The organism is Amycolatopsis sp. NPDC004625, from assembly GCF_040609695.1.
In the GTDB taxonomy this organism is placed as follows: Bacteria; Actinomycetota; Actinomycetes; order Mycobacteriales; family Pseudonocardiaceae; genus Amycolatopsis.
In genome coordinates this window covers 57,672-165,648 of record NZ_JBEXKX010000018.1, presented here as the reverse complement: position 1 = coordinate 165,648, position 107,977 = coordinate 57,672, and the positions used below count along the sequence as shown (strand labels likewise).

Below are 107,977 nucleotides of genomic sequence, written 5' to 3'. Positions count from 1 at the left end.
GCGGGGGGGGCGTGCGCGGCGCCGGGGGGGGGGGGGGCGGGGGGGTTCCCGCCCGCCCCCCCGCCCGGTTTTCGCCGGTGACCGAAGATCCGCTGTCGGGCTGGAGGGGGCTTTCGCGCGCGGCGGCCCCCTCCAGCGTCAGGCCGTCGCCGGAACCGCGTAGTCCTTGACCGGCATCGAGTCGTGCAGGCGAACCCCGGCCGTGTTCAGCTTCGCCAGCGCCCGCGTCAGCCCGGCCGGCAACGCCGACACCAGCTGGCCGCCCCGGGCCAGGACCCGGACACCGGTGCGGGAGGACGGGATCAGGCTGCGGGCCGCGCCCACCGCGAACGCGCGGCTGCGGGCGACCAGCTCGCCCATCTCCTTTTCGTACGCGGCGAAGGCGCGCGTGTGGTCGCCGCCCGCCGTGGCCAGTTCCCCGGCCAGGGCGTACGCGCCCAGTACCGCCAGGCTGGTGCTGCCGCCGACCGCCGGGCCGGGGCAGTAGCCCGCGTCGCCGACCAGGGTGACCCGGCCGCGGGACCAGGTCCGCAGCTGCAGCTGGGTGATCGAGTCGAAGTAGAACGGGCCGCCGTCGTCCAGCTGCGCGAGCCAGCGGTCGACCTGCGGGTGCATGCCGGTGAACGCCGCCCGCAGCAGGTCCTTCTGGCGCGGGATGTCCCGGTGGTGGTAGGTGAGTTCCTCGTCGCGGCGGAACAGGAAGACCGCGCGGGCGTCGCTCATGTGCCGGGCGCTGTAGAGGGACGCGGTGCGGCCGGCGCCGAGGTGGGTGATCGCTTCGCCGTCGAGGCCGAGGGTGTCGGGCAGGGACAGCACGGCCAGGTAGGCGCCGATGAACCGCGTCAGCCCGGCTTCTTCGCCGAAGACCAGGCGCCGGACGTGGGAGTGCAGCCCGTCGGCGCCGACGACGACGTCGAACCGGCGGGGCGGGGCGTGCTCGAAGGTCACGTCGCCGTCGGGGGAGAGGGCGGTGATCGTGTCGCCGAAGAGGTACTCGACGTCTTCGCGGCCGGCGTCGTAGTAGATCTCGCTGAGGTCGTCGCGCATGACCTCGACGTGCCGGTCGGAGGCGGCCTGGAAGACCTTGGCCAGGTCCACCCGGATGGGGCGGCGGGCGCCTTCGCGGTGCACGGTCATCCGGGTGGTGCCGGTGGCCAGCGCTTCCACGCGCGGCAGCACGCCCATCCGTTCGGTGATGTCCACGGCGGGCCGGAACAGGTCGACGGCGTGGCCGCCGGTCTTGCGCAGCTGCGGGGCGCGCTCGACGACGGTGACGGCGAAGCCGCACCTGCTGGGCCAAGCAGCGCATCCTCGACGTCGCCCGCGACCTGTTCACCACCCAGGGCGTCCAGCGGACCAGCCTGCAGGACATCGCCGACCGCCTCCGCATCACCAAACCCGCGCTCTACTACCACTTCCCGTCCCGCGACGACGCCCCCGTGCGCGAGCTGATCGAAGGCTTCTTCGACTTCAACCACCGCCACCGCGGCGACGTGATCATGCTGCTGGCCGAGATGCCGACCCTGGCCGACCTCGGGCTCGTCGACCGGGTCCTGGGCTGGCGCACCCGGCTCACCCACCTGATCTGCGGCCCGTCACCCACGCTCGAACAGCAGGCCCGCGCCATCCTCGCCCTCGGCGGCCTGCAGGACGTCTGCATGCAGTTCCCCGACGCACCCGTCGGCGAACTCAAGGCCGCGGCGGTCGCCGGCGCCCTCGACGCGCTCGGCCGCTGAAAAAACTCCGGCCGCGCGTGTCGAGAACGCGCCGGCGGCTCCGTCCCCGGGACAGCAGCCCACCCCGACCGGAGGAGACGACCATGGAGCAGCACGAGATCGCCGAGATCCTGAACCGCCCGATCAGCCGCGAACTGCTCGCCCGCGACCTGACCCGCCTGGCCTACGTCGCGAAGGACGGCACCCCGCGCACGATCCCGATCGCCTTCACCTGGAACGGCTCGCAGATCGTCCTGTGCACGTCGAAGAACGCCCCGAAGCTGCCTTCGCTGCGCGCCAACCCGGCGGTCGCCCTCACCATCGACACCGAGGTGCACCCGCCCAAGATCCTGCTCATCCGCGGCCGCGCCGAACTCGACGTCGTCGACGGCATCCCGGACGAGTACCTGCAGATGAACGGCACCTACCAGATGTCGCCCGAGCAGCGGGTCGAATGGGAACGCGAGGTGCGCTCCCTCTACGACGGCATGGTCCGCATCGTCGTCACCCCGACCTGGGCCAAGCTGATCGACTTCGAGACCACCCTGCCCAGCGCGGTCGAGGAACTGGCCCGGCAACGCGCCGAGCGCGTCGGCTAACGAGCCGCGGCGCGCTCGATGATCGCTCCCGTGTCGACGCCGGCCGGGAGCGTGCCGAACGCGATGCCCCAGTCGCCGCCGAACCGGGACGCGCAGAACGCGTCGGCGACCGCCGGGTGGCCTTCGCGCACCAGCAGCGAACCCTGCAACACCAGCGCCATCGCCTCGACCAGCCGCCGCGCCCGGTACTCGAGGCCGTCCAGGTCGGTGAGCTCCTTGCGGAGGCGGTCGACGGCGTCGTCCAGCCGGGCGTCACCGCCGGCCGCCCGCCCGACCTCGGCGAAGAACGCCGCCACCGACTCCGGCTGCCGGCCCATCGCGCGCAACGCGTCCAGCGCGGCGACGTTGCCCGAGCCCTCCCAGATCGACGACAGCGGCGCCTCCCGGTAGAGCCGCGGCATGCCCGACTCCTCGACGTACCCGTTGCCGCCGAAGCATTCGAGCGCCTCCGCGGCGTGCACCGGCGCCCGCTTGCACACCCAGTACTTGGACACCGCCAGCCCCAGCCGCCGGAACGCCTGCTCCTGCGCGTCACCCGGCCGGTCGCCCGCCGCGGCCAGCCGCATCGCCACCGTCGTCGCCGCCTCGGCCTCCAGCACCAGGTCGGCCAGCACGTTCGCCATCAGCGGCTGGTCGGCCAGCGCCTTGCCGAACGCCCGCCGGTGGGTCGCGTGGTGCACCGCGCGCACCGCACCCAGCCGCATGCCCGACGCGCTGCCCAGCGTGCAGTCCAGCCGGGTGTTGTTGACCATCTCGATGATCGTGCGGACCCCACGGCCCTCCTCGCCGACCAGCCAGCCGACGGCGTTGTCGTACTCGATCTCCGAAGAGGCGTTCGACCGGTTGCCGAGCTTGTCCTTCAGCCGCTGCAGCCGGATCGCGTTGCGGGTGCCGTCGGGCAGGACGCGGGGGAGCAGGAAGCACGACAGCCCGCCGGGGGCCTGGGCCAGGGTGAGGAACAGGTCCGACATCGGCGCCGAGGTGAACCACTTGTGCCCGACCAGGGTGAAGCTGCCGTCCGCACTCGGCGTCGCGGTGGTCGTGTTCGCGCGGACGTCGGAGCCGCCCTGCTTCTCGGTCATCGACATGCCCGCGATCAGGCCGCGCTTGCCGCCGGGCTCGCGCAACCCGAAGTCGTACTCGGTCGCCGCCAGCAACGGCTCGTACCGCGCCGCCAGCTCCGGGTTCGCCCGCAGCGCCGGGACCGCCGCGTACGTCATCGAGATCGGGCAGCTGTGCCCGGCCTCGGCCTGGCTCCAGACGTAGAACTTCGCCGCCCGCGCCGCGTGCGCGCCCGGCCTGGAGTCCCGCCACGGCGTGCCGTGCATCCCGTGCGACACCGCGACCGTCATCAGCTCGTGCCAGTACGGGTGGAACTCGACCTCGTCGATCCGGTGCCCGTACCGGTCGTGCGTGCGCAGCACCGGCTCGTTCTCGTTGACCAGCCGGCCCCACTCCTGGACCTGCTCGCTGCCGGCCAGCCGGCCCAGCTCGTGCACCTCCTCGGCGGCCCAGCCGGCCCCGGCCCGCTCGAGCCCGGCCAGCAGCGCCGGGTCGTCGGCGACGTCGTGCCCCGCCAGCGGCGGAACCTGGTTGGTGACCTCATGCGTGACGGGCATCGGAACCTCCTAGAGCGCGCAGGATGAACGTGCGGAGCTCGGCGACGTCACCGGCGTTCCCGCTGGTCAACGGGCCGATCAGGACTTCGGCGGCGGCACCCACCAGCGCGGCGGCCGTCAACCGCCCGTCCTGGGGCGGCAGCACGCCTTGCCGCACCCCGGCGGCGACGTGCTCGGCGATGACTTCGGTGTAGGCGCGGCGGAACTCCAGCCGCTCGGCGTCGATGAGCGCATCGACCGGCTCGGCGAGCAGCGCGTACGCCTGCTTCGGCGCCTTCAGCGCGCGCTGGGCGAACGTCTCGACCGCCGCCAGCACCCGCTCGGCGGGCTCGCCCGCGGCCGCGGACGCCACCCGGACCGCCTCGACCTCCCGCGTCACCACCTGCCGGAAGACGTGCACCACCAGATCGGCCTTGGTGGGGAAGTGCCGGTAGACGCTGCCCACGGCAACCCCGGCACGTTCGGCGACCGCGGCCACGGAACACCCGCTGTAGCCGTGCTCGGCCAGCTGACGCGTAGCGGCGGCGACGATCGTTTCGCGCTGGGCGTCCAGGCGTTCCTGCACCTTCGGGGTGCGGCGGTAGGGCACGTCAAGAAGTGAAGCAGTGATTCACTGCTTCAGTCAACCTCGCCGGAACTCAGCCGACCCGCTTCACCAGGGCCACCAGGTACCGGCAGGGGAGCGACCCCGGGTTCGCGAACACACAGTCCGCCGCCGGCCCCAGCTGCAGGCAGTCCCCGGCCGCGAGTTCGTGGACCTCCGCGCCCTCGTGGAACCGCAGGTGTCCGGCCAGCACCCAGATCTGCTGGTGCAGGAACGCATACGTCCCCGACACCAGCGGCACCTCGACCCCCGGCGGCAGCTCCACCTCCACCAGCTCCAGCGGCCGCCCGGCCGCGGGGGAGACCGACCGCCGCCGGTACCCGGTATCCGGGTCCACCCACACCGGCTGCTCCGCCGCCCGCGCCAGCCGCCGCTCGTCCCCCTCTGCCCGCGCGATCAGCTCCGACAGCGTCAAGCCCAACGCAGCCGACAGCTTCGCCAGCAACGCCGCCGTCGGCTGGACGTCACCCCGCTCGATCTTGCCGATCATCGCCCGCGACACCCCCGACACCTCGGCCAGCGCCGCCACCGAAAGGCCGCGGGACGTCCGTGCCGCGTGCACCGTGGCGGCGAGGCGGGCAGTCAGGGGATCGGTCATAACTGTGGATACTATACGAGCCACCATGGCTACCATGTGAGCCATGATCCGACCTGCCGCCGAACACGACGCCGCCGCCTGCGCCCGCCTCTACGCGCCCTACGTCACCGACACCGCCGTCTCCTTCGAAACCGACCCGCCGGGCGCCGGCGAGCTGGCCCGCCGCATCGTCGGCGCCCACGCCTGGTTCGTCCTCGAAGACCACGGCCACATCGCCGGCTACGCCTACGCCACCCCCTTCGCCGCCCGCGCCGCCTACCGCTGGTCCTGCGAAACCAGCATCTACCTCGAACGCGGCCGCCGCCGCACCGGCGCCGGCCGCGCTCTCTACGAAGCCCTGTTCCACCGGTTGCGCGAACGCGGGTTCTGCCGCGCCTTCGCCGGCATGACCCTGCCGAACGAAGCCAGCGCCGGACTGCACCGCGCGCTCGGGTTCGAACCCGCCGGGGTCTACCGCCGCGTCGGCTGGAAGCACGGGGCCTGGCACGACGTCGCCTGGGTCCAGAAAGACCTACGCGCAACTGATGGTTGCGCATTGGCGCCCGTCGAGCTAACGTGACACGCAACCGAACGTTGCACAAGGAGACTCCGTGAACCACGGCACCCTCGAACGCGAAATCCACATCGACGCCCACCCCGACGTCGTCTTCGACGTCATCAGCAGCCCCGAACACCTCCGCGAATGGTGGCCCGACGAAGCCGAATACCCCGTCGAACCCGGGGGAGCAGGCCGCATCGCCTTCGGCGGGACCTGGGTCGGCTTCACCGTCGTCGACGCCATCCCCCCGAAACTCTTCTCCTTCCGCTGGACCCACGCACCGGGGGAGACCGCCGCACCCGGCAACTCCTTCCTCGTCGTCTTCGAACTCGAACCCACCGCCACCGGCACCCGCCTGAAGATGACCGAAACCGGCTTCCGCGAACGCGGCTGGGACGAAGCCAAGATCGCCGCCGAATACACCGACCACGAAAGCGGCTGGGACCACTTCCTGCCCCGCCTGCCGCAGCGCGCGGGAGCCATCCGGTGACCACCACCGTCGACGACGACCTCTGGTCCGCCATCGGCGACCCCACCCGCCGCCGCCTGCTCGACCTGCTGCTGACCGAGGGGAGCGGCACGGCGACCAGCCTCAGCGAACACCTCCCGGTCACCCGCCAGGCCGTCGCCAAGCACCTCACCGTCCTCGACCGCGCCGGCCTCGTGCACGCCCACAGCGCCGGCCGCGAAAAGCAGTTCCGCGTCGACGAAGACCAGCTCGCCCGCGCCGTCGCCCAGCTCACCGACGTCGGCACCGCCTGGGACGCCCGCCTCCGCCGCATCAAGCACATCGCCGAAACCATCGAAAGGAACCGCTAGAAATGGACATCCTGCACCGCATCGGCATCCGCACCAGCAGTCCCGAGCAGGTCTACGACGCGCTCACCACCATCGACGGCCTGGCCGGCTGGTGGACCGAGAAAACCGAGGGGGAGACCGAACTCGGCGGCGTCATCGCCTTCCGCTTCATCCCGGGCGGCTTCGACATGAAGGTCACCGAACTCGACCCGGGCCGGCTCGTCCGCTGGGAGGTCGTCGACGGGCCGCCCGAGTGGATCGGCACGACGATCCGCTGGGACATCGAGCAGCGCGACGACCACACGATCGTCCTGTTCAAGCACGAAGGCTGGCGCGAGGCCGTCGAGTTCATGCACCACTGCAGCACGAAGTGGGCCATCTACCTGATGAGCCTGAAGCAGCTCCTGGAGACCGGGGAAGGCGCCCCGGCACCGCGGGACGTGATGATCAGCGACTGGCACTGACGTTACTTGACATAATGTACATTATCGGCACTTGGTGACGTGCTGGACCGAGGGCCGAGAGGGGCAAGAGAACCGGGGCCGGCGCCGCGCGTGCAGGAGTGCGTTCACTTCGCCAGAACGGCTCCTGAGGCGGTTGTGTCGACCACGCATGGGAGCAGGACCCCGAAACAGCGCCTTGAGGGGCCGCCTGGGATCCCCTGAGAGGCGCGAGTCCGATGTCCGGTCACCCGACCGTAAAACGTCACGGTGACGAAACTGCGGAAGGTTCCAGGTCTCGGAGTCAGCGCGTTGGGCGCCGAATCGCCCTTGATGTTCAGCCCGCCGGCCCGCTTGACGGCCAGCGCCCCGACCTGGCGTTTCGTCGAACATATGTGCGCATCTCGCGCTGTGACGCGTCAGGGAGGGCTGAAACGGCCCTCGGAGAACCTCGGATCCCCCAGGGAGTAGCTCCCGGGTCCACCCGGTGTTTCATGCATAATTGCGGTTATGCATCAAACACCGGGTGACGGACCGGGCACGGAAACTGTCGGTGGTGTGCGGTACAAGATCCACATGAAGGTTTCCGAGGCGCAGCAAGCCTTCTTCGCCGCTCGCCGTCCCCGCAAGGACTCCCCGCACACCACCGACGCCTACCGCCGGGACCTCGCCGGGATCACCACTCTCCTGGTTTCGGAGCTCGGCCGCCCGGCCGAGGAGCTGGAGGTCGCCGACCTGACCGGGCCGGCGCTGCGGGCGGCGTTCGGCGTGTTCGCCGACGGGCACGCGAAGAGCTCGGTGCTGCGGGCGTGGTCGACGTGGAACCAGTTCCTGACCTTCTGCGTGGCCGACGGGCTCCTGGCGGGCAATCCGATGGGTGCGGTGGCGCGGCCGCGGACGCCGGCGTTGACGCCGAAGCCGTTGCGGGGCGAGGAAACGCCGGAGCAGCTGCTGTCGGCGGCGGCCGCGGGGTCGCGGCGCGCGCGGGATCCGTGGCCGGAGCGGGACGTGCTGGTGATCGCGCTGGGGCTGGTGGCGGGGTTGCGGGCGGCGGAGATGCGGGCGTTGACGTCGCGGTCGCTGGTGGGGCGTGCGGGTGAGCTGCGGTTGCACGTGAAGGGGAAGGGCAGCCGGGACCGGTCGATCCCGGTGCAGCCGGTGCTGGCGGAGCTGATCGAGCGGTACCGGGAGTCGTGCCGGGTGCGGTTTCCGAGTGTGCGGTTCTCCCCCGGTTCGCCGTTGCTGCTGGACCGGGTGGGTGAGCCGATCGGGCGGGGTGCGCTGGAGTACCTGGTGAAGTCGTGTTACCGGGGTGCGGGGTTGCACGACCGGGTGCCGGTGGGGGCGAATCTGCACGCGTTGCGGCACACGTTCGCGACGCGGCTGGCGGAGGACGGGGCGACGGCGTCGGAGATCATGGCGTTGCTGGGGCACGCGAGTTTGGCGACGAGCCAGAACTACATCGAGGCGACGGGCCGGGAGCAGCGTGCGGCGGCGGCGAGCAACCGGACGTACCGGGCGTTGGACGGGCTGGGCTGAGGGGCCTGGTCGTGAGTGGAAAGGAGCGTTCTAACTCGCTTTTCCACTCACGAGGGGTCAGCGGAGTTGTTCGAGGTCCTTGGCGGCGCGGGCGATTTCGGCGGCGAGGCTGCGGAGTTCGCGGGTGTCGGCGCCGTCGTCGGCGGCGGTGACGATGTCTTCGGCGGCGCAGCGGAGCTGGAAGAGGCGGTCCTGCAGGGCGGCGATTTCGGTGTCGGAGAGGACGACGGCGTCTTCGGGGAGGCCGCTGCGCTGGAGGGCGGTGCGGCGTTCGTAGGCGCGCTGGCGGCAGGACTGGCCGCAGTAGCGGCGGCGGCGGCCGACGTTGCCGCCTTCGGGGAGGCGCCGTCCGCACCAGCCGCAGTGCTTGGGCGCGCCTCGGCGGCCCGGGGCGAGTTCGATCGTGGTCGGCTGGGTCAGTTCGGCGGCTTCCCTCACCCGGGAGACCCTAGCTGGCCACCGGTTGCTCATGCCGGGGTCATGGCGGAAGGGCACACTTGGGGGATGCAGGCGTCGTTTCCGTACCTGGCCGATCCGCTCCCCCGTGCGTTCGCTCACCGGGGGTGGCACCTCGGTGAGCTGGCGGGGCTGGAGAATTCGCTGCCGGCGTTCCGGCGGGCGTGTGCGGAGGGGTACCGGTACCTCGAGACGGATGTGCACGCGACGGCGGACGGGGTGGTGGTGGTGCACCACGACGCGAGCCTGGACCGGACGACGGACGGGGCGGGGCTGATCGCGGCGCAGACGTGGGAGCAGCTGAAGCGCGTCAAGGTGGGTGGGAAGGTGCCGCTGTCGCGGCTGGAGGACGTGCTGGAGGAGCTGCCGGACGCGCGGTTCAACGTGGACGTGAAGGCGGATCGGGCGGTGGAGCCGTTCGTGCGGGTGCTGGAGCGGGCGAAGGCGTTCGACCGGGTGGCGGGGGCGGCGTTTTCGGATGCGCGGCTGGTGCGGTTGCGGAAGCTGGCGGGGCCGCGGCTGGTGACGGCGATGGGGCCGCGGTCGGCGTTCGCGTTGTGGGTGCGGGGGAAGCTGCCGCTGCTCCCCCTGGGCCGGCTGGTGCTGGGGGCGATGGCGCAGGTGCCGGTGCGGCAGGGGGCGTTGCGGGTGGTGGACAAGGCGTTCGTGTCGATCGCGGGGCGGTCCGGGATCGAGGTGCACACGTGGACGATCGACGATCCGGCGGAGATGCGGATGCTGCTGGATCTGGGGGTGCACGGGATCGTGACGGATCGGCCGGATCTGCTGCGTGAGGTGTTGATCGAGCGGGGTGCGTGGCAGCGTTCGCAGGAGTCGTGAGTGAGTAACAGTGTTAGAACACTGTTACTCACTCACGAGGGGGTCAGCGGGGTGGTTTGCCGGTCCAGGCGGCGTCCCAGGTTTTGGGGCCGAGGAGGCCGCTGTCCTTGATGCCGTTGGCGCGCTGGAGGTCGACGACGGCGGTGCGGGTCTTTTCGTAGTAGCAGCCGGTGCCGCTGAAGCCGTAGCCGAAGGCGTTCATGCGGAGCTGGAAGGTTTTGAGCGGGGCGGCGCAGTCGCCGTAGTTGTAGACGACGCCGGGCCAGGCGGGGCGGGGGCCGCCGGGGCCCGGGGGTGGTGCGGGGAGGCCGCCGCCGCCGATGTAGGCGGCTTCGGCGTAGGCGGGGACGCGTTTGCTGCGGGCGTCGGCGTCGCCGGCGAGTTTGAGGGTGCCGGCGCACTGCCAGGGTTGCCAGCCGCGCATGCGGTAGAGGTAGAGGGCGCGGTAGTCCTGTTCGGCGGGGGCGGCCTGGTCGGGGCGGCCGGGTCCGCCGACGCTGCGCCAGGTGGGCAGGTCGAACTGGTAGGCGCCGTAGTAGCCGTTGCCGGTGTTGGTGGCGTAGCGGTTGCTGGACTCGCACATGCGGAGCTTGGCCCAGGTGGTGGAGGCGGGGTCGGCGGCGGCGACGCCGGGGGTGGTGAGGGGCAGAGCCGTGACGGCGAGCGCGAGGAGCAGGGTTCTCAGCACGGTGCGCCGGCGGTTCTGGATCATGCGAGCACAGTAGGAGCGTGTCCCGTTGTCCACAACAGACACAGTGCGCCCATCAGTCTCACATGGAACACCGTTCACATTTGTCAGCGACACGCGGTGGCGGGTGGAGGCGGGTGGGCCGGATGATCACCGGGAGACGAACCGGACACGGTTTGGGTGGTGCGGTGACCGGGGTGCGGGGTGGCCCGTAGTCTCCGCGCTGACCTGGTGGTTTTCGAGGTGAAGGAGCCGTGGATGACGCTGGCCGGGACGCGCTCGACCCAGCGCGAGCGCTGGGGCTGGTATTTCTACGACTGGGCCAATTCGCCGTTCTATTCGTCGTCGACGACGGTGTTCGGTGCGCTGTCGATGAGCTCGATCGCGGCGGAGGACGCGAAGACGAACTTCACCCTTAACGGGGATCGTCCGTGCGTGGACGCGTCGGGCGCGGCGGACACCCTGCAGCACTGCGACGTGACGTTGTTCGGGCTGCACTTCCCGGCGGGCTCGGTGTGGGGGTACCTGCTGTCGGTGGCGACGGTGGTGCAGGTGCTGGTGCTGCCGATCGCCGGTGCGGTGGCCGACCGCAGCCACAACAAGCGGCGGATCCTGGGCGGGTTCGCGTTCCTGGGGGCGGCCGCGGCAGCAGCGATGTTCTTCCTGGCCGGGTCGGACTGGCAGCTGGGTGTGGTGCTGTTCGTCGTGGCGAACATCGGGTACGGGGGTTCGCTGGTCGTCTACTACTCGTTCCTGGTCGACATCGGCGGGCCGGACGAGCGGGACGACATCTCGGCGAAGGGGTGGGCGTTCGGGTACCTGGGTGGCGGGCTGGCGCTGGCGTTGCAGCTGGGGTTCTACCTCGGGCACGACGCGTTCGGCGTGAGCAAGGGCATGGCGGTGCAGATCTGCTTCCTGACGTCGGGGCTGTGGTGGGCGGCGTTCACGGTGCCGGCGGTGCGGGCGCTCCCCCGGCGGCACACGCCGGTCGACGTCGTGCCGGGGCGTTCGGTGCTGCGGGCGGGGTTCGCTGAGCTGCGGCAGACGCTGGTGGCGGCGAAGGCGTACCCGTTGACGCTGGCGTTCCTGGGCAGCTACCTGGTCTTCACCGACGGGATCAACACGGTGGTGACGGTGTCGGCGCAGTACGGCAAGGACGAGCTGGGGTTCGGCAACGAGGTGCTGATCGTCACGATCCTGGTGATCCAGTTCGTGGCGTACCTGGGTGGGACGCTGCACGGGCTGGTGGCGCGGCGGCTCGGGGCGAAGCGGACGATCCTGGGCAGTCTGGTGCTGTGGGTGGTGGTGCTGGCCGGGGCGTACTTCGTGCAGCCGGAGCAGCTGGTGCAGTTCCTGGCGGTGGCGGTGGGGATCGGGCTGGTGCTGGGCGGGACGAACGCGTTGTCGCGGTCGTTGTTCAGCCAGATGATCCCGGCGGGAAAGGACGCGCAGTACTACTCGCTCTACGTCGTGGGTGAGCGCGGGACGTCGTGGCTGGGTCCGCTGGTGTTCGCCGGGGTCGGGCAGGCGACGGGGTCGTTCCGGCTGGCGATCGTGGCGCTGGTGGTGTTCTTCGCGGCGGGGCTGGTGCTGGTGGCGCTGGTGCCGGTGCGGCGGGCGATCGTGGCGGCGGGCAACCGGCCGCCGGAGGTGCTGTGACGGCCGGGGGCCGGTTGTACCGGGCTGTCCGGGCCGGGTCGTGGCGCACCGATAGGGTCGGGCGTCGTGACCTTGCTCAACGACCCACCCGCCGGCCCCGATCCCACGGACGCCCTGTCGTCGGTTCCCGCGGCCGGTTCGCGCCGCGGGACGCCGCCGGTGGGCAGGCTGAAGTTCTGCTACGGGCCGATGGACTGCGGGAAGTCGACCCTGGCGCTGCAGATCGACCACAACCACGCGCGGCAGGGCCGGCGGGGGCTGGTGCTGGTGCGCCACGACCGGTCGGGTGCGCCGCAGATCTCCAGCCGGATCGGGCTGACCCGGCAGGCGGTGGAGGTCGGCGAGGACACCGACGTCCGTGACCTGGTGCGGCGGGAGTGGGCGCGGGGGCAGCACGTGGACTACGTCGTGGTGGACGAGGCGCAGTTCCTCTCCCCCGGGCAGGTCGACCAGCTGGCGGAGCTGGCCGACGAGGTCGAGATCGACGTGTACTGCTTCGGGATCGCCACGGACTTCCGGAGCCGGTTGTTCCCGGGGGCCGCTCGTCTGTTCGAACTGGCGGACGAGTTGCAGCCGGTTCAGGTCGAGGTGCTGTGCTGGTGCGGGCTGTCCGGGCGGTTCAACGCGCGGGTGGTGGACGGCGAGGTCGTGCGCGAGGGCGATACCGTCGTGGTGGCAGATACCGAACAATCCGTAGTTGAAACTTCAGCTTCAGCACGTTTCGAGGCCGAATTCGCTACTGTGCGTTATCAGGTATTGTGTCGGCGCCACTTTCGATCGGGTGACTTGGGCGCGGTTACCGCTCATCACGGTCAGTTACGGTTGACCTGAGCGAGACGCGAGTAGCCCATCCGGGGGATATCAGCACTAAGAAGGCCGTATTGACGTCACGCCGGAGCGCGAAACGCCTCCTACTAGAGGAAGCTGATCCCGGCGGGTGACGCAGCTCATCGTGAGCAACGACATGGTGTCCTGGGAATCCTCCCGGGGCCTCGGTCGTTGCATAGGGTGAGCATCACCCTGGCTCCACCCCGGAGCTGACTGAAAGGACCCCATCATGGCCGACCGTGTTCTTCGTGGAAGCCGGCTGGGAGCGGTCAGCTACGAGACCGACCGCAACCACGACCTCGCTCCACGCCGCACCGTGCGCTACGCCTGCCCCAAGAACCACGAGTTCGAGGTGCCGTTCTCCGACGACGCCGAGATCCCGACGGTCTGGGAATGCCGGCTGCACGGCAGCGAATCGGAGATCGTCGATGGCGGGCAGCCCGAGCAGAAGAAGGTCAAGCCGCCGCGCACCCACTGGGACATGCTGCTCGAGCGGCGCACGATCCCCGAGCTCGAGGACCTGCTCAACGAACGTCTCGCCGAGCTGAAGGGCCGCCGGACCTCCCGGTCGGCGTGACCCAGCGGAACTCGGCCCAGTAGCCCAGCTCTCACCACAACGGAAAGGCCCCCGCGACCTCCCCCCGCGGGGGCCTTTCGCCTGCCCGGACCAACCCAGGGGGTCGGCTCGCGTACCCCGACAGTCGGCTGGCGTACCTGGAGCGTCGGCTGGCGTACCTGGACGGTCGGCTCGCCGGCCGGCCCTCTGGGTACGCGAACCGACTCCCCCGGTACGTCAACCGACCCTCTGGGTACGCCAGCCGGCCGGGCGGGTGCGGGTCAGGGGGTGCGGAAGGGGCCGTGCAGGGCGGCCCACTGCAGGAGCATGATCGTCTTGGCGTCCGCGATCTCGCCCGTGGTGATCATCTCCAGGGCTTTCGGGAACGGGAGCTCCAGGACCTCGATGTCCTCGCCCTCCTCCGCCAGGCCACCGCCGGGGCCGCGGCCGGCCGGGTCGTAGGGCGCCGCGTAGCAGTGCAGGCGCTCGGTGACCGAGCCCGGGCTCGTGTAGACGTCGAACACGTGCTCCAGCGAGCCGATGCGGACGCCGGTCTCCTCCTCCGCTTCGCGGCGGATCGCCGTTTCCGGGTCTTCGGCGTCCAGCAGGCCGGCGGCCGTCTCGACGAACATGCCGTCCGGGTGGTCGTTGACGTAGACCGGGTAGCGGAACTGGCGGGTCAGCAGGACCGTGCCGCCGGCGGGGTCGTAGAGCAGCACCGTCGCGCCGTTGCCGCGGTCGTAGGTCTCGCGCCGCTCGGTCGTCCAGCGGCCGTCGGCGTGCTGGTAGTCGAACGTCGTGCGGCGGAGTACGTACCAGGCCGAGGACAGCAGCTCCACATCGGTGACCCGGACCCGCGGGTTGCGGGACAGGCTTGTCGAAGAGGTCATGCCGCGACCATAATGTGCACGACTCGGAAGAAACAAGGAGGATCGTGCATGCTGGTCGCGGAACGCCGTGAACTGCTGCTCACCCGGCTCGCCGCCGACGGCAAGGTGCTGGCCAAGGACGTCGCCGCCGAACTGGGCGTCTCCGAGGACAGCATCCGGCGTGACCTGCGCGACCTGGCCGCCGCCGGGCTCTGCCAGCGCGTCTACGGCGGCGCCCTGCCCGTCTCCCCCGCCCTCGCCGACTACGCCGGCCGCACGGCCATCGCCGTCGACGGCAAGCAGCGGGTCGCCGCGGTCGCCGCCGGGCTGGTCCGCCCCGGCTCCACGGTCATCCTCGACGGCGGCACGACCACCCTGGCCGTCGCGAACGCCCTGCCCGCGGACCTGGAGGCCACCGTCGTCACCCACAGCCCGACCGTCGCGGTCGCGTTGCTCGACCACCACGGCATCGAGGTCTTCCTGCTCGGCGGGCGGCTGTTCCGGCACTCCGCCGTCACCTGCGGCGCCGCCGCGGCCGAGGCCGCCCAGGCGATCAGCGCCGACGTCTTCCTGCTCGGCGTCACCGGCGTCCACCCCGAGGCCGGTCTCACCACCGGCGACGCCGACGAAGCCGCGATGAAACGCGCACTCGCCCGGCGCGCGGCCGACACCTACGTGCTGGCCAGCGCCGAGAAGCTCGGCACGGCCTCGCGGTTCACCGTGCTGCCTTTCGCCGACGTCGCCGGTGTCATCACCGACGCCGACGACCAGAACGTGCAGAAACTTGCAGACCAGGGTGTGGTGATCCTGCCGGCGTGACCTCGGTGTACCACTCGCGGCCCGCCACCAGCCCGAACAGCGGCGCCGGCAGCCACACCAGCAGCCGCAGCACCGCCGACAGCCGCCCGGTGCCGCGCACGTCGGACACGTGCGCGGCCAGCGCCGCCTGCTTGCGCCCGGCGAACCGCCGCACGTCGAACCGGTGGGTGACCGCGGCAGCCGGGCTGTAGGCGTGTTCGAGCGCTTCGACGTCGTAGTCGAACGGGATCCGCAGCGTCCGGACCACCCGCACGAACCGCAGCGCGAAGTCCCGCGGCAGGGTGGCCTCCAGCAACCGCGTCCCGGTCAGCCGCGCCGCCCGCCGGGCGACGTCGTGCACCTTCACGTGGTCGCGGTGCCCGTAACCGCCGTTGCCGTCGTAACCGAGCAGCAGGTCGGCGCGCTCTTCGTGCAGCAGGGCCGCAAGCCGGTGCGCGGCCTCTTCGGTGTCCGCGCGGGCGAAGCGCTGCCGTCCGGGCGGGTCCGCGTACAGCGCGGGACCGTGGCCGCTGTCGGCGTAGCCCAGGTGCACGACCCGGCGGACGCCGAGGATGGCCGCGGCGGCCTCCAGTTCGGCCCAGCGCGGGGTCGGGTGCTCGGCGGCCATGCCGTCGGTGGCCACCACGACCACCACCCGGTGCCCGTCGGCCGCGGCACGGGCCAGCGTGCCGCCGGAGAGCAGGACCGGGTCGTCGGCGTGGGCGTGGAAGGCCACGATGGTCGTCATCGGCCCCATGATGGCCGACAACGCGGGCGAACGGGGCTCAGGCGCGCTTGAGGAGCCGGCGCAGCTGGTGCCAGCGGCGCTCGAGGCCCCACTTCGCCACCCGCAGGAACGCCTCCTGGATGATCGAACCGTTCATCTTCGACTCGCCGATCTCGCGCTCGGTGAAGGTGATCGGGACCTCGACGATCTCGAAACCGGCCTCGTCGGTGCGGATGGTCAGGTCGATCTGGAAGCAGTAGCCGTGCGAGTTGACCTCGTCCAGGGCCAGCTTCTCCAGCACCGGACGGCGGTAGGCGCGGAAGCCGGCGGTGATGTCGCGCGTACGCATGCCGAGCGCGAGCTGCGAGTAGATGTTCGCACCGCGGGACAGGATCTGGCGCTTGACCGGCCAGTTCACCACCGCGCCGCCCGGCACGTACCGCGAGCCGATCGCGAGGTCGGCGTCGCCGACCGCGTCCAGCAGCCGCGGCAGGTCCTCCGGCGCGTGCGAGCCGTCGGCGTCCATCTCGACGATCGTGTTGTACTCCCGCGCCAGGCCCCAGCGGAAGCCGGCGATGTAGGCCGCGCCCAGGCCGGCCTTCTCGGTGCGGTGCAGCACGTGGACGTGCTCGTTCGCCGCCGCGCGCTCGTCGGCGAGCTCGCCGGTGCCGTCCGGGCTGCCGTCGTCCACCACGAGCACGTGCACGTCCGGGAGTGCCTTGTGCAGGCGGTCCAGGATCGGGCCGAGGTTCTCCCGCTCGTTGTAGGTCGGGATCACCACCAGCACCGGCTCGATTCCCCGGGCCCCCCGCGGCGCCTGCGACATCCGTGCTCCTCCGATATCCGCGGCGGTCAGTCCGCCGCTTCCCCTGTCGTGCCGGCGCTGCCGCGCCGGGTGCGAAAACGGAGTACGAGCCCGCCGGCCACCCCGGCGATCGCCAGAGCCAGCAGCCCGTACTCCGTCCACGCACCTAGTTGATCCGACAGCGTAGTCTGCGTCCGGAGCGGGACGCGCCCGACCAGGGAATCCGCCGTGAAAAGGCTCGTTGAGCTGGTCACCGTCCCGTCGGGCGCGACGATCGCGCTCACCCCGGAGACCGCCGACACCACGACCGCGCGGCCGTGTTCGACCGCCCGCAGCCGGGACATCGCCAGCTGCTGGTAGCTCATCTCGCTGCGGCCGTACCAGGCGTTGTTGGTCGGCACGACGAGCAGTTCGGCGCCGTCGCGCACGGCGTCGCGGGCCGGGTAGTCGAACGCCGCTTCGTAGCAGATGAACACGCCGGCCTTGGTGCCCGCGGCGGTCATGGTCTGGTTCGCGCCGTCGCCGGGGACCATGTCCACGGTTTCGGAGTCGAGGAACGGGGTGACGAGTTCGGCGACCTTGCGGGCCGGGACGTACTCGCCGAAGGGCACCAGCTGCTGTTTGGCGTATCGCGGCCCGGGCCCGGTGCGCGGGTCCCAGGCGATGACGGAGTTCTGCAGGTGCCCGTCCGGCAGCCGGTAGATGGCCCCGACCAGGGCCGGCACGCCGAAGTTCGCGATGAGCTGGTCGACCTGCGGGTCCGGGCCGGTGACGGTGGTGGCGCTCTCGGGCCACACCACCAGGTCGGGCTTGGGCACCTTGCCGGCCCGGATGCCGGCGAGCAGCCGTTCGCTCTCGGCGAGGGTGTTGCGGCGCAGCAGGGTCCGCTCCCCCTGCAGGGCGAGCCCGATGTCGGGGGCGTTGCCCTGGACGGTGGCGACGGTGCGCTCGCCGTCCTGCGCGCCGGTGCCGACGGCCGGCCACAGCGCGAGCCCGGCGACGACGGGCAGCAGCGTGCCGAGCGCGGCGAAGACGGCCGGCCGGGTGAGCTTGCGCACCTTTTCCAGCCGGACGGCGAGCGCGGCCAGGGCGAAGCCGGTGAGGACGACGGCCAGGCCGACCAGCGGGGCGCCGCCGATCGAGGCGAGCGGCAGGAACGCGCCTTCGGGCTGGCTGAACGCGACCCGGCCCCAGGGGAAGCCGCCGAACGGGAACCAGGCGCGGGGGGTCTCCAGGGCGATGAACACCAGCGCCGCCCACAGCGGCGCGGCGGGCAGGCGGGACACCAGGGTGATCAGGCCGCCCGCGAGGCCGTGGTAGAGCGCCAGCGCGAAGGACAGGCCCAGCCAGGGCCAGGGGCCGAAGTCGGGGCCGAGGAAGTCCAGCAGCCAGGTCAGCAGGGGCAGGAAGAACGCGAAGCCGAACGCGAAGCCGTAGCCGAAGCCGCTCCGGAACCGGCGTCCGCGCAGGACGAGCGCGAATCCGGCGAAGGCCAGCGGGGCGAGCCACCACAGCGGGCGTGGCGCGAAGCTGAGGTAGAAGGCGAAGCCGGACGCCAGCGCCGCGAGGGTGCGCAGCAGCCAGGCACGGGGGAACCGCCGCGTGCGGGCGGACTGCTGCGGGGCGCCCGGCTCGGGGTCGGCCACGGTGACTGCCACAACCGAGAACTCTAGGTGATGGTGTCCGGCCTGCGCCGACAGCGGTCCGGCGGTCAGCCCCAGGTGTCGTGGAGGACTTCCCCCGCGCGGACCGTGCGCAGGCAGCGCGGGAGGGCGGCGTCCGGTTCCAGTCTCGGCAGCGGTGGGACGCCGGCCCGCGGGTCGGTGGACCAGCGCTGGACGCGGCTGTCCGGGGTGGCCACGACCAGGTCGGTGGCGTCCCAGATCGCGTAGTGCGCCGGCGCGCCCGGGACGAGGCTGCCGGTGACGCCGTCGTTGACGCCCGCGGCGCGGTGTCCGGCGCGGGTGTGGGCGGTGAACGCCGCGCGCGGCGACAGGCCCGCGCCCGGCGTCCGGTGGTAGGCCGCGGCGCGGACGCTCGCCCACGGGTCCAGCGGGGTCACGGGCGCGTCGGAGCCGAAGGCGAGCAGGACGCCTTCGGCGGCCAGGGCCGAGAAGGGGTTGAGGCCGGCTGCGCGGTCCGCGCCGAGGCGGTCGGCGTACATGCCTTCGGGGCCGCCCCAGAGCGCGTCGAACAGGGGCTGGACCGAGGCGACCGCGCCCCAGCCGGCCAGCTGCCGGGCCTGCTCGGGGGTGACCATCTCCAGGTGTTCCAGCCGGTGGTGGCGGGCGGCCAGGGCGCGCTGCCCGACCTCCTTCTCGGCGAGGCGGAAGCCTTCGACCACCTCGGCGACCGCGGCGTCGCCGATGACGTGGAAGCCGGCCTGCAGCCCGGCTTCGGTGCAGGTGACGAGGTGCTCGGCGATGCGGGGAGCGTCGAGGTAGAGGGTCCCTTCACCCGGGTGGTCGGCGTAGGGCCGGGTCAGGGCGGCGGTGCGGGAGCCGAGGGCGCCGTCGACGAACAGGTCGCCGGCCAGGCCGCGGGCGCCCAGCGTCTTGGCGGTGTCGACGGCGCCGAGCTCGCCCCAGTAGCCGACGACCTCGGGTGTCCGCGGCCCGGCCAGGGCCAGAAGGGCGGCGAGGTCGTCGCGGCCGGAGATGTCGGGGCCGGCGCATTCGTGGACGCTGACGATGCCCTGCGCCGCGGCCTCGGCGAGGAACGCGCGCTGGGCGCGTTCGCGCTGCTCGGGGGTGATGGCGGCGCGCACGGCCGCGCGGACGGCGTGGTGGGCGGCGCGGGTGAGCGGGCCGTCGGGTGACCAGCCGTCGGCGCCGCGGGCGGCCGGGGCCAGCTCGACCAGGGCGGTGGAGACCAGCGCGGAGTGGACGTCGACGCGGCTGAGGTAGACGGGTGCGCCGCCGGCGGCGTCGTCGAGTTCGGTGCGGCCGGGCAGGCGCGGGTCGGTCCAGGTGGTCTCGTCCCAGCCGTGGGCGAGCAGGACCTGGCCGGGGGTGGCGGCGTCGCGGACGCGCGCGAGCAGCGTGGCGCGGTCGCGGACGCCGGTGAGGTCGAGGCCGGTCAGGTGCAGGCCGGTGGCGGTGGCGTGGACGTGGGCGTCGACGAACGCAGGGGCGACGAAGGCGCCTTCGAGGTCGATTTCTTCGGCGCCGGGGTGCAGGGCGCGGGCCGGGGCGTCCTGGCCGACCCAGACCACGGTGCCGCCGGTGACCGCCATCGCCGTGGCGTCGGGGCCGGCCGGGGTGTAGATGCGCCCGCCGAGCAGGAGCGTGGTGCTTTCGTCCGTCACGCCGTTGAGTCTGCCCCCTTCGTCCACGTGGGGGACAGCGACCCAGCAGGCAGGAAGATTTACTCCGTGAGAACGTTATGACAGGATATTTTAACGCGTTCCCGACGACTAGGAGTACAAGTGACTGCGATCCAGGAACCTGTGACGCCTGCCGCCGCCTTCGACCAGCCCTACGAGTACGCCCGCGCCGAGCTGGTGGAACCCGACTGGCGCCGTTTCCCCGGCTGGCACGCCGTGACCGAAGCCGAGTGGCGCGACGCGCAGTGGCAGCGGGTGCACTGCATCCGCAACGTCAAGCAGCTGCGCGCCCTGATGGGTGACCTGCTGGAGGAACGCTTCTACGACGACCTGCTCGCCGACCAGCGCGAGCTGGCGACGATGTCGATGCTGCTGCCCCCGCAGATGCTCAACACGATGGCCCCGACGGCCGGCACCGACCCGGCCAAGGTCACCGAGGCGTTCTACGCCGACCCGATCCGCCGCTACATGCTCCCGGTGAAGAGCGACCGGGACGCGACGTGGCCGAGCCACCCCCACTCCGAGCGCGACTCCCTGCACGAGGCCGAGATGTGGGTGGTGGAGGGCCTGACCCACCGCTACCCGACGAAGGTGCTGGCCGAGATGATCTCGACCTGCCCCCAGTACTGCGGCCACTGCACCCGCATGGACCTGGTCGGCAACTCGACGGAGACGGTCGAGAAGCACAAGCTGACCCTCAAACCGGTCGACCGCCAGGACGCGATGATCGCGTACCTGAAGAAGACCCCGGGCGTGCGCGACGTGGTGGTTTCCGGCGGCGACGTGGCCAACGTGCCGTGGCCGCAGCTGGAGTCGTTCCTGATGCGGTTGATGGACATCGACACCGTCCGCGACATCCGCCTGGCGACGAAGGCTCTGGCGGCGCTGCCGCAGCACTGGATCCAGCCGAAGGTGGTCGAGGGCCTCGAGCGCGTCGCGGTGACGGCCCAGCGCCGCGGGGTGAACCTGGCGATCCACACCCACGTCAACCACGCCCAGTCGGTGACGCCCCTGGTGGCCGAGGCCGCCCAGACGGCGTTGAACGTCGGGGTGCGGGACGTGCGCAACCAGGGCGTGCTGATGCGCGGGGTGAACGCGACGCCCGCGGCGTTGCTGGACCTTTGCTTTGCGCTGCAGGGGGAAGCGAACATCCTGCCGTACTACTTCTACATGTGCGACATGATCCCGAACGCCGAGCACTGGCGGGTTTCGGTGCACGAGGCCCAGGAGCTGCAGCACTCGATCATGGGGTACCTGCCGGGCTACGCGACGCCGCGGATCGTGTGCGACGTGCCCTACGTCGGGAAGCGGTGGGTGCACCAGCTGGCCGAGTACGACCGGGAGCTGGGGATCTCGTACTGGACCAAGAACTACCGGACGGGGATCGAGCTGGAGGACCCGGAGGCGCTGCAGCGGCGGTACCCGTACTACGACCCGATCTCGACGCTGCCGGAGGCCGGGCAGCAGTGGTGGGCCAAGCAGTCCGACTGACCGCACGGCGAAAGCACGGGTGCCGCGGGAAATCCGCGGCACCCGTGCTTTCGCGCTGCCTCGTTGCGGCCCCGACCGGATTCAGAACCCGGACGCGAGATACCGGTCGAACGCGACCGGCGGTGCGACGTCGACCGCCTTGTCCGCGCAGCCGTTCGCGCGGCTGAGCTGCCACTGCGTCAGGTAGAACACCACCTGCCCGGTGTCCTTGATCGCCCGGGCGATGCCGTCCGCGGCGGCCGGGTCGTCGTAGTACGCCTCGCCGATGATCCAGCCCTGGTGGTAGCCCTTGCCCGCCAGCTCGTCGTGGGCGTCGACGAACTGCTTGTACTCGTCGCCGTTCCAGTCGTCGCCGTAGAGGTGGACGTCGAACACGTTGGGGACGTCAGCGCCGTAGACGTCGGGGATCTGGCGGGCCCGGTCGGCGATCCAGACCGTCATCGAGAACCCGACCGTGTCGGACTTGCCGTGCGCCGCGGTGTAGTCGTGCCAGAGCCGCTTCGCGTAGTCGCGCAGCGTTGCCTGGCCGCTCATCGGCATGCCTTCGTTGAGCAGGTCCAGCTGGTAGGGCAGGCCGGCCGCGCGCACCACCGTGCGGACGTCCTCGACGATCGAGCGGTTCTCCTGGTACTGGGTCTCGTCCCACTGGGCCCAGCCGTGCGGGTCCGCCGCGCCGATCGGGAAGAAGCCGAGCTCGATCTCCTGGTAGCCGGTCGCCTTCACCGCCGCCAGCAGGTCGGCCAGGTTCTTGCGGTTCTGCGCCGAGAGGTGCCCGCCCGTCGAGTTCATCACCGTGCCCGAATCGGGGCCGTGCTGGTGGAACAGCGGGATCCGCAGGCGGCGCTGCCCCGCGGTGTACATCTGGCGCAGCTGGGCGCCGATCGTCGCCGGGGCCTTGTCGTAGCTGTTGACGACGCCGTAGGGCTCGCGGTCGCAGCCGCCGGGATCGTGGTCGATCTGGTAGAAGGCGTAGTTCGAGCCGCCGTGCCCGTCGAGGGCCTGCGCGGGGGCCGCCGTCAGCACCGAGCCCAGCAAAAGCACAGCGGACAGCACGAGTCCGGAACGCGTCATGGCGCCACCCTGGCGGCCGCCGCGGGTGGCCGCCAGGGTTTCGAACCTGCTCGAAAGGGTCAGCACAGCGGCCGGAACGGCAGGTCGGGCACGTAGTGACCCCACTGCTCGGCCGTCAGCGGCGGCCAGGACAGGGCGCAGATCCGGGCGGCGACGTCGTCGGCGCCGGTGGTCCACAGCCGCAGCGTGTGGTCCTCGCCGGTGGTGGCGAGCTCCCGGCTGTCCGGGCTGAACGCCACCGAGATCACCAGGCCGGCGTGCCCGGTCAGCACGGCCAGCGCCTGCGGCCGGGTCCGGTCGGAGACGTCCCACACGCGGGCCGTCGCGTCGAACGAGGAGGCCGCGAGCAGCCGGCCGTCCGGGCTGAAGGCCATCTGCGAGATCGCGCCGGCCGGGCCGGTCAGCTCGGCCACCTGCACCGGGTGCTCCGGGTCCCGGACGTCCAGCAGGTGCACCGTGTGGTCCTCCGACGCCGTGGCGAGCGTGGTGCCGTCCGGGCTGAACCCCACCGACGCCACGGCGTTGCTGTGATCGGTCAGCCGGATCAGGAAGCGCGGGCGGCGCGGATCCGACACGTCCCAGATCCGGCCCGAGTAGTCGTCGCTGCCGGTCGCCAGCAGCCGGCCGTCCGGGCTGAACGCCAGGCCGTCGACGGCGTTCGTGTGCCCGGTCAGGTCCGGCAGCCGGACCGGGTGCGCCGGATCGGCGATGTCCCAGAGGACGACGTCGTGGGCCAGCCCGCTCAGGGCGAGCAGCTTGCCGTCGGGCCGGAACCGGGCCGAGTAGACGGTCGCGGCCTCGCCGAGCGACGCGACCGCCCGCGGCCGGGCCGGATCCGAGACGTCCCAGAGGCGGGCGACCCGGTCCGCTCCGGCGACCACCAGCAGCGGCGCCTGCGGCGCATAGGCCAGCGCCCAGACCTTCCCCGGGCCGTCCGCGATCGTCCCGAGCTCGCGGTGGTCGGCCAGCGCACGCAGGTGCACCACGCCGTCGTCGGCACCGAAGGCCAGCTGCGGGCGGTGCGGGTCGAACACGGCCATCGCCGTGCCTCCGCGGTTGGCGAGGGTCGGCGGCGGCAGGTGCCACAGCCAGAGGCCGCCGAGGTCGTCGCCGGTGACGAGGGTGGCACCGTCCGGGGCGAACGCGGCGAACCGGGCCGGCGCCGGCTGGGACAGCGAGGTCAGCGTCGTGGCGTCCGCGGTGTTCCACAGCCGGACCGTCTGGTCGTCGCTCGCGGTCGCGACGGTCTGGCCGTCCGGGCTGAACGCGAGCCCCTGCACGGCGTTGGTGTGCCCGGTCAGCTGCCGCAGCAGCGCCGGGTGGTGCGGATCGGTGACGGCGAACAGGTCGACCGTGCGGTCGTCGCTGCCCACCGCGGCCGTGCTGCCGTCCGGGCTGAACGCCACGCTGCGGATGGTCGCCGTGTGCGTGTCGAACGCCGGTCCGGGCGCCCCGGTGACGTCCCACAGCCGGGCGGTGAAGTCGTCGCCGCCGATCAGCAGCTCGGCCGAGGCCGGTGAGAACGCCAGCGCCCGGACGGCCTTCCCGGTGGCCGGCCGGGATCCGGCGCGCACCGGCCGCGCGGGCTCGCGGATGTCCCACACGTCGACCCCGCCGTCCTCCCGCCCGGCCGCGAGCAGGGTGCCCGCGCGGTTCAGGGCCAGCGTCGTCGGCTGTGCCGGGCCCGGGACGGTGCCCAGGAGCGCGGGCCGGTCCGCGTCGGCGGTCGAGAAGAGCCGGGTGGCCTTGTCCTCGTCGGCGGTCGCGAGCAGGCCACGGCCGGCCGCCACGGCGAGCGCCGTCACCGACTCCGCCCCGCCGCGCAGCACCGCGTGCGGGACCGGCTCACCCGAACCGGACAGCGCGAAGAACCGCGTCGTGCCGTCCAGCCCGCAGGTGACGAAACCGGGGCCGCCGGTGAACGCGATGCCGGTGATGCTGCCCGGGTGCGGCTTGAAGCGGGTGACCGAGGTCGACCCGGACGCGCTCAGCAGGCTCCCGCGGGCCTGCGGGGTGTCGGCGACGCGGTAGGCGGCGAGGCTCAGCTGGGTGGCCAGTTCCGGGTCGGTCAGCCGCAGCTGGTTGGCCTCCGACGCCAGTTCGCGCGACACGGCGATGTCACGCTGGGTGTCGGCGGCCCGGCTCTGGATCACCGCGACCGTCGCGGCGACCGCCACCAGCACGCTGAGCAGCGCCAGGCCGGTGACCAGGGACCGCAGCCGGCGGGTCTGGCGCCGTTCGCGCCGCGCCTCGGCGTCGGCCGCCTCCCGGCTCGCGGTCAGGAAGCCGCGCTCGGCCGGGCTGAGCCGGTCGTCGTGGTCGGCGGCCCAGTCCGCCGCCAGGGCCAGCCGGGGACCGCGGTAGAGCAGGCTGGCGTGCTGCTGCTCGGCTTCCCAGGTTTCGGTGGCTTCGCTGAGCCGGTGCTGCACCCGCAGCCCCTCGCGGTCGGCGGCGATCCACTCGCGCAGCCGCGGCCAGGCGTGCAGCAGGGCCTCGTGGGTGATGCGGACGACGTCCGCGTCGACGGTCAGCAGCCGCGCGGCGGTCAGTTCCTGCAACGCCGTTCTCGCCTGGCCGGGCAGCTGGCGCAGCAGCTGCTCCCGGCGCACCGGACGGCGGGTGTCCTGCTCGTGCACCCCCACCCGCACCAGGCGCAGCAGCAGCCGCCGGGCCGCGTCCCGCTCCGCCGGATCCAGCGAGCCGAACGCCTCCTCGGCCGTCGAGGTGACCGCACCGGCGATGCCGCCGGCCCGCCGGTACCCGGCCACGGTCAGCGTCGGCCCTTCGCGCTCCTGCCAGGTCGCGAGCAACGCGTGCGACAGCAACGGCAGGGCGCCCGCCGCGCTGTCGCCGACGTCGGCGAGCAGCACGTCGACGAGCCCGGGCTCGAGGGTCAGGCCGGCCGCGTCCGCCGGGCCGGCGATCGCCGCCGCCAGCTGCGCCGGGGTCATCGGGCCGACGGTCACCTGGTGGTGCCGCAGGGCCGCGACCAGCTCGGGGTAGGCCAGGCAGCGGTCGTAGAAGTCGGCGCGGAGGCTGAGCACGACCAGGCCCTCGCCGCTCGCCGCCAGGCCGGCGAGGGCCTCGACGAACCGCCGTCGCGCGAGTTCGTCCTCGCACAGGGTGAACAGCTCTTCGAACTGGTCGACGATCAGCACGCGGGGGCCGTCCGCCGGCGCCGACCGGCGCCACTCGGCCATCGGGTCCGCCGTCGGCGTGATCGTCACGGCCGGCCACCCGGCCATCCCGGGCAGGCCGCCCGCGGCCAGCGCCGGCTGGAGCCCGGCGCGGACCAGTGACGATTTCCCCACCCCCGACGGCCCGACCACCACGACCGGCCGCCGGTCCGTCCGGGCCGCGCGCGCGGCGTCGAGCAGGTCGGCCGTCGTCTCTTCGCGGCCGAAGAACCACTGCGCGTCGGCCGCGCCGTAGGGCTCGAGCCCCCGGTACGGGCAGACCGGCCGGTGCTCGGCGGCGACCAGCTCGACCAGCCGGCCGTCGGCCGCGAGCGCCTCGTCGAGCCGCGCCGCCAGCTCCACCGACGCGCGCTTGGCGCCGGTCTCGAGCTTGCTGAGGTAGCCCTTGCTGTAGTGCGTCCGCTCGGACAGGCCCGCGAGCGAGGTACCCCGCTCGGTCCTGAGCCGCCGGAGCTCCGCTCCGAACGACGGAGCTGCGTCCATGCCTTTTCCCTGGTCGGACGAGGTTTCCCGACGGCGCCGGCGAAGAGGCAACAGCCGGGCTCTTCTCCGCCGGTCCCGTGGCCGTCCATGATCGAACGCGCCGCCGCCCAGGCTATCGGACCACTCCTCCCGCCCACCGTCCCCCGGAAAGGGGCCCCTTGCCATGCCGTTGCGCATCCGCTTCTCCGCGGCGGACCTGACCCGGCTCACCTTCGCCACCCGGCCCGACCCGCTGTGGGAGCTCCTGCTCAGCCTGCACGCCCTGCAGACCCGCGCCACCGACCCCCGCCTGGACCGCTGGCGGGCCGGCGTCACCCTCGACAGCGCGACGCGGTCCCTGCTGCGCCTGGCCCCGCCGCGCGGCTACTCCCCCGACTTCCTCACCCCCGGCGAAGCGTCGACCGGCCTCGCGGACGGGCTCGACGCGGTGCTGCGCACCCCGGCGCGGCGGATCGCGGCGGAGCTGGCGCTGCTCACCCACCGCCCGGCGCCGCCGCCGTGGGGCGCCCGGCTGGCCTCCGGCGACCGGCACGAACTGGCCGGCCTCGGGCGCGGCCTGGCCGAGTACCACCGGCGCACGCTGCACCCGCACTGGGCCCGGATCGAGAAGGTCGTCGACGACGAGCTGACCGCCCGCACCCGCGTCCTGGCCGCCCGGGGCGCCGACGCGATGCTGAACTCGCTGCACCCCGCGCTCACCTGGCGTGAGCAGGTCCTCGAGGTCGGCGGCGACCACGTCACCGGGGAACTGGAGCTCGGCGGCCGGGGCCTGCGGCTCGTGCCGGCCTACTTCTGCCGGCAGGCCCCGACGCTGCTGGCCGATCCCGGCCTGCCGCCCGTCCTCGTATACCCGGCCGAAGCCCGGCCCGGGACCACCGCGGCCGCCCCGGCGCCGGGCGGCTCCGCCGCGCTGGCGAACCTGCTGGGCGCCACCCGCGCCACGGCCCTGGGCGTGCTCGCCGACGGCTGCACGACGACCGAACTCGGGCACCGGGTCGGCATCACCACCTCGGCGGCGAGCTACCACGCGGCCATCCTCCGGTCGTCCGGGCTGGTCACCACCGAGCGGACCGGCACGGCGGTCGTCCACCGGCTGACGGTGCTCGGCGCCGACCTCCTCGGCGGCCGCGACGCCCGCGTGTGACCACCCCGGCCGGACCGAGCGTGGGGCCCCTCCCCCCAGTACCGGGGCCCCACGCTCCCGGCGCCCGGCCGAACCCGGCCGGCGCGCGCGGTGTCCGTCCCGGACCCTCCCCGGTCGCTCCCCGATCCTGCGGGAGGCGGCCACCCCGTCACAAGCCTTTCGAACCTGATCAAAACGACCTCCGCTGGCGGTGGGGCCGGCCCCCTGACACGGCCCCCCGCAGACACGGCCCTACGCCCCCGCGAGAGCGGCGCGCAGCGGGGTGGACCACTTCTGCGCCGGGCTGCCGTTGGGGGTCCAGACCTGGACCGTGCACCAGGGGTTTCTCGTGCTGCGGCGCGGCCGGGCGCACCTGCACGGGCAGCACCGCCGTCGCGTCCGGGACCGCGCCCGGCGGGCGGGGCTGGTCACGCCGGTCCAGCGGACCACTACGGCCCGCGGGACAGACGGGAGAACAGGTACTCGCCGCGCGGCGGCGTCAACAAGCCTTTCCAGCCAGCTCGAACAGCCCGCGTACGACAGCGAGGGGGTGCCCGCGAAGCCGCGGGCACCCCCTCCACCAGTACTGACGCCGAGCCGGAGCCGGTCAGCCGCTGGTGCCGGGTGGGCGGGCGCACGCGGCCAGCACCGTCCCGCCCATCTTCATCCGGATCTGGGTCGCCGTGGCCTCGCCGAACAGCTGCCCGGTCGGGACCAGCGGCGGCGGGCCGGCGCACAGGAGCGCGCCGTTGTCACCGCGGTAGATGCCGAGCCCCGCCACCGTCGTGCCGGTCGGCGCGAAGACGAAGAACGCGTCGCCGGTTCCCACGCTGAACTGGACGCCCGGTGAGCTCACCGCCGCCGACGTGGCCAGGACCGACAGGATCGGCCGCTCGGTGGGGGGCGTGGTGGTGAAGTCCACCAGCGACACCGAACGGGTGCCGCCGCCGGTCGGGGTTTCCAGGATCAGCACGTGGTTGCGGGTGCCGATGAACATGTACCTCGACACGCCCAGGGTCTGGTGGAACACCGTCCCCGTCGGGCCGGCGGCGACCACTCCGGCGGCGGTCCTGGTCACCGTCCGGTCGCCCATCGTCGTGCTCGGCGCGGACGACCAGGCGAGCGCCGCGCTGTTGTTGAACAGGCCGTTGGAGATGGTGATCGGGTCCGCGGCCAGCGCCGGCGCCCCGGCCGTCCCCAGCGCCGTCAGGACGGCGCACACCACCATCGCCGCGCGGCGGGCCCGGCTCACTGGTGCGCCCAGGTGACCGCGAAGTTCTGGCCGTTCGTGCTGGTGTCGCCGGTCGTGGCGTAGGTGGTGGTCGTGTCCTGCTCCTGGATCTTGGTCCGCTGCCAGGTCGAGCTCGCCGTCATCGACCCGCTGTGGCCGGCGTTGTCGCTGCCGACCGAGTTGTTCATCAGCGCCCGGCCGTAGTTCGCGAGCGGGAAGAAGTCCCCGGACCCGAACCGGCCCACGTCCTCGACGACCCAGTCGGCGCTGCTGCGCGAACAGGTCAGGTTGGCCGCGCACGTCTGGTTGGTGGTGAAGCTCGTGTGCTGGGTGGCGTCGGCGACGGTGATCGTGTACTGCGCGGTGGCCGCGTTGTAGGTGACGTCCGCGCTCACGGAGTCGCCGGCGTTGATGGTCAGCACCGGCTGGATCGCGTTGGTCGGGAACATCTCCCACCACAGCTGGTAGACCGGGGTCCCGTTGACGCAGCGGGCCGAGCTGCCGCCCTGCTCGACCGTGCCGTTGGTCCACCCGTCGAAGCCGACCCAGAACACCGCCCAGGCGTCCGAAGCCGGACAGGTGACCGGCCGCTGCGTCCACGAACCGTGCACGTGGGTGAACGTGGCGGCGGGCGTGGACAACGACGTGATGGCGTAGCCGGCCCAGTTCCGCGAGGTCGCGTTCACCAGCGGACCGGCGACCGCGGGCGAGAACCCGGTGTGCCGGGCCGCGCCGGCGTACCCCAGGGGTGCGCTCGCGGCGCCCGCGGGCGCCGTCACCCCCGCGCCGAACACGGCCGCCACCGCCGCCAGGGCGGCCAGCGGCAGGATCCGTCGAAGTTTCATGGAGCCCCCTTGCCTTCGAAGATCGGCACCGGCATCGGCAGCCGGGCCCGCGCCGACTCTGCCAACCGGTGCTGAAACGGCACTGACGCGGCGCTGAAAACCGGTGGTCAGCAGGCCAGCAGGCGGACGGCGTGCGCGGGCTCGTCGAGCGCCGGGTCCTGCCGCAGGATCGCCATTTCCAGGTCGCGCAGCCGCTGGTTGGGGTCGATGCCCAGGTGGTCGGCCAGGGTCGCGCGCAGCCGGCGGTACACCGACAGCGCGTCCGCCTGCCGGCCGACGCGGTACAGCGCGAACATCAGCTGCGCGTGCACCTGCTCGTCGAACGGGCGGGCGAGCGCGAGCCGCTCCAGGTCCGGTTCGAGCTGGGCGTGCTCACCGAGGGCCAGCCTGGCCCGGATCAGCGCGAGCTGTGCCCGCGTGCGCAACCGCTCCAGACCGGCGGCCTGCTCGTCCAGCCACGCCACCCCGCCGACGTCGACCAGCGACCGGTCCCGCCACAGGGCCAGGGCGGCGCGCAGCGCCGTGGCACTGCGCGCCGGGTCGCCGGCCGTTTCGCCGCGCTCGAGCAGGCGCCGCGCCTCGGTCACGTCCGTCGTGCCGTGACCAAGCAGGTAGCCGGGTGGCCGGGCGATGATCGCGGTCCGGTCGCCGAGCATGCGCCGGAGGGCGGACATGTGGCTCTGCAGGGTGTTCAGCGACACCCCGGCCGCCTTGTCGCCCCACGCCGCTTCGATGAGCCGGCCGGTGCCGACTATCCCTTCGCCGTGCAGGGCGAGCACCGCGAGGACGGCCTTTCGCCGCAGTCCCGAGATCGGTACTGGATCACCGCCGACGACGGCGTCGACCGGGCCGAGCAGTCTGACACGCACAGGGCCTCCCGTCCGTCACGGGGACTGGACGGCCCCCGTGTCGGACATTCCCATGATGCGTCGACAATCCGTCGACAGTCAGCGGTTGTCGAGGGTCAACGCCGTGCAGCGGACTCCCCCGCCGCCCTTGCGCAGCTGGGTCGTGTCCAGCTCGACCACCGTCAGGCCCCGCTCGCGCAGCCGCCCGGCCAGCTCCGGCGCGCCCGCGGTCATCGTCACCGTCGTCCCGTCGCTGACCAGGTTGAGCGCGAAGGCGGTCGCCTCCCGCTCGCCCACCTCGATCAGCTCGAGGCCCAGCCCGCGCAGGCGCGCCCGGCTCGGCGCGTCCAAGGCGTCCGGGTAGTACGCCAGCAGCGCCGGGCCGAGCACCGCGACCACCAGGTCGAGGTCGTACCAGCGGGGGCCGGTCGTGCGCAGCGGCACGATCCCGTAGCCCAGGAACTCCGCCACGACGTCGTGCGCGCGGGGGTCCGTTCGCTGGCCGTAGCCCGCCAGCAGCAGGTCACCGCAGGCCAAGGCGTCGCCCTGGCCGCTGAAGGGGTACGGGCTCTCGATCACCTCGAAGCCGTTGTCGGCGAACCACTCGTGGTGGTACGGCGTCTCCGCGCGACGCTCCGGCGGCAGGTTCGCCAGCACCGCGCGGCGGCCGCGGACCACCGCCGCGTTGGCCGTGTACACCATGTCCGGGCACTCCGGGGCCGAGGCGAGCAGCTCCACCTTGCGGCCCGCGGCCAGGTGGGCCGCCACCAGGGCGTCGTGCTCGGCCGCCGCGGCCGCGGGGTCCGGCTGGACCGCGGTGTCCATGTACGGGTTGATCACGTAGTCGACGCGGAAGTACCTGGCGTCGGACATCAGCAGAACCGTGTTCACGCCTGTCCTCCTGTGCGAGGTGGTCAGAAGCTGACCGGCACCCGCAGGTCGTGGCCCGCGGGGTCGAGGGTGAAGTGCTCGGAAACCGTGGCGCGGTAGAGCCGGTACACCGCGTCGCCTTCGACGTCTTCGCGGTCCAGCGGCGGCACCCCGCGCGAAGCCGACGGGCCGTTGTACACCTCGATGCCCGTCGTCAGGTCCGCGCCCGACAGCTCCTCGCCGACGGCCTTCAGGAACACCGCGCGGCCCTGGTACACCGGCACCCGGGAATCGAAGATCACGATGCTCATCCCCGACCGCGTCGCCAGGTTGCGCGAGTGCGCGGTGTCGGTCTTCGACGCCCAGTAGAACTCGCCGTAGGTACCCGACGCGACGTAGTACACCGGCGACACCCACGGCGTGCCCGACTCGTCGGCCGTGCCCAGCGTCATGTACAGGTTGGTGTCGACGACTTCCTTCGCGACAGCGGTCAGTTCGGCAGTGCGGTCCACGAGGTCCCTTCCGTTCGCCGTCACGCGGCGGCTTTCACGTCGGCCGGCGGCCCGGCCGGCTCCGCCCCGCGCTGCCCGCGCACCGACCAGCGGCCGGTGAACAGCAGGCCGGCGCCGGCGACGACGAACAGCGCGCCGAGCAGGAGCCACCCGGCCACGCCCCAGCCGCTGAGCAACGCGGTCAGCAGGCCGGGCGCGAGCATCATGGCAGTCCCCTCGCCCAGCCCGTACATGCCCTGGTACTCGCCGTGGGCGTCTTCCTTCGTCATCCCGACCGACAGGCCGTACCCGCTGCCGAGCACGAACAGCTCGCCGACCGTGTGCACCGCGGCGCCCGCGAACAGCAGCGCGATCACCACGAACCCGGTCCCGCCGTCCGTCGTCGCGTACACCACGCACGACAACGCGAGCACCACGCCGGAGACCACCGCGAGGCGGCTCGCGCTCGGCACCGTCGCCGCCGCCTGGGTGAACCGGTTGAGCAGCAGCACGATCACGATGCCGTTGAACACCATCAGCGCGCCCATCGTCCACGGCGGCGCGTGCGTGTGCGTGGTCAGCCACACCGGCAACCCCGAGTCGTAGACGCCCCAGTTCAGCGCCAGCACCCCGCTCAACGCCGTCAGGACGAGGAAGGGCCGGTCGCGCAGCACCAGGACCTTGCGCGTGACCCGCCGTTCGCGCAGCGACTCCACGTGCGGGACCCGCAGCAACAGCAGCGCGAACGCCAGGTTCGTCCCGCCGCACAGCAGCACCATCGCGATGTAGGCGGGCTGGGTGTCGAAGAACAGGATGACCCCGCCGATCAGGGACCCGACGACCGCGCCCGACTCCTTCATCACGTGGGTGTTCGACAGCGCCTTCATCCGCTCCGGCCCGGACGTCAGGCCCGAGATGACGGCGATCCGGATGCCCGGCGCCGCGCGCTCGACCATCACCACCACGCACGTCACCAGCATGACCGCCCAGAAGCCGTCGACGAGGGCCAGCGAGATGATCGCCAGGCCCCGCACCAGCGTCAGGCCGAACAGCACCTCGCGCGGGCCGACCCGGTCGGCGAGGTAGCCGAAGGGCATCCCGGCCACCATGCCCACGACGCCGGCCGCGGTGATGCCGAACCCGAACTGGGCCGGCGAGAGCCCGATCGAGCGCAGGTAGAACATCGCCCAGCACGCGTACCAGGCGCCCTTGCCGACCGAAAGCACCAGGGTCGCGACGTAGATCGGCCCGATCGGCGCCCGCCAGAAGTCCGGCCGGGCCCAGCCGGGCCGTCGCCGCCACCGGACCTTCTGCTCCTCGAGCGCGTCCACGTCCACCCCTTCTCGCGCGTGCGGTCCTGCCAGCCTCGTGCCGCCACGGGTCCTTGGTCATCTCCGGTCGTGCTGGGTCCGGCATCCGGGACGGACTCCCGGTCCGCACTCCGGAAGAGGACCTCCACGACGGCCGGTCGAGAGGATCACCCCGGCGGGTGAAGAAGCGACGGGGGAAGGAAACGGCCTGTGGACGAACGGCAAGGCGCGGACCGCGCCGGCGGTGCGGAACCGGTCCACGAGCTCGTCGCGCGCCGGGCCCGGCTCGACCCCGGCGCCCCCGCCCTCACCTGCGCCGACGGCACCCTCACCTACGGCGAACTCGACGAACGCGCCAACCGGTTCGCCCACCACCTGCGGTCCCTCGGCGTCGGCCGGGACGTCGTCGTCGCGATCCACCTCGCCCGCGGCCTCGACCACTACGTGACCCTGCTCGGCGTCCTCAAGGCCGGCGGGGCCGCGCTGCCGCTGGACACCGGCTACCCCGCCGCCCGGCTGCGGTACATGCTCGGCGACAGCGGCGCACGCGTCCTGGTGACCCGCGGGCCGGCCCCGGCCGAAGGTGCCTGGGAAATCGTCAACCCCGACACCGACGCGGCCCGCATCGCCGCCTGCCCCGCCACACCGCCGGCAGGCCGGGCCGCGGCCGGCGACCTGGCCTACCTCATGTACACCTCCGCCTCGACCGGCGCGCCGAAGGGCGTCCAGCTCGAACACGGCGGCATCACCAACCTCTGCCACCGGCACGCGGCCGCGCTGGAGCTGACCGCGGACGACCGCGGGTCGCTTGCCGCGCCCCTGAGCTTCGACGCCTCGATCCTCGACCTGTGGCCGCTGCTCAGCGTCGGCGGCCACGGCGTCGCGGTGTCCGACGAGGACCGCGCCGATCCCGAGCGGCTGGTCAACGCGTTGCGGGACAACGAAATCACGCTCTGCTTCCTCACCACGGCCTTGGCCGAGATCTTCCTCGCCCAGCCGGACCTGGAGACGCTGTCGCTGCGGTATCTGGTGACCGGCGGCGAAGCGCTGCGGCGGCGGCCCCGGCCCGGGCTGCCCTTCCGGCTGCTCAACATCTACGGCCCCACCGAAACCACGGTGTACGTCACGTCGGCGGTCGTCGCCGACTCGGCCACCGAAGACGGCCCGATCCCGATCGGGCGCGCCCTCGGCGGCGTCGACGTGCGGCTGCTGGACACCCACGGCGAGCCCGTGCCCGACGGCGAGGCCGGCGAAGTGGTCGTCGCGAGCGCCGGTGTCGCGCGCGGCTACCGCGGGCAGCCCGAGCTGACCGCCCGGCGCTTCGGCGTGGCCGGTGCCCGGCGGACCTACCGCACCGGCGACCTCGCGCGGCGGAACCCGCAGGGCGACTTCGAGTTCGTCGGCCGCGTCGACCGGCAGGTGAAGATCCGCGGGCACCGCATCGAACCCGACGAGATCGAGCGCGTCCTGCTGCGCCACCCGCAGGTCCGCCAGGCCGCGGTGGTCGCGGTGCGCCCGTCGCCGGAGACCGCGCAGCTGGTCGCCTACGTCGAGCCCGGCCGCACGCCGGCCACCGGCTGGACCGCACCGCCCGGGCCGGCCGGTGACGAAACCGCCACCGTGGCCGCGATTCGCGCCCTGGCACCGGAATCGCTGCTCGAGATCGGCCCGGGCGTGGCCGGGCTCGCCGCAGCGGCCGGCACCCACGTCCGGCGCGAATCGGTCGCCGAGGCGGCGACCGCTCGCGGCCCCTTCGACGTCGTCCTCCTCGACGCCCACGCCCCGGAACTCGGCTCGGCCGCCGACGTGCTCGCCGCCGTTGCCGACCTGGCCGGCAGCGCCGGCGTCGTGATCGTCAGCGGCGTGCGATCCCTGCCGCTGCTGCCGGCCGCCCACTGCGCCACCGAGCTGGCCGCGGCTCCGGACGAGACGTCCGCGCACGAACTGCGCTGGCGGGTGCGCGGCCGGCTCGCCGCGGACCCGGCGCCGGCGATCCACCCCGCCGCCTTCGCCGCGCTGGACGCCGACATCGTGCCCCGCTTCGACCGCTCCGGTCCGGGCCGGTTCGACGCGATCATCCGCACCGGCGACCGCCCGGCGGCACCGGGGTTCACCTGGCTCGACTGGACCGCCGACGGCCTGGACCTGGCGGCGGTCCGGGCGGTACTGCGCGCCGGCGGGCAGCCGGTGGTCGGCGTCCGCGCCGTGCCGCACGCGGAACTCGCCGCGTGGGCCGCGGTGCAGGCGGACGCACCGGCCGGGCAGCTCCGGACGCGGCCCGGCACGCCGTCCCCGATCGACCTGCGGGCCCTGTGCCTCGGGCTGCCCTACCGCCTCCGGCTCAGCTGGGCCGCCGGTCGTCCCGACGGCGCCGTGGACGCGGTGTGGGTGCACGAGTCGGTGCCGGAGACCGCCCGCATCCCGTGGCCCGCCGCGACCGGCGTCCCGGACGTGCTGGAGAACCGCGCGCCCGACGAGCCGGCGGCCGAGGCCCTGCGGCAGGACCTGCGGGACGCGCTGGCCGAGCGGTTCGTCCCGCACGAGATGCCGGACCTGTTCGTCGTGCTCGACCGGCTCCCGCTGACCCCGGTCGGCAAGGTCGACCGCGACGCCCTGCCGCCACCGCACTGGCTGGGCGGCGGCCGGTCGCCCTCGGCCGCGCCGCGAACCCCCGCCGAAGAGGCGGTCACCCGGCTCGCCGAAGAGGTGCTCGGCCGCGCCGGTGTCGGCCGCGACGACGACCTCCGCTCGTTCGGCGCGCACTCGCTCACCCTGGCGCAGCTGTCCGCGCGGCTCCTGCGCCACTTCGGTGTCCGGGTCCCGGTGCGGGACCTGCTCGCCGCGCCCACCGTCGGGGCGATCGCGGCCCGCGTCGGCACCACCGACCGGCGGGAGGCGGCCTGATGCACGCACCCTTGTCCTTCGCCCAGCAACGCCTGTGGTTCCTCGACCAGCTGCACCCCGGCGCCACCGGCTACAACATCCCCTCCGCCCACCGCGTCCGCGGGCCCCTGGACGCCGGCCTGCTCGCCGCCGCGCTGACCGAGGTCGTCCGGCGCCACGAGGTCGTCCGATCCGTCGTGGCTGAAGGCCCCGACGGGCCGGAACTGCGGCCCCTGCCGCCCGAGCCGGTCAAGCTGCCGGTCACCCTCGTCGACGGCGGCACGCCGGAACAGCGGCTGGCGAAGGCGGCCGAACTGGCCCGGGCCCACGTGCTCCGGCCGTTCGACCTGCGCCACGGCCCGCTGCTGCGCGCGGAGCTGTTCCGGATCGGCGACGACGACCACGTGCTGCTGGTCTGCCTGCACCACCTGGTCGCCGACCAGTGGACGCTGTCGCTGCTGCTGCGGGAGCTGTCCGAGCTGTACCCGGCGTTCCTGCTCGGCTTCGGCTCGCCGCTGCCCGAACCCGCCGTCCAGTACGCCGACTTCACGCGCTGGCAGCGGGAAACGCTCACCGACACCGCCCTGGAACCCCAGCTGCGGCACTGGCGCAAGCAGCTGGCCGGCTTCGAACCCCTGGAACTGCTCACCGACCGGCCCCGCCCGCCTGTGCAGGGCTGGGACGGCGCCCGCGTCCGGCGCCGGATCCCCGCCCCCGTGCTCGCCGCGGTCCGGGAAGTGGCCGCACGGCACGACGTGACGCTGTTCGCGGCCGTGGCCGCCGGGCTGTCGGCGGTGCTGGCCCGCCACACCGGCCAGGGCGAGGTCGTGTTCGGCGCCGCCATCGCCCACCGCGACCGCCCCGAGTTCGAAGACCTCCTCGGGTTCTTCGTCAACACCGTGGTGCTGCGCACCGACCTCGGCGGCGACCCGGGCTTCGGCGAGCTGCTCGCCCGCGTCCAGGAAACCGCGCTGCGCGCCCAGGAAAACCAGGACCTGCCGATCGAACGGCTGGCGGATCTCACCGGACCCGACCGCGACCTGAGCCGGCCACCGCTGGTCAACGTCGTGCTGTCGTTCCTCAACACCCCCGCCGACCCGCTGCGGATCCCCGGCTCGGCGGTCACCGAATTCGCGTTCGACCCCGGTGTCGTCAAGTTCGAGCTGGACTTCATGGTGTCCGAAGCCGACGGTGAGCTCGTCGTCGACGTCGACTACCGCCGGGACCTGTTCGACCGCGGCACCGTCGAAGGGCTGCTGCGGCACCTCGAACGGATCCTCGACGGCGCGGCCGCCGACCCGGCCACACCGGTGGCGTCCCTGGCGGTGCTGTCGCCGGCCGAGGAAGACCAGCTCCTGGCCTGGGGCAACGCCGCCGAGCCGATGGTCGGCCCCGGCAAGACCGTGCCGGAGCTGTTCGCCGAGCAGGTCGCGCTGCGGCCGGACGCACCCGCCGTGCGGTCCGGCACCGAGGTGCTGACCTACGCCGGACTCGACGCGCGGGCCGGGCAGGTCGCCGCCGCCGTGCTGGCCCGCACGGCCGGGCGGCCGGCGTGCGTGGGGGTCTGCCTGGACCGCTCGATCGACCAGGTCGCCGCCCTGCTCGGCATCCTCCGGGCCGGCGGGCACTACCTGCCGCTCGACCCCGGCTACCCGGCCGACCGGCTCGAATACCTGCTCGGCGACGCCGGTGCCACCGTCGTCGTCACCAGCGCCGCGTTCGCCGACCGGACGGCGGGCTGGGCCGGGCCGAAGGTGCTCGTCGAGGAGACATCGGGGCAGGCCGGCCCGGGTATCGCCGCGGCGCCCGAAGACCTGGCGTACGTCATGTACACCTCCGGGTCGACCGGGCGGCCGAAGGGCGTGCGCGTGCCGCACCGCGCGGTCGTGCGCCTGGTGCACGAGACCGACTACGTCCGCATCGGGCCGGGTGACCGCGTCGCGCACAGCAGCAGCATCTCCTTCGACGCCGCCACCTTCGAGATCTGGGGCGCCCTGCTCACCGGCGCCGAACTGGTCATCCTGCCCCGGGAAACGGTCGTCGAACCCGCCGCGCTGGCGCACGAGCTGCGCGCGCAGGGTGTCACCGTGCTGTGGATGACGTCGTCGCTGTTCAACCACACCGTCGGCGAGGTCCCGGACGCCGTCGCCGGGCTCGGCACCGTGCTCGTCGGCGGCGAGGCGCTCGACGCGGGCGTCATCCGCGGGGTGCTGGCCGCGGGCCACGCGCCCCGGCGGCTGCTCAACGGGTACGGGCCCACCGAGAACACCACGTTCAGCACCACCCACCTGATCACGGAGGTGCCCGGCGACGCCGTGTCCGTGCCGATCGGGCGGCCGATCCGCGGCACCCGCTGCTACGTGGCCGACGCCGGGCTCGGCCTGGTGCCCGCCGGCGTGCCCGGCGAGCTCTGCGTCGCCGGGCTGGGGCTGGCCCACGGGTACGTCGGCGCGCCGGAGCTGACCGCGGGCCGGTTCGTGCCCGACCCCCGCGGCGCGCCCGGCGAGCTGCTCTACCGCACCGGCGACCTGGTCCGCTGGCGGCCCGACGGGACGCTGGAGTTCCTCGGCCGGCGTGACGACCAGGTCAAGGTGCGCGGCTACCGCGTCGAACTCGGGGAAATCGAGGCGCGGCTGACCGCCTGCCCCGGCGTGCGCGCCGCGCTCGTGCTGGTGCGGGCCGGCGACGACGGCGGACGGCTGGTCGCCTACGTCGTCGCCGACGGCGACCCGGCCGAACTGTCCACAGAGGACATCAAGACGCAGCTGGCCGGGACGCTGCCGGGCTTCATGGTGCCCGGCGACGTCGTGGCGCTCGACCAGTTCCCGTTGAACGCCAACGGGAAGGTGGACCGGGCCCGGCTGCCGGAACCCGGCCCGGCCGGGCGCGGCGCCGGGTACGTGGCCCCGCGCACCGACACGGAGACGGCCGTCTGCCGGGTCTGGGCCGAGCTGCTCGGCGCCGAGGTCGGCGTCACCGGTCACTTCTTCCACCTGGGCGGCACCTCGCTGCTCGCCACCCGTGCGGTCAGCCGCCTGCGCCGGGAGCTCGGCGTGCGGATCAGCGTGCGGACGTTGTTCGACCATCCCACGGCCGGCGAGTTCGCCGCCGCGGTGCACCGACTCGGGGAGACGCGGAAATGAGCGCGACGAACACGGCGGACGGCCGGCACGTGCCGGCGGCGAGCGTCCAGGAGCGGATGTGGTTCGCCGAACGGCTGGAACCCGGCGACGGGCTCTACAACATGCCGTTCGCCTGGCGGGTGCACGGCACCCTCTCGGCCGAGGCCCTGGAACGGGCCATCGCCGTGGTCGTCGAACGGCACGAAATCCTGCGCACCGCCTTCGCCGAACAGGACGGCCGGCTCTACCAGCACGTCCAAGAGCCGTGGACACCGTCCATCGAACGCGTCGACCTGCGTGGCGAACCCGACGCCGAAGACCGGCTGGCCGATTGGCTGCGGGAGGCCGCGCGCCGCACGTTCGACCTCGCGCAGGCGAGACTGCTGCGCGTCGGGCTCGCGGACCTGGACGACGACCAGCAGGTGCTGTTCCTGTGCGTCCACCACATCGTCTGGGACGCCACCTCGACCCGGCTGTTCCTGCGCGAACTGAAGGACTGCTACGACGCCTTCGCCGTGGAAGCCGGGCCGCCCGCGGAAACCGTCTGGGTCGAGCAGGCCCGGCCCCTGCCCGCGCAGTTCCTCGGCCAGGCCGCCCGCACGCCCGGCGAGACGGCGCTGGTCTTCGGCGACACGTCCCTCAGCTACGCCGAACTCGGCCGGCGCGCCCGCGCGGTCGCCGGTTACCTCACCGGGCGCGGCCTCGGCCGGGGCGACCTGGTCGGGGTGTACCTCGACCGCTCCGCCGACCTGGTGCCGGCCCTGCTCGGCGTGCTGCTGTCCGGCGCGGCCTACGTGCCGCTGGACCCGATCTACCCGCCGCAGCGCATCGCCGGGATGCTCGAAGACGCCCAGGCCGGCCTGCTCATCGCCGACGGGACGCTGCCCGCCGAGATCGCCGCGACCGGCGTCGAAGCGGCCGGTCTCGACACCGTGCTCGCCACCGACCCGATCGCCGACGGCGCCGCGGTCACCGGCGACGACATCGCCTACGTCATCTACACCTCGGGCTCGACCGGGCGCCCCAAGGGCGTGCGCGTCACCCACCGCGGCCTGGCGAACCTGCTGCGGTCCATGGCGGCCAAGCCCGGCTTCGGCGAGCAGGACACGATGCTGGCCCTCACCACCGTCTGCTTCGACATCGCCGCGCTCGAGCTGTTCCTGCCGCTGATCACCGGCGGCACGGTCGAGGTCGCGCCGGCGGAGATCACCCGCGACGGCGCGCTGCTCGGCCGGCACCTGGCCCGGACGCGGCCCACCCACCTGCAGGCCACCCCGGCCACCTGGCGCATGCTGCTGGCCGCGGGCTGGCCCGGCGACCCGGAGCTGACCGTCCTCTGCGGCGGCGAAGCGCTGCCCCGCGCGCTGGCCGACGAGCTGCTCCCGCGCGCCCGCGTGGTGTGGAACCTCTACGGCCCCACGGAAACGACCATCTGGTCGACCGCGGGCCGGGTCACCGCCGGCCCGATCACCCTCGGCGAGCCCGTCACCAACACCACCCTCAACATCCTCGACGAGGCCATGCGGCCGGTGCCGCCGGGCGAGCCGGGCGAACTGTGGATCGGCGGCGACGGCGTCGCGGCCGGGTACCTGCGGCGCCCGGAGCTGACCGCCGAGCGGTTCCGCCCCGACCCGGCCGACCCGGCGCGGGGCGTGCTCTACCGCACCGGCGACCTGGTGCGGCTGCTGCCCGGCGGGCAGCTCGAGTACGTCAACCGCGTCGACAACCAGATCAAGCTGCACGGGTTCCGGATCGAACCCGGCGAAATCGAGTCGCTGCTGCGCGGGCGCCCCGAGATCGCCGACGCGGTCGTCCTGCTCGACGGCGACAAGCTGGCCGCCTACCTCGACTGCGCGGGCCCGCCGCCGTCGGTGGCCAGCCTGCGTGCCTTCCTCGGCAGCCACCTGCCCGAGTACATGATCCCGGCCGCGTTCCTGGTCGTGGAGGAATTCCCGTTGACGGGAAACGGGAAGGTCGACCGGCGGGCGCTGGCCGAACTGGGCGGGCAGCTGCCCGCCGGGCCGCGCGCCGAACCCGCGACACCGACCGAGCGCCTGCTCACCGGGATCTTCGCCGACGTGCTCGGCGGCCCCGAACCCGGCGTCGACGACTCCTTCCTGGAACTCGGCGGGCACTCGCTGATGCTGGCCCAGCTCACCGGCGAAATCGCCGCCCGCACCGGGATCACGCTCTCGGTCGCCGACGTCTACCAGCTGGCCCGGCCGCGTGAGCTGGCCGCCCACCTCGACTCCCTCGCCGGCACGGCCACGGACCGCCCGGCCGAACCGGCCGCGGCCGGCACCCCAGCGTCCAGCATGCAGGAACAGATGTGGCTGGCCGAGCAGATGGTCGCCACCGGCCCGTCCTACAACGTCCCGCTCACCTGGCGGATCACCGGCGACCTCGACCCCGCCGCGCTGCAGACCGCCCTCGGCGCCCTGACCGGACGCCACGAGATCCTGCGCTCGGCGTTCCGCCAGCGGCAAGGCCGGCTGCTGCAGGTCGTCACCGACCCCTGGGTGCCCGAACTGGCGCGGACCGACCTCGGCGAGCAGCCGGGGACGGACGCCGGTGCGGTGATCGACGCGCTCGTCGACCAGGAGGCGGCGACGCCGTTCGACCTCGGGGCCGGCCGCCCGCTGCGGGCGCACCTGGTCACTCTCGCCCCCGGCGAGCACGTGCTGCTGCTGTGCCTGCACCACATCGTGTTCGACGCGCAGTCGCTGCCGGTGCTGCAGCGCGACCTCGACCACGCCTACCGCCGCGCCCTCGGGCTCGCGGCCGCGGACCTGCCCGAGCCGGTGCAGTTCGCCGAAGTGACCCGGCGGCACCGCGAAGAGCTCGAAACGGCCGACGGCGAAGACGTCCTCGGCTACTGGACCGAACGCCTCACCGGTGCGCCCGAGACGCTCGACCTCGGCACGCCGCCGCGGCAGACCGGCCCGCACGGCGCCGTGCCCGTCCCGTTCTCCCCGGACTTCGCCGAGCGCGCCGCCGCCCTCTGCGACGAGCACCGCGCGAGCTGGTACATGGTCGCGGTCGCGGCGGTGTCGGCCTGGCTGCACCGCAGCGCGAACAGCGAGGACATCACCTTCGGGCTGCCGGTGGCCAACCGGGAGGACGAGGACTCCGAGGACGTGCTCGGCCCGTGCCTCAACACCGTCGTGCTGCGCTCGCAGGCGACGTCGGGCACGACCTTCGCCGAGCTGCTCGACGAGGTCCGCGACGCGATGCTGGACGCCTTCGAGTACCAGGCGGCGCCGCTGCCCGCCGTGCTCAAGCGGCTCGACCCGCAGCGGCGGCACGGGCACACGCCGTTCCTCGACGTCATGCTCAACCTCGTCACCGGCGAGGCCAGCGGCCACGCGCTCGGCCCGGCCACGATGACGCCGAGGCCGTTCGACCGCTGGGAGCACGAGACGAAGTTCGGGCTCACCGTCACCTTCGTCGAGGAAGCCGGGAAGCTCAGCGCCGTGCTGTCCTACCGCGGCGACCGGCACCCCGCCGCGCGGGTCCAGCGGCTCGCCGACGGCCTCGGCCGGGTGCTGGACGGGATCGGCGACCTCGCCGGCCGCCCGCTCGCCGAAATCCTGCCGCCGGGCCGGGCGCAGTTCCGCGACTTCGCGCTGTCGCAGGCCGACGAGCGCGCGAGCGCCGCCGGAAAGGCGGCCCTGGACCGCTGGACGCGACGGCTCGACGGCGCGCCCGCGTTCCCCGCGCTCACCCCGCCGCTGCGGCAGGCGCAGCCGGGTTCGGTGCCGATCCCGCTGTCCCCCGCCGCCCTGCAGCAACTGCGCCGCCTGCGGGCCGAACAGCGGATGTCGTGCTCGTGGTTCATGGTCGCCGCCACCGCGCTCGCCGCGCTGCTGCACCGGTGGACCGGGCAGGACGAAGTCACCTTCGGCTTCCCGGTGGCCAACCGGGACGAATTCCCCGACCTGCTCGGCCCGTGCCTCAACACCGTCGTGCTGCGGTCCGAATGCGACGACGAGACCACCGTCCTCGGCCTGCTGCACACCGTGCGGGAAACCGCGCTGGCGGCGTTCGACGACCAGCGCGTGCCGTTCGAGGACGTCGTCGACGGGCTGCGGCCGCCGCGGCGGCCGGGCTGGACGCCGTATGCGGACGTGACGCTGGCCGCGACGGCTGTGGGCCGGGTCCGCACCGAGCTCGGCGGCGCCGCGCTCACCCCACTCGAACTGGACCACAGCGGCGCCGGGTACGCCGCCAAACTCGGCCTCACCGTCGGGTTCGAGGAGAGCAACGGCCGGCTCCACGGCACGATCCTCTACCGCGGCGACCGGATCACCGACGGCGAAGCCCACCGGATGGCCGCCTGGATCGGCCGGTTCGTCGACGCCTTCGCCGAGATCGTGCACCAGCCCGTGCGCACCCTGGACCTGCTCGGCGCCGAGCAGCTGACCGAACTCGCCGGGTTCGAGCGGACCGCGCCCGCCGCCGAACCGACGACGGTGCCCGCGCTGTTCGCCGCGCAACTCGCCGCGCGGCCGGACGCCCCGGCCGTGCGCACCGGCCGCGGCGTGCTCAGCTACGCCGCGCTCGACCGGCGGGCCGACGCCCTGGCGTCGGTGCTGCGGGCGACGGCCGAGGGCGACCGCCCGGTCGCCGCGCTGGTGCTGCCCCGCGGTGCCGACCTCGTGGTGGCCATGCTGGCCGCGTGGAAGGCCGGGTTCGTCTACAGCCCGCTGGACCCGGCCTACCCGGAAGGGCGGATCCGGTTCATCCTCGAAGACCTCGGCGCGTGCGCGGTGATCACCGACTCGGCCGCCGACCTCGCCGGCGCCGTCCCGCCGGGCACCGCGATCCTCGACGTCGGCAAGGTTCCCGAGGTCACCGCACGGCCGGCGGCGGTGCTGCCCGGCCCGGACTCGACCGCGTACGTCCTCTACACCTCGGGCACCACGGGCGAGCCCAAGGGCGTCGCCTACAGCCACGGCAGCCTCGCCCACGTCACCCGCTGGCACGTGGACACCTTCGGCGTCCGGCCCGGCGACCGCGTCAGCCAGATCCACAGCGTCGCCTTCGACATGACGGAGTACGAGGTGTGGCCCGCCCTCTGCGGCGGCGCCGAACTGCTGCCCTACGAACGTCCCGTCGTCGTGCCGGAGCTGCTCGCGTGGCTCGGCGAGCAGGACGTGACGATGTTCTTCACGCCGACGCCGCTGGCCGAGGCGCTGTGGACGACGGGCACCGCGCCGGACTCGCTGCGGTGGCTGTTCTTCGCCGGCTCGCCGCTGTCGACCGTCCCGCCGGAGACCCCGTACGGCGTCTGCGATGCCTACGGGCCGACCGAGACCTACATCACCACCACCCACGTGCTCGACGTCGCCACCGCGACCGCCCTCAACTGCGTGGGCCGGCCGATCGACGGCGTGCACGCCTACGTCCTGGACCCGGCCGGGCAGCGCTGCCCGGCCGGGATGCCCGGCGAGCTGTTCGTCGGCGGCGCGACGGTGTCGCAGGGCTACTGGGGCCGCGACGACCTCACCCGCGAGCGGTTCACCGACCGCGACCCGGACGGGCGGCCCGGCTGGATCTACCGCACCGGCGACCGGGCCCGCTGGCTGCCCGACGGCACCCTCGAGTACCTCGGCCGGCTCGACCGGCAGCTCAAGATCCGCGGCTACCGCATCGAACCGGCCGAGATCGAGACCCAGCTGCAGCTCGACCCGCTGGTCCACCAGGCCGTCGTGCGCGGGTTCCCCGGCGACGCCGCCGCGCTGGTCGCCTACCTGGTCGCGCCGCCGGGCGGGGCGCAGGACACCCAGGCGGTGCTGGCGGGGCTGAAGACGCGGCTGCCGGAGTTCATGGTGCCCAACGCCGTCGTCTGGCTGCCGGCGCTGCCGCTGAACCACCGCGGCAAGCTCGACGTCGAGGCGCTGCCCGCCCCGGGCCGCGAAGACCGCGTCGGCGCGACCGCGTGGACGGCCCCGGAAGCCGGGACCGAGCAGCGGATCGCCGCGGTCTGGTCGGCGGTGCTGGGCCTGGAGGCGGTCGGGGCGCACGACAACTTCTTCGACCTCGGCGGCAACTCCCTGCTGCTCGGGGCGCTGCACTCGCGGCTGGAACGCGAGCTGTCGATCACCCTGCCGATCCGGCGGCTGTTCGAGCACCCGACCGTGCACGCGCTGGCCCAGGCCCTCGAAGCCGGACCGGCGAAGACCACCCCTGAGTCCACTGTGGACGTACGAGGACGCGCCGAACGCGCGCGGGCGCGCCGGGCCAGGCCGGGCCGTCCCGAGAAGATGGGCGACGCCGCATGACCGAGAGCAACGCGATCGCGATCGTCGGGCTGGCCTGCCGGCTGCCGGGCGCGGAGAACGCCGGGCAGTACTGGCGGAACCTGCGCGCCGGGGTCGAAGGGATCACCCGGTTCGACCTGCCGGCCCTGGTCGCCGCCGGGGTGGACCCCGCGCTGGCGCGCCACCCGCGGTACGTCCCCGCCCGGGGCGTGCTGGCCGGCGGGGAGTGTTTCGACCGCCGGTTCTTCGGCTACAGCCCGGCCGAAGCCGCGGCCATGGACCCGCAGCAGCGGGTGTTCCTCGAGTCGTCGTCCGCCGCGCTCGACGACGCCGGCCTCGACCCGCGGCGGTTCGACGGCTGGGTCGGCGTCTACGCCGGCTGCGACATGATGAACCCGGCGCTGCAGGGCAACGGCGACGGCCTGTCCCGGATGATCGACTACGACAAGGACTACATCGCCACCCGCGTCGCCTACAAGCTCGGCCTGCGCGGCCCGGCGATGACGGTGCAGTCGGCGTGTTCGACGTCGCTGGTCGCCGTCCACCAGGCCGCCCAGAGCCTGCTCAACTACGAATGCGACGCCGCACTGGCCGGCGGCGCCTCGCTGTGGCTGCCCCAGGCCACCGGCTACCTCCACGAAGAGGGCTACATCGAGTCCGCCGACGGCCACTGCCGCCCGTTCGACGCCGCAGCCAGCGGCACCGTCGGCAGCAGCGGCGTCGCCGTCGTCGTGCTGCGGCGCCTCGAAGACGCGCTCGCCGACGGCCACCGGATCGTCGCCGTCGTGCGCGGTTCGGCGCTGAACAACGACGGCGGCACGAAGATCGGCTATACCGCGCCGTCGTTCGACGGGCAGCGGGACGTGATCCGGTTCGCCCAGGCCCAGGCCGGGGTGGACGCCGCCGACATCGCCTACGTCGAAGCGCACGGCACCGCGACCCGGGTCGGCGACCCGATCGAGGTCGCCGCGCTGACGGCCGCCTTCCGCGAGGCCACCGACGCCGTCGGGTTCTGCCGGCTCGGCGCGGTGAAGAGCAACATCGGCCACACCGGGGCCGCGGCCGGTGCCGCGGGCCTGATCAAGACCGCGCTGATGCTGAAGCACCGCGAACTGGTGCCGACGCTGCACTACCGGACCCCGAACCCGGGCCTGGAACTGGACTCCTCGCCGTTCCGGATCGCCACCGAACTCGCCCCGCTGCCCGCCGAGGGCGCGGTGCTGGCCGGGGTGAGCGCGTTCGGCGTCGGCGGCACCAACGCCCACGTCATCCTGGAGTCCCCGCCCACCGCGCCGAGCCGGACCGGCCGGTCGCGGCCGCGGGTGTTCTGCCTGTCCGGATCGACCCCGGCCGCCGTGCGCACGATCCGCACCGAGCTCGCCGACCACCTCGAAGCCGGCGAGGACGCCCTCGACGACGTCGCCTACACCCTGGCGGCCGGGCGGCGGCAGTTCCCGCACCGCAGCGCCGTGGTGGCGACCGACCGCGCCGAGGCGGCCGAAGCCCTGCGCCTCGGTGAACCGGCCACGAAGGTGTCCGCCGAGCGGGACACCGCGTTCCTCTTCCCCGGCACCAGCGTGTTGCGGGCCGGGTTCGGCGGCGCCGCGCACCGCACGCTCCCGGTGTTCCGCGAGGTGTTCGACGGCCTCGCCGAGGAGACGCGCGCGAAGTTCGGCATCGACATCGCCACCGTGCTGCGGCCCGGCGACCACGCCGGCTGGCTGCGCACGCTCGTCCACGAACAGCTGGCCCTGTTCGCGATCGGCTTCGCCTTCGCCCGCCAGCTGCAGGAATTCGGCATCGAACCGAAGGCGATGCTCGGCCACAGCGCCGGCGAATGCGTCGCCGCGGCCGTCGCCGGGCTGTGGACGCCATCGGACGCGCTGCGGGTCGTGCACGCCCGCGGCACCATCCTCGACGACGTCGAGCCCGGGCGGATGCTCGCCGTGCAGGGGCCGCCCGAGCAGGTGCGGGAGCTGCTGGCCACCCGGCCGGGGCTGGCCGTGGCCATCGAAGCGCCGCGCTACTCGGTGCTGGCCGGCCCGATCGAGCTGATCGACCGGCTGCGCACCGAGGGGTACGGCGACCGCGTGCTGGACCTCGGCGGTGCCTACCACACGGCGGCGGTCCGACCGGCCGCCGACCGGCTGGGCCGCGTCGTGGCGGAGATCCCGACCACGACGCCGGCCCTGCCCTACCTGTCCAACCTCACCGGCGGCTGGGCCGATCCCGCGAGGGTCGCGCGCGGCGACTACTGGGCCGACCACGCCGCGGGCACCGTCCGGCTGGCCGACGACGTCGAGACCCTCCTGGGCAGCTCCTGCCGGGTGTTCGTCGAGCTCGGTCCCGGCCAGACGATGACCCGGATGCTGCGCGCGCACCCGGCGTGGACCCCCGCGCACCTGGCCGTGCCGCTCACCCGGCGGGCCGAGGACAGCGAGGAGGAGAACCTCCTCGCCGCGCTGGGCGCGTTGTGGGAGCGCGGGTTCGACATCCCGGTCGAAGAGCTGACCGACGAGAAGGTCCGCTGCGCGCTGCCGCCGCACCCGTTCGAGGCCATCGACTGCGAGGCCGGCCGCCGCTGGGCGACCTCGCAGTCGGCCGCCGCCCGCCGGCACGACGTGATCGTCACCGTCGGGGAAATCCCGGCCCCGGACCTGGTGCCCGCCCTCACCACCCCGCCGTCGACGATCACGGCGTCCACTGTGGACGAAGCACTGGCCGGGACCGCGGGTGCGGTCTCGCCCGCCGTCGTGGTGGCGGTCGGGCCGGACCCGGACTCCCGCACCGGCCTCGCCCGGCTGGCGGCCGGCGCCGCGACCGCCGGCGTGCGCCTGGTCCTGCTCGGCCACGGCCTCCTCGACGACGCCCTGGTGGCGGACCTGCGTCAGGCGGGGCCGGTCACGGTGTACGACCTCGACGACGGGCCGCCGCCGACGCAGCCGCCGTTCGCCGACAGCGCGGTGCACGCCTGGCGCGGCGGCCGCTGGTGGGCCCTCGACGAAGAGCCCCGGGCCGTCGCCGCCCCGGCCCCCGAAGCCGAGGACGTCGTCGAGACGGACGCCGAGCCGGCAGACCTGCCGCGCGACGAAACGGAGTCGGCGATCGCCGAACTGTGGCGCGAGCTGCTCGGCGTGGCGAGCGTGGGCATCCACGACAACTTCTTCGACCTGGGCGGGCATTCGCTGCTGGCCACCCAGCTGACGTCCCGGCTGCGCGTGCGGTTCGAGACCGAGATCGCGATCCGGACCGTGCTCGACAATCCCACCGTCGCCGAACTCGCCCGCGTCGTCGGCGCCGCCGGCACCGGACGCCGGGCCGGCATCACCGCCCGGACCGACCGGGACGGGCCGATCCCGGCCGCGTTCGTGCAGCGGCGGCTGTGGTTCCTCGAACGGGCCGGCGCCGAATCCGCCTACGCCATCCCGCTGGCGCTGGACATCGACGGCGCCCTCGACGTCGACACCCTGCGGGCCGCCCTCACCGAGGTCGTCCGGCGGCACGAAACCCTGCGGACCGTGCTGCCCGAGCACGACGGCGAGCCGGTCCAGGTGGTGCTGCCCGCCACGCCGGTCGACCTCCCGGTGCTCGACGTCGACGAGGCCGGCCTGCCCGAAGCGCTGCAGGCCGACCTCCGCCGGCCGTTCGACCTCGCCGAGGGCCCGCTGGTGCGCGCGACGCTGTTCCGCACCGGCGAAAACCGGCACGTGTTCGCGCTGTGCATGCACCACATCATCGTCGACGGGTGGTCGCTGGACATCCTGTTCGACGAGCTCGGCCGGCTGTACAACGCCTTCCTGGCCGACCAGCCGTCGCCGCTGCCCGAGCCGCCCGTCCAGTACGGCGACTACACGCTGTGGCAGCGGGACCACCTGAGCGAAGCCCTCGACGAGGGGCTGACCTACTGGACCGGGCGGCTGGCGGGCGCGCCCACGGCCCTCGAACTGCCGACCGACCGGCCGCGGCCGCGGGTGCAGACCCACAACGGCGCCATCGCCGACCGGTGGCTGCCCGCCGGGCTGCGGGCGGACCTCGAACGGCTCGGCCGCGACCACGACGTCACCCTCTACATGACGCTGCTCGGCGCGTTCCAGGCCCTGCTGCACCGCTACACCGGGGCGACGGACCTCTGCATCGGCACCCCGGTCGCCGGCCGGACCGAGGTCGAGCTGGAGCAGATGGTCGGGTTCTTCGTCAACACGCTGGTGCTGCGCACCGAACTCGACGCCCGGCTGCCCTTCACCGAGCTGCTGGGCCGTGTCCGGGAGACGGCGATGGGTGCGTTCGCCCACCAGGACGTCCCGTTCGACCGGCTCGTCGAAGCGGTGAACCCGCAGCGCGACCCCGGCCGCAACCCGCTGTTCCAGGTGATGTTCAACCTGCTGAACATCAAGGACACCCCGCCGAGCATGACCGGCCTCGCCGTGCGGGAGCGCGACGACACCGGCCTCGGCAGCGCCCAGGTCGACCTGGCCCTCGACGTCTTCCACCGCGACGACCGGCTGCTCTGCCGGCTGGAGTACAACACCGACCTGTTCGACGAAGCGACCGCCGACCGGCTGCTCGGGCACTTCGAAACGCTGCTCGCCGGGTTCGCCGCCGCGCCGGGGACCGAGCTCGGCCGCGGCGAGCTGCTGACCGCCGAAGAACGGCGTCAGGTGCTCGACGGCTGGAACGACACGGCTGCCGCGTTCGACGCCGTGACCGTGCCGGAGCTGTTCGAGAGCCAGGTCGCCCGCACCCCGGACGAACTCGCGCTGGTGGCCCGGGACGGCCGGTACACCTACGCCGAGCTCGACGCCCGCGCGAACCGGCTCGCCCGCCACCTCGTGGCCGCGGGTGTCGGACCGGAGGACCGGGTCGCCCTGATCCTGCCGCGCACCACCGACTTCGTGGTCGCGATCCTCGGCGTGCTCAAGGCGGGCGCGGCCTACCTGCCGATCGACCCGGCCATGCCGGGCGACCGCGTCGCCGCGATGCTCGAGGACGCCGCGCCCGCCGTGGTGCTGACCGAGCTCGACGAGGAGGTCCTCGCCGCGGACGACTGGGCCCTCGACCAGGCCGAGCGCGTCCGGCCGCTGCTCCCCCGCCACCCCGCGTACCTGATCTACACCTCCGGCTCGACCGGCCGGCCCAAGGCCGTCGTGGTGGAGCACCGGAGCGTGGCGAACCTGCTGCACGAGCACCGGACCACGCTGATGGCGCCGCTGGCGCAGCGCGTCCGGCCGGTGCAGGTGGCGATCACGGCGTCGTTCTCCTTCGACACCTCGTGGGACGAGCTGCTGTGGCTGCTCGACGGCCACACGCTGCACGTCATCAGCGAAGAGGTGCGCGCCGACGCCGACGAGCTGGTCGCCTACACGGTGGCGAACCGGATCGACTTCCTCGACGTGACGCCGTCCTACGCCAAGCCGCTGCTGGCCGCCGGGCTGCTCGACGACCCGGCGCACGCACCCGCGATCCTGTCGCTGGGCGGCGAGGCCATCGACGCGGCCCTGTGGGCGGAGGTGGCGGCCGCGCCGCGGACCGCCGCCTACAACTACTACGGGCCCACTGAGTGCACTGTGGACACCCTCGCCTGCCGGATCGTCGCGGGGACCACGGTTTCGCTCGGCCGTCCGCTGGCCAACACGCGGGCCTACGTGCTGAGCCCGCAGCTGCAGCCGGTGCCGCCCGGCGTCCCGGGCGAGCTGTACCTGGCGGGCGCGGTGCTGGCCCGCGGCTACTTCGGCCGCCCGGACCTGACGGCCACGCGGTTCGTCGCCGACCCGTTCGGCGCGCCGGGCACGCGGATGTACCGCACCGGGGACCTGGTGCGCTGGCAGGCCGGGGGCACGCTGGAGTACCTCGGCCGCACCGACGACCAGGTCAAGATCCGCGGGTTCCGGATCGAGCCGGGCGAGATCGAAGGGGTGCTCACCGGCCACCCCGCGGTGGCGCAGGCCGCCGTCATCGCCCGGGAGGACCGGCCGGGCGACCCGCGCCTGGTCGCCTACGTGGTGCCCGCCGACCTCGACCCCGGTGAGCTCCGGACGTTCGCCGGCCGCTCACTGCCGGACTACATGGTGCCCGCCGCGGTCGTGCCGCTCGCCGAGATCCCGTTGAACACCAACGGGAAACTCGACCGGAAGGCGTTGCCGGCCCCGGACTTCACCGGCTCGGCGGCCTCACGGGCGCCGCGCACGCCGGAAGAGCGGGTGCTGGCGGAGCTGTTCTCCGGCCTGCTCTCGGTGTCGCCCATCGGCATCGACGACGACTTCTTCGCCCTCGGCGGGCATTCGCTGCTGGCCACGCGGCTGGTCACCCGGATCCGCTCGGCGTTCGGCGCCGAACTGCCGGTGCGCGCGCTGTTCGAGGCGCCGACCGTCGCCGGGCTCGCGGCGCTGCTGTCCGCGGCCGGCCGGGCGACGGCCCGCCCGGCCCTGCTCGGCGGGCCGCGCCCCGACGTGCTGCCGCTGTCGTTCGCCCAGCAGCGGCTGTGGTTCCTCAACCGGCTGGCCGGCCCCGACTCGACGTACAACCTGCCCTTCGCGCTCCGGCTGACCGGCACGCTCGACGTCGACGCGCTGCGCCGGGCGCTGGCCGACGTCACCGGGCGCCACGAGGCCCTGCGCACGGTCTACCCGGAGGTCGACGGCGAACCGCGTCAGGTGATCCTCGACGCCGAACCCGGCCTGACCGTCACCGAGCCCAGCGAGCTCGAACGGACGCTCGAAGCCTGGTGCGAGCAGGGTTTCGACCTGACGAGCGAGCTGCCGCTGCGGGCGCACCTGGCCCGCGTCGCCCCGGAGGAGCACGTCCTGGTCGTGGTGTTCCACCACATCGCGTGCGACGGCTGGTCGCTGGCCCCGTTCACCCGCGACCTGGGCACCGCCTACGAGGCCCGGCTGGCCGGCGCGGCTCCGGAGTGGACCCCGCTGCCCGTCCAGTACGCGGATTATGCGTTGTGGCAACGGGAATCCCTCGGTGACGAAGGCGACCCGGACGCCGCTTTGGCCCGGCAGCTCGCCTACTGGCGCGACGCGCTGGAGGGCAGCCCCGAGCTCCTGGAGCTGCCGCTGGACCGGCCGCGCCGGGCCGACACCGGCCACAGCGGCGGCGTGTTCGACTTCCGTCTCGACGCCGAGCTGCGCGACGGGCTGAACGAGCTCGCCCGCGAGTCCGGGTGCACGCTGTTCATGGTGCTGCAGGCCGGTTTGGCGGCGCTGCTGACGCGGTCGGGGGCCGGCACGGACCTGCCGATCGGATCGGTGGTGGCGGGCCGGCACGCCGAGGAACTCGACGACCTGGTCGGGATGTTCGTCAACACGATCGTCCTGCGCACCGACACCGCCGGCGACCCGGCGTTCCGGGAGCTGCTGGGCCGGGTCAAGGACGGTGCCCTCGGGGCGCTGGTGCACCAGGACCTGCCGTTCGACCGCCTGGTGGAGAACCTCAACCCGGCCCGGTCGCTGGCCGCGCACCCGCTGTTCCAGGTGGCGCTGGTCCTGCAGAACACCGCCGACGAGGACATCTGTCTGCCGGGCCTGCGGGCGCGGCCGGAAGCGGTCGGTGCCGTCGGCGCGAAGTTCGACCTGACCTTCAACCTCGGCGAGGACGGCGACGGCATCGAAGGCGCCGTCGAATACCGCACCGACCTGTTCGACGAGGCCACCGCGGCGGCACTGGCCGACCGGTTCACCCGGCTGCTGACCGCGGCCACCGCCGATCCCGGCACCCGCGTCAGCGAGTTCGACCTGCTCTCGGCGGCCGACCTGACGCTGGTGCTGCCGTCGGCCGAGGTGGCTCCGGTGCCGCAGCGGACGTTCCCGGAGATGGTCCAGGACGCCGTCGCGGCCCACCCGGACGAGATCGCCGTGGTGGACGACGACGTCGAGTGGACCTACGCCGAGCTGCACGCGCGGTCCGGCCGGCTCGCCGGGATCCTCGTCGAGCGCGGTGTCGGCCCGGAGGACGTGGTGGCGCTGGCGCTGCCGCGCTCGGCCGAGCTGATCGCCGCGATGCTGGCGGTGCAGCGGGCGGGCGGTGCGTACCTGGCGATCGACCCGGACTACCCGGCCAAGCGGATCGCCTACCTCCTGGCGGACGCCGAGCCCGCGCTGGTCATCAGCACCGGGGCGATCGCGGCGGAGCTGCCGGCGCACGACCGCCCGGTCGTCCTGCTCGAAGCGCTCGAGCCGGCCGGGCCGCCGCCCGCCGCGCCGCGCGCGGACCTGCAGAACCTCGCCTACGTCATCTACACCTCGGGCTCGACGGGCCGGCCGAAGGGCGTCGCCGTCACGCACGCCGGGCTGGCCGCGCTCGCCGCCGACCAGGCGGCGCGGTTCGAGGCGGGCCCCGGGGACGCCATCCTGCAGTTCGCCTCGCCGAGCTTCGACGCGTCGGTGCTCGACCTGGCGATGGGCCTGACGACCGGCGCCCGGCTGGTGCTCGCCGCGGCCGACCGGCGGCTGCCCGGCCCGGCCCTGACCGAGCTGCTGACCGGCCGCGCGATCACCCACCTCCACGTGCCGCCGTCGGTGCTGGCGTTCCTGGAACCCGACGAGGTCCCGGCGGGGATGGCCGTGATCGTCGGCGGTGAGGCGTTCCCGGCGGACCTGGCCGCGCGCTGGGCGCCTGGGCGGCTGCTGGTCAACGTCTACGGCCCGACCGAGGCGACCGTGTACACGACGGCCAGCGACCCGCTGACCGGGGACGGGAACCCGCCGATCGGGCGGTCGGTCCGGGACACCCGGCAGTACGTGCTCGACAGCGCGTTGCGGCCGGTGCCGCCCGGAATCACCGGCGAGCTGTACCTGGCGGGCCCCGGCCTGGCCCGCGGCTACCTCGGCCGGCCCGGCACCACCGCGGAACGGTTCGTGGCGAACCCGTTCGGCGCGCCCGGAACGCGGATGTACCGCACCGGCGACCTGGTCCGCCGGCGGCGTGACGGGAACCTGGAGTACCTGGGCCGCGCGGACGGCCAGGTCAAGGTCCGGGGCTTCCGGATCGAGACCGGCGAGGTCGAGGCGGTGCTGGCCGAGCACGCGGACGTGGCGCGCGCGGTCGTCGTGGTCCGGGAGGACCGGCCGGGCGACCCGCGGCTGGTCGCCTACGTCGTCGCCGAAGCCGGTGCGACCCCGGTGTTGCGGGAATGGCTGGTCGAACGGCTGCCGGCGCACCTGGTGCCGTCCGCGTTCGTCGTCCTGGACGCCATCCCGGTCACGCCGAACGGCAAGGCCGACCGGGCCGCGCTGCCGGCCCCCGACGTCGCCCCGGCCGGCCGCGCCCCGCGAACGGCCCGCGAGGTCGCGTTGTGCGGCCTGTTCGCCGAAACGCTGGGCCTGGAACGCGTCGGCGTCGACGACGGGTTCTTCGAGCTGGGCGGGCATTCCCTGCTGGCGGTCAAGCTGATGAGCCGGATCCGCACGGCACTGGGCGCCGACGTCCCGGTCCGCACGCTGTTCGCCGCACCGACGCCCGAGGAGCTGGCGAAGCGGCTGGACCGCGACGAGGCGCCGGAGACCGGCCGCGAGGTGCTGCTGACGATCCGGACCACCGGAACCGAGCCGCCGTTGTTCTGCGTGCACCCGATTTCGGGGCTCAGCTGGTGCTACACGGGCCTGCTGCCGTTCCTGCCGGCCCGCCCGGTGTACGGCCTGCAGGCGCGGCGCACGGACCCGCCGGCGAGCCTGCAGGCGATGGTCGAGGACTACGTGACGCAGCTGAAGACGGCGCAGCCATCGGGCCCGTACCACCTGCTGGGCTGGTCGGCGGGCGGAACGATCGCCCACGCGATCGCCTGCCACCTCCAGCGCACCGGCGAGCAGGTCCACTTCCTGGGCTTGCTGGATTCGGTACCGGGCCAGGCCGAAGTCGACCGCCCGGCAATAGCGGCCGCCATCGGCGACGACCTGGGTGCGACGGGCGAGGACCTGGCCACGTTGGTCGAGAGCGGAATCCACACGCACCGCCTGATCGAGGCATCCCCACCGGGCCGTTTTGAGGGCAACCTGGTGTACCTGACGGCAGCCCGCGACGAATCCCCGTCGGCTTCGGCGTGGCGTGAGCACATCACGGGCGGGCTGGAGGAGTACCGCATCGACTGCCACCACACGACGATGCTGCGCCAGGGCCCCCTGGGCGACATCGGGCCGATCATCGCCGCCGAGCTGAAGAGGGCAGTGTCTTGACGAACCCGTTCGAGAACGACGACGCGCAGTACGTGGTGCTGGTGAACGAGGAAGGTCAGCATTCGCTGTGGCCGGCGGAGGTGGAGGTACCGGCGGGCTGGCGGAGCGTGCGGCCGGCGGACAGCCGGAAGGGCAGCGTGGAGTACGTCGAGTCGGCTTGGCGGGACATGCGCCCGTTGAGCTTGGTGGAGCGGCAGGACTGAGGCAGGGTGACGGCGGTCAACACGGCGGAGCATAGGGCCGGTCGACCACGTAGCTCTCCCATTCCTGCACCGTGATGCGCTGGCCCACGGCGGCACAGATCTCCGCCGCCGCACGGTCCGGATCGGTCTCCCAGAGCCGCAGTGCCTTCTCCGCGGTACCGGCGGCCAGGGTCCGTCCGTCCGGTGCGAACTCGACGACGAACACCGCGTCCGTGGGCGCGCTGAGGGTGGCGAGCCACTTGGGCGAGGACGGGTCTGTGACGTCCCATGTCCAAACCGTGCGGTCGTACCCTCCTGCGGCCAGTGTCTTCCCGTCCGGGCTGAAGGCAACCGAGTAGACGTAGTTCGTCGCGCCCACCAGCGGTGCGCCGACGCTGGCCGGGGCGTGTGGGTCGCGAAGGTCCCAGATCCTGACGGTCTTGTCGGCGCTGCCGGCCGCCAGCAACCGGCCCTGGGGACTGAAGACGACCGAATGCACGTAGCCTGCGAACCCCTCGAGCGTCGGCAGCGGTTCGGGCGCAGCAGGGCGGGTGATGTTCCACAGCCAGACTTTGTAGTCCAGGCTGCCGGCGGCCAGGAGGGTGTCGTCGGCGCTGAACGAGAGCGAATAGACGCTGTTCGCGGGACCGTCCAGACGCGCGGCGAGGGTGCCCCCGTTCCGGTTCGACAGATCCCACAACGTCACCGTGTGCTCGTCGGTGCCCACGGCCAGGAAACGGCCGTCGTGGCTGAACTCCAGCGTCTCGACGAGGCTGCTGCCGGTGCGCAACGGTAGTCCGAGCGTGGCCGGTCTGCCCGGGTCCGAGACGTCGAAGAGGACGACGCGCCCGTCGTCCATACCGCTGGCCACGGTCCGGCCGTCCGGGCTGATGCTCACCGAACCGGAGAACTTGGCGCCGGTGAGGGGGTTCGTGAGGACGACCCCGCGCTGCCCCGGATGTCTCGGGTCGGTGGTGTCCCAGAGTTCGTTCGTGTCCGGTGCGATCCCGGCACTGGTGACGAGCAGGCTCCCGCGGCCCGCGTACTCCATCGAGAACACGGAATTCGCCCGGTCGCCGATGACCTGACCCGGAACCGGCCACAGCCGCGTCACCCCGTCGGCAGCGACCGTGACCAAGGTCTTGCCGTCGTCGAGGAAGCCTGTCCCGGTGACCGGCCCCGGGTGGGGCAGGGTGACCACGATTCGCCCGGTAGCCCGGTCCCACAGCCGCACGGAACTGTCCGAACTGGCGGCCGCGACCGTCCGGCCGTCCGGTGCCACCGCGACCGCGTTCACCCGCCCGCTGGCGCCACTCAGCGAGGGAAGTGGAGCGGGATTCCGGAGGTCGGCGACGTTCCAGAGGTAGACGTTCTTGTCCGCGCTGCCCGCGACCAGCGTCCGATCGTCCCCGCTGAAGACGACGGAGTACACCTTGCCCGTGGGGCCGGTCAGGGGATTGCCCAGCGCTTGGGGCCGCCCGGCATCCGAAACATCCCAGAACGGTCGGCGGGCCGCCGCTGGCGACACGGTCGGCCAGGAAACCGATGGTGTGGAGGAACACTTGGCGATCGCGAGCCGCCACGGCCGTGCTGAACAGTTCTTCGAACTGGTCGACGATCAGCACGGCTCCGTCACGGGCGTCGGCCTCCAAGCGTCGCCGGAGCGCAGGAAGCAGGCAACGCCAGGCGAGATCCTCCGGCTCCTCGGAAGCGAGTTCCCGCGCGAGGTCCGCCTCGGCGACGCCGAGAAGGGCCGCCAGCCGGTGGCAGGGGGCCTCGCCGGGCGTCATGAACAGCGGCAGCCGGTTCCCCTCGGCCGCCGCGCCAACCGTCGGCATCACGCCGGCCCGGAGCACGGACGACTTCCCCGCGCCGGACGAGCCGACGACGAACAACGGACGCCCCCGTGACGGGCGTTCGCGGATGCGGGCCAGGATGAGTTCGGTGATGCGGGCGCGCCCGAAGAACCAGCCGGCGTCGTGCTGGTCGAAAGACTCCAGCCCCAGGTACGGGATCGGGCCGTCCGCCGGCTCGGGCCCGGGACGCTGCCGGATCCGGTCGATGGCTTCGAACCACCGGCGTACGGTGCCTTCGTCGGTGACGCCGAAGATCTTGAGCAGCCGGACGAATCCTTCGTTTCCGCCGCTCTGCGGAAGATTGCGGCCGTGAAGGTAACCGTTCAGCGTGGTCACCGGAATATCGGCCCGGCGGGCCGCCTCCCGCCCGGTGAGCCGAGCACGAATACGCAGTCCCTCCAGCGCGCGGCCGAACTCCTGACGATTCTTGATCTCCTCCGGAGCGAATTCGTGATCATCCACGAGTAGGCCCTCCCCTCGGTCCCCGGCGACAGAACCCTGGTCGCCCGCGGTTCCATGAACGTTTCGGAAAGCCGCCGGATTGCGGCGGAAAACCGGTTTGGCTCACCCGCCCGGCCCAGCGGCCACACCACCGGGGATGTACGAAACCGTTCGAACTCGTCATCACCGGGCCGGCCCGAACGTACCGACATGTTCGACCATCTCCGGCGAGCTTCCGCCGCGACCGCGATCGGACCTTGACTGGGCTGATCGACCGCTCGACCGACAAAGGGAGGATCACCATGATCAAAACCAGGAACCGGCGGTGGGCGCGGGTACTCGGAGCCACCGGCGCGGCGGGTGCCCTGCTCGTCGCCACGGCCGCCGCCGCCGATGCCAGCTGGTTCAGCGCGTACGTCGGCGCGAGCGGGGTGAACGTCCGCGACTGTTATCACCCGTCCGTGCACCTTCCGCCGAGCACCAGCTGCACGTACCAGACGAACCTGGGATCGGGGACACCGGTGCACATCGTGTGCCAGCGATCAGGCCAGAACATCTCCGGCGATCCGGTGTGGGATTACATCACCTACTCCGGCGGGGAAGGCTTCGCCGCCGACTACTACATCAACACCGGCTACGCTTCCTGGATCCCCGGAATCGACATCTGCACCTGACTCCCGCGCCAGTCCGGCCGGGGGTGCTCGTCGCCGTCCGCGGCGAGCACCCCCGGCCGCCGACCTGATCCGGCCGGCTCCACAGTCAGGTGCCGGCTTGACTGGTAGGCTCGTCAGAGGCTTGAATTCCGACGGAACGGAAGTGCGGTTCCATGCTTGAACTCGTACTCATTCCCAAGATATTTCCTCCGGCATTGCGCAACCAGCGGGCAATTCCCCGAAAAGTCTGAATCCCCGTGACGAAATCACCGTCGGCAAAACGACGGCCCTTGGCGAACGGATCCGGGTGGAGGGCGGATGCCGGACGAGCATGAGGACCACGCCGACGGCGGGAGCGCCAACGAGGTCTCCGGATCCGCCTCGGCCGTGGTTCAGGCCGGTTCCATCGTCGGCGACGTGCACCTGCACCCCGGCCGGCCCGCTGCCGCCCGGCCGCACGAGCTGCCCGCGGACGTGTACGCGTTCACCGACCGCGAAGAACAGCTCGCCGACATGGATCTGTTGCTCGCGTCCACCGAAGGGGAGCCGTCGACCGCCGCCGTGGTGATCTCCGCGGTTTCCGGTACCGCGGGGGTCGGCAAGACCGCGTTCGCGGCGCACTGGGCTCATCGCGTCAGCGAACGGTTTCCCGACGGCCAGCTCTACGTCAACCTGCGGGGTTACGGGCCCGATCGGCCGATGCCGCCCACCGAGGCGCTCGCCGGCTTCCTGCGCTCGCTCGGCGTACCGCACGAGGACATACCGTACGAGCTCGACGAACGAGCGGCGCGGTTCCGCAGCCTCGCCGCCGGGCAGCGGATGCTGATCGTGCTGGACAACGCGCGCTCCGCCGAGCAGGTCCGGCCGATGCTGCCGGGTACCTCGTCCTGCCTGGTCCTGGTCACGAGCCGCGACACCCTGCCCGGACTCATCTCCCGGGACGGGGCGCGCCGGGTCAATCTCGACCTCCTGCCGCACGGACAGGCGGTCTCACTGCTGCGCATGCTGATCGGCCCGCGGATCGACGCCGAGCCCCGAGCCGCCGACGCGCTGGTCCGGCACTGTGCCCGGCTTCCCCTCGCGCTGCGCATCGCCGCCGATCTCGCCGTCACGAACCCGGAACTGACGCTCGCCGAACTCGTCGACGAACTGGCGGACGAGCAGCGAAGGCTCGATCTGCTCGACGCCGGACACGATCCCTACACCGCGGTCCGCGCCGTGCTGTCCTGGTCGTACCGGAACCTCGAACCGGACGAAGCACGGACGTTCCGGTTGCTCGGCCTGCATCCCGGGCGCGAGTTCGATCCGGTCAGCGCCTCGGTGCTGGTCACCGGAACGCCGGAACGGGCACGCCGGCTGCTCGACTCACTCGTCCGTGGCCACCTGGTGGAGCGCACGCGCGGGGGCCGCTACCAGATGCACGACCTGCTCCGGGTGTACGCGGCCGACCTGGTGGCCCAGGAGGAAGCCGAGGAGATCCAGCAGGAAGCGCTCCGGCGGCTGTTCGACTTCTACCTGCGCACGGCATCGCTGGCGATGGACATCCTGCTCCCCCAGGAACGCGCCCGCCGCCCGGTGCTGCCGGGGACCGGTACCCGGGCCGATCTCGTCGACGACGACCAGGCGATGCGCTGGCTCGAGACCGAGCGGCCCACGTTCTCGGCCATCGCGGCGCAGACGGTGGACACCACGTGGACGGTCTACACGACCCTGTTGTCCGCGACCCTCTACCGCTTCTTCGACATCTGCGGGCACTTCGATGACGCCGTCACACTGCACAACCTCGCGGTCGTGGCGGGCAGGCAGGAGGACGACCAGGTCGCGATCGGCCGCGCGCTGCACAACCTCGGTGCCGTGTACCAGCGGCTCGGGCGTTACCTGGACGCCCGTGACTACCTGGAGCAGGCGATCACGGTGACCCACGAGGCCGGCGAGCCGAAGGTGGAGGCACTGGCGCTGGCCGACCTCGGCCATGTGCACATGCTGCTGGGCCGGCTCGACGATGCCCTCGAGTGCGATGGGCGGGCACTGGAGTTGTTCGAGGCCGGGACGGACCGCACCGGACAGGGACAGGTGCTCAACAACATGGGTCTCGTGCTGGACCGGCTGCACCGGTACGAGGAGTCGGCCGAACACTCCCAGCGGGCACTCGCGCTGTTCCGGGAGACCGGTGACCGGCCTCGGCAGGGATACGCCCTCAACGACATCGGCGTAGTGCTCCAGCACCTGTCGCGGTACCCGGAGGCGTTGAACTACCACGAAGAGGCCCTCGTCCTCGCTCGCGACACCCGCGACCGCGCACTGGAGGCGGAAGCGCTGAACGGGCTGGGCAACGCCACACGGCAGATCGAGGTTTCGGAATCGATCATCGACTACCACCGGGAAGCGTTGCACATCGCCGAGCGGATCGGTGATCGCCACGAACAGGCCCAAGCGCACGAAGGACTCGCCGAGACACACGAATCCTTGGGAAACCGTGCCGAAGCCCGGGAACGGTGGCGTTCGGCCTGGGAGATCTACCGCGAACTCGGCGCTCCGGAGGCCGTCGCGGCCGGTCGCCGGTTGTCCGCGCTGACCGAGTGATCACGTCGTCGAACGAGTGGGAGGATCTGTGCTGACCCAGGCAACGGTGGTGGGGTGGCTCGTTCTGCTGACCGTGTTCACGATCTTGACCAGGCGCCTGCGGTTCGGTTTCTCCGGCGAGGACTGCCGGGCGATGACCGTGCAACGGTCGGCTCTCGTCTCGATGCCCGCACCGGCTCGCCACCACCTCGAGTGGGCCGGACTGCCGGATCCCCCGTTCTTCGACGCCGTTATCGTCCCTTCCGCCCGTGGAGCCGAGGGCGTCAGGCGAGCCGCCGAAACAGCGCGCAACGCCCGTTCCTGCCTGGTGGTCTTCGCCAGTGAGCGGACCGTCGCGTCGGACGTCGATCGTGTGCTGGCGGAGCTGGGCTGGACGCCGGAGAACGCCCTGGTCCTGACTCGAAGCGAGTTCGCCCACGCGGACCGGCTTCGGTTGCGGACGTTCGGAGGCTCGTATGCCGCCGCGGCGCGGGAGCTGAGCGAGAAGAAGAACGCCGGCCTGCTCCTGGCCCGGATGATGGGCTGGCGGAGCGTCCTGTTCGTCGACGACGACGTGCAGTCGATCGGGCGGGCGCAGCTGTGCGACGCGGCGGCCCTGCTGGCCGGCGTCGACCGGGCCGGTGCCGGGCGCCTGCTGGTCGGCTGGGCGATCAACGACTTCCCGGACTTCTCCTCGGTCGAATACGCGCGGTCCTACGGTACGGGCGAGTGGCGGCACTTCGTGAGTGGCGGGGCGATGGCCCTGCGCTGCGCGCAGGACTTGCCGTTCTTCCCGCCCGTCTACAACGAAGACATGGTGCTTGCGCTCGATGTCCTGCACGGCGATCCGGAAGCCGCCTGCGTCGCGGGGACGCTGACCCAGGACCAGTACGACCCGTTCGGGGATCTCCACCGCGTCGCCGGGCAGGAGTTCGGCGAGGTGCTGGTCGAGGGCCTGGTCCGCGCTCGTGGCTCGGCCGACGCCGTCCGGCCGGAGTTCTGGCGCACCGTACTGCTCGACCGGGTCACCCTGTTGCGAGAGTTGTCGGCCAAGCTGAACGCACTCGGGGTGCACGACGGTGAGCGGGTAGTCGAGGTGGCCCTCGGGACGCATCGCGACCGGTGGCCGGCGGTGCTGGCCACCTTCGCCGCGGACTGGACGCGTGACCTGGAAACCCTGCGTGAGTTCCAGCGTGACCTGCCGGCGGTGAAGCAGCTCGAGGCGGCTGCTGCGGTCCTGTGCTCGGCCACCCGGGCGTTGCCTGGAGACCGGAACTGAGGGGGACCCCGCGACCGGGGTCCCCCTCACCGTTGTTCGGCTCCTAACGCTGCAGGGTCAGCACGCCCGGCCGCCAGGGCAGCTGGTCGTACGGGCCGCTCGCGTTGGGTGCCTTGCCCTGGTACAGCAGCTGCAGGTTGCACGGGTCGATCGTCATCGTCTGGTCCGGGTTGTTGCGGACCAGGTCGCCGTGGCTGATGTCGTTCGTCCAGCTTGCGCCGCTGTTGGCCTTGCCCGCGAACGGGTTGCTCTCGCTCGCCGCCTGCGGGGTCCACGAGCCGCTGAGGCTGGTCGCGGTGAACGACCGGAAGTAGCGGCCGCCCGAGCCCATTGCCTCGACGATCATCAGGTACTGGCTCTGGCCCTGGACCTTGTACACCTGGACCGCTTCGAACAGGTTGGCCTGGGAGTCGCTCATGACCGTCGTGTAGTTCGAGCCGAAGCTGCCCGGGAAGTTGCCGATCGGCATGCTCGCCCGGTAGATCTTGCCGTTGTCACCGGCGAAGAACAGGTACATGTTCTGGCCGTCGGCGATCAGGGTCTGGTCGATCGGGCCGGTGCCGGAGCCGGAGATGCTGCCGGTGAACAGCGGCTGCGGTGACGACCAGCCGTTGGGGTTGGTCGGGTCGCTCGACGTGCGGTAGATGAACGGCCACGCGCCCCACTGGTAGGCCAGCACCCAGATGTTCTTCGGCGCGAAGTAGAACAGCGTCGGCGCCACCGTGCCCTGGTTCATCCCGGTCTGGCCGGCCGAGGCCATGTCGGACCAGTTCGTGAACGGGGTGAAGGCCATCGAGCCGTACGACGACCCCGAGACGTTCGACGCGTAGACCAGGTGCTTGCCGTTGTAGACGACGTTGGTGAAGTCCTTGAGCGAGACCCAGCCGTTCTTCGGCTGCGCCAGCGCCCCGGTCGAGGACCAGCGGTACGACGACGGCAGGGAGCAGGTGCCGCCCGGGGTCGTCGTCGTGGGGGTGGTCGTCGGGGTCGAGCCCGACAGGCCCGTCCACTTCTGGTTGCTGCCGCCGTTGCACGTCCAGATCTCCACGGCGGTGCCGTTGGCCGTGCCGGCGCCCGTGACGTCCAGGCAGAGCCCGGACTGCACCCCGACGATCGTGCCGTCGGAGTTGACCCGCCACTGCTGGTTGGCGCCGCCGTGGCAGGTCCAGATCTGCACCCGGGCGCCGGCCGTCGTCGCGGCGCCGGACACGTCCAGGCACTTGCCGCCGAACACCGTCAGCTGGCCACTGGCCGTCGACGTCCACTGCTGGCCCGCGCCGCCCGAGCAGTCGTAGATCTGCACGGCGGTGCCGTCGGCCTGGTTCGCGTTCGGGACGTCCAGGCACCGGCTCGAACCGACCCCGTGCAGGGCGCCGGTGACGTCGGCCGAGGCCGCGCCGGCGCCCAGCGTCACGGCCACCGCCGTCGCCGCCGCGACCGTCGCCGCGGCGGCGAGGACGGCGATCCGGGATCGGGCCCTGCTGGTACTTGCTCTGTTCATGACGACCTTCTCCCGGTTCAACGGCGGTGTTATCGCTAACATTCAGGTCGGGCCAGCCTGGACTCGGGAAAGAACAAATGTCAATCCGCGCGCCCGGCGGCCGGAATGTCCGGACAGCCGGGCGCGCGGCGTGCCACCTCACAGGCGTGCCACATAGTCCACAATGGACAACTCGGCGGTGAAACTTACACCCCGCGGGGTCTGCTCAGGCGGTGGTGCGCAGCCGGGCGACGGCCGCGAAGATGCCCGGCCGGTCGTAGCTGCCGGTGGGCAGGGTGGCGCCGTGGGCGTGGCGGACGATGCCCTGGGCGTCGACGAGGACGCTGCCGGACTGCTGCATCGAGCCGAACAGCTTCCGGCCGAGGCCGACCAGCTCGTGGGGACGGCCGGTGAGGACCGGGAACGGGATCCGGTGCTTCGCCCGCCACGCGGCCGCGGCCGGCCGGTCCTCCGGGACGGCGATGACCACCCGGACGTCGGCGGCGGCCAGTACGCCGGCGCTCTCGACGAGCTCGCGGACGTGCCGGTTGCAGACCGGGCACGACGCGGACCGCATGAAGTAGAGCAGCGTCGCTTGGCCGGCGAGGCGGACGGGCCGCCCTTCGGTGTCTTCCAGCACCAGTGGCGGTGCGGGCGATCCGGCTTCGAGCACGGGGAACTTCCTTTCAGGTGCGGGGAGAGGCGTGCAGCCGTAGCCGGACGGCGGTCCGGGCCCGGTGGAGGTGGGACTTCATCGCCGCGGTGCTCAGGCCGAGGCCGTCGGCGACCGTGCGCCCCGGCTGCCCCAGGACGTCGCGCATGATGAGCACGCGGCGCTGGAGGTCCGGCAACGCCCGGATGGCTTCGGCGACGCGCTCGGCCTCCAGCCGCCGAGCACTTCGTCCTCGGCCGACGCCGCGGGGCCGGGCTCCGGCACCTCGTCCCGGCGGCGCTCGATGCGGCGCAGGCATTCGTTCCGGACGATCCGGAACATCCAGGACGCCAGCGCCGCCGTCGCCCGCAACGACCCGATCTTGCGGTAGAGGACGATCAAGGCCTCCTGAGCGGCGTCCTCGGCGTCCTGCGGCGACGCACAGAGGTGATCGGCGAAGCGCCGCACGTGGGGATGTGCCCCGTGCACCACCGCGGTGATCGACTCGAGGTCACCCCGCTGCGCGGCTTCGACGAGCTGCTCGCTGACCCACCCCATGCACTCTCTCCCTCTCGACGTGACCGACACCCATAAGAGGGGACGTCACCCCGAAAGGATTCACCGCCCGAGGTGGGCCGTGAAGAAGGCGGCCAGTTCGTCGACCGCCGGGCCGACGTGCTGCTCGCGGTCGTACAGGTCGACGTGGGTCGCGCCCTCGATCCACCGCAGCTGCGCCGGCTCGGCGACCTCGGTCGACATGCGCGCGGTGACCGCTTCGGTGCCGACGACCATCAGCAGCGGCCGGGGCGCGATCAGCCCGGCGAAGCGGCCCGCGTCGAACGCGACGATCCGGTCGAGGCTGTCCCAGGTGAACTCCGCCGCCGCGCGCGGGTGGAACGCCCGGCCGGTGCGGTAGTAGTCGAACCCCTCGAAGCCGTGCTGCCCGCCGGCGGCGCGGGCGTCCTCGGCGGTCGGCGGGAAGATCGGGAACGACGTCATCTTCTCGCCGCGGGCTTCGGCGGTGCGGGCCGCGGCCGCGGCGTCGAGCATCCCCTGAACGACCGCGGGGTCCTGGGTGCCGTCGGCCCCTTCGCGGAACATCCGGCCGACGTCGGCGGCGCTGACCGTCGCGACGGCCCGGATCCGGTGGTCGGTGGCCGCGGCGGGCAGCACGTAGCCACCGGAGGCGCAGATGCCGAGCGCGCCGATGCGGCCGGCGTCGACCTCGGGCCGGGTTGTCAGGAACGACACGGCGGCCTTGAGGTCCTCGACGCGCTGACCGGGGTCTTCCAGGCCACGCGGCAGGCCGCCGCTCTCACCCTGGTAGGCGGCGTCGAAGGCGAGGGTGGCGAAGCCGCGCTCGGCGAGGCGGCGGGCGTAGAGGCCGGCGGTCTGTTCTTTGACGCCGCCGGCCGGGTGGCCGACGACCACGGCCGGCAACGGGCCGTCGTGGCCGGGCAGGTACAGGTGGCCGGCGAGGTCGACACCGGCGCTGGGGAAGCTCACGTTCTCGGGCATGCCTCCACCTTCGGGCCCGCTCGCCTGGGGCGTAAGAGGCCGGTTTCTGCCTGGGACGGCGGCTTCGGGGGAACGATCCTGCCCACCCACGGCCGGGGTCCGCGGGGGACAATCGGCGGTATGGAGCCCACCGGACGGCCGAAGGACCTCGGCGACTTCCTCAAGGCGCGCCGCGCGCAGCTGAGCCCGCGCGACGTCGGCCTGCCGGAGACCCCGCGCCGCGTCACGGGACTGCGCCGGGAGGAGGTCGCCCAGCTGGCGGCGATCAGCGTCGACTACCTGACGCGGCTCGAACAGGGGCGCGTCCAGGCGTCGGCGTCGGTGCTGGCGACGCTCGCCCGGGCGCTCCGGTTGAGCGAGGACCAGCAGGTGTACGTGTACGAGCTGGCGGCCAAGCCGTTCCGCCGCCCCCGCCGCCGCCCGGGCGAGAAGGTGCGTCCGGCGATGAAGCGGCTGCTGGACCAGCTGGTCTCGACGCCCGCCATGGTGCTGGGCCGCCGGCTGGACATCGTGGCGTGGAATCCTTCGGCGGCGGCGTTGTTCACGGATTTCGCCCGTTATCCGGCCGCGCGGCGGAACTACGTGTACCTGCTGTTCGCCGATTCCGCGATGCGCGAGTTGCACGTTTCCTGGGAGGAGGCGGCCCGCACGGCCGTGGCGGCGCTGCACCTGGAGGCGGCGCAGGAGCCGGACGCGCCGGAGCTGGCGGATCTGGTGGGTGAGCTGGCGGTGCACCACCCGGAGTTCCGGACCTGGTGGGCGGCTCATCATGTGACGAGTGCGAGTTATGGGGTCAAGCGGTATCGGCATCCGGTGGTCGGAGAGCTGGCGTTGGACTGCGACATGTGGGAGAGCCCGGACGGCAGCGGGCAGCGGCTGATGGTGCTGACGGCTGAGCCGGGGTCGGCTTCGGATGAGGGGCTGCGGATCCTGGCTTCGTGGACGGCCGATGAGGTTTCACCGGGGTGAGGCCGGAACCCGGGCCAGCGCGGCGCGGAGGATTTCACCGAGGTCGGAGACCTGGATGCCGAGAGCTTGTCTCCACTCGACCAGCTGGGTCAGGGACGTGCCCTTTTTGTGAGCCGTTTCGATCAACACTTGCAGTCTGGGAGGTATTCTTCGTTCCAGGAACGCATCATCGAGGCCACGCCACGTCAGCAGATCCAAGGCGCTGTCGAACGTCAACCCCGGCGGCAACCCGGAAAACGAGACCTCTACGCCGTACGAGCGAACAAGCTTTTCCAACTCGGGCAGTGGCACGCGCAGACGGTCGGCCGCCACGAGAACATAGGCGAGGGGCATCGCCTCATCAACACTGAACGACCAGCACCCCGAGGCGCGGAACAGCGTTTCTTCCAGATCGGTTGGCTGGTCGGGCACGTGAAGGCGCACGTCGAGCCCGAGCCGGCGCAGGTGCGTGACAACCACGTTGACGTGCAGGCCATGTTGCTGGGCCAGCTGAAATACCTGCGAGTACAGGACCGGGCCGGCCGGAAGGTCCACCTCCTCCGAGTATTCGTCGAGCAGCGCCGCTCGATCGAGCTGGAGAGGCACTTGGAAACGTGGCCATTCCCACGGGCCATCGCCGGGATCACGCTGCGATTCGACCTCGGCGTAGAACTCGATTGCCCGCTTTTTCGCTTCACGAGCCGTCCACCCCAGCACGGCGGCCACATCGTCGACCACGGCGTCGATCGCCGCACTTTCATTTCGCCACGTGTTGTATTTCAACGCACCCTTGGCAAATTCTGCCAGCAGCACCTGATCCGAGGGCATGGCCGGCCGGAGATCGTCGAAGGTCGCCAGCTCGGGGCAGAACGTTGTCAGCTGATCGAGCGTGGGATTCGGCCGATGTGCCAGCAGCCTCCAGAGCAGGACGTGGTCGGGTGCCCGGCCGATGACCTTGGCTTCCTCGGAAGGAGCTCCGTTCAGGAAGCCGACTCCCGCTGTCGCCAGGAGATCGAGATCCGCGCGCAGGCAGCCGACGCGGGCGACGTCGACCCATCGATTGCCGAAGGCGAGCTTCCGGCCCGCACCGATGCACGCCTTGGTGAGGAGGTCGGCAATGATCGGACTCCAAGACGCAACCTCACAAATCCACGCGTAGCTCAGCAAAGCGTTTTCCGACCCCGCCAGCTCCGCGGCTGCCGCGGCCAGGAGTTTCTCGAGGGGCTCCGACACGTCATCGATGATTTCGGTCCGGTCGACCGAGATCCGCGCCGGCGCGCGTGAGCCGAAGAGGTTGATCACGGCGCCGTGCACGGTCGTCCCGGGCCCGGCGCACACACCCCGCCGCTGTGCCGGATGCACGATCAGGCCGTCGACGAGAACCGCTCCGCCCTGCTCGCACCAGAAGACCTGGCAACCGTCCGGAGCACCTCGCCACTCGACGACCTTTCCCGAGACCTCCAGGCCGAACCGCTCGCCCGCGCTGGCGGTGCGGAGCTCGAGTTTCCCGGGCAGCCAGGTTACTGGCTCACCACCACCCTGGGCGGTCGTCTCGAACTCCGCGACCGCGAGCAGCCGTCGCAATACCTCGACGCACGACCACGGCCGGTCGCTGTTGAGATACAGCCGGACCGTCGTCCCCGGCTCTTCGCCCCGCTCCGCAACCCGAACGATCCGGAACAAATGCGCCGGACCGTGAATACCGACCTCCAACAACGGTCCCGGCCGGCCATCGAGCCCCATCCGGCACGTCGTCACCCGGATCTCGTCGGCCAGCATGAAGTAACTGAACACCCCGATCCCGAACCGGCTGTTCGGATGAAACGGAATCGGTGGATCAAGCTCCTCCCAAGCCGCCCGCTCGTGGCGGAACTCCGCCTGCCCGGGAAAGCGGCCGCCGGCGTTGGAAAAGACTCCTCGGAGCTCGCTCTCCCCCATTCCGATCCCATTGTCCCGGCATTCCAGGTACGCCCGCCCGTCCTCCACTCCCTGTACGAACGAAATCCCACCCGTATACGAATAAGCCGCCGGCTGGGTGCGGTCCAGGTACTCCGTCCGCGCCGCCCGGTATCGGCAGGCGTCCAAAGCGTTCTGGTACAGCTCGCGGACCGCCAGATCCGGGTCCTTGTACAGCTGCACGCCCATCAGGAGATCGCGCATCCGGTGCTGGTCCAACCGGAACCGCGCCCAGCTGTCGAACACGCCCGACGCCGGTGCCACCCCGTCGGCCGACAGGCGGGTGGGCAGCTCCGGCATCGGGTGGGGGATCCGCTCCCGGACCAGCCGGCGGACGCCGTGCAGGAGCTCGTCCGCGTTCGCCGTGTGCTCGCGCAGGCCCTCCACCACCGCTTCGTGCGGGCAGCGGGCGCGCAGCGCCGGGAGGTCGTGGGGGCCGCCCCAGACCGCCTCCTCCAGGCAGGCCAGCACCGTTGGCGGGTCGACCGGGACCGGGATGCCCAGGTGCTCGCCCACCACGTCCGGCAGGGCCGTCGCCTCGATCGCCAGCGTCGCCGCCAGGGCCGTGGTGAGGGCCAGGCGCTGGTCGCGCACGCGTTGGCGGCCCGGGGCCCGTACGTGGTCCTCGGACGGCAACCCGCCCAGGAACTCCGGGTGGCACACGTCCGGGCCGAGGCGCAGGCCCTCCAGCAGCGCGCTCACCCGCTCGACCGCGAACGTCTCCCCCAGCTCCGCCAACGGCGCCGCGGCGGCGCCGAACAGACCCGCGTCCGCGAACGAGTCGTGGCGCGCCAGCCAGCGGTGGAACAGCCACCAGCCGATCGACGGCTCCGCGTCCGGGCGCAGGCGGGCGCGGTGGACCAGGACCTCGTGGCCGTCGAGGAACGCCTCGAACGAACGGGCCGCCGCCGTGTCGGGCGCGTCCCGGCCCAGCTGCGCCGGGTTCAGCACGACGTGCGCGGCCGCGAGCCGGACGAGGTTCGCCTGGCGGAGGAACGGCAGCAGCGTGAGCAACGCCGCCTCGGACGCGCACAGCTCCGGCCCTTCCGGGCTCCACAGCCACTCGATGCGCTCCAAGAACCGCGTCGCGAACCCGGCGTCCAGCCACGGGTCGTCCGCCAGGCGTGGCAGCAGGGCCGTGACCTCGGCCTGCACCAGCGCCGCCGCCGCGCAGACCCGGGCGCGGTAGAAATCCGCCTCCGGGCCGGCGTGCTCCCACAGGCTCGAGCCGAAGACGCGGCCGGCCCACCCGTCCGGGGCCGCGGACACCGCGCCGACGTCCCTGGCTTGCACCACCGAGCCGAACACCACCGAGTCCCGGATGACGTTGTGCGTCTCACCCTCACGACCGAGCGGCATCCACCCTCCAGCTGTTGCCCCGCGCCCGGGAAGTGTAGTCCGGTGCCCCGCGCGACCGGACAATCGTCGTGCTCGCCGCGTGGCGCAGTTCCTTTCCGCGGGCCCGCAACCGTTGATCAATTGAATCGGCTGCGGCCGGAAATGCACCTTGCAACCCGGCCACCGGCAGGTCTACCCTCGGGTTCGGAGGGTTCTGAGCTGCACAGTATTCGGGGGGACCAAATGTGCGTTTTCGGCGTGCCGGAAAAATCATCCGATTCCGGCCCGGCAATTTCCGTCGCCTGATCGGGCGTCCGTTGACTACCTCCGCACACACCGCGCGAACGCACTTCACCTGCCTCGGCGTCGGGGTGGGGCCGGCGAACCTGAGCCTCGCCGCGCTGCTCCACGGTCACCCGGACGTCACGAACCTCTTCGTCGACCAGCGCACCTCCTTCGGCTGGCACGACGGCCAGCAGCTGCCGGGCACGACGCTGCAGGTCTCCGTCCTCAAGGATCTGGTGAGCCTGGCCGACCCGGCGAACAAGTTCTCCTTCTTCGCCTACCTGCACGCGCAGGGCCGGATCTACCACTTCATCAACGCGCAGTTCGACGCCGTGCCGCGGCAGGAGTTCCGCAACTACCTGAAGTGGGTCAGTGACCAGAACGAGAACATCGCCTACGGGGAAAAGGTGCTTTCGGTCGATTTCGACGACGTCTTCGTCGTGCGGACCTCGCGCCGCACGGTCACCGCGGACAACGTGTCGGTCGGAGTCGGCAGCGTGCCGTGGGTGCCGGCCGTCGCCGAGCGTTTCCTGGGCGACCGGCAGTTCCACGTCAGCGATTTCGTGGAACGGGCCACGGACGTCGGCGGAAAGCGGGTCTGCGTCGTCGGCGGCGGCCAGTCCGGCGCGGAAGCGTTCCTCGACCTCATTTCCCGGCCGGCCGGGAAGCGGCCCCGCCGCGCGTCCTGGGTGACGCGGCGGGCCAACTACTTCCCGATCGACGACTCGCCGTTCACCAACGACTTCTACACGCCGAGCCACTCCGACTACTTCGTCACCCTGGACCGGGCCACGCGCGAGGAGTTCACCGCGCGGCACGTCCTGACCAGCGACGGCATCTCCGAGGCGACGCTGCGGGAGATCTACCGGCGCGTCTACACGCTGCGGTTCATCGACGGCGCCCCGGACCTGGTCGCCCTCTACCCCAACCGGGAGGTCGTCGGCGTCGCGCGGGCCGGACACGACGACTGGGCCGTCCGGGTGGCCAACGGCAACCACCCCGGCGCCGCGGGGCAGCTGGACGCCGACGTCGTCGTCTGGGCGACCGGGTTCCGCCCGGCCCCGATGGACTTCCTCGCCCCGATCGCCCACCGCATCGAGCGGGAGGGCGAGGAGTTCCGGATCGACGGCCAGTTCGCCGCGCGCTGGGACGGCCCGGCCGGGCACGACATCTTCCTGCACGGCGCCGCCCCGCAGCAGCGCGGCCTTCCGGACCGCAACCTGAGCCTGGTCGCGTGGCGCAGCCGGCGGGTCGCCGACCGGCTGCGCGGGCTCCGCAGCGACGAGCAGCTGCCCTCCTTCATCGAATGGTCGCCCAAGCTCGGCCCGACCGACGCGGCGAAGGTCGTGCTGGGATGACCGACGTCGATGTGGCCGTCGTCGGGGGCGGGATCATCGGGTGCCTCGCCGCGCGTGAACTCGCCGCACGGGCGCCGGGTCGGCCGGTCACGGTGCTCGAGCGGGGCCTGGTCGGCTCGGGGGCCAGCCGGTGGTCGGCCGGCCTGCACTTCCCGCGCGGCGCGACGCGGCGCGTCCGGGCCATGGCCGCGGCCGGCCAGGACCGCTACGAGCGGCTGAAGGCCGAGGACCCCGCGCTGCCGATCCACCCGCTCGGGATGTGCGTGCTGTCCGAAGACGCGGCCGGCGTGGCCCGCGCCTACCTCGACCGCGCCCACCTGACGCCGGTGCGCGAGGTGCCGGGCACGCTGCCGGTTGCGGCCGCGGGCGGGATCTGGACCGGCGACGGGTGTCACTACGCCGACGTCGGCGCGCTCACGGCGGCCCTGGCCCGGAAGTCGCGGGCGCACATCCGGTTCCGTGAAGGGACCGCGGTCACCGGGATCGAGCGCGGTGCCCGGGAGATCACGCTGCGGCTGGGCACCGGCGAGTCGCTCACCGCGGCCGCCGTCGTGCTGGCTCCGGGGCCGTGGGTGCACGCCCCCGCGTGGCGGTCCCTGACCGAGCCGCTGGAGCTGCGGGTGAAGCTGGTCGTCGCGCTGCACGTCGACCGGGTGCCCGGCCCGGACGACCAGGTGCTCGTGTTCCACGACCCGGACGCGTTCCTGCTGCCGCTGGCGCACCGGGGGCACTGGCTGTTCAGCTTCACCAGCCGGCAGTGGGGCGTCCGGCCCGACGCGCTGGGCGACGGCCTGACGGGGACGGCGCTGGCCGAGGGCCGGGAAGCCCTCGGCGCGTGCGCGCCGGAGCTGGCCGGGGCGGTCACCGGCGGCCGGGTGTTCTGCGACGCCTACAGCCCGCACCGCGAACCGGTGGTGCGCACGCTCGGCGGTGACGCCCGCATCGTGTTCGCCGGGGCCGCGAACGGCTCCGGCTACCGGCTCGCCCCCGCCATCGCCGCCGAAGCGGCCGACCTGATCCCCAGTGGACCGGCGCAAAGGATCCCCGCGTGATCATCACCCAGTTCAGCCCGGCCGAACTGTCCGCCGCGTTCGGCATCGAAATGTCTTCAGTGGCCGGCTTCGGTCCCGGCGCCGGCTGGGGCCGGGTCGAGCCCGGCGGCCACAGCGACCCGCACCAGCACGACGAGGTCGAGGTCTTCGTCATCGTCAGCGGCACCGGGAACGTCGTCACCGACGGCCGGCGCACCCCCGTGCAGCCCGGGGCGGTGGCCCGGTTCACGCCGTTCGAGACGCACGTCATCGAGAACACCGGCGACGTGGACCTGGTCTTCTTCGACCTGTACTGGCGGGATCCCGCCGAGGCATTGGCCGCGGCCGGCGCGGCCCGGCGCCGCCGGTTCGACGAGCGCCCGGTCTTCGTCTTCTCGACGCCGCCGACCCCGAACGGCGACCTGCACCTGGGGCACCTGTCCGGCCCGTACCTCGGGGCGGACGTGTTCGTCCGGTTCCAGCGGCTCACCGGCGTCGACGCCTGGCACCTGACCGGCAGCGACGACTACCAGAGCTACGTCGTCGACCGGGCCGCCCGCGACGGGCGGGAACCGGCGGAAACCGCGGCGCGCTTCTCCGCCGAAATCGCCGCGACGCTCGCGCTGATGGACGTCGAGCCCGACCAGTACACCGCGACCGACACCGCCCCGGGCTACCGGGACGGCCTGCGGGCCTTCTTCTCACGGCTGGTCGCGTCCGGCTCGGTGCGGCTCGAGGACGTCCCCGCGCTGGTCGACGCGGAGACGGGCGAGTACCTGTACGAGGTCGTTGTGTCCGGCGGCTGTCCCGGGTGTGGGCGGGGTACGAACGGCAACATCTGCGAGGACTGCGGCGAGCCGAACGTCTGCGCCGACCTCGTCGGCCCCCGCGCGCGCCGGACCGGCGAACCGGCCGGCCACGCCACGATCGCCCGCTTCTGCCTGCCGCTGCACGAGTTCCGCAAGGAGGTGCTCGCCCACCACAACCTCGGGCGGGTGCCGGCCCGGCTGCGGGAACTCGCCCACCGGGTGTTCGCCCGGGACCGGCTCGACCTGCCGGTCACGCAGCCCGCGCGCTGGGGCGTGCCGCCGGCCGAGCCGGGCGCGGACGGTCAGGTGATCTGGGTCTGGCCGGAGATGGCCTACGGCTTCCTGCACGACATCGAGGCGCTGGGCCGCCGCCTCGGCCGGTCCTGGCGGGCGGACGCGCCGGAGCAGGACTGGAAGATCGTGCACTTCTTCGGCTACGACAACAGCTTCTACCACTCGCTGCTCTACCCGGTGCTGTACAAGCTCGCCTTCCCGGGCTGGCACCCGGACATCGACTACCACGTCAACGAGTTCTCGCTGCTGGGCGGAGAAAAGTTCTCCACCAGCCGCGGGCACGCGATCTGGGGCAAGGACGTCCTGTCCCCCGATACCGTCGACGGGCTGCGCTTCCACCTCGCCCGCACCCGGCCCGAAGGCCGCCGGACCAGCTTCGAGCCGGAGCGCTACGACGCCGTGCTGCGGGACACGCTCATCGGTTCCTGGCAGCGCTGGCTGCACGAACTCGGCGAACGGGTGCGGCGAAGGCACGGCGGCACGGCCCCGGACGCCGGGGTGTGGACGCCGGAGCACACCGCGTTCCTCGGCCGCCTCGGCACCCGGCTCGCCGCGATCACCGCCGCGCTGGGCCACGACGGGTTTTCCCTCAACGACGCGAGCGCGGAGCTGGCCGGCGTCGTCGAGGACGTCACACGGTTCGCCGCCAAGGAGCACGCGGTCGCGGAGGTCGACGCGTGGCGGGCCGAGACGCGCACCACGATCGCCCTGGAACTGGCCGCGGCCAGGCTGCTCGCAAGTTGCGCCGCGCCGATCATGCCGCGCTTCGCGGCCCGGCTGGCCGCGGCCCTCGGCCCGGCACCGGTGACGCAGTGGCCGACCACGGTCGAGCTCGTCGCGCCGGGCACCCCGATCGACCTCACCGCCGAATTCTTCCCGCCGGTATTCCTTTCGTCCCGTGGCGCAGCGGAGGCCGCCCATGCCTGACTTCGAAACCGACGTCGTCAACACCCTCGCCGGCAAGTCCTGCCAGGACACCCGGCACCACATCCACTACACCGAACGCGGGCGGCTGCGGTCGCTGACGCTGGCCGAATTCGACGCTCGGGCGACCGCCGTGGCCCGGCGGCTGCGGGCGCTCGGGATCGGGCGGGGCAGCCGGGTCGGGATCGTCTCCCGCAACCGGATCGAATGGCTGCTGCTGGACCTGGCCGTGCTCAAGCTCGGTGCGGTGACCGCCGGGTTCGAAGCCGACCGGTTCGACCCCGCGCAGGTCGGCGCGGCCTTCGACCTGGCGCTGGTGTTCGCCGAGGAGGCGGCCGGTGCCGTGCACACCATGGACGAGGTCGCCGGCTGGGCGGCCGAGCCGGACGGCGAGCCGCTGCCGCCCCACCCGGGCTACGACCCGGCCGACATCTGCACCATCAAGTTCACCTCCGGCAGCACCGGCGCGCCGAAGGGCCTCGAAGCGACGGTGGCGAGCATCAACAGCGACATGGCCGCCGTGCAGGAGATGTTCCACCACACCGACGGCGACAACCTGCTGTCGTTCATGGGCATGTGGTTCCTGCAGCAGCGCTACTGGCCCTATTCGGCGCTGGTGCACGGCCACGACATCACGATGACCACCTACGACGAGGCCCTCGACGTCGCGCCGCTCGCGCGCCCGACGGTCGTCATGGGCGTGCCCGGTTTCTACGAGGACCTGATGGCCCGGCTCGAGGCCGCGGGCCCGATCCCCGACGTCGACCGGCGGCGGGAACTCGTCCAGGAGCGGCTCGGCGGGCGGATCCGCTACCTGTGGACCGGCTCGGCCCCGGCCCGGCGGGTGCTGCTGGACTTCTTCCACGACTGCGGGGTGCCGCTGTACGAGGGCTACGGCCTCACCGAGGTGTGCATCGTGGCGAAGAACCACCCCGGCGCGTTCCGCCTCGGCAGCGTCGGCCGGCTGCTGCCGGGCAAGACGGTCCGGTTCGCCGAGAACGGCGCGCTCATCTTCGGCAGCCGCCACCCGGTCAACACCCGCTACACCTGGGCGGCGCCCGGGGTCAACGAGCAGACCTTCCTGCCCACCGGCGAGGTGAAGACGGCCGACCTCGGGCACCTGGACGAGGACGGCTTCCTGTACCTGCGCGGCCGGATCGACGACTACTTCTCGCTGACCACCGGGCGCACGGTGTTCGTGTCGAAGATCGAGGAACGGCTGCGCGGGCACCCGGACATCCACCAGTGCGCGCTGTACGGCACCGACCGCAGCCACCTGTCGGTCGTCGTCTCCCCCGCGTCGCCGGACGCCGACCACGAGTCGATCCGCCGGTTCGTCGCCGAGGGCAACCGGGACGTGCCCACCGAGGAGCGCGTCCACGCGATCGTGGTGGCCCCGGAGCCGTTCTCGATGGACAACGGGTTGCTGACCAGGCAGCTGAAGCTGCGGCGCCGGGACGTCCACGAGCGTTTCGCGAAGGAACTGGACGCGGTCTACCGCGAGCCGGCCCCGGAGCCGGACGACCCGGTGCTGGTCGTCGCGGGCAGCGCAGCACCGATCGAAACGGGGAGGTCGTCGTGAGCTGGGCGAAGCTGAAGGACGTCGTGCTGGTGAACGACCGGGTCGAACTGCGCCGCGTGCGGCTCACCGACCGCGCCGCGTTCGAACGGATCGCCTTCGAGGAGGAGATCTGGCGGTACTTCGTGGCCCGGATCAGCAGCGCCGACGAGCTCGACGACTTTCTCGAGACCGCCGTCGCGGACACGCTGCGCGGCGCGCGGATCGTCTTCGCGATCGTCGACCGCGGCACCGGCCGGGTCGTCGGCAGCTCGGCGTACGGGAACCTGGCCGAAGCGGAGCGGCGGGTGGAGATCGGCTGGTCGTGGCTGGCCGCCGTGGCTCGCCGCACCGGGGTGAACCGGGCCGCGAAGCTCGCCCTGCTCGACCACGCCTTCGGCGAGCTCGGCTGCGAGCGCGTCGAGTTCAAGACCGACGTGCTGAACACGCCCGCGCGCACGGCGCTCGCCAAGCTGGGCGCGCAGGAAGAGGGCGTGCTGCGCAGCTTCAACTACATGCCCGGTGGCCGGCGGCGTGACGTCGTCTACTACAGCATCCTGCGCGCCGAATGGCCGGCGGTGCGGGAGCGGCTCGTGGCCACCGGGCACTGACGGGGGGGGACATTGGAAACCGAGGAACTGTTCTTCGACGCCGGCGACCAGAAGCTGGCGGGCACGCTGGTCCACGCCGGGCGCGGCGGCCGGCCGAGCATCGCGCACCTGCACGGGCTGGGCGCCACCGCGAGCCGGCACACCGTCCGGTACCTGCTGGACGTGCTGGCCGAACACGGGCACGGCTCGCTGACCTTCGAGTACTCCGGCAACGGCGACAGCACCGGGGTGCTGGAGGAGTCCAGCCTGGCCCGCCGCCGGGTGGAGACGCTCGCGGCCGTGGCCCAGCTGGATCCCGGCGAGCGGCCGCTGCTGATCGGCGGGAGCATGGGCGCGCACCTGGCCGCCTGGGTCGTTCCCGAGGTGCGCCCGCGGGGGATCGCGATGTTCGCCCCCGCCGCCTACCCCGCCGGGGCCGAAGACCTGCCGTTCGACGAAGGCCGGGCCCGGGCGGGCAACCACCCCGGCTCCCCCGCGTTCGCGGGTATCGGTGAGTTCGAGGGCGACCTGCTGATCGTCGCCGGGGAGCACGACCAGGTGGCGCCGCCGGCGATCGTCGGCGGCTACGTGGACAACGCGCGCAAGGCCCGCTCGGTCGAGGTGATCTGGCTCGACGGCGACCACTTCGTGCACCGCTGGCTGCCCGATCGGCCGGTGGACAGGGCCCGGGTGCTGGACGCGCTGGTGCGGTTCGTCGACCGGGCCGGCCGCTGACGTCCGAAGGAGGGGATCATCGTGGTGATCGAGGAGAACGTGCTCCGGCGGCACGACCAGGACAGCATCGACGTCGTCGAGAACGGCTTCCGGACCGGGCCGCTGGCGGACGCCGTCCGCGAGGCGCCGAGCCTGCCGGCCCGGACGGGCTTGTCGAAGGCGGAGTTCGACCGGGAGTACCGCGAGCGGTCGCGGCCCGTGCTGCTGAAGGGGTTCGCCGCGGACTGGACGGCGGTGCGAACCTGGTCGCTGGACTACCTCGCCGAACGCAGCGGTGACGCCGAAGTCACCATGGACAGCGTCCGCGGGACGCCACCCCGCCGCGTCACGATCGCGGAGTTCGTCCGGCGGCTCAAGGCGAACGCCGATCTGCTGAAGGCCGACCCGGACGCCGAGCCGCTGCACCTGCAGGAGTGGTACTACCAGGACAACGCGCCGCAGCTGGCGGCCGAGCTGCCCGAACTGGAGATCGCGCAGTACGACTTCCGGCGCAACCTCTACGGCGCCGAGGCGGCCACGAACCACCAGCTGTGGGTCGGGCAGCGCGGCGGCATCACCCGCACGCACCAGGACTCGTACCTGGTGGACGTGATGCACGTCCAGCTCGTCGGCACCAAACGCTGGTACGTCATGGGGCCGGAAGCGCAGCTGCGCACCGGCCCGGACGGCGCGCCGGACTTCGCGGCGCTGGTGGCGGCCCCGGAAACCGAACTGCACCGGTTCGACCTCGAACCCGGCGACGTCCTGTACCTGCCGGCCAACTGGTACCACCGGATCGAGCTGCGCACCGATTCGGTGGGCCTCGGCCGCAAGTGCCTCGACGAACGGAACCTGCGGCTGCACGTGCGCCAGCGGATGAACGAGCTGCTGGCCCTGCTGCTCAACTACGACGAGGTCGAGAAGACCCACCCGGAGCTCACCCCGATCCTCATCACGCGCAACCGCGCGTGGGCCAGGCGGATGGGCCTCGACCTGGCGCGGCTGCGCCCCTAGCCCGGGAAGGACATCGATGCGGCGGAAGCACGTCCTGGCCATCGGGGGCCGCAACTCCACTGTGGACAAGGTGGAGAAACTGGGGTTGCGGTACTCCATGGTCCAGCTCCCCGGGTGGGTCGACGAGCGCCAGTACACCAGCGCCGAGCGGTACGCCGTGCTGGACTACGAGAACCTCGGCGAACTGCTGGCGGTGTGCCGGGCCTGGCACCGGCTGGACCCGTTCGACGCGGTGGTGACCTTCACCGAGTACGGCCTGGAGAACACCTCCCACTGCGCCATCGACCTGGGCATCCCCGGGAACAACCTGGCCGCCGTCCGGGTCACCCGGGACAAGGGGAAGACCCGGGCGCTGCTCGACGAGCACCGGCTGAGCCCGGTGCGGCACCGGGTGTGCACGACCCTCGAGGACGCGCGTGAGTTCCTGGCGGCCGCGGGCGGCGAGCCGATCGTGGTGAAGCCGCACGACGGCGGCCTCAGCGAGGGCGTGTTCATCGTCGAAAGCGAGGCGGTGCTCGCGCAGCGGTGGGAACGCAGCCGGGCCGCGCGGCCCGGCCCGGTCCTCGCCGAGGAGTTCCTGAGCGGCCCCGAATTCAGCGTGGAGTCGCTGTCGGTCGAGGGCGCGCACGAGATCGTGATGATCACCGAGAAGGTGACGACCCCGCTGCCGCGGTTCGTCGAGCTCGGCCACCAGATGCCGGCCCGGCTCGGCGCCGCCGACCGGCGCCGGGTCGCGGACCTGGTCACCGCGTTCCTCGACCTGGTCGGCCAGCGCACCGGGCCGGCGCACACCGAGATCCGGCTGACGCCCACGGGGCCGAAGCTGATCGAGTCCCAGACCCGGGTCGGCGGCGACCAGATCTGGGAGATGTGCGAACTGGTCACCGGCGTCGACATGATGGCCGAGACGATCGCCGCCCTGGCCGGGGTGGTGCCGCCGTCGCGCACCCCGGTCGCCCCGGCGGCGGCGATCCGCTTCTTCGGGTACGAGAACCTGCGCGTGCTGGACGTCTCCGGGGTGCCGGAGGCCGAACGGGCGCCCGGTGTGGTGCGGGTGGAGTGCGACCTGGCGGCGGGCCGGGAGCTGGGCCTGCTGGTGTCGTCGTACCACCGCCAGGGGTACGTGCTGGCCACCGGCGAGGACACCGGGCAGGCGGCCGGCCGCGCCGAGTCCGCGCGGGACCTGGTCGAGGTCAAGGGGGAACCACTGGGGCCGACGGCGGATTAGGGGGTTCCGATGCGGGGTGCGAGCACGACGTCCGAGTCCGCGGACCGCCGGTACACCCGCCGGGCGACCGGGCTGATCATCACCCACTACCTGCTGAGCTACCTGGGCTACTACGGCCTGCTGTCCACTTTGGCGGTCGCGCTGAGCGCGGCGTCGTTCGACGCGGGGCAGATCGCCGCGCTCGTCATGGTGTTCGCCCTGACCAACAAGGTGGCCAACATCCCGCTGGCGCCGTGGCTGGGCCGGCTCCCGACGACGGTGTCGGTGCTGATCGGCTGCGTGCTGGCCGGCGCCGGGTTCACCGGCCTGCGCTTCGCCACCGGGATGCCGATGACGGTGCTGTGCCTCGGGTTCGCCGGCGTCGGGATCTCGATCAACGCACTGGGCCTGAAGACCCTGGGTGCGGCGGTCTCGGACCGGCTGGAGAACCGGTCCCGGCTGTTCGCCCTGATCAGCGTCAGCATCAACATCGCGGCAGCCACGTCGGCGCCGGTGGCATTGTTCTTCGTGGAGCGCAAGCACCACGGCGACGTGCTGCTGGCCGTGGCGGCGCTCTACGTGCTGGCCGGGGTGGTGACGTTCGCCAACCGCGCCCGCTTCCCGGACGCCGAGCGCGTGACCCGGGCGTGGTCGCTCGGGCTGTACCTGACGGTCCTGCGCCGGCCGGGCCTGCGCGCGTTCTTCGTGGTGAACTTCTTCTTCTGGATCATGTACGGGCAGTTGTTCAACGCGCTGGCGCTGTACGTGTCGGAGAACCTGCACGAGCCCGCGGCCCTCGGCTCGCTGTACACGGTGAACGCGCTGATGGTGGTCGCGCTCCAGCTCGTCGTCACCCGCCTCGCCGGCCGCTGGCTGAAGGGACGGCACCTGACCACGGTCGTGGCGGCGTACCTGCTGTTCGCGGTGGCGTTCGCGGCGGTGTACGCGGTGCCCGGTTTCGGCGGCGCGATCGCGTTCGTGGTGCTGTTCACGGTGTCGGAGATGCTGTTCATGCCCAGCGGTGACGTGGTGATCGTGCGGGTGATCGGCGAGCAGAACCGCGCGGTGGGCTACAGCATCTTCGCGATCAGCACGGCCCTGGGCGAGGCGCTGGGCAGCGGTTCCGGCGTCGCGGCCCAGCGCTGGCTGACCGACAAGGGCCACGGCACGCTCTTCTGGCTGGCGGCCGCGGGTCTTGCGGTGGTGTTCGCGGCGGTGACCCACCGGCTGCACCGGTCGTCGACCGCGCTGAGCTCGCTCACGTAGCCGGGAACGGTGTGATGACGCCGCTGTGACCACGGTGCCCGAGGCTCCCGTTGCCTTCACCGCGAGGAATTGCCGAAAGAAAATAATCAACCCCGGCGGCCCGGTTTTCCCACGGCGATTCCGCGCCAGGCCGGGATCAGGTGGTGCGCCATTGCCAGAACGACCCCGGCCGACACGCACGACCAGCGATCCGGATACGGGCCGAACACCCCGTACCCGGCACTGCCCACCGCGAGCACGGCCGCCCGGGACACCACCGCCCACGACACCTTTTCGGCGCCGAAACACCCGCACGGCACGCCCGCCCGGCGCGTCCGCAACACGGCCGCATAGCCGGCGAAAACGCCGTAAAGGCCCGCTTGCGTGACCGCCGGCAGCACCACCGCCGACGCCGTGACCAGGAACAACAGCATGCTCAGGCCCACCAGGATCTCCGCGCCCGTAGTCGCCGCCGCCACGAGCGGCACCCGGTTCGGCGGGAACAGGCGATGGACGCGCACCACGGCCCGGTGCTCCGCCGGCCGGGCCGCGTGGGCCACGCCGGCGGTGATCAGAAGAATCGCCCCCGCCGCCGTCAGGGCGGTCATTACCGCCGGCCAGAAATCCCGCATACACCCAATGTATTCACCGACAAAAGTACCGTCCCCGATCGGACCAATCTCGAAACCGTTCCGAAACGATCGTGGCGACCGCCGAATCCGTCGGTTAGTCTCACCGGGCGGATTCGGCGGAAACGGAGGTCCCATGGCGACACAACGGTTGCGGCTGGTGGCGCCCGGGGGTGACCGGGTCACCGTCGACCTCCCCGCCGCCGCTCCCGTTTCGCACGTCGTGGCCGGGGTCCGCTTCGTCGGCGGCTCGTTCGGCACCGGGTTCCAGATCGGGCCGCGCGGCTACCACGACTTCGCCTGCACCCACGTCGCCCCGGCGCAGACGCGGGAGCGGCTGGTCGTGCACGGCCGGGAGGTCGTCGTCGCCGAGGCCCGCGACGGGCAGACGTCGCTGGCCACGCTGATCGGGACCTACCACGAGCTGATGACCGTGTACGCCGGACCGGCCCCGCACCGCGAACGCGTGCTGTCGCTGTTCGGCTCGCTGCGGATCGAAGACCACGTCGACGGCATGACCGTGGTCCCCCGTGCGGCGACGCTGCTGGACTCGGCCAACGAACACCTGGTCGTCGTGGTGCGCGACCACGGTTCCCTCTCGATTCCCGCCCCGCGGCACGCGGCGGCCCTGCTCCCCCGGCACGCGGGTGCCCCCACGAAACACGGCGAGGTCTGGAAGGCCGGGCACGCGCGCTCGTTCGTCCTCGGCTGCCCCGCGGGCGTGGCCGAAGTGCACCTCGCCGACACACCGGTCAAGACCGAGCAGGACCGGCTCGACTGGCTCGACGACATCGGCGTCGCCTGGGACCGCGGATGACGCCGTCGCTCGCGTTCAGCGTCATCACCTGGGCGGCGATCATCCTGCTGTTCTTCGGCCTGGCGGCCGTCCTGCGCGAGGTCCGGCTGCTGCGCGGGACGGTCACCCGGACCGCGGACGGGTTCACCGCCGCACCCCCGGATCTGGAGCTGGGCGACCGGTTCGCCGGCGGCGACCGGATCGTCGCCGCGGTCGACTCCGGCTGCCCGCTGTGCCTGACCGTCGTCGAGCGGCTGGCCCGGCTCGGGGCGGACGCGACACTGCTGACCCACGAACCGCTCGAAACGTGGACGGACCTGGCCGGCGGGCTGCCGGTGGTCAGCGACGGCGAAGCGTGGCGTTCGATCTCCCACCTCTCGCCGCCGGTGCTGATGCTGCTCGACGGCACCGGGCGCGTCCGCCGGCTGGTGCTGCCCGTGCGGGCCGGCGAAGTGGACACCACCCTGGCCGGCTGGACCGGCCCGACGGCAGGAGGCGATTCCGGTGACGCTGGTGTCGGCGCGCATTCCCGACCTTGACCGGCCCGAGCCCGGCGCCGCGGACACCCGTGCGGGCCGGAAGCTCAAGACCGGCGGCACGCGGCGGGCGTTCCTGCGCGCGGTGGCGCTCGGCGCGCTCACGATCGGGGCCACGGCGCTGGACTGGACCGGCCTGTCCCGCATCCGGCGGGCGGACGCCGAGTCCAGCCCGTACGGCATGCCGGGCTACGACCGCAACGACTGCCGGGACGCCTACCCCACCGGCTACCCGGAGCTGCCCGACACCAGCGGCGCCTACGTCAACGCCTACGCCGCCTGCTTCGGCGGGTTCTGGCGGGGCAGCACCTACTGCGACGCGGGCTGGCACAAGTACGGCACCTACAACGAGAACGGCATCCAGGTCGACCACCAGCCGGTGGCCAACACCTGCGGCCAGTTCGTCGGGAAGAACGCCTGGCGCTGGACGACGCCGGACCAGAAGGTCTACCGCTGCTCCGACGGCTTCTCCACCTTCTGGGGCGGCGGGTACACCGGCCAGACGTACCTGACGATCTGCCGGGCCGCTCTTTGACGCACGCACCCGCGCGGCGCCGGTGGCACCCGCTGACCGTCGCCACCGGGCTCGTGCTCGCCGCCGGCGTGACGAGCGCGCTCGGCTCGTGGCTGCTGCCCAGCGCGTGGCTGGTGATGTGCGCGGCCGCCGGGTTCGCCACCAGCGGCTCCAGTTGAAGCCGGAACTCGGCCTTCGTGCTGAGCTCGCCGGTCTGGCGAGGCACACCGGTACTCGCGTTCGCCGCGGGACTCCTCGGCGGCGGCGCCCTGACCGCGATCGTCCTGATCGTGGCCGGTTCGCTGCTGCGCGCACCCCTGCCCCCGGTCGTCCGCTGGGTCTTGGTGGCCGTGGTCCTGGGTGCCGTGCTGCTGCGGGAAACCGGGGTGTGGTCGTTCAAGCTGCCGGAAAACCGGCGCCTGGTGCCGGACACGGTGTTCCGGCTCGGCCGGCACCTCGGGCCGCTGCAGTTCGGGTTCGAGATGGGCACCGGCGCGCGCACCTACCTGCCCAGCGGCCTGCCGTACGCCGCCGCGGCCGCCGTCGCCCTCACCGCCTCCGTGCCCGCCGCCCTGTGCGCGGGCGCCGGATTCGGCCTCGGCCGGGCGCTGATGACGACGGCGAACCTGCGCTACGACAGCGAAAACGGCTGGGACGCGCAATGGCGGGCCCACGGCCGGACGCTGAAGGTCCTGACCGGGGCCGCCTTCCTCGTCCCGCTCGCCGCGATCGCCGTCACGGCGTGGTCTGGTACGCCCTGATCACCGTCTGCGTCAGCGCATTGCCTTCGGTGTCGCGGGCGGTGATCCGCAGCGACACGAACCCCGTCGGGTTGCGCACCACGGCCAGCCCGCCGTTCCCGATGCGCGCGGTCGGGGCCGGTGTCCACGTCACGCCGTCGTCGGCGGACGTCTCGACCCGCAGGTCCGCCAGCCGGAACTCGGGCGCGCCCGGCTGGCGCTGGGCGGTCAGCGCCAGCACGAACGGCCGGCCCGCCGGGGCCCGGCTCTGGTCGTCGACCGCACCCTCGGCGCGCACCACCAGCAGCGGCAACGGGACCGCCGGGGCCGTCAGGCCCGGCTCGCGGAACGTCCACACGACGTCCACCTGCGTGCCGACCACCGACCACGGCACACTGCGGGTGCCGGCCGAGTGCAGCGTGTAGGTGCCGGCACCGTCCGGGATGGGGAACGCCCCGACGGCCGGGTTTTCGGTGGTGCCGAGCGGAACCCCGTCCCGGGACAGCGTGGCGGTGCCGGTGAGGCCGCCCGGCGGCGAGGTGTACTGCTGCGGGTCGCTGCCCGACACGAGCGGGATCGCGTACACGAGCTGGTTCCCGGCGCGGGTCACGCCCCAGCCGTCCTGCGGCGCCCCGAAGGCGGGACCGACCGGGGCCCGGTTCCACCCCGCGTGCTCCGGGCCGGGGCGGTAGGTCCGGTACGAGTAGTTGTTCTCCGCGTCGGTCAGCGGGTCCGGGTACACCGCCACGACGTGCTGCCAGCGCAGCCCGGGCGTGTAGTACTCGGTGCGCCGGCTCGGCAGCGCCTGCGGCGCGATCTCGTAGGTTCCGCTGTAGGCGCCGGGGAACCCGAAGGTGACGGCGTCCAGGCGCAGGCTCTGGGCCGGTGCACCCTGCGTGTGGTAGCGCGCGTCGACCACCGCGAGGTCGCGGTCGCGCACCCGGAACACCGGGTCGGCCGGCACGCGCCCGCGCTCCAGCAGCGCGAGCCGGTAGACGTAGCCGTTCGGGTCGGCCCCGGGCGGCTGGGCGGCCAGCGTGGCCCGGAAGTACAGCGCGTAGGTGTGGTCGGTGATCTGCCGTCCGGAGCCGACCGCGTAGAGCTCGGTGCCCGGCTGGATGGTCCAGGCCAGCGTGCTGGTGCGGGTCGCGGCCGGGTTCCCCGAGACCAGGCCGAGTTCGCCGCCCTGCAGCCGCGCGTCCGGGCGGTCGACCACCGCGCGCACCGGCTTGCCCGCGCGCGCGTCCAGGGTGAACGAGACCTCGCCGGTCACCGGCTCGGACGGCCGCGAGAACGCTGTGACCGCCGCCGGCCGGGTCTGGCCCGCCGGGTCGCCGGAGACGTCGAACGCGTTGAGGTCGTACCGGCCCTTGGGGACGCGCACCACGGCCGTGCCGTCCGGGCCGAACGGGCGGACGCCGAAGGCGGCGCCGGTTGCGGTGTCGACCAGCGTGGCCACCCCCGCGGTGAACTTCCCGTCCCGGCCGATCATCCGGACGGACACGTCGTAGCTCTCGCCCTCGAGCACCGCGCCCAGTGCGGTCTGCACGGCGATCCCGGGTGCCGTCGCGGTCAGCCGGCCGCCGTACTGCCCGGCCCCGGCCGCGTCCGCGCGGAGGGTGACGCCGACGTCGGCACTGCTGTGGGCGGCCACGGCCACCGACGCCGCCGACGGCGTGAACAGCTGCGCCGGAGCGCCGTCCGGTCCGGTGGCGGTGGTGGAGAGGGCCAGCGTGACGGCGGTGTCGCCGTCGTTGCGGTAGGTCACGGTCTTCGTGACGGCCTGGGTGCGGGGCCAGGCGAGGAAGCCGTAGCCGAGGCTACCGGTCGTGGCGGTGACCTGCTGCGTCACCGCGCGGCCCACGTCGACGCGGCCGGCGCCCTGCTCGTCGACGCGGGCGGTGGGTTTCGCGGTGCTCGTGAGGGTCGCCTTGAGCCGGCCGGCGAGCCAGTCCGGGTGCTGCTGCACCAGCAGCGCCGCCGAGCCGGCGACGTGCGGGGCCGCCATCGACGTCCCGGTCAACCGGGCGTAGCTGTCGCCGACCGGCGCGGTGTCGCCGTCGCGGGTGCCCGCGGCCCGGGCCGAAACGATCCCCTCGCCGGGTGCGGCGATGTCGGGCTTGATCGCGTGGTCGCCCAGCCGGAACCCGCGGTTGGAGAACGCGCTGGTGGTGTCCTGGGCGGAGACGCTGCCGACGGCCAGCGCCGCGTCGGCGGCCGCGGGCGCGACCACCGGGCCCGGTTCGGGCAGGTCGTTCGACCGGTCGTTGCCCGCCGGCGCGACGAACAGCGTCCCGTACCGGCCGGTGAGCGCGTTGACCGCCTGGGACACCGGATCGGTGCCGTCGGTCGCGTCGCCGCCGAGGCTCAGGTTGACCACGCGCACCTGGGGCGCGATCCACTCCAGGCCGGCGATCACCGCGGATTCGGGGCAGCCGTAGGCGACGCACACCTTGCCGCTGATCAGCTGCGCGTCCGGGGCGACCCCGCGGTAGCGGCCGCCGGACGCGGCCCCGGTGCCGGCGATGATCCCGGCGACGTGCGTGCCGTGCCCGAGGTCGTCGCTCGCGTCGGGCCGGGTGCCGGTGAAGTCCTTCGCCGCCACGACCTTGCCGGCCAGGTCCGGGTGCCCGGCCTGGACGCCGGTGTCGAGCAGCCCGACCGTCACGCCGCGGCCCGTGTAACCCGCCTGCCAGGCGACCGGGCCGCCGATCTGCGGGACGCTGACGTCGAGGGCGGGGTGGGCCAGGCCGTCCAGCCACACCCGGTCGATCCCGGCCCGCAGCGACGAGCCGGTCCCGGCCGTCAGCCACCGCCAGAACTCCGTGCCGCGGCGCCGGTCCTGGCGCAGGGCGGTGCCGTGCACGCTCGGCAGGTCGCGGACCGTCGTGGCGGCCGCCGGTTCCGGTGCGGCCGCGGCCGCCGGGCGCGTCACGATCAGCGGGAGGGCCGGCGAGGAATCGGCGAGGTGCTGCTTCAGCAGCTCGGAGACGTCGAACAGCCGCGGGTCCAGCCGGCCGGCGGCCACCAGCGGCAGCGCGTCCGAGGGCACCACGGAGATGTCCCCGGTCTTCGTGCCGGTACGGGTCTCGCGGACGAATCCGATCCGCTCGCGGCCCGGGGCCGGTTCGACCACGACCGCGCCGCCGCCGGGGGACTCCGGCAGGACCCGCACGCGGTCGCCGGTGATCAGCGTGACCGTTTGCGCGGCCGAGCCGGGTCCCACGGGCGTCGCCCCCGGTTTTGCCACGGCCGGCGGCGAAACCACCACCAGGGCGGCCACCACGACGGCCGCCATCGCCTTCGGTTCGCGACGCATGTCAGACCCCTCCGCCGAGCTCGTTTCCCATTGCCGAACCGCACAATGCCCCAGTTGTCGCCGGCGCTTTCGACCGCGCGGTACGTTACACGCCGCCGACGCTTGTTTCCGGCGTCCGGAATCGCGAATCACCCGGGTGTCGCAATGGGAAATTGATCTCGAAGAAGGTGGGGAAAAGGCGCGCCCGCCGGAGAACGGCTCCGGCGGGCGCGCTGGGTCGAACCCCGGTCAGAAACCGGCCGCCTGGGCGGCGTTGAGCACCGGGACCCACGTGTTCGACGCGGCACGCGCGTAGAACGAGTTCGTGGACCGGTCGCTGCCGGAGGTGACCGCGAGCAGCTGGTTGCTGCCGTTGATCACCGGGCCGCCGCTCCAGCCGCCGAAGGCGACGCAGTTGTTCGTGAACAGGTAGGTGTCGCCGTTGAAGCCACCGACGTCCCGGCCGTTGCCGATGCAGTGCAGCTGGTTCTGGCCGCCGTACATCTCCTGCGGGTAGCCGTGGGTGTCCCAGCCGTTGATCACGCCGGAGTTGTTCGACAGCCAGCCGAGGCCGCCCACCACGTTGGTGATCTTGTTGGCGCCCTGCGCGGCGATCGCCACGGTCGCGACGTCGTCCTCGTGGGTGACGCCGTCGTTGCCGTGGTTGAAGTAGGTCGTCGGGATCCAGAACGTCGCCGCGTTCCAGGTGCCCAGCGGACGGCTGTTGTTGTCGTAGGAGGGGATGAAGATGAGGTTCTGGCTCCAGAGCTGCTGGTTGGCGGCGCCCTGGAACACGCAGTGGGCCGCGGTGGCGACCACGCTCTTGCCGGTGGAGTTGATCACCGAGCCGGAGCAGACGTAGGTGAGGTTGTCCCGGGGGTTGACGAAGAAGATCTTCCCGGTCACCCGGGTCTTGAAGTCCGACGTGTACGGCCGGGCCAGCTGCGCGTTGCCAAACTGGTCACCGCCCGGGGTCAGCACCGGCGAAGCCGACCGGGGCTGCGCCGCCACCTTCGGGGCGTCCTGGGCGACGGGTCTGGCGCTGCGCAGCCGCTCCGGCGTCCAGAACTTGCCCGCCTGCTCCTGGGCGAACCGGTCGGCCTGCGGGGACTGCACGACGCCGTCCGCCGCCGCGGCGGACGCGGCCGGCGCGGCGACCAGCACGGCGCCGGCCACCAGGCCGGCCGAAGCCAGCAGTGTTTTCAGCCGCAAAGCGCGGATTCCCATATGTCCTCCTCCGGATGAATGCACACCAAAGCCGGTATCGCGAAAACGGGTGCACGGTAAATGTGATCGGATTCCGATCCCCCATGATCGGCGACCCGGCAACCCCGCAAAACTGGCGGCAGTTCGGGGCCGTCACACAGTGTTCCGTGCTCCCGAAGTGCCGTCAAGGGAAATGGACACCCGGAACATTCATGATTCTTTTCCGCCTGCACGCCGGGAAAGAACCGTGAAACTTACCGCCGCGGATTGCTCCGGCCGGCCCAGCGCCGGCGCACGACCGGGCTATGGCGCGGTGCGCTCGGCTACCAAGGCGGCCGCGGGGCCGTCAATGCCCGGCCGGGCAGGCTTTCCCGCCCGAGCGGCACGCGGCGCCGGCGGAGCGGTCAGCCCACCGCCCGGCGCAACGCGCGGCCGAACACCTCGACGTCACCGACAGTGTTGTGGTGGTGGGCCGACATCCGCACGAACCGGTCCACCCCGGCGGCCGCCAGGTACAGCGGCGTGTGCGAGCCCAGTGCCACCCAGCCGGTCACGCCGTCCTCGGCGAGCACCGCGCGGATCCGGTCCGCCGGCACGCTTTCGTGCCGGAACGAGACGATCGGCGTGCGGCTGCCCGGCGGGCCCAGCACCCGGGCGCCCGGCGTCCCGGCCACCACGTCGTGCAGGGCGTCGATCACCTCGGGGGCCGGGCCGCCCGGGTGGGCCAGCGCGTGCTCGGCCGCGGCCAGCAGGCCCAGGGTGACCGCGTTGCTGCGTTCGGCCGTTTCCAGGCGCGCCGCCGTCGGGTCCGTGAGGCGGAAGCTGTGCAGGGACTCGACGTCGGCGACGTGCAGGTCGGCGAACCCGGGCGCCAGCCGGTCCTGCAGATCCGGGCGCACGTAGGCGAATCCGCTGCCCCGCGGCCCGCGCAGGAACTTGCGGCCGGCCGCGGTCAGCGCGTGGCAGCCGATCGCCCCGACGTCGACCCGGCGCTGGCCGACGGTCTGGCACGCGTCCACCACGTAGACCGCCGCCGAACCCGCCAGCACCGCGCCGATCCGCTCGACCGGCAGCACCACCCCGGCGCCCGAGGGCATGTGCACGACCGAGACGAGCGCGACCCGGTCGTCGAGGTGGGTGCGCATCCATTCGAGGTCGAGTTCGCCGTCCGGGCCGAGCGGGACGACCTCCAGCGTGCACCGGCGGCGGCGGGCCAGCTGCTGCAGCGCGATCAGGTTGCCGGCGTATTCGTAGGGCGTCAGCCAGATCCGGCTGCCGGCCGGCACGCGCACCCGGTCCACCACCCGGCACCAGGCGTCGGTCGCGCTGCCGAACAAGGCGATCTCCCCGGGGCGCGCGCCCACCAGCTGCGCGAGCCGCGCGTACACGGTGCTCGTCAGGTCGGCGTCGTGCACCGCCTCGGCTTCGTACGGGCCCAGTTCGGCTTCGAGCGCCAGGTAGGCGGCCATCACGCGGGGCACCGCGGGGGCCGGGACACCCGCGCCCGCGGTGTTGAAGTGGATGCGCCGCCCGCTCACGAACGCCCGGACGCCGGGTCCCCGGCGCCGCCGGACCGGGCGCCCCGCATCGCCGCCAGCGCGGCCATTTCGGCGAAACTGCGGTCCGCGGTCCGCGGATCCCCGCCGGCGCGCCGCCAATCGCGGTACTTGGCCGCGTAACTGATCAGCGTCTCCTTGCCCCGTTCCTTCCGGGTGCGGGTGACGATTCCGGCCCACAACGCGTCCCAGCGGGCGTAGGCGCGGTCGCCCAGCAGCACTTCGTGCGCCTTCTTCATGTTCCAGAACGGCACCCCGGTGTTGAGGTGGTGCACCAGGTGGAAGTTGTCGTTGTGCCGGCCGAGCAGGAAGCGCTCCACCGCCCAGCCGTGCCGGTTGCGGGTCATCAGGATCTGCCGGTCTTCGCTCTCCGGAAGGGGGTAGTGCTCGGCCAGTTCCGACAGCCAGCCGATGGCGATGGCGGTCGTGAACAGCGGGACGATCCACAGCAGCACGAATTCCAGAAGGAAGCCGCCGACGGCCAGGAACGTGAGGAGCACGGCCCACAAACCGGCCAGGATCCAGCGTTCGGCGCGCAGGCTGACCGGCATCGACACCGTCACCTGTTCCTGCTTGAACAGCACCCGGTCTTCGACGACGTACCGCACGTATTCGAGGGTCCGCAGGCCGGCCACCGCGAACAGGATGTTGCGGAGGAAGAACGTGCGGTTCGACGTGCGGGGGTCGTAGATGCCGACCTCGCGGTGGAAGCTGTAGTCCGGGTCGCGTTCCTCGTCCCCCAGGTTGCGGTGGTGCAGCCCGATGTGCGAACTGCGGTACGGGTTGTACAGGTGGAAGACCAGGTGCGCGGAGAACACCGTGCCCAGCAGCAGGTTCAGCGCCGGGTTGCGCGCGAGCACCTTGTGCGACGCTTCGTGCAGGATGTTGACCAGTGCGCGCTGCGTCGAGCCGATGAGGACGAGCGAGACGGGATAACACCACCAGGACACCCCGACGCACAGGAAGACCGCGGCGGCGATGACGGCGTAATCGAACAGCAGGCCCAGCACGGCGTGGTAATTGTCGGTCCTGCACAGCTCGCGGAGCCGCCGCCGGATTTGCGGGGAAAGCCTGCTGAAATCGAAGTCGAGATGGGCGGGCTGGTCAGCGAACGCGGAGGACATCGGGCCTTCCTCTGGACAAGGGCAGCACACCGGCGTTCCCCGGGAACCCCCGGCGCGCTGCGGCTCTGGCGCCGGCGCGCGGCCGGGCACCGGCCTCGGCGGCCGATGCCGGGCCGGGACACCGGCGGCCACGGCGATGGCGCTTGGAATGGTGGAGCGGAATTTTCCCCGTTATGCGGAAACCGGCCGGTCAGGAGGGCCAGTCGATGTCGGAGTCCGAATCGGAACCACCGCCCGAAGGCGAGCGGAGCCGGGCCGTCGACAGGCCGTCGAACGACGACGATGGGCACGCGAAACCGGAACGAATGTCTATCCGAGAGCAGACCATGATTGAAGAACATCCCCCGACGTGATCTTGTGAGATTCACCCCTGGCAAATAGCCACGAAAGCCACGAACCCACACTACGACGGCTGGCAAAGTTTGGCAATACCGGGTTGCAGCCCGAACCGGCGAACTTCTGACCACCGCGTTCCGTGACCACCAGGGGCCCCGCACCTGCGGCGATCCGTTCATCCGGCGAAGCGGACGAGGACCGCGTAGCCTGGACGCCGCCCCGAGGGGACGTGGCTCCGACGCCCGGCCGACATGCCGTGCGTCGCCGGGGTTTGCCAATGGTTGCCCGGGTAGGCACAATACAGGGAACGACCCCCCGCCGACGCTCCCGCGCCCGGCCCTAGCGAACAGCCTCGAGGTTCAAATGCTGAAACAGCCCGATTTCGGGCAGCGACTGAGGGCCCTCCGGCTGGCCAGCGGCCTCTCCCAGGCCGACCTCGCCGGTGGCACGATTTCGACCGGCTACCTGTCGCGCCTGGAGTCCGGTGCCCGGCCGCCGACGGCCCGCGTGATCGCCCACCTGAGCGAGCGGCTGGGCCTGCCCCTGTCGGCGTTCGAGAGCGAGCAGGCGTCCTCGCTGGCCCAGGTGCTCGCGTCGGTGACCTCCGCCTCCGAAGCGGACCTCACCGAACTGCTGGTCGAGGCGCTGCAGTCCGACGGCGAGCAGGCCCCCGCCCTGCGCTGGCAGGCGCTGTGGCTGCTGGCCAGGATGCGCGACACGCAGGGGCGGCACGAGGACGAGCACGCGCTGCTGCTCGAGCTGACGGACCTCAGCGACCGGCTGGCCGCGCCGGAACTGCAGGCCAGGGTGGCCACCCGGCTCGCCCGGTGCGTGCGCATCCTCGGTGACATCGACCAGGCGCGCGACTACGCCGCCAAGGCCGTCGAGCTGACCACCACGCTGTCGGTGTCCGACCGGGTCGCCGCGCTGCACGAGCTGGTGTCCGCGGAAGCCGAAGGCGGCCGGCTGGCCGAGGCCAGCGCGCACGCCGACGACCTGTGCAAGCTCACCGAGGCCGGCGGCGGCAGCGCGTACACGAAGGCCCTGTGGGCCTCGGCGACGGTCTGCATCCGCCGCGGCGCGCACGCCGAGGCCCGGGACGCGCTCGAGCGGGCGCTGGAAAGCCTGGACAGCCGCGAGGACCTGCACCTGTGGATGCGCCTGCGGCTGGCCGCGGCGTCGCTGTACCTGCAGGTCACTCCCCCGCAGACCGGGCAGGCGCGGCAGCGGCTCGACGAGATCGGCCCGGTCCTCGACCTGATCGGCACCGAACTGCACCGGCAGCAGGCCCTCTCGCTGCGGGCCCACCTGGCCTACGACGAGGGCGACCTGGCCACCGCGCGGGAGCTGTGCGCCGAAGCGGAGGCCATGGGCATGTGGCTGTCCTTCCGCGACCGGATCCGGCTGGAGGCCCTGCAGAGCAAGCTGGCCATCCTGGACGGGCAGGCCGAAAGCGGGGTCCTGAAGCTGAAGGAACTCGCCCAGCAGGCCCAGGAGCAGCACAACGTCGACCTCGCGGCGGACATCTGGCGGAGCGTGGCCGAGATACTGGCCAACATGCGCGAGGCGCAGGTCTGAACCTCACGGCGCAACGATCGCCAGCGCGTCGATCTCCATCAGGAGGTCCGGCCGGTACAGGGCCACGACCTGCACGACCGTGCTCGCCGGGAGGCGGGCCGGGTCGAAGAACTCGTCGCGCACGGCGAGCACGGCCGGCGCGTGCGCGATGTCGGTGAGGTAGTAGTTGAGCCGGATGACGTCGGCGAACCCCGCCCCCGCGGCCGCCAGGCAGCCACGCATGTTCCCGAACACCTGGCGGGCCTGGGCGGCGGGGTCGCCGGCGCCGACGAACGTGCCGTCGGCCGCGAACGGCAGCTGCCCGGCGAGGGCGATCACCCGGCCGGTGCCCAGCACGACGTGGTGGTAGCCGTCGCTGGGGAACACGCCGTCGGGCTCGGCGATGCGGGTGAGCGCCATGGTCGTCTCCTCGGCGGAAGTCAGCGGGTGGCCAGCAGCCGGCGCAGCCAGCCGACGCGGGTGTGGTGGGCGGTCCGGGAGATCCGGGCGTCGGGCACCCACTCGTCGAAGCTGTGGAACGCACCGGACCAGACGTGCAGCTCGGCGCGCCCGCCCGCGCGCCACAGCCGGGTGGCGAACTCGACGCCTTCGTCGCGCAACGCCTCGACCGAGCCCACCTCGAGGTAGGCCGGTGGCAGGCCGGAGAGGTCCGTGGCCCGCGCGGGCGCGGCGTAGGGCGAGACCTCGCCGGTGCCCCGGCGCTCGCCGAGCAGCGCGGTCCACCCGGTCCGGTTGGAGCGGCCGTCCCACATCCCGACGGTCTCCATCCGGACCGCCGACGGCGAAGCGCAGCGGTCGTCCAGCATGGGGAACTGCAGGAACTGCCCCAGCAGCGCCGGGCCGCCGCGGTCGCGGGCCAGCAGCGCCAGGCCGGCGGCCAGTGCCCCGCCCGCGCTGTTGCCGCTGACGATGATCCGCGTCGGATCGAGGCCGAGCTCCGCGGCGTTCGCGGCCAGCCAGACCAGGCCGGTGTAGCAGTCTTCGACCGGGATCGGGTCCGGGTGCTCGGGCGCGAGCCGGTAGTCGACCGCGACGACCGCGCAGCCGGTCGCCTGCGCCCGGTCGAGTTCGCCCACCAGCTCGCTGCTGCGCGGGTGGCCGGCGACCATGCCGCCGCCGTGGGTGTGGTAGACGACCGGGTGCGGCCCCGGGCCGGTGGCCGGCAGGCACAGCAGCAGCGGGACGTCGCCGTGCGGCCCGGGCACCAGCCGTTCGGCCGTCGTGAAAGCCCCGCCGCGGCGGATTTCGGCGTCGGACAGGCTCGCCGCCTTGCTCGCGGCCCGCCGGTCCGGGATCAGTTCGGGGGTCAGGGACGGGCGGCCGTCGAGGATCGCGCGCAGCGGCGCGTCGAGCTCGGGCTCGAACGGCGGCACCGGGGTGTCCGATGTGGTCACAGTGTCGCTCCGGTGCTGGGGCGCGGACGGCCGCGCCGGGAGTGGACGGGCCGCGGGGGCCGGGCGGGCACCCGCGGCCCGGTGTCACATGCTCGCGCCGGCGCCCTTGGTGAACTCCTCGGTGTCTCCCTGGACGGAGACGCCGGGCCGGCCGTCGACGCCGGCGGTCGTGGTGCCGGCGACGGTCACCCGCTCGCCGCGGCGGTGCTGGTCGCCGTAGTCGCGGACCGCGTAGTGCATGGTCGCCTGGTTGTCCCAGACGAGCAGGTCGCCGACCTGCCACCGCCACCGGACGGTGTACTCGGGCTTGGTGGCGTACTCCATCAGCGTCCGCAGCAGGTCCCGCCCGGCCTGCGGGCCGTACCCGGCGACGCGGCGGGCGAACCCGCCCAGCAGCAGCGCGCGCTCCCCCGTCTCGGGGTGCACCCGGACGGCGGGGTGTTCGGAAGCGAAGACGTTGTTGACGAAGTGGGACTTCGCCGTGCCGGAGTAGGTGGCGTCGGTGAAGTCCGAGTCGTTGCAGTGGATGACCCGCAGGGTGTCGGCGAGCGCCCGCAGCCCTTCGGGCAGCCCCTGGTAGGCCGCGGCCGTGTTCGCGAAGAGCGTGTCGCCGCCCACCGGCGGGCAGACCACGTTGTGCAGGATGGCGAACGCGGGCGGGTTCTCCATGTAGGAGAAGTCGACGTGCCAGTAGTTCGCGCGCGTTCCCTCGCCGCGGGAATCCATCTCGCGCAGCAGGGGCCGGCCTTCCGGGCCGCCGTAGATCGGGTGCCCGAGGGTCAGGTTGCCCAGCCTCCGGCCGAAGGCGACCAGCCCGTCGTAGTCGAGCTGCTGGTTGCGCAGGAAGATCACCTTGTGCGTCAGGAGCGCCGACCGGAGCCCGGCGACCACCTCGTCGCTCAGCTCCGCCGCCGCGTCCACGCCGTGGATCTCGGCGCCGATGTTGCCGGTGACTTGCCGGACATCCACGCCGACGGAACTCGCGGGCGCCATGAGTTCGGTCATGTTCGTGCACCTTTCCGATCGGGCCGCTCCCGGGGGACGCAACCCACGTTGCCAGATATTGCCTACAATGGCAACATTCTGGAAAATCCGCCGATGGACGACGAGATCGAGGACGTGCTGATGATCGACACCGAGAAGGTGGCGGCGATCCGGGACGAACGGATCGACTGGAGGTTCAAGGGGCTCCCCGTGGCGCTGGAGGGCGACACGATCGGGGCCGCCGCCGGACGGCGGCTGAACCTGTTCGGCGACGGGTTCCTCGGGCCGGTGCTCACCCTCGACGAGACCGCCCTCGACCACAACATCACCACGATGGCCAAATGGTGCGCCCGGCGCGGCGTCGAGCTCGCGCCGCACGCCAAGACCACGATGGCGCCCCAGCTCTGGGCCCGGCAACTCGCCGCGGGCGCGTGGGGGCTGACCGCGGCCAACGCGGCCCAGCTGCGGGTGTACCGCGCGTTCGGGGTGTCCCGCGTCCTGTTCGCGAACCAGCTCGTCGACGCCGCGGCCCTGCGGTGGGTCGACCGGGAACGCGCCGCCGATCCCGGGTTTTCCTTTGCGAGCTTCGTCGACTCCGTGGCGGTCGTCGCGCGGATGGAGGAGTCGCTGCGCGAGATCGGCGCCCGGCCGGTCGACGTGCTGGTCGAGCTGGGCCGGACCGCGGGCCGCTCCGGGGCGCGGTCGATCGAGGACGCGCTCGTGGTGGCGCGGGCGGTGGCCGCCAGTCCCCTGCTGCGCCTGGTCGGCGTCGGCGGCTACGAAGGCGTCCTGGTCAACGACCCCTCGCCGCACAGCCTCGCGGTGATCGACGAGTTCCTGCAGCGCATGCGCGAACTGACGATCACGCTGGCCGGCGAAGGCCTGTTCGAGACCGGCGAAATCCTCGTCACCGCCGGGGGAAGCTGCTTCTTCGACCGGGTGGCCGACGTATTCGCCGGGCCGTGGCCCGGGCTGTCGGTCACCACCGTGCTGCGCAGCGGCTGCTACGTCACGCACGACGACGGGTTCTACCGCTGGATGTCGCCGTTCTCCCGCGGCGAAGCCGGTTCGCTGCGGCCCGCGATGCGGCTGTGGGCCCGCGTGACGTCGCTGCCCGAGCCCGGCCTCGCCCTGCTGACGGCGGGGAAACGCGACCTGTCGTTCGACGCCTGGCCGCCGGAGCCGCAGCTCGTGCGCACCGCCGACGGCACCGTCCGGCCGCTGCCGGACTGCGTGATCAAGCAGGTGAACGACCAGCACGCCTTCGTCACGCTGCCGCCGGGCCACGGCGTGGCGCCCGGCGACTGGGTGGGGCTCGGGCTGGCCTACCCCTGCACCGCGTTCGACAAGTGGGCGCTCATCCCGGTGGTGCGCGGGGAAACCGTGGTCGACTTCGTCCGCACGTACTTCTGATGCGGTGGTGGCAGGGCCGATCCGCTCCTGCCACCACCGCCGGAGTCAGTAGGACACGTCGCCGCGGAGGTGCTCGCTCGGCCGGCCGTCGACCCCGGCGGGCACGGTCCCGGTGACGGTCACGCGCTCGCCGAGGCGGTGCGCGCTGCCGTAGTCGTGGACCGCGTAGTGCATCGTCGTCTGGTTGTCCCAGATCGCGAGGTCGCCGGTCTGCCACCGCCACCGGACCGTGTGCTCCGGCTTGGTCGCGTACTCGTGCAGTACGCGGATCAGGTCGCGGCCGGCCTGCGGGGTGAAGCCCACCGCCCGGCGCGCGAAGCCGCCGATCAGGATCGACCGCTCGCCGGTTTCCGGGTGCACCCGGACCGCGGGGTGCTCCGCCTCGAAGATGTCGGTCAGGTAGCTGGTCCGGTAGCCGCCGTCGCTGTAGGTGTCGTCGGTGTAGTCGCAGTCGTTGGAGTGCACGATCCGCAGCCCGTCGGCCAGCGCGCGCAGACCGTCGGGCAGGTTCGCGTACGCGGCCGCGGTGTTGGCCCACAGCGTGTCGCCGCCCACCGGCGGGCAGACCTTGTTGTGCAGGAAGGCGAACGACGGCGGCTTCGCCAGGTAGGTCAGGTCGGTGTGCCAGTGGTTGGCCCGGGTGCCCTCGCCGCGCGAGTCCATCGCCCGCAGGTGCGGGCGGCCGTCCGGGCCGCCGTAGATCGGGTGGCCCAGGGTGAGCTCGCCGAACCGCCCGGCGAACGCGACCTGGCTGTCGTAGTCCAGCCGCTGGGCGCGCAGGAAGACCACCTTGTGCTCCAGCAGCGCCTTCCGGATGGCGGCCACGGTGGCGTCGCCGAGCGGCGCACCGGCGTCCACACCGCGGATCTCGGCACCGATGTGGCCGGTCAGCCTGCTGACCTCGACGTCGGTGGCGGTCGAGAGCGTTTCGGTCATGGGACACGCCTTTCCTGAGCTCCGGATGTCTGGTCTCGGGGTACCGTTCATGCTGGCACAGGTTGCCAACTCGGGCAACGTGTTCTAGCTGCACGTATTCGAGATTCGGCGGCGCCGTGATTGACTGACGTTGCCAAGGCGGCGCCGGTGTGTTGTCATCGTGGCGGAGGGCCGATGAACCAGGCGATCGAACGGAAACCCGCCGCGGCGGTACGGGAACCGGCGTTGCGGAGAACGCTGGCCCTGGACTACCTGGCGTGCTGCTTCGGGCGGTTCACGCTGATGCCGGTGCTGGCGCTCATGCTGGCCGCGGGCAGCGGCGGCGCGGCCTGGGCCGGCACCGGCATCGGCCTGTTCGGCTTCATGCTCTGCGCCGGGCTCGCCGCGCTGCCGGCCACCCGGTGGCTGCCGAAGTTCCCCTACGTCGTGAGCCTGCCCGCCAGCATGGTCTGTTCCGCCGTGGGGTTCGGGTTGCTGCCCTACACCCACCACGTCGTGCTCACGATGGCGCTGCTGTTCGTCGGCGCGTTCGGCATCAGCGTGCACGCGACCCTGGTCCGGGTCCTGGTCCGCGAGGTGGTCGACGGCGAGACCGGGCGCAACACGATCTACTCGATCCAGCAGATCGCCACCAACGCCGCGGCCGCGGTGGGCCCGTTCGCCGCCGGCGTGCTCTACGTGGCGGGCGACGCGCGGCCGCTGCTCGCGGTGATCGCCCTCGCCTACGTCCTGGCCGGGGTGACGCTGCTGGCCGGTCTCCCGCGCGGGCTCCGCCCGTCGGACGCCCTGCGCGAGCGGGTCCGCGGCCCCTCGCACCTGCTCGCGACGCTGCGCGGCCGGGAGGCCCGCCGGACCTCGCTGATCACGGTGGCCGGCGCGTTCGTCTACGCGCAGTTCTACTCGGCGTTCGCGCTGCTCGTCGGCTTCGCGGTGGACTCGGCGCTGCTGCGCGGCGCGCTGCTCGCCGGTCCGCCGGTGGCCATCGCGCTGCTGCAGACGCCGGTCACCGTGGTTGCCAACCGGTTCCTGCGCACCGGCGTGCGGCCGGCGCGGATCCTCGCGCTGGCCACCCTGGTGTTCGGGGTGGCGATGCTGCTGCTCGGCCTGGGGCTGCCGGTCGTGGTGGCGGCCACGGCGGCGATGGCGGTGTTCGCGGTCGCGGAAATGCTGTTCACCCCGATGGTGAGCACGGCGTTCAGCCGGCTCCCGGGGCCGTCCGCGCTGGCCGCGTCGAACCTGCAGGCCGTGGCCTGGACGAGCGGCGAGGCAGTCGGTTCGCTGTGCGGCGGCGCGCTGTTCCTGCTCGGCTACCACCACGGCGCCGGCCAGTGGTACTGGCTCGCGCTCGCCGTGGTGGCCGGGCTGGCCGCGGTGCCTTGCTTGACCGGCCGCCGGTCCACAGTGGACTGACCGGCGGCCCCGTCGACGACGAACTCGACCGACGACGTCAGCTCCACCGCGAGCGCCCGCGCCCGGGCCGGCGTGTCCGCGCCCGCCACGATGACGCCCGCGCGGTCGGTCGACTGCCGGATCGGGCCGATGAGTGCGCCCGGGGCCACCGTCAGCTCCGCGTGCAGCACGCCGGGGTGGGTCGTCACGGCGTCCCAGCCGTGGACCGCCAGCAGGCGCCCGGGTGGCGGGGCGAGGAAGTACGCCGCCGCCGCGCGGCTCGGGGACGGCAGCGGACCGGTGCGGTGGCCGCGGACGTCGTCGAAGATCAGGCCGAACAGCTCGAGGCCCGGAACGGCGTGCGCCAGCAGCAGGTGCAGCCAGTCCCCGCCCGGGCGGCCGTGGACCTCGCCCAGCACCACCTCGCCGCCGGTGAGCCACAGCTCGACGTGGAAGATCCCGAACCGCAGGCCCAGCGCGGTGAGCGCCGCGGTCACCTGTCGCTCGATCTCGCGCCGGGTGTCGCCCGGGAGCTCGGCGGGCAGCACGTGGCCCACCTCCACGAACCACGGCGGGGGCAGCGTTTCCTTCGCGGTGATCGCGAGGACCTCGGGTTTCCCGCCGAGGAACACGCCCTCCACGCTGAATTCGGGCCCCGGCACGAACTCCTCGACGAGGAACAGCCCCGGATCGGGCAGCTGACGCACGGCCTCGGGCAGTTCGGCGGCGCTGTGCACCTTCCGCACCCCGATGCTGGCCATCGCGTCCCGCGGCTTGACCACCCACGGGCCCGCCGACCCGGCCGTGAACGCGGCCGCGTCGGCGACGGACGTGCACAACCGGACGGCGGGTTGCCGGAAGCCGGCCGCCGCCAGCGCGGCCCGGCACTCGTCCTTGTTCCGGACGAGCCGCACCACCTCCGGCGGGTTGCCCGGGGCGCCGAGCGCCGCCGCGGCCGAAGCCGCGGCCAGCACCACGGTGTCCCGCAGGCCGAGCACGACGTCGAACGGCTCGTCCCGCTCCCGCACCCACCGCACGCTCGCCGCCGCGTCTTCCGGGTCGACGGCCGAAACCGCGTCGGCGAGGGCGGCGACCCGGGCCGTCGCCGCGAGGTTGGCCTCGGAGTTCGTCAGGTGGGACCGGATGCCGCGGGCCCGCGCCTGGGTCAGGGCCGCGGTGGCGATGTCCAGGCTCGACGCGACCGGGCCCGCACCGCCGAGGAACAGGAATCCCGTCATGCTCCCACCCCGCGCAGCCGGTAGACGCGGTCCTTGAGGTCGCTGATCGCCTTGTGGTCCGCGGCCAGCAACGCCGGGTCCGGGCCGGCCAGGAAGATCCGCAGCGGGCTCGTCAGCAGGTCCTCGGTCGGGCGGAGCCGCGCGCCGGGGGCGAGTTTGACGTTCACCGCGTGCACGGTGGGCAGCGCGGCGATCTCGTCGACGACCGCCTGGTCCACGGACTCGACGACACCGTCGGCCGTCGTGCTGGTGTTGTGCACGACGGCGTGGCAGCGGCGGGAGTAGACGCCGCCGGTGAACTCCTCCGGGCGCGCGAAGGCGAGCGCGGTCAGGTCGGCCTGGTTGCCGCCGAGGCAGCGGTCGTGGAAGCCGGGGTGCATGTTCCCGTTCAGCCGCGCGGCGATCTCGACCAGCGCCGGCCCCTCCGGCGTCATGATCACTTCGGCGTGGGCGGCACCGTGCCGGATGCCGAGCGCGCCCAGCACGCCGTCGACGTACTCGACCAGCTCGGGCACCGGGGCGCGGTCCGGGTCGAGCAGCACGTCCCGGTCGTAGATCGGCTTCCCGGCCGCCGTCGTGGTCTTGACGTATTCCCAGACGCCGCAGACGTACCGCCGCCCGTCGCGGCTGACGGTGTCCACAATGTACTCGGTGCCGGCCAGGAACGACTGCGCGAGCACGGCGGTGTTGCGCTCGCCGAACATGGTCGTGGCCGACAGGACCGCCCGCGCCGCCCGGTCCGCCGCCCCGGCGGTGCGGCAGATGGCGACGTCTTCGGTGGACGCCGAGCTGAGCGGCTTCACCACGACCGGGTAGCCGCCGGTCTCCCCCGCCCACGCGACGATCTCCTCCGGCGACGTGGCCACGCACTGCCGGGCGCAGCGGAGGCCCGCTTCCCGCAGCGTTTCGATCATCACGTACTTGTCCCGCCGGGCCGCCGAAAGGCGCGAACCGTTGGTGGCCAGCCCGAGCCGCTCGCTGAGCGCGTCGGCGAGCGGCACGCCGGACTCGGCGCCGGCCACGACCGCCACCGGGCGGTGGGCCGCCAGCGCCGTCACCACGCCGGGGATCGCCGCCGCGCCGGGACACGCGAGGCCGGCCCGGTAGCGGTCCAGGTCCGGCGGGGCCATCGAGGGCATCAGGTCCGCCGTGCTGCGGACGTGGACGACGTCGGTGCCGAGCCGGCGGAAGGCCGGCGGCAGGAAGTTCCCGGTCGAGTAACCGTCGACGATCACCGCGGTGGGGGCAGCCATGTGTTTCCTCGTTTCGGGCTGGTGGGGGTTAGCGCGTCGCGAGGCCGAGGCACTCCCGCACCAGGGGGTACGGCGGCTCGGCGACGAGGTAGAAGTGGTCCCCCCGGACGTTGCGCTCCCGGAACGTCCCCTCGGTCAGCTCCGCCCACGGCCGCCGGTCGGCGTCGACGTCGGCGTCTCCGACGATCGACGTCACCGGGCAGCGCAGCAGCGGCTCGGGGCGGTGGCCGTAGGCGTGGAACATGCGGCCGTCGCTGCGGACGTAGGGCAGCACCAGCTCCTGGAACAGCGGGTCCGCCGCCAGTTCGGGATCGGTGCCGCCGAGCGCGGCCAAGCGGCTCGCGGTGGTGTCGTCGTCCTCGAGTTCCCCGGGCGGTGGCCCCGGGTACGGCGCGTGCCGGGCCCCGGAGGCGAACAGGTGGGCCGGGCGCACCCCGGCCGCTTCGAGGCTGCGGGCCGTCTCCAGCGCCACCACCGCCCCCAGGCTGTGCCCGAACAACGCGATCGGCCGGTCCGCCAGCGGCAGCAGCGCCTCGGCGATCTCGCGGCCGAGGCGGGCCAGGTCCTCCGGTGGCGGCTCGTCGAGCCGTTCGGCGCGGCCGGGGTAGCGGACGGCGTGCACCTCCAGGTCGCCCAGGTGCCGGCCCCAGTCCCGGAAGAACGACGCCGACCCGCCGGCGTGCGGGAAGCAGACGAGCCGCGGCCGCGGCTCGCCGTGCACGACCGTGCACTGCAGCCAGACGTCGGGGCGTTCGGTCATTTCCCCGCACCTCCGCTCACGCGCTGCCGGCGGGCCCGGACCGCGTTGGCCCGCCGGGCGGCCGCCTGCCGGGCGTCGGCCCGCGACCGGCCGTCCTGGGTGCCGGTGTCCCGGATCAGCGCGGCCTGCTCGGACACCGTGGTGTGGCGGAAGAGCTGGACCACCGACGGCCGGATCCCGGTCCGGCGTTCCAGGGCCTCCTGCAGCTGGAACACGGTGAGCGAATGGCCGCCGAGGTCGAAGAAGTTGACCTCGACCGGCACCTCGGGCAGTTCGAGGACCTCGGCCCAGGCCGCCGCGACCTTGCCGACCGTGTCGCCGGCCGCGGTGGCGTCCGCAACGGCACCGGGCGGCGCGGTCTCGGCCGCGGCCTGCAGCGCGTTGCGGTCGATCTTGCCGGTGACGGTCTGCGGCAGGCGGTCCAGCGGCCGGATCCGGCCCGGGACGGCGGCCGCGGGCAGCCGGGCCGTCAGCTCGGTCCGCACCGCACCCGGGTCGACCGCGGCGGCGGCGAGGACGAACGCGGTGAGCGCGGGCGGGTCGCCCGCGGCCACGACGACGGCGTCGTCGATCCCGGCTATCGTCCGCAGAGCCGCTTCGACGGCCCCGAGTTCGACGCGGTGGCCGCGGATCTTCACCTGGTGGTCCCGGCGGCCGAGGAACTCGAGCAGGCCGTCGGCGGTGCGGCGCACGATGTCGCCGGTGCGGTACATGCGGGCGCCGTCACCCCCGGCGAAGGGGTCTTCGACGAACACGGCGGCGGTCGCGTCCGGCCGGCCGAAGTAGCCGCGGGCCACGCCGTCACCGCCGACGTACAGCTCGCCCTGCGTCCCGTCGGGCACCGGCTGCCGCCGGTCGTCGAGCACGTAGAGGCGCGCTCCGGGCACCGGTCCGCCGATCGACACCGGGCCGGGCGCGTCGAACCGGCGGTAGCTGGCCCAGACCGTCGCCTCGGTGGGGCCGTACTCGTTGACGAGCGCGACGGCACCGGCGTGGACGGCGAAGTGGCGGTCCACCAAGGACTGCGGCAGCGGCTCGCCGGCGACGATGACGGTGTCGAGCGTGCTCAGGCCGCGTCCGCCGAGCCGGGCGGCCGCGTCGAGCAGGACGCGGTAGAGGGACGGCACGCACAGCATCCGCGTGACGGCGTGCTCTTCGATGAGCGCGAGCAGCCGTCCGGGGTCGCGCACCTCGTCCGGGCGGGCGACGACCACGCTGCCGCCGGCCGTCAGCGTGCCCCACAGCCCGGCGACCGAGGAGTCGAACGCCAGCGGCGAGACCAGGAGGAAGACCGGGGCACCGGGGTACACCGCGTGCCGGGCCCCGGTCGACGCGGTCAGCTGGCCGTGCTCGACCAGGACGCCCTTCGGCTCGCCGGTGCTGCCCGAGGTGTAGATCAGGTAGGCGGGATCGGCCGCGCCGACCGGGATCGGCGGCAACGGGACTTCCCCGCCCTCGGCCGCCTCGTCCGCGCGGATCAGCGGAAGGCCGCTCCCGGCCAGCCGGTCGCCGGTCACGACGGCCGCGGCCACCCGGGCGTCGGCCAGCACGGCGGCGATCCGCGCGTCCGGCTGGGCCTGGTCGAGGGGGACGTAGGCCGCGCCGGCCCGGAGGACCCCGAGCGCCGCGGCCACCATGGCCGCCGACGGCTCGGCGAGGACGGCGACGCGGCTGCCCCGGCCGGCGCCCGCCGCGGCCAGCCGGGCCGCGATCCGGCCGGCCCAGGCGTCCAGGGCCCGGTAGCCGACGCGGTGGCCGCCGCTCCGCACGGCCGTCCGGTCGGGCTGCGTCCGGGCGAAGCGGGCGACCAGTTCGGGCACCGGGGTGCCGCTGCTGCCGGGCCGGCGGACCCGGTCGTCGGTCTGGTGCGGGGATGCCACAGGAATCTCCTCCACTGGTTGGCCGAAGCTCGGGCCGGTCACGCCGGCGGGTTCAGCAGGGCGCGCACGATCTCCGCCTGCCGGCCCAAGGTCCGGCCGGTGAGCAGGGCGCGCAACGGGACCTGGACGCCGAGCTCCTGCTTGACCTTGCGGGCCAGCTGCGTGATCAGCAGGGAGTCGCCGCCCAGCCGGAAGAAGTCCGACTCGTCGGTGAGGTCGGGTTCGCCGAGCAGTTCCGCCCACAGCCCGGCCAGCAGCGCGGCCGGCTCCGGCGGCTCGGGGGCCGCCGGCGGGGCGGGGACGTCCTCGGGGGCCGGCTGCGGGCCGTCGACCTCCGGGGCCAGCCAGCGCGGCCCGGCGAAGGCGTAGGACGGCAGGTGGACCAGGCCGCCCTCGGCGCACAGCCGCGCGGTGTCGAGGGGCAGGCCCTGCGTCCACAGCGTGCCGAGCGCGGTCAGCAGCTCTTCGGCCGGGCGAGCGGTGCGGGACGGCGACAGCGGGACGGCGTCGAGCATCGCCGACAACGCCTGGCCCGGGCCGACTTCGACGAACACCGCACCGGGCAGCCGGGTCCGGATCACTTCGGCGGCCGGGGCGAACCGGACCGGTTGCCGCGCCTGGCGCACGAACAGGTCCGCGTCGACGCGGGTGCCGGGCAGGACGAGCTCGCCGGTGGCGTTCGCCGCGAACGGCACCGACGGGCGTCCCGGCACGACGCCGTCCAGCGCCGCGGCCAGGCCCGGCAGGGCCGGCTCGACGAGCGCGGAGTGGAACGCGTGGCTCGTCCGCAGTTCCTTGCTGAAGACGCGGTCGCCCAGCCACGCCCGGAACTGCCCGGCCGCCGCGGCGGTGCCGGCGAGCACGCAGGAGTCGGCCGAGTTGACCGCCGCCAGTTCCAGTGCGCAGCCGGACTCCGCGAGCAGCTGCGTCGCGGTGGCTTCGTCGCAGCCCACGGCGAGCATGGCGCCGGGCGGGCAGGCCTGCATCGCCCGGCCACGGGCCACGACGAACGCCGCCGCGGCCGGCAGGTCGAAGACCCCCGCGCAGCAGGCGGCGGTGAGTTCGCCGAGGCTGTGCCCGAGCAGCGCGGCGGGCGTGAGCCCCAGCGCGGTCAGCGCCCGGGCCGCCGCGTGTTCGACGGCGAACAGCGCGGGCTGGGCCAGCTCGGTCGCTTCCAGCTCGGCCGCGGGGAAGTCCGGGTCGAACAATGCGGCCCGCACCCGCGCCGACAGTTCCGGCGGGAAGGCGGCCAGGCAGTCCTCCAGCGGTTCGCCGAACCCCGGCAACGCTTCGGCGAACGGCCGGGCCATCCCCGGTCGCTGGGCACCCTGGCCGGGGAACACGAAGACGGTGGGCGGCGGCCCGTCGGCGGGACGGCGGCCGCGCACGACGCCCACGCCGCCGCTGATGCGGCCGGCGACCTCGGCGCTGGTCCGGCCGGTCACGGCGGCGCGTTCGGCCAGCATCGCCCGGCCCGCCGCGAGCGTGTGCGCGACGTCGGCGAGGTCGGGGTTCTCCTTGACCAGGTGCTCCCCCAGGGCCACGACTCCGCGGGTCAGCGCGGCCGAGTCGGCCGCCGACACCAGGACCAGCCGGCTTGCGTCGCCCTCCCGGCGCGTGACCGGCGGCGGCTCGGGGGCCTGTTCGACGAGCACGTGGACGTTGGTGCCGCCGATGCCGAACGAGCTGACCCCGGCCCGCCGGGGCACCGGGCCGGACCACGGTTCGAGGCCGGCCGGCACGTACAGGGGCGAATCGGCGGTCTCCAGCAACGGGTTGAGCCGGGTGAACCCGCCGACCGGCGGGACGGTCCCTTCGCCCACCACCAGCAGCGCCTTGATGAGCGCGGCGAGGCCGGCGGCGGCGTCGAGGTGGCCGGTGTTGCCCTTCAGCGCTCCGACGGCGATCCGGTGCGGGCCGGCTCCCCGGCCGCGGTAGGCCGCCGACGCGGCGGACCACTCGATGGGGTCACCGACCTTCGTGCCGGTGCCGTGGGTTTCTAGGTAGCCGACGGAGTCCGCGTCGACGTCGGCCGCGCTCAACGCGGCTTCGATCGCGGCCTGCTGCCCGGACGGCGAAGGGGCGTAGTACCCGGCCTTGGCCGCGCCGTCGTTGTTGACCGCGCTGCCGAGGATGACCCCGTGCGGCCGGATGCCGTCGTCGAGGGCGTCGGCCAGGCGGCGCAGGACCACGCACGCCACGCCGGAGCCGGCGAGCACGCCGTCGGCCCCGGCGTCGAACGGGCGGCAGGCGCCGGAGGCGGACTGGATGCCGCCGTCGACGTGCACGTACCCCGCCTGGGGGAAGTCGACGCCCGCGGCGGCCACCACGGCCTGGTCGCAGTCGCCGTTGAGCAGGGCCTGGATCGCCAGGTGCAGCCCGACCAGCGAGGACGAGCAGGCCGTCCGCACGCCGATGGCGGGGCCGGTCAGGTCGAGCTTGTAGGCGATGAGGCTGGCGATGAAGTCCGGCTCGGTGCCGTGGATCGCCTGGTCGAGGACCTGCGGTTCGAGCGGGCCGCGCGACAGCATGGCGCGCAGGTACCCGCTGCCGCTGTCGGAGGCGTAGACGCCGGTGACCGGGCCCTCGCCCAGCGGTGCCCGGCCGGCGTCTTCGAGGGCCGCCCACGCGGCCTCGAGCATCAGCCGGTGCTGCGGGTCCATCAGCTCGGCGTCGCGGGCGCTGAACCGGAACACCGTGTGGTCGAACCGGTCGGCGTCGGCCAGGTGACCGCGGACGGGCACGTAACCCGGGTCGCCGAGCTCGGCGGCCGGGACCCCGGCCCGGGCCAGCTCGGCCGGGTCCAGTGTCGTCGTCAGCACCTGTCCCGAGGTCACCGCCGACCACAGCTCGGTGATGCTCGCCGAGCCGGGAAACCGGCCGGACATGCCGGTGACGGCGATGTCGAAGGAACGATCGCGGGCCATCTCACCCCCAGAGTCGGAACTTTCCCCAGGTTGCCTCATTAGGCAATCACTGGCAAGCTGTTGACAATTGTTGGCAACAGCTGGCGGGGATCCGACCTGGTGAAGGGGCGAACGTGCAGCCAGATCCACAGTGGACGACCGAGACCGGCCTGCACGACGCCGTGGCGCGCACGGCACGCGACCGGCCACAGGCCG

At 72.9% G+C, this 107,977-nt stretch carries 80 protein-coding genes and 3 pseudogenes (1 of these 83 running past the window's edge); 43 read left to right on the top strand and 40 right to left on the bottom strand.

Annotated elements, in window-relative coordinates; genetic code table 11:
* Positions 1 to 138: 138 nt before the first annotated feature.
* Positions 139 to 1,248: an FAD-dependent monooxygenase gene (locus ABZW17_RS22455; RefSeq protein ID WP_354817241.1), complete on the bottom strand. Its 1,110-nt coding sequence runs from the start codon at positions 1,246 to 1,248 to the stop codon at positions 139 to 141.
* A 59-nt stretch (positions 1,249 to 1,307) separates the two neighbouring features.
* Between ABZW17_RS22455 and ABZW17_RS22450 the strand changes: the two are divergent.
* The 3 genes and pseudogenes from ABZW17_RS22450 to ABZW17_RS22440 form a co-directional block, all read left to right on the top strand.
* A pseudogene (locus tag ABZW17_RS22450) lies at positions 1,308 to 1,373 on the top strand (TetR/AcrR family transcriptional regulator); the annotation flags it as partial.
* Positions 1,374 to 1,439: 66 nt separating this feature from the next.
* Positions 1,440 to 1,736 (top strand): hypothetical protein, encoded by a 297-nt coding sequence (locus tag ABZW17_RS22445; RefSeq protein WP_354817232.1) that lies wholly within the window; start codon positions 1,440 to 1,442, stop codon positions 1,734 to 1,736.
* A gap of 83 nt (positions 1,737 to 1,819) precedes the next feature.
* Positions 1,820 to 2,314, top strand: coding sequence for a pyridoxamine 5'-phosphate oxidase family protein (locus ABZW17_RS22440; RefSeq protein WP_354817229.1), 495 nt, complete (start codon positions 1,820 to 1,822; stop codon positions 2,312 to 2,314).
* On the opposite strand, the gene ABZW17_RS22435 is transcribed toward ABZW17_RS22440, so the two are convergent.
* Genes ABZW17_RS22435 through ABZW17_RS22425 form a run of 3 tightly spaced genes read right to left on the bottom strand, consistent with a single transcriptional unit; the run spans position 2,311 to position 5,135 of the window.
* Positions 2,311 to 3,933 (bottom strand): acyl-CoA dehydrogenase family protein, encoded by a 1,623-nt coding sequence (locus ABZW17_RS22435; protein ID WP_354817226.1) that lies wholly within the window; start codon positions 3,931 to 3,933, stop codon positions 2,311 to 2,313. The two genes, ABZW17_RS22440 and ABZW17_RS22435, sit on opposite strands and share 4 nt — an antisense overlap.
* On the bottom strand, positions 3,917 to 4,522 hold the full coding sequence (locus ABZW17_RS22430; protein ID WP_354817223.1) for a TetR/AcrR family transcriptional regulator: 606 nt from the start codon (positions 4,520 to 4,522) through the stop codon (positions 3,917 to 3,919). Before ABZW17_RS22430 ends, ABZW17_RS22435 begins: the two co-directional genes overlap by 17 nt.
* 49 nt (positions 4,523 to 4,571) lie before the next feature.
* On the bottom strand, positions 4,572 to 5,135 hold the full coding sequence (locus ABZW17_RS22425; protein ID WP_354817220.1) for a helix-turn-helix domain-containing protein: 564 nt from the start codon (positions 5,133 to 5,135) through the stop codon (positions 4,572 to 4,574).
* A 43-nt stretch (positions 5,136 to 5,178) separates the two neighbouring features.
* On the opposite strand from ABZW17_RS22425, the gene ABZW17_RS22420 reads away from it, so the two are divergent.
* The 5 genes from ABZW17_RS22420 (at position 5,179) to ABZW17_RS22400 (ending at position 8,450) form a co-directional block, all read left to right on the top strand.
* Complete coding sequence (locus ABZW17_RS22420; RefSeq protein ID WP_354817218.1) at positions 5,179 to 5,694, top strand: N-acetyltransferase family protein; 516 nt, start codon at positions 5,179 to 5,181, stop codon at positions 5,692 to 5,694.
* A 31-nt stretch (positions 5,695 to 5,725) separates the two neighbouring features.
* Complete coding sequence (locus ABZW17_RS22415; RefSeq protein WP_354817216.1) at positions 5,726 to 6,163, top strand: SRPBCC domain-containing protein; 438 nt, start codon at positions 5,726 to 5,728, stop codon at positions 6,161 to 6,163.
* Complete coding sequence (locus ABZW17_RS22410; RefSeq protein WP_354817214.1) at positions 6,160 to 6,492, top strand: helix-turn-helix domain-containing protein; 333 nt, start codon at positions 6,160 to 6,162, stop codon at positions 6,490 to 6,492. Before ABZW17_RS22415 ends, ABZW17_RS22410 begins: the two co-directional genes overlap by 4 nt.
* A gap of 2 nt (positions 6,493 to 6,494) precedes the next feature.
* Positions 6,495 to 6,935, top strand: coding sequence for an SRPBCC domain-containing protein (locus tag ABZW17_RS22405; protein ID WP_354817212.1), 441 nt, complete (start codon positions 6,495 to 6,497; stop codon positions 6,933 to 6,935).
* 534 nt (positions 6,936 to 7,469) lie between these two features.
* Positions 7,470 to 8,450: a tyrosine-type recombinase/integrase gene (locus ABZW17_RS22400; RefSeq protein WP_354817210.1), complete on the top strand. Its 981-nt coding sequence runs from the start codon at positions 7,470 to 7,472 to the stop codon at positions 8,448 to 8,450.
* 57 nt (positions 8,451 to 8,507) lie between these two features.
* Here ABZW17_RS22400 and ABZW17_RS22395 read toward each other — a convergent pair whose 3' ends face one another.
* Positions 8,508 to 8,888: a hypothetical protein gene (locus tag ABZW17_RS22395; protein ID WP_354817207.1), complete on the bottom strand. Its 381-nt coding sequence runs from the start codon at positions 8,886 to 8,888 to the stop codon at positions 8,508 to 8,510.
* 66 nt (positions 8,889 to 8,954) lie between these two features.
* On the opposite strand from ABZW17_RS22395, the gene ABZW17_RS22390 reads away from it, so the two are divergent.
* Entirely contained in the window at positions 8,955 to 9,746 is a 792-nt protein-coding gene (locus ABZW17_RS22390) for a glycerophosphodiester phosphodiesterase (RefSeq protein WP_354817204.1), read from the top strand.
* 43 nt (positions 9,747 to 9,789) lie between these two features.
* On the opposite strand, the gene ABZW17_RS22385 is transcribed toward ABZW17_RS22390, so the two are convergent.
* Positions 9,790 to 10,458, bottom strand: a complete 669-nt coding sequence (locus tag ABZW17_RS22385) for a transglycosylase family protein (RefSeq protein ID WP_354817201.1) — start codon at positions 10,456 to 10,458, stop codon at positions 9,790 to 9,792.
* Between the two features lie 234 nt (positions 10,459 to 10,692).
* Between ABZW17_RS22385 and ABZW17_RS22380 the strand changes: the two genes are divergently transcribed.
* The 3 genes from ABZW17_RS22380 to ABZW17_RS22370 all read left to right on the top strand — a co-directional run bounded on the left by ABZW17_RS22380 (position 10,693) and on the right by ABZW17_RS22370 (position 13,498).
* Positions 10,693 to 12,093: an MFS transporter gene (locus ABZW17_RS22380; RefSeq protein ID WP_354817238.1), complete on the top strand. Its 1,401-nt coding sequence runs from the start codon at positions 10,693 to 10,695 to the stop codon at positions 12,091 to 12,093.
* 66 nt (positions 12,094 to 12,159) lie between these two features.
* Positions 12,160 to 12,924 (top strand): thymidine kinase, encoded by a 765-nt coding sequence (locus tag ABZW17_RS22375; protein WP_354817198.1) that lies wholly within the window; start codon positions 12,160 to 12,162, stop codon positions 12,922 to 12,924.
* Positions 12,925 to 13,150: 226 nt separating this feature from the next.
* Positions 13,151 to 13,498, top strand: a complete 348-nt coding sequence (locus ABZW17_RS22370) for an RNA polymerase-binding protein RbpA (protein WP_003081521.1) — start codon at positions 13,151 to 13,153, stop codon at positions 13,496 to 13,498.
* A gap of 260 nt (positions 13,499 to 13,758) precedes the next feature.
* Here the strand turns inward: ABZW17_RS22370 and ABZW17_RS22365 are convergent, their stop codons facing one another.
* A complete protein-coding gene (locus ABZW17_RS22365) occupies positions 13,759 to 14,367 on the bottom strand; it encodes an NUDIX domain-containing protein (protein WP_354817195.1) in 609 nt (202 codons plus the stop codon).
* Positions 14,368 to 14,415: 48 nt separating this feature from the next.
* Between ABZW17_RS22365 and ABZW17_RS22360 the strand changes: the two genes are divergently transcribed.
* Positions 14,416 to 15,165, top strand: a complete 750-nt coding sequence (locus tag ABZW17_RS22360; RefSeq protein ID WP_354817192.1) for a DeoR/GlpR family DNA-binding transcription regulator — start codon at positions 14,416 to 14,418, stop codon at positions 15,163 to 15,165.
* Here the strand turns inward: ABZW17_RS22360 and ABZW17_RS22355 are convergent.
* The 4 genes from ABZW17_RS22355 to ABZW17_RS22340 are packed head-to-tail and all read right to left on the bottom strand — an operon-like array spanning position 15,098 to position 19,983.
* Entirely contained in the window at positions 15,098 to 15,892 is a 795-nt protein-coding gene (locus ABZW17_RS22355) for a PIG-L family deacetylase (protein WP_354817189.1), read from the bottom strand. The genes ABZW17_RS22360 and ABZW17_RS22355 overlap by 68 nt on opposite strands.
* A 37-nt stretch (positions 15,893 to 15,929) precedes the next feature.
* Complete coding sequence (locus tag ABZW17_RS22350; protein WP_354817186.1) at positions 15,930 to 16,697, bottom strand: polyprenol monophosphomannose synthase; 768 nt, start codon at positions 16,695 to 16,697, stop codon at positions 15,930 to 15,932.
* Between the two features lie 26 nt (positions 16,698 to 16,723).
* Positions 16,724 to 18,334 (bottom strand): apolipoprotein N-acyltransferase, encoded by a 1,611-nt coding sequence (lnt, locus tag ABZW17_RS22345; protein WP_354817183.1) that lies wholly within the window; start codon positions 18,332 to 18,334, stop codon positions 16,724 to 16,726.
* 53 nt (positions 18,335 to 18,387) lie between these two features.
* Entirely contained in the window at positions 18,388 to 19,983 is a 1,596-nt protein-coding gene (locus tag ABZW17_RS22340) for an amidohydrolase (protein WP_354817180.1), read from the bottom strand.
* A 120-nt stretch (positions 19,984 to 20,103) separates the two neighbouring features.
* Here ABZW17_RS22340 and ABZW17_RS22335 point away from each other — a divergent pair, with 120 nt between their 5' ends.
* Positions 20,104 to 21,492: a lysine 2,3-aminomutase gene (locus tag ABZW17_RS22335; protein ID WP_354817177.1), complete on the top strand. Its 1,389-nt coding sequence runs from the start codon at positions 20,104 to 20,106 to the stop codon at positions 21,490 to 21,492.
* Between the two features lie 81 nt (positions 21,493 to 21,573).
* On the opposite strand, the gene ABZW17_RS22330 is transcribed toward ABZW17_RS22335, so the two are convergent.
* A complete protein-coding gene (locus ABZW17_RS22330; RefSeq protein WP_354817174.1) occupies positions 21,574 to 22,563 on the bottom strand; it encodes a hypothetical protein in 990 nt (329 codons plus the stop codon).
* Between the two features lie 59 nt (positions 22,564 to 22,622).
* Positions 22,623 to 26,243 (bottom strand): helix-turn-helix domain-containing protein, encoded by a 3,621-nt coding sequence (locus ABZW17_RS22325; protein ID WP_354817171.1) that lies wholly within the window; start codon positions 26,241 to 26,243, stop codon positions 22,623 to 22,625.
* 163 nt (positions 26,244 to 26,406) lie between these two features.
* Between ABZW17_RS22325 and ABZW17_RS22320 the strand changes: the two genes are divergently transcribed.
* Positions 26,407 to 27,387 carry a DUF5937 family protein gene (locus ABZW17_RS22320; RefSeq protein ID WP_354817168.1) on the top strand — a complete coding sequence of 327 codons (981 nt, stop codon included), beginning with the start codon at positions 26,407 to 26,409 and terminating at the stop codon, positions 27,385 to 27,387.
* 586 nt (positions 27,388 to 27,973) lie between these two features.
* Here ABZW17_RS22320 and ABZW17_RS22315 read toward each other — a convergent pair.
* The 6 genes from ABZW17_RS22315 to ABZW17_RS22290 form a co-directional block, all read right to left on the bottom strand.
* Positions 27,974 to 28,618: a hypothetical protein gene (locus ABZW17_RS22315; RefSeq protein ID WP_354817165.1), complete on the bottom strand. Its 645-nt coding sequence runs from the start codon at positions 28,616 to 28,618 to the stop codon at positions 27,974 to 27,976.
* The gene (locus ABZW17_RS22310) at positions 28,615 to 29,442 is read right to left on the bottom strand and encodes a G1 family glutamic endopeptidase (RefSeq protein ID WP_354817162.1); all 828 of its coding nucleotides are present in this window, start codon (positions 29,440 to 29,442) and stop codon (positions 28,615 to 28,617) included. The genes ABZW17_RS22315 and ABZW17_RS22310 overlap by 4 nt, the downstream gene beginning before the upstream one ends.
* 107 nt (positions 29,443 to 29,549) lie before the next feature.
* On the bottom strand, positions 29,550 to 30,311 hold the full coding sequence (locus tag ABZW17_RS22305; RefSeq protein WP_354817159.1) for a BTAD domain-containing putative transcriptional regulator: 762 nt from the start codon (positions 30,309 to 30,311) through the stop codon (positions 29,550 to 29,552).
* 78 nt (positions 30,312 to 30,389) lie between these two features.
* On the bottom strand, positions 30,390 to 31,163 hold the full coding sequence (locus tag ABZW17_RS22300; RefSeq protein ID WP_354817156.1) for an arginine deiminase-related protein: 774 nt from the start codon (positions 31,161 to 31,163) through the stop codon (positions 30,390 to 30,392).
* A 41-nt stretch (positions 31,164 to 31,204) separates the two neighbouring features.
* Positions 31,205 to 31,672, bottom strand: coding sequence for a pyridoxamine 5'-phosphate oxidase family protein (locus tag ABZW17_RS22295; protein WP_354817153.1), 468 nt, complete (start codon positions 31,670 to 31,672; stop codon positions 31,205 to 31,207).
* A 20-nt stretch (positions 31,673 to 31,692) separates the two neighbouring features.
* On the bottom strand, positions 31,693 to 32,982 hold the full coding sequence (locus ABZW17_RS22290; protein WP_354817150.1) for an MFS transporter: 1,290 nt from the start codon (positions 32,980 to 32,982) through the stop codon (positions 31,693 to 31,695).
* Between the two features lie 189 nt (positions 32,983 to 33,171).
* Here ABZW17_RS22290 and ABZW17_RS22285 point away from each other — a divergent pair, with 189 nt between their 5' ends.
* From ABZW17_RS22285 to ABZW17_RS22265, 5 genes are read left to right on the top strand one after another with little or no spacing between them, the layout of a single operon-like run.
* The gene (locus tag ABZW17_RS22285) at positions 33,172 to 35,865 is read left to right on the top strand and encodes an amino acid adenylation domain-containing protein (RefSeq protein WP_354817147.1); all 2,694 of its coding nucleotides are present in this window, start codon (positions 33,172 to 33,174) and stop codon (positions 35,863 to 35,865) included.
* Entirely contained in the window at positions 35,865 to 38,987 is a 3,123-nt protein-coding gene (locus ABZW17_RS22280) for an amino acid adenylation domain-containing protein (RefSeq protein WP_354817144.1), read from the top strand. Before ABZW17_RS22285 ends, ABZW17_RS22280 begins: the two co-directional genes overlap by 1 nt.
* Positions 38,984 to 45,250 (top strand): amino acid adenylation domain-containing protein, encoded by a 6,267-nt coding sequence (locus ABZW17_RS22275; protein ID WP_354817141.1) that lies wholly within the window; start codon positions 38,984 to 38,986, stop codon positions 45,248 to 45,250. The genes ABZW17_RS22280 and ABZW17_RS22275 overlap by 4 nt, the downstream gene beginning before the upstream one ends.
* Positions 45,247 to 55,401 (top strand): amino acid adenylation domain-containing protein, encoded by a 10,155-nt coding sequence (locus ABZW17_RS22270; protein ID WP_354817138.1) that lies wholly within the window; start codon positions 45,247 to 45,249, stop codon positions 55,399 to 55,401. The genes ABZW17_RS22275 and ABZW17_RS22270 overlap by 4 nt, the downstream gene beginning before the upstream one ends.
* Positions 55,398 to 55,604 carry an MbtH family NRPS accessory protein gene (locus tag ABZW17_RS22265; protein ID WP_354817135.1) on the top strand — a complete coding sequence of 69 codons (207 nt, stop codon included), beginning with the start codon at positions 55,398 to 55,400 and terminating at the stop codon, positions 55,602 to 55,604. The genes ABZW17_RS22270 and ABZW17_RS22265 overlap by 4 nt, the downstream gene beginning before the upstream one ends.
* 16 nt (positions 55,605 to 55,620) lie before the next feature.
* On the opposite strand, the gene ABZW17_RS22260 is transcribed toward ABZW17_RS22265, so the two are convergent.
* Positions 55,621 to 57,111 carry a WD40 repeat domain-containing protein gene (locus tag ABZW17_RS22260; RefSeq protein WP_354817132.1) on the bottom strand — a complete coding sequence of 497 codons (1,491 nt, stop codon included), beginning with the start codon at positions 57,109 to 57,111 and terminating at the stop codon, positions 55,621 to 55,623.
* Between the two features lie 64 nt (positions 57,112 to 57,175).
* A pseudogene (locus ABZW17_RS22255) lies at positions 57,176 to 57,583 on the bottom strand (hypothetical protein); the annotation flags it as partial.
* Here ABZW17_RS22255 and ABZW17_RS22250 point away from each other — a divergent pair.
* The 4 genes from ABZW17_RS22250 to ABZW17_RS22235 all read left to right on the top strand — a co-directional run bounded on the left by ABZW17_RS22250 (position 57,563) and on the right by ABZW17_RS22235 (position 62,374).
* Positions 57,563 to 57,907, top strand: a complete 345-nt coding sequence (locus ABZW17_RS22250) for a hypothetical protein (RefSeq protein ID WP_354817129.1) — start codon at positions 57,563 to 57,565, stop codon at positions 57,905 to 57,907. The pseudogene ABZW17_RS22255 and the gene ABZW17_RS22250 overlap by 21 nt on opposite strands.
* A gap of 275 nt (positions 57,908 to 58,182) precedes the next feature.
* On the top strand, positions 58,183 to 58,554 hold the full coding sequence (locus tag ABZW17_RS22245; protein WP_354817127.1) for a hypothetical protein: 372 nt from the start codon (positions 58,183 to 58,185) through the stop codon (positions 58,552 to 58,554).
* Positions 58,555 to 58,851: 297 nt separating this feature from the next.
* Positions 58,852 to 61,116 carry a tetratricopeptide repeat protein gene (locus ABZW17_RS22240; RefSeq protein ID WP_354817124.1) on the top strand — a complete coding sequence of 755 codons (2,265 nt, stop codon included), beginning with the start codon at positions 58,852 to 58,854 and terminating at the stop codon, positions 61,114 to 61,116.
* A gap of 28 nt (positions 61,117 to 61,144) precedes the next feature.
* A complete protein-coding gene (locus ABZW17_RS22235) occupies positions 61,145 to 62,374 on the top strand; it encodes a hypothetical protein (RefSeq protein ID WP_354817121.1) in 1,230 nt (409 codons plus the stop codon).
* 43 nt (positions 62,375 to 62,417) lie between these two features.
* On the opposite strand, the gene ABZW17_RS22230 is transcribed toward ABZW17_RS22235, so the two are convergent.
* The 4 genes and pseudogenes from ABZW17_RS22230 to ABZW17_RS22215 all read right to left on the bottom strand — a co-directional run bounded on the left by ABZW17_RS22230 (position 62,418) and on the right by ABZW17_RS22215 (position 66,024).
* Positions 62,418 to 63,875: a non-reducing end alpha-L-arabinofuranosidase family hydrolase gene (locus tag ABZW17_RS22230; protein WP_354817118.1), complete on the bottom strand. Its 1,458-nt coding sequence runs from the start codon at positions 63,873 to 63,875 to the stop codon at positions 62,418 to 62,420.
* 205 nt (positions 63,876 to 64,080) lie between these two features.
* Positions 64,081 to 64,527 (bottom strand): peroxiredoxin family protein, encoded by a 447-nt coding sequence (locus ABZW17_RS22225; RefSeq protein ID WP_354817115.1) that lies wholly within the window; start codon positions 64,525 to 64,527, stop codon positions 64,081 to 64,083.
* A gap of 13 nt (positions 64,528 to 64,540) precedes the next feature.
* Positions 64,541 to 65,064: pseudogene (locus ABZW17_RS22220) on the bottom strand (RNA polymerase sigma factor).
* A 60-nt stretch (positions 65,065 to 65,124) separates the two neighbouring features.
* Complete coding sequence (locus ABZW17_RS22215; protein WP_354817112.1) at positions 65,125 to 66,024, bottom strand: alpha/beta hydrolase; 900 nt, start codon at positions 66,022 to 66,024, stop codon at positions 65,125 to 65,127.
* Positions 66,025 to 66,144: 120 nt separating this feature from the next.
* On the opposite strand from ABZW17_RS22215, the gene ABZW17_RS22210 reads away from it, so the two are divergent.
* On the top strand, positions 66,145 to 66,993 hold the full coding sequence (locus tag ABZW17_RS22210) for a helix-turn-helix domain-containing protein (RefSeq protein WP_354817109.1): 849 nt from the start codon (positions 66,145 to 66,147) through the stop codon (positions 66,991 to 66,993).
* Here ABZW17_RS22210 and ABZW17_RS22205 read toward each other — a convergent pair.
* Positions 66,982 to 70,287 carry a hypothetical protein gene (locus ABZW17_RS22205; RefSeq protein ID WP_354817106.1) on the bottom strand — a complete coding sequence of 1,102 codons (3,306 nt, stop codon included), beginning with the start codon at positions 70,285 to 70,287 and terminating at the stop codon, positions 66,982 to 66,984. The genes ABZW17_RS22210 and ABZW17_RS22205 overlap by 12 nt on opposite strands.
* Before the next feature lie 296 nt (positions 70,288 to 70,583).
* On the opposite strand from ABZW17_RS22205, the gene ABZW17_RS22200 reads away from it, so the two are divergent.
* From ABZW17_RS22200 to ABZW17_RS22160, 9 genes are read left to right on the top strand one after another with little or no spacing between them, the layout of a single operon-like run.
* Positions 70,584 to 71,909 carry a SidA/IucD/PvdA family monooxygenase gene (locus ABZW17_RS22200; protein WP_354817103.1) on the top strand — a complete coding sequence of 442 codons (1,326 nt, stop codon included), beginning with the start codon at positions 70,584 to 70,586 and terminating at the stop codon, positions 71,907 to 71,909.
* Entirely contained in the window at positions 71,906 to 72,961 is a 1,056-nt protein-coding gene (locus ABZW17_RS22195) for an FAD-binding oxidoreductase (protein WP_354817100.1), read from the top strand. The genes ABZW17_RS22200 and ABZW17_RS22195 overlap by 4 nt, the downstream gene beginning before the upstream one ends.
* A complete protein-coding gene (locus ABZW17_RS22190; RefSeq protein ID WP_354817097.1) occupies positions 72,958 to 74,970 on the top strand; it encodes a class I tRNA ligase family protein in 2,013 nt (670 codons plus the stop codon). The genes ABZW17_RS22195 and ABZW17_RS22190 overlap by 4 nt, the downstream gene beginning before the upstream one ends.
* Positions 74,963 to 76,549: an AMP-binding protein gene (locus ABZW17_RS22185; RefSeq protein ID WP_354817094.1), complete on the top strand. Its 1,587-nt coding sequence runs from the start codon at positions 74,963 to 74,965 to the stop codon at positions 76,547 to 76,549. Before ABZW17_RS22190 ends, ABZW17_RS22185 begins: the two co-directional genes overlap by 8 nt.
* The gene (locus tag ABZW17_RS22180; protein ID WP_354817091.1) at positions 76,546 to 77,136 is read left to right on the top strand and encodes a GNAT family protein; all 591 of its coding nucleotides are present in this window, start codon (positions 76,546 to 76,548) and stop codon (positions 77,134 to 77,136) included. The genes ABZW17_RS22185 and ABZW17_RS22180 overlap by 4 nt, the downstream gene beginning before the upstream one ends.
* Before the next feature lie 12 nt (positions 77,137 to 77,148).
* Positions 77,149 to 77,850 (top strand): hypothetical protein, encoded by a 702-nt coding sequence (locus tag ABZW17_RS22175; RefSeq protein ID WP_354817088.1) that lies wholly within the window; start codon positions 77,149 to 77,151, stop codon positions 77,848 to 77,850.
* A gap of 21 nt (positions 77,851 to 77,871) precedes the next feature.
* Positions 77,872 to 78,843: a cupin-like domain-containing protein gene (locus ABZW17_RS22170; RefSeq protein ID WP_354817085.1), complete on the top strand. Its 972-nt coding sequence runs from the start codon at positions 77,872 to 77,874 to the stop codon at positions 78,841 to 78,843.
* Between the two features lie 16 nt (positions 78,844 to 78,859).
* Positions 78,860 to 80,071: an ATP-grasp domain-containing protein gene (locus ABZW17_RS22165; protein ID WP_354817082.1), complete on the top strand. Its 1,212-nt coding sequence runs from the start codon at positions 78,860 to 78,862 to the stop codon at positions 80,069 to 80,071.
* Positions 80,072 to 80,080: 9 nt separating this feature from the next.
* Positions 80,081 to 81,316, top strand: a complete 1,236-nt coding sequence (locus ABZW17_RS22160) for an MFS transporter (RefSeq protein WP_354817079.1) — start codon at positions 80,081 to 80,083, stop codon at positions 81,314 to 81,316.
* Positions 81,317 to 81,402: 86 nt separating this feature from the next.
* Here the strand turns inward: ABZW17_RS22160 and ABZW17_RS22155 are convergent, their stop codons facing one another.
* Positions 81,403 to 81,927: a MauE/DoxX family redox-associated membrane protein gene (locus ABZW17_RS22155; protein ID WP_354817076.1), complete on the bottom strand. Its 525-nt coding sequence runs from the start codon at positions 81,925 to 81,927 to the stop codon at positions 81,403 to 81,405.
* 133 nt (positions 81,928 to 82,060) lie between these two features.
* Between ABZW17_RS22155 and ABZW17_RS22150 the strand changes: the two genes are divergently transcribed.
* The 5 genes from ABZW17_RS22150 to ABZW17_RS22130 are packed head-to-tail and all read left to right on the top strand — an operon-like array spanning position 82,061 to position 84,531.
* Complete coding sequence (locus ABZW17_RS22150; RefSeq protein WP_354817073.1) at positions 82,061 to 82,741, top strand: hypothetical protein; 681 nt, start codon at positions 82,061 to 82,063, stop codon at positions 82,739 to 82,741.
* On the top strand, positions 82,738 to 83,259 hold the full coding sequence (locus ABZW17_RS22145) for a hypothetical protein (protein ID WP_354817070.1): 522 nt from the start codon (positions 82,738 to 82,740) through the stop codon (positions 83,257 to 83,259). The genes ABZW17_RS22150 and ABZW17_RS22145 overlap by 4 nt, the downstream gene beginning before the upstream one ends.
* Positions 83,225 to 83,791 (top strand): hypothetical protein, encoded by a 567-nt coding sequence (locus ABZW17_RS22140; protein ID WP_354817067.1) that lies wholly within the window; start codon positions 83,225 to 83,227, stop codon positions 83,789 to 83,791. The genes ABZW17_RS22145 and ABZW17_RS22140 overlap by 35 nt, the downstream gene beginning before the upstream one ends.
* Positions 83,788 to 83,949 (top strand): hypothetical protein, encoded by a 162-nt coding sequence (locus tag ABZW17_RS22135; RefSeq protein ID WP_354817064.1) that lies wholly within the window; start codon positions 83,788 to 83,790, stop codon positions 83,947 to 83,949. Before ABZW17_RS22140 ends, ABZW17_RS22135 begins: the two co-directional genes overlap by 4 nt.
* Positions 83,950 to 83,967: 18 nt before the next feature.
* A complete protein-coding gene (locus ABZW17_RS22130; protein ID WP_354817061.1) occupies positions 83,968 to 84,531 on the top strand; it encodes a hypothetical protein in 564 nt (187 codons plus the stop codon).
* Here the strand turns inward: ABZW17_RS22130 and ABZW17_RS22125 are convergent.
* From ABZW17_RS22125 to ABZW17_RS22110, 4 genes are all read right to left on the bottom strand, one after another.
* Positions 84,506 to 87,829 carry a S8 family serine peptidase gene (locus ABZW17_RS22125; RefSeq protein ID WP_354817058.1) on the bottom strand — a complete coding sequence of 1,108 codons (3,324 nt, stop codon included), beginning with the start codon at positions 87,827 to 87,829 and terminating at the stop codon, positions 84,506 to 84,508. The two genes, ABZW17_RS22130 and ABZW17_RS22125, sit on opposite strands and share 26 nt — an antisense overlap.
* A gap of 228 nt (positions 87,830 to 88,057) precedes the next feature.
* A complete protein-coding gene (locus tag ABZW17_RS22120) occupies positions 88,058 to 89,035 on the bottom strand; it encodes a trypsin-like serine protease (protein ID WP_354817055.1) in 978 nt (325 codons plus the stop codon).
* Between the two features lie 383 nt (positions 89,036 to 89,418).
* Positions 89,419 to 90,552 carry an aminotransferase class V-fold PLP-dependent enzyme gene (locus tag ABZW17_RS22115; protein WP_354817052.1) on the bottom strand — a complete coding sequence of 378 codons (1,134 nt, stop codon included), beginning with the start codon at positions 90,550 to 90,552 and terminating at the stop codon, positions 89,419 to 89,421.
* Positions 90,549 to 91,694, bottom strand: coding sequence for a fatty acid desaturase family protein (locus ABZW17_RS22110; RefSeq protein ID WP_354817049.1), 1,146 nt, complete (start codon positions 91,692 to 91,694; stop codon positions 90,549 to 90,551). Before ABZW17_RS22110 ends, ABZW17_RS22115 begins: the two co-directional genes overlap by 4 nt.
* 699 nt (positions 91,695 to 92,393) lie before the next feature.
* Here ABZW17_RS22110 and ABZW17_RS22105 point away from each other — a divergent pair.
* On the top strand, positions 92,394 to 93,608 hold the full coding sequence (locus ABZW17_RS22105; protein WP_354817046.1) for a helix-turn-helix transcriptional regulator: 1,215 nt from the start codon (positions 92,394 to 92,396) through the stop codon (positions 93,606 to 93,608).
* Positions 93,609 to 93,611: 3 nt separating this feature from the next.
* On the opposite strand, the gene ABZW17_RS22100 is transcribed toward ABZW17_RS22105, so the two are convergent.
* The 3 genes from ABZW17_RS22100 to ABZW17_RS22090 form a co-directional block, all read right to left on the bottom strand.
* The gene (locus tag ABZW17_RS22100) at positions 93,612 to 94,007 is read right to left on the bottom strand and encodes a RidA family protein (protein ID WP_354817043.1); all 396 of its coding nucleotides are present in this window, start codon (positions 94,005 to 94,007) and stop codon (positions 93,612 to 93,614) included.
* A 20-nt stretch (positions 94,008 to 94,027) separates the two neighbouring features.
* Positions 94,028 to 95,002 (bottom strand): alpha/beta hydrolase, encoded by a 975-nt coding sequence (locus tag ABZW17_RS22095; protein ID WP_354817040.1) that lies wholly within the window; start codon positions 95,000 to 95,002, stop codon positions 94,028 to 94,030.
* Between the two features lie 84 nt (positions 95,003 to 95,086).
* Positions 95,087 to 96,007 (bottom strand): TauD/TfdA family dioxygenase, encoded by a 921-nt coding sequence (locus tag ABZW17_RS22090; RefSeq protein WP_354817037.1) that lies wholly within the window; start codon positions 96,005 to 96,007, stop codon positions 95,087 to 95,089.
* Positions 96,008 to 96,100: 93 nt separating this feature from the next.
* On the opposite strand from ABZW17_RS22090, the gene ABZW17_RS22085 reads away from it, so the two are divergent.
* The gene (locus tag ABZW17_RS22085) at positions 96,101 to 97,399 is read left to right on the top strand and encodes an amino acid deaminase (RefSeq protein ID WP_354817034.1); all 1,299 of its coding nucleotides are present in this window, start codon (positions 96,101 to 96,103) and stop codon (positions 97,397 to 97,399) included.
* 45 nt (positions 97,400 to 97,444) lie between these two features.
* Here ABZW17_RS22085 and ABZW17_RS22080 read toward each other — a convergent pair whose 3' ends face one another.
* Entirely contained in the window at positions 97,445 to 98,335 is an 891-nt protein-coding gene (locus tag ABZW17_RS22080) for a TauD/TfdA family dioxygenase (protein WP_354817031.1), read from the bottom strand.
* A 174-nt stretch (positions 98,336 to 98,509) separates the two neighbouring features.
* Between ABZW17_RS22080 and ABZW17_RS22075 the strand changes: the two genes are divergently transcribed.
* Positions 98,510 to 99,745 (top strand): MFS transporter, encoded by a 1,236-nt coding sequence (locus ABZW17_RS22075; protein ID WP_354817028.1) that lies wholly within the window; start codon positions 98,510 to 98,512, stop codon positions 99,743 to 99,745.
* On the opposite strand, the gene ABZW17_RS22070 is transcribed toward ABZW17_RS22075, so the two are convergent.
* From ABZW17_RS22070 to ABZW17_RS22050, 5 genes are read right to left on the bottom strand one after another with little or no spacing between them, the layout of a single operon-like run.
* Entirely contained in the window at positions 99,643 to 100,962 is a 1,320-nt protein-coding gene (locus ABZW17_RS22070) for an ATP-grasp domain-containing protein (RefSeq protein WP_354817025.1), read from the bottom strand. The genes ABZW17_RS22075 and ABZW17_RS22070 overlap by 103 nt on opposite strands.
* Positions 100,959 to 102,215, bottom strand: coding sequence for an ATP-grasp domain-containing protein (locus tag ABZW17_RS22065; RefSeq protein ID WP_354817022.1), 1,257 nt, complete (start codon positions 102,213 to 102,215; stop codon positions 100,959 to 100,961). Before ABZW17_RS22065 ends, ABZW17_RS22070 begins: the two co-directional genes overlap by 4 nt.
* A 28-nt stretch (positions 102,216 to 102,243) precedes the next feature.
* Positions 102,244 to 102,975 (bottom strand): alpha/beta fold hydrolase, encoded by a 732-nt coding sequence (locus tag ABZW17_RS22060; RefSeq protein WP_354817020.1) that lies wholly within the window; start codon positions 102,973 to 102,975, stop codon positions 102,244 to 102,246.
* A complete protein-coding gene (locus ABZW17_RS22055) occupies positions 102,972 to 104,855 on the bottom strand; it encodes a non-ribosomal peptide synthetase (RefSeq protein ID WP_354817017.1) in 1,884 nt (627 codons plus the stop codon). Before ABZW17_RS22055 ends, ABZW17_RS22060 begins: the two co-directional genes overlap by 4 nt.
* A 38-nt stretch (positions 104,856 to 104,893) precedes the next feature.
* Positions 104,894 to 107,782, bottom strand: a complete 2,889-nt coding sequence (locus tag ABZW17_RS22050; RefSeq protein ID WP_354817014.1) for a beta-ketoacyl synthase N-terminal-like domain-containing protein — start codon at positions 107,780 to 107,782, stop codon at positions 104,894 to 104,896.
* 113 nt (positions 107,783 to 107,895) lie between these two features.
* On the opposite strand from ABZW17_RS22050, the gene ABZW17_RS22045 reads away from it, so the two are divergent.
* Positions 107,896 to 107,977: the 5' end (the start) of an amino acid adenylation domain-containing protein gene (locus ABZW17_RS22045; RefSeq protein ID WP_354817011.1), read on the top strand. 2,933 nt of this gene lie beyond the right edge of the window; only the first 82 of its 3,015 coding nucleotides appear in the window; it begins with the start codon at positions 107,896 to 107,898; its stop codon lies off the right edge, out of view.

Bases quoted from the DNA above. Each gene is read 5' to 3' on its own strand.
- ABZW17_RS22185 (WP_354817094.1), top strand. From the start codon at position 74,963: ATGCCTGACTTCGAAACCGACGTCGTCAACACCCTCGCCGGCAAGTCC.
- ABZW17_RS22075 (WP_354817028.1), top strand. From the start codon at position 98,510: ATGAACCAGGCGATCGAACGGAAACCCGCCGCGGCGGTACGGGAACCG.
- ABZW17_RS22390 (WP_354817204.1), top strand. From the start codon at position 8,955: ATGCAGGCGTCGTTTCCGTACCTGGCCGATCCGCTCCCCCGTGCGTTC.
- ABZW17_RS22105 (WP_354817046.1), top strand. From the start codon at position 92,394: ATGCTGAAACAGCCCGATTTCGGGCAGCGACTGAGGGCCCTCCGGCTG.
- ABZW17_RS22195 (WP_354817100.1), top strand. From the start codon at position 71,906: ATGACCGACGTCGATGTGGCCGTCGTCGGGGGCGGGATCATCGGGTGC.
- ABZW17_RS22210 (WP_354817109.1), top strand. From the start codon at position 66,145: ATGGAGCCCACCGGACGGCCGAAGGACCTCGGCGACTTCCTCAAGGCG.
- ABZW17_RS22360 (WP_354817192.1), top strand. From the start codon at position 14,416: ATGCTGGTCGCGGAACGCCGTGAACTGCTGCTCACCCGGCTCGCCGCC.
- ABZW17_RS22065 (WP_354817022.1), bottom strand. From the start codon at position 102,215: ATGGCTGCCCCCACCGCGGTGATCGTCGACGGTTACTCGACCGGGAAC.
- ABZW17_RS22270 (WP_354817138.1), top strand. From the start codon at position 45,247: ATGACCGAGAGCAACGCGATCGCGATCGTCGGGCTGGCCTGCCGGCTG.
- ABZW17_RS22350 (WP_354817186.1), bottom strand. From the start codon at position 16,697: ATGTCGCAGGCGCCGCGGGGGGCCCGGGGAATCGAGCCGGTGCTGGTG.
- ABZW17_RS22275 (WP_354817141.1), top strand. From the start codon at position 38,984: ATGAGCGCGACGAACACGGCGGACGGCCGGCACGTGCCGGCGGCGAGC.
- ABZW17_RS22090 (WP_354817037.1), bottom strand. From the start codon at position 96,007: ATGACCGAACTCATGGCGCCCGCGAGTTCCGTCGGCGTGGATGTCCGG.
- ABZW17_RS22120 (WP_354817055.1), bottom strand. From the start codon at position 89,035: ATGGGAATCCGCGCTTTGCGGCTGAAAACACTGCTGGCTTCGGCCGGC.
- ABZW17_RS22325 (WP_354817171.1), bottom strand. From the start codon at position 26,243: ATGGACGCAGCTCCGTCGTTCGGAGCGGAGCTCCGGCGGCTCAGGACC.
- ABZW17_RS22050 (WP_354817014.1), bottom strand. From the start codon at position 107,782: ATGGCCCGCGATCGTTCCTTCGACATCGCCGTCACCGGCATGTCCGGC.
- ABZW17_RS22160 (WP_354817079.1), top strand. From the start codon at position 80,081: ATGCGGGGTGCGAGCACGACGTCCGAGTCCGCGGACCGCCGGTACACC.
- ABZW17_RS22070 (WP_354817025.1), bottom strand. From the start codon at position 100,962: ATGACGGGATTCCTGTTCCTCGGCGGTGCGGGCCCGGTCGCGTCGAGC.
- ABZW17_RS22280 (WP_354817144.1), top strand. From the start codon at position 35,865: ATGCACGCACCCTTGTCCTTCGCCCAGCAACGCCTGTGGTTCCTCGAC.
- ABZW17_RS22425 (WP_354817220.1), bottom strand. From the start codon at position 5,135: ATGACCGATCCCCTGACTGCCCGCCTCGCCGCCACGGTGCACGCGGCA.
- ABZW17_RS22145 (WP_354817070.1), top strand. From the start codon at position 82,738: ATGACGCCGTCGCTCGCGTTCAGCGTCATCACCTGGGCGGCGATCATC.
- ABZW17_RS22405 (WP_354817212.1), top strand. From the start codon at position 6,495: ATGGACATCCTGCACCGCATCGGCATCCGCACCAGCAGTCCCGAGCAG.
- ABZW17_RS22085 (WP_354817034.1), top strand. From the start codon at position 96,101: ATGGACGACGAGATCGAGGACGTGCTGATGATCGACACCGAGAAGGTG.
- ABZW17_RS22365 (WP_354817195.1), bottom strand. From the start codon at position 14,367: ATGACCTCTTCGACAAGCCTGTCCCGCAACCCGCGGGTCCGGGTCACC.
- ABZW17_RS22440 (WP_354817229.1), top strand. From the start codon at position 1,820: ATGGAGCAGCACGAGATCGCCGAGATCCTGAACCGCCCGATCAGCCGC.
- ABZW17_RS22385 (WP_354817201.1), bottom strand. From the start codon at position 10,458: ATGATCCAGAACCGCCGGCGCACCGTGCTGAGAACCCTGCTCCTCGCG.
- ABZW17_RS22215 (WP_354817112.1), bottom strand. From the start codon at position 66,024: ATGCCCGAGAACGTGAGCTTCCCCAGCGCCGGTGTCGACCTCGCCGGC.
- ABZW17_RS22380 (WP_354817238.1), top strand. From the start codon at position 10,693: ATGACGCTGGCCGGGACGCGCTCGACCCAGCGCGAGCGCTGGGGCTGG.
- ABZW17_RS22100 (WP_354817043.1), bottom strand. From the start codon at position 94,007: ATGGCGCTCACCCGCATCGCCGAGCCCGACGGCGTGTTCCCCAGCGAC.
- ABZW17_RS22110 (WP_354817049.1), bottom strand. From the start codon at position 91,694: ATGTCCTCCGCGTTCGCTGACCAGCCCGCCCATCTCGACTTCGATTTC.
- ABZW17_RS22060 (WP_354817020.1), bottom strand. From the start codon at position 102,975: ATGACCGAACGCCCCGACGTCTGGCTGCAGTGCACGGTCGTGCACGGC.
- ABZW17_RS22125 (WP_354817058.1), bottom strand. From the start codon at position 87,829: ATGCGTCGCGAACCGAAGGCGATGGCGGCCGTCGTGGTGGCCGCCCTG.
- ABZW17_RS22435 (WP_354817226.1), bottom strand. From the start codon at position 3,933: ATGCCCGTCACGCATGAGGTCACCAACCAGGTTCCGCCGCTGGCGGGG.
- ABZW17_RS22310 (WP_354817162.1), bottom strand. From the start codon at position 29,442: ATGAAACTTCGACGGATCCTGCCGCTGGCCGCCCTGGCGGCGGTGGCG.
- ABZW17_RS22080 (WP_354817031.1), bottom strand. From the start codon at position 98,335: ATGACCGAAACGCTCTCGACCGCCACCGACGTCGAGGTCAGCAGGCTG.
- ABZW17_RS22320 (WP_354817168.1), top strand. From the start codon at position 26,407: ATGCCGTTGCGCATCCGCTTCTCCGCGGCGGACCTGACCCGGCTCACC.
- ABZW17_RS22245 (WP_354817127.1), top strand. From the start codon at position 58,183: ATGATCAAAACCAGGAACCGGCGGTGGGCGCGGGTACTCGGAGCCACC.
- ABZW17_RS22370 (WP_003081521.1), top strand. From the start codon at position 13,151: ATGGCCGACCGTGTTCTTCGTGGAAGCCGGCTGGGAGCGGTCAGCTAC.
- ABZW17_RS22355 (WP_354817189.1), bottom strand. From the start codon at position 15,892: ATGACGACCATCGTGGCCTTCCACGCCCACGCCGACGACCCGGTCCTG.
- ABZW17_RS22165 (WP_354817082.1), top strand. From the start codon at position 78,860: ATGCGGCGGAAGCACGTCCTGGCCATCGGGGGCCGCAACTCCACTGTG.
- ABZW17_RS22230 (WP_354817118.1), bottom strand. From the start codon at position 63,875: ATGAACAGAGCAAGTACCAGCAGGGCCCGATCCCGGATCGCCGTCCTC.
- ABZW17_RS22150 (WP_354817073.1), top strand. From the start codon at position 82,061: ATGGCGACACAACGGTTGCGGCTGGTGGCGCCCGGGGGTGACCGGGTC.
- ABZW17_RS22155 (WP_354817076.1), bottom strand. From the start codon at position 81,927: ATGCGGGATTTCTGGCCGGCGGTAATGACCGCCCTGACGGCGGCGGGG.
- ABZW17_RS22205 (WP_354817106.1), bottom strand. From the start codon at position 70,287: ATGCCGCTCGGTCGTGAGGGTGAGACGCACAACGTCATCCGGGACTCG.
- ABZW17_RS22300 (WP_354817156.1), bottom strand. From the start codon at position 31,163: ATGTCCGACGCCAGGTACTTCCGCGTCGACTACGTGATCAACCCGTAC.
- ABZW17_RS22420 (WP_354817218.1), top strand. From the start codon at position 5,179: ATGATCCGACCTGCCGCCGAACACGACGCCGCCGCCTGCGCCCGCCTC.
- ABZW17_RS22330 (WP_354817174.1), bottom strand. From the start codon at position 22,563: ATGACGCGTTCCGGACTCGTGCTGTCCGCTGTGCTTTTGCTGGGCTCG.
- ABZW17_RS22240 (WP_354817124.1), top strand. From the start codon at position 58,852: ATGCCGGACGAGCATGAGGACCACGCCGACGGCGGGAGCGCCAACGAG.